This window comes from Devosia sp. (genome assembly GCF_028290435.1).
Classification (GTDB): Bacteria; Pseudomonadota; Alphaproteobacteria; order Rhizobiales; family Devosiaceae; genus Devosia.
Map to the genome: position 1 here is coordinate 1 of NZ_JAQGJV010000009.1, position 113,828 is coordinate 113,828.

Below are 113,828 nucleotides of genomic sequence, written 5' to 3' on the forward strand. Positions count from 1 at the left end.
AAACTTATGCATTAGGAAACCCTCCGAGAAACAATCGAGGCTCAAACGTGTGGCCACGGACTTGGTTCCAATACAATTTTAACCAAACTGTGTCCGCCTTCTATTTGCCCACAGGCCGGCTGAACACCCCACCAATAATTACCGCCAGCCAGCCACCGATCATGCCCACGCCACCGATTGGCGCAGCCATGGGAAAAGCCGCATGCCCCAGATATTGCCGCGCCAGCAGGTCGCCCGCGAAAACCAGCGTACCCAGCCCGAGCAGGATCGCGGCCGCATCGAACAGCCGCCCACGCAGGGATGACAGCCCCAGCGCCAGCAGAGCCGGCCCATGCGCCAGGCACACCATGGCGATCGGCCCCAGATTGGTGCCATCGCCGCCGTGACTGGCCGCAGCCGCCGCCATCACCCCGCCGCCACCCAGAATGCCCGCCACCACGATCGTCAGCCGCGCCAAAACCGGGTTGGTCTGTGCCATGAAATTTCCATCCTGCGCTGTCGGGGGCGACACCATGCCGTCCGCCCTTTCCCCTGCCCTCGCCTTCGGCTAAACCGGAAGCGCGAATGGGACGACTTATCATGACTGACGACACAACGGCAGCGCGCCACGCTGCCGCAGAACGCGTTGCGCAATCCGCTGGCTGGAGGACTGAACTGCGCGCCATGTTCACTCTGGCCTGGCCGCTGGTCATCGCCCAACTGGCGCAGAACGCCCTCACCACCACCGACGTCATCATGATCGGCTGGCTCGGCCCCACCTATCTGGCCGCGGCGACGCTGGCGACCACCTTCCTCATGCCCTTCCTCGTCGCAGGCATGGGCATCGTCGGTGCCGTGGCACCGCTGGTGGCGCAGGCGCGCGGCGCTCGCGATATCAAGGCCGTCCGTCGCATCGTGCGCCAGGGCGCCTGGGCCGCCATCCTGCTCGCCGCGCTGCTGACCCCGCTGATCTGGCAGATCAAGCCGATTTTCCTCGCACTGGGCCAGAATGCCAGTGCCACCGAAATGGCCGAGCAGTTCATTCATATCGGCGTCTGGATGCTGTTTCCGGCGCTGTTGCTCACCGTGCTGCGTTCGCTGGTGTCGGCGTTCGACGACACGCGCGTCATCCTGTGGATCACCGTGGCCGGCGTGTTCTTCAATGCCGGGATGAACTACCTGCTGATTTTCGGCAATTTCGGCTTTCCCCGGCTGGAACTGCGCGGCGCGGCGATTTCAACGGTCACCACCAACCTGCTGATGTTCGCGCTGATGCTGGCCTATGTGCTGCGCCATCGCCGCTTCAAGCGTTTCCACATTCTGCTGCGCTTCCATAAGCCCGACTGGCTCCGCTTCCGCGAAATCTTCCGTATCGGCACGCCGATCGGGCTGACCGTGCTGGCCGAAGTGGGCCTGTTCACCGCCGCCGCCCTGCTGATGGGCCGCCTGGGCACCGATGAAGTGGCCGCCCACGCCATTGCCCTGCAATGCGCCTCGATGGCCTTCATGGTGCCCCTGGGCATCGGCGCCGCCACCACGGTGCGCGTCGGGCTGGCCTATGGCCGCAGCGACCCGCAGGGCGTGCATCGCGCCGGCTGGACTGCTATCGCCGTCGGCGTCGCCTTCATGGCGCTGTCCTGCCTGCTGTTCCTGACGCTCGCGCCCTTCGTGGTCGGCCTCTTCCTCAATGCCAACGAGCCGGGAAATGCCAATGCGCTCGCGCTCGCCGCCACCTTCCTCGTCGTCGCCGGCGTGTTCCAACTGGTCGATGGCGCGCAGGTCGTTTCCGCCCATGCCCTGCGCGGACTCAGCGACACGACGGTGCCGATGATCCTCGCCATTGCCGGCTATTGGCTCATCGGCCTGCCGATCGCCTATGTGCTGGGCTTTGTGGTGCAATGGCGCGGCGTCGGCATCTGGATCGGCCTCGCCGCCGGTCTCGCCTTCGTCGCCGTAGTCCTCGTCACCCGCTTCGCCTTGCGCGAACGGCTGGGCCTGATGCGGCCGCGTTAATACCCGGTCGCGTTCTGGATAAAGTCGGCGCGAGCGCGCCGGGCAGCGTCCGATTTAACGTCCACCATGGCGTGCATGAACGCCGATAGCGCCGGGCACAGATCGGGATCGCTAACCTTGCCGGCGGCGATCGAGACGACGTAGGACGGCGGATGGCCATCGGTGACAATCTGGGTCATCACCGCATCCCAGTCGCTCTGGCTGGCGACGCCCACCACGTCGGGATCCTCCACCGCACTCACCACGGCGGAAAAATAGGCCGCGCTCTGCCGGTCCAGCTCCAGCGCATAGCCCGGCGCTGCGCCGATCGTGTACAGCGCCCCCGCGCCATCGGTCGCAAAGCCGCCGCACACCGCCGCGCCATCACGCTGCAGCACGCTTTGGTAAAAATCGGCCAGGCTCAGCACCACCAGCGCCGACATGTCAGCTCGCGCAAACTGCAATTGCGACGCATACTGCTTGCGCAGCGCCGTCAGCTCGAGAAACGCCCGCTGCATCTTCAACTGCGGCGAGATTTCCGTGCTGTCGATATCGCCAAAACTCTGTTCCAGCGCCTGCAGGTCTTGTGGAAAATCGGCAGCCAACACACTGCGGGTAACCGGGTACTGTTCGGCGAATAATGCCGCAGTCGTCTCGTTAGTGGTTTCGACAGCGAACGCGGGCGGAGCCAGCGCGGCGAGGGCAACAAGGGCAATTGCAAAAAGCTTCATGCCCGAACTCTGCAAACTGCGATGCATCCCGTCAATCCTATTGTCGCGGCCAATCGCCCATCCGGTTGCGAAACCACGTCCGCTGCCGCTTGGCATATTGATGGGTGGCGGTGATCGCTAGCCGCAGCGTCTCCTCGCGCGACAATCGTCCCGCCAGCCAATCGGCAATTTCGGGCACCCCGATCGCCTTCATCGCCGGCAGGCTGGGATCGATCTGCTGCGCCAGGATCGCCTCCACCTCCTCCACCGCGCCACTCTCGAACATTGCCTCGAACCGTCGTGCGATCCGATCGCGCAACACATCGCGATCGGGGTCCAAAACCAGCCTTTCGATTTTCCAGCTTTCCAGCATGCTGGCTCGCGGCGCGTCCTGAAAGCACGAAATCGTCTGCCCCGTCGCCCGTTTGACCGCCAGCGCCCGGATCACCCTTTGCGGGTCCGCGACCCTGAGCCGAGCCGCTGTCTCAGGATCCTCCCGCTGCAGCAAGGCCAGCCGCCCCGCCGCATCCAGCGCTTGAATCTCCTGTTGAACTTCAAGTGCGATTTCCGCCGGCACCTGCGGAATTTCGGCGAATCCATTCAGCAACGCATCGAAGTAAAGCCCTGTCCCGCCTACAAAAATCAGCGGCCGCTCCCCCGTCTCGGCAATCGCCTCCGTTACCGCATCCACCCACCGCCCGGTCGAAAACCGCACCGCCGCCGGCACAAATCCATAAAGCCGGTGCTCCGCCCGAGCCAGGTCCTCCGCCCCCGGCCGCGCCGTCACCACCGCCAGCGTGTCATAAACCTGCATCGCATCGGCATTGACGATCACCGCCCCCCGCTCCGCCGCCAGCTCAAGCGCCAGCGCCGACTTGCCGCTGGCAGTCGGACCCGCTATCAGCACTGCAACCCGCCCGCTCATCACCGACATCCCCAAGAGACCTCACCTATGCCGGTTCTCTGCCTCATCGCCAATCCCACCGATAGCGAACTCGACGTGGCCCTCGCCGCCCGCGTGGTCAAACAGGTGGGGGGCGAGCTTAACTGGCTTAACCATTCTATTGCCTGCGAAATCCTCGAGCCGAAGTCAACCGACGCGCTCGCCGAGGCCCGTGAAATCATCGGCGCCGCCAAGGTCGATGCCGCCCTGGTGCCCACCGAAAACCGCCGCAAGCAGATCCTCGTCGCCGACATGGACTCCACCATGATCAACGAGGAATGCATCGATGAGCTTGCCGATGCCATCGGCATCAAGGACCAGGTCGCCGCCATCACTGACCGCGCCATGCGGGGCGAGCTGGATTTTGGCCAGGCCCTCGATACCCGCGTCGCCCTGCTCAAGGGCCTGCAGCGCAAGGTCATCGAGGCCGTCCGCCGCGAGAACATTACCTTGGCCCCCGGCGGCCGCGCCCTGATTTCCACCATGAAAGCCTATGGCGCCTATACCTCGCTGGTCTCTGGTGGCTTCACGATCTTCGCCGATTATTTCGGCAAGCGCATCGGCTTCGACGAGGCCATCGCCAATGTGCTGCTGTTCGAGGACGACGCCCTGACCGGCACGGTGCAAAAGCCCATCGTCGACAAGAACACCAAGCGCGAACGCCTAACGGCCCTAGCAGCCGACCGCAATCTTCCGCTGAGCCAAACCATCGCAGTCGGCGACGGCGCCAACGATCTCGATATGATCCGCATCGCCGGTTTCGGCGTCGCCCTGCACGCCAAACCCGCCGTTGCCGCCGAAGCCGGCATCCGCATCGACCACGGCGACCTCACGGCGCTACTCTATTTGCAGGGCTATGACGACGAGGAAATCGTGCGGTGATTATCGAAACCGAACGGCTGATCATCCGCCAGTGGCAGGACGGCGACCGAGCCGCCTATGCGAGTTTCGTTGCCGACCCGGTGGTCCGCCGCTTCTATACCGGCACCATGACGGCCGAACAGAGTGACGCGGCCATCGACAGCTACATCGCGGGCTATGAACAAGACGGTTTCGGCTTTTGGCCTGCCATCCGCAAAATTGATGGCGCATTGATTGGCGATGTCGGCCTCGCGCCGGTACGGATGCCGCTCAATGGCGCGCCGCCCGCAGAAATCGGCTGGCTGCTCGGCCAACAATTCTGGGGCCATGGCTACGCGCCTGAGGCGGCCCGTGGCGTACTGGCCTTCGCCTTTGAAGGCTTTAGCTTAACCGAAATCGTGGCCTTCACCGCCACCTCCAACTTGCCCAGTCAACGTGTAATGCAGAAGATCGGCATGACACGCGACCAAGACGGTGACTTCGAGCATCCGTTGGTGCCGGAAGGCCACAAGCTACGCCCCCACCTGCTCTATCGGATCGCCAACCCAAACCGCCTTTAGCCCAACTTCACCGCAATAAACCGGCTCGATCCCGCCGGGTCGGTGACCTTGAACAGCACGACCGGGCGTTTGGCGGTGCTGGCTTCGGTTACCAGCGCTTCTATCTCCTCGACGCTGGACACCGGCTTCTGGTTGACCTCAGTGATCAGCAGGCCAGGGATCAGGCCCTTGTCATAGGCGTCGCTGCCGTCGGTCACCTGGGTGATGATGATGCCGTTGACGGCTGCGTCGATCCCGAATTCGGCCCGTGCCGCGTCGTTCAGCGGCGCCACGCCGAGGCCGAGCAACTCATCTAGCCCGACGGCAGGCGCGGTATCCGTCATTGCCGGCGCCGGCTTGTCGCTGCCCGCCACCATCGCCGTATCGCTCGGCACTTCCAGCCTTCCCAACGTGATATCGACGTCCTCTTCGGAGCCGTTGCGCAACACCTTGACTGGCACGGCGCGACCAACCTCGGTCTCGGCCACAATGCGCGGGAGGTCGCGCATCCGCGCCACCGTCTTGCCGTCGAACTGCAAAATCACGTCGCCTTCCAGTAGCACTCCGATCGAGGGTCCCGCCGGATCGACATCCACCACCATGGCCCCGTTGGTGTTAGGCCGGTCGAGACTGAGCGCGATATCGTCGGTAACCTCCTGGATGCCGACGCCGAGCCAGCCGCGCCGCGTCTCGCCGAACTCGGTCAGCTGGCGCACCACGGGCGCCGCCAGATTGCCCGGCACCGCGAAGCCGATGCCCAGCGACGAGCCTCCCCTTGCGATGATTGCAGTGTTGATGCCTACGACCTTGCCGAACATATCGAACAGCGGTCCGCCAGAATTGCCTTGGTTGATCGAGGCATCGGTCTGGATGAAATTATCGTAGGGCCCCGCCTCGATATCGCGGTTGCGCGCCGAGACGATGCCCAGCGTCACCGAGCCGCCCAGCCCGAATGGATTGCCGATCGCCATGACCCAATCGCCGACCTGCGCGCTGTCGCTATCGCCGAATTGCACGAAGGGCAGCGGCGTCGGTGACTCGATCTTGAGGACGGCCAGGTCCGTTTTGTCGTCATGCCCGGCCAGCTTCGCTGGCAGCCGACGCCCATCGGTCAGATAGATTTCGATCTCGTCGGCGCCCTCGATGACGTGATTGTTGGTGACGATATAACCGTCGGCGCTGATGATGAAACCGGAGCCCAGGCTGGTGGCCTCCTGCATCGGGCCTTTGCCCTTGCCCTCATTGGGGTTGAGGTGGTCGAACATGTCCCCCAGCGGCGAACCCTCAGGAAATTCCGGGAAGGGCGTGCCGCCCGGCACGTGCGTGGTACTGCCGATATTGACCACGGCTGGCGATAATTGCGCCGCCAGCGCGGCAACGGATTTCGGGCCCTGCGGCTCGGCCTGCGCATAGGCGGGGCTGGTAGCCAAAACCACGGCCAGCACCAAACCTGCGATTGCAAAACGCCCCATGCTGCACTCCCCTACTCTTCGGCATTTGACGCAAAGCCAATTTAGCCGCGCTGGCGTGGGAAGCAACCGGCTCGATTGCGCGATAGGGTTAACCGGGCACAAGAAACAGTGAAGCCGGCGCTATCGGAAGATAGCGCCGGCTTCGGATTAGGGGAACTGCGTCTTACTGGACCGCAGGAGCAGCCGGGGTTTGCGCAGGAGCGGCCGGCGTTTCTGCAGGCGCAGCGGGTACGATCGGATCAACTGGCGCCGGCACATCGGTGCCGACCGTGGGCGTCAGTTGAGAGCCATCCTGTAGCGTGATGGTCGGAGGCGCGGGCGACTCTTCGATACCCAGGCCATCCAGCGCTGGCTCGTTGGACGGCGGCGCCGTCAGCGGAGCTGCGGTCGGCTGGATCGGCGGAGCCAGATTGGTGCTGGCCGCAGGGAGCGAGCCGTTGGAGCCGAAGTACTTGAAGAACTCCGAACCCGGCGACAGCACCATGGTCGTGCCAGTGCCGACCAGCGACTTCCGATAAGCCTGCATCGAACGGTAGAACTCAAAGAATTCCTCGTTCTGACCATAGGCCGCCGCAAACAGCCGGTTACGCTCAGCGTCACCAGTACCGCGGATGATTTCCGCGTCACGGGTTGCCGCTGCCACGATTTCCACGGCCTGACGATCGGCGATAGCGCGCAGGCTCTGTGCCTGCTCCTGCCCACGGGCCCGCAGCAAGGCGGCTTCAGCCAGACGTTCGGCGCGCATGCGTTCGAACGTGGTCGCCGAAACTTCGGCATCGAGATCGGTGCGCAGGATACGCACGTCGACCACGTCGATACCCAATTCGGCCAGATCCGGCCGGATCAGGTCACGTACTTCCTGCATCATCTGCGCACGCTGTTCCGACAGCGCCGCATTGAATTCACGCAGGCCGTAGACCTGACGCAGGGCCGAGTCGAGACTGGCCCCGATACGGTCCTCGGCAACCGAGAGCTGGCCAGTAGCACGCTCGCGGAACAGGCGGGGATCGGCGATCCGGTAGGTCAGGAACGCGTCGACCTGGTAGAAGGCATTGCCCGAAACCTGGACGCGCATATTGGCGATATCATAGCGCAACAGGCGATCTTCGATGATCTGGACGCTGTCGACGATATCGGTCGGCACCTTGAAATAGATGCCTGGTTCGGTGCGAACGTCGGTGATCTGGCCGAAGCGCATGACGATGGCCTGCTGGCGCTCGTCCACCACATAAAGCGACGAGAACAGCACGTAGATAGCAGCGACGATAAGCACGCCGATGACGATGAGACGGTTTTGCATGGCTTAGTTCCCCGTCGTCTGGTTGGTCGTCGCGGGGACGTTGGTTTTCGGGCCGGCCTTCAATTCAGGCAATGGGAGATAGGGAATAACGCCCTGCCCGCCTTCGCCCTTTTCGAGCAGGACCTTTTCGGATCCGCCCAGCACGTCTTCCATGGTCTCGAGGAACAGGCGCTTGCGCGTCACCTCGGGCGAGTTGACGTATTCGGCATAGACGGCGTTGAAGCGCTCGGCCTCACCGGTCGCTTCCTGCACCACGCGGTTGGTATAGGCGGCAGCATCTTCACGCAGCGCCGCAGCACGGCCACGGGCATTACCCAGCAGCGTATTGGCATAAGCGCGCGCTTCTTCCTGCAGGCGGGTCTCGTCCTGGCGGGCACGCTGCACTTCGTTGAAGGCATCGATGACTTCGGCTGGCGGACCAGCGTTTTCGATCAGCACCTGGCTGACATTGACGCCTAGGCCGTAGCTCTGGAGGATGCCCTGCGTGATCGAGAGAACTTCGGCCGAAACGCCGCTACGGTCATCGCTATAGATGTCCTGCGCGGGACGGCGGCCGACGACTTCGCGCATGGCGCTTTCGGCAGCGAAGCGCACCATGGATTCCTGGTCGCGCACGTTGAACAGATACTGCACCGGATCGTTGATCGCCCAGAACACCGAGAACTGGACGTTGACGATGTTCTGGTCGCCCGACAGCATCAGGCCTTCGTCAGAACTCGATGCATTCGTCCGAGAGCCGCTCGCATTGGCGACGCCGATCTGGGTTTGATTGACGGTGGTGACCACCCGCTCAACCGTTTCCATGGGCCACAGATGGAAATGCAGCCCCGGCATGGAAAGTTCAGGCTTGGGCTGGCCGAAGCGCAGCTCGACGCCAACTTCCTGCGGATCGATCGTGTAGATCGAGTTCAGCAGCCAGAAACCGATGACGACAACGACGCCGCCGATGATGGCCCAGCGTCCGCCGGGCAGACCGCCCTGGAACTGGTCGCGGCCGCGGTTGAGAATATCTTCGAGGTTGGGCGTCTTGCCCGGCCGGCGTGGCCCGCCACCACCGCCACCAGGGGCTTGGCCCCAGGGTCCGCCATTATTATTGCGGCCACCGTCGCCTCCGTTATTCTCCCACGGCATCGCGTCCCTTTCGGATGTTTTTTAAAGTCATTGCAGCCCTATATAGGGAAGGCTTCTCCGCCGATCAATGCGCACAGTCCTAACGCCGCTCGTACACTTTGACGCGGTAGGTGGCGCTGTCCTTGTCGGAGGGGGTAATCTCGGGCAGATCGACCACTGCCCACTCTTCAGGATGGATTGCGGGAAACCGCACATCCCCCTTCGGATGCAGGTCGATATGGCTGATATAGAGCCGGTCGGCCCGGTTCATCATCTGGGCATAAAGCTCGCCCCCGCCAATGATCATGATCTCGTCAACGCCATCAGCCGCCGCGATGTTTCGCGCCTCTGCCAGCGCCGCATCGATACTGGAAAACACCAGCGTGCCCTCAGGCTGGTAGTCCTCTTGCCGCGTCACGATGATATTGGTGCGCCCCGGTAACGGCTTGCCGACCGTGTCGAACTGCTTGCGTCCCATGACGATAGGCTTGCCCATGGTCATGCGCTTGAAATAGGCGAAATCGGACGGAATGCGCCAGGGTATCGTCTGGCTGGACCCGATCACCCCGTTCTCGGCGACACCGGCGATCATGGCGATCCGCACGCTCATGCGGCACCCAGCCGCAGCAGCGCATCACCCTCGACCCGCACCTTGGTCCATTCGTCCTGCATGACGCCGCCCTGCGATTTGTAGAACTCGATCGAGGGCTCGTTCCAGTCGAGCACCCACCACTCGAAGCGCCCCAACTTCTCGGTGACGCAGCGCCGCGCCAGATCGATCAGCAGCGCCTTGCCGATGCCCTTGCCGCGCAGTTCGGGATCGACATAGAGGTCTTCCAGCCAGATGCCGTGCCGCCCCTGGAACGTCGAATACGTATAGAACCAGAGGGCAAACCCGACCGGCCTGCCCTCCCATTCGGCGATTTCGCAGAACACTTTAGGCTCAGCGCCGAACAGGTCGCGGACGATATCCGCTTCGCTGGCCTTGGCCTCGTGCTCAAGCTTTTCATACGTGGCCAGCGCCAGAACGAACGCGACGATGGTCGCCGCGTCCCCCGCTACCGCAGGCCGGATCACCAGACTCATTGCTGCCAATCGTTCTTGACCAGCAACAGCACTTCCAGCTCGTTCTCATAGGGCGGCGACCAGTCGGTCGCGGTCATCTGGAACGTCGTCGGCCCGATCTTCTTGACGCCCTCGCCGCAGAACGACACCAGGTTGGCCTCGTCGCCCTTGTCCACCGTCAGCGAGAACTTGCCGATCGGGCCGAACCAGTTATTGCCGGTCGACCAGATGTAGGAAATCCAGCTTTCGGTGAATGGGTACTGCGTATAGCCGTCCGTGGTGGTGCCCTGCTTCTTGATGGCGGCGATCAGATCGTCATCGACGCAATATTTCTTCTGATAGGCGGCAAGCTGCTCGTTGGAATAGGTATCGTCGTCCGAGCTCTTCATGAAGGTGGCGATCACCGTGCCGCCGACGCTGGGCTTGTAGGTGTGAACCACGTCGGCGTCCTTGCCAGCCTCGAAGGTGGCTTCCCAGCTATAGGTTGAGCGCAGCGTCCACATCGGGGTCGTATCCACCTGTGGCCCGTTTCCGGCATCATATTCCATGGGAATGACCAGGCCCTCGCCGGTCAGCGTCGCCTTGTCGGCGTCCGACAGCGCGTTCAGCGCCGCGAGCGTTTCCTGGCCATAGGGCGCCAGTGGAATGCCCATTTTCTTCAGTTCTTCGGAATAGTCGATGTTGTTGGCGAACGCATATTGATGCAGCACCGCATCCACCGGCTTGCCGTTGAACGTGGTCTGGAAGCCAAAGATATTCTCGGGATCTTCGGTGGGAATACCCACCATGAAGTCGCCATCGCCGGTGATGTCGGGCATCGGGAACGCCACCAGGATATGCTGGTCCTGATCCGATTTGTTGTGGAACTTGTAGACCACCTTGACCTGCTCGGCGGAGATCGAGAGGTCTTCCGACGCCATCTCGATATCTTCATTGGTCACGAAGACCAGCCCGCCGGTGCCCAATTGGGCCGTGGTGTCGTTGGCCATAGCCGGCAGCGGCGCCAGTACCAGCGCACAGGCCAGCGCGTGAATCAGCTTCATCTCTTGTCTCTCCAAAGACGCAATAGGTTCAAGCGCTTCCCCCGGTCACCCGAATCTCATCCTCAGGAAGAAGCCCGGCATCGGCGCACCATCTAGCGCTTAATCGTCGGCACCTGAAAGATAGCTGAACCGAATAGCTAAACGGAGACCGCCGCCTTGATATGCGGCAGCGGATCATAGCCCTCGAACACGATATCCTCGAAGGTAAAGCCCTCGAGTTCGCTTACCGCCGGGTTCAGCACCAGCTTGGGCAGAGCCCGCGGCGTCCGCGTCAACTGTTCGCGCGCCTGATCGAAGTGGTTGGAATAGAGATGCACGTCGCCGAACGTGTGCACGAAATCGCCCACCTGCAGCCCGGTCACCTGTGCCACCATATGCGTCAGCAGCGCGTAGGAAGCGATGTTGAACGGCACGCCCAGGAAGGTGTCGGCCGAGCGCTGATAGAGCTGGCAGCTCAATTTGCCGTTGGCCACATAAAACTGGAACAGGCAGTGGCACGGCGGCAGCGCCATCTCGTCCACTTCCGCCGGGTTCCACGCCGAAACGATATGCCGGCGCGAATCCGGTTTGGTGCGGATCGAGTGCACGACGTTGGCGATCTGGTCGATATGCCCGCCATTCGGCCTTGGCCAGCTGCGCCATTGGGAGCCATAGACCGGCCCTAGGTCGCCATTCTCGTCGGCCCAAGAATCCCAGATCTTGACGCCGCGCTCTTGCAGCCAGCGCACATTGGTCTCGCCGCGCAGGAACCACAGCAGCTCATAGACGATCGATTTGATATGCAGCTTCTTGGTGGTCAGCAGCGGAAACCCCTGCGAGAGGTCGAACCGCATCTGGTACCCGAACAGCGAGCGCGTGCCCGTACCGGTCCGGTCACCCTTGTCGGTGCCATGTTCGAGAATGTCGGTGAGAAGCTTGAGATAGGGCTGCATGAGACCATCCTAATGTGATTCGGCCGCAGCCTCAGGCCGTTCCCACGGACTTTTCCATGAGCCGCGTCAGCAGGTCGATCTGCTCCTGCTGCTTGCCGATCAGCCGTTTGAGATCATCATTGCGCAACTGGTCGATCTTGTCGTGTAGCGCCATGATTTCGATCTCCGCCTTGAGATTGCACTCATAGTCATGGCCGGTCACCAGGCGATCCTTAGCTGCCTGCCGGTTCTGGCTCATCATGATCACCGGCGCCTGCACCGCCGCCAGCATCGACAGCAGCAGGTTGAGGAAGATGAACGGGTAAGGATCTGGCGCGCCGCCGCGCATGATCAGATTGTAGCCGACCCAGGCCAGCAACACGACGCCGAAGCTGATCAGGAAGGTCCATGAGCCGCCAAAAGAGGCGACGCCGTCTGCAAGGCGCTGCCCGAATGTCGATTTGTCGTCGAACACTTCGCTCGTATCGCGCGACAGCGCCTGTCTGCCGATCGCCTGCTTCAGCACCTGACGTTCGCGCTTGGTCAGCGCCTGCTCGCCCTTGCCCAGAAAGCGCTCGGCAGCGGTGATGAGTTTGTCGCTCGAAGTATCGGTCATGGCTGGCTCTCTTGGCTTGTCGCCACCAATCTACACCGATTTCATGGCTTTCGCCGCTATGACACCTTCGGCATATGACCGTGCGATGTCACAATTATCGCCCGGCACTATTTTCATCGCGCCCCGGCCCGCCTATATAGAAGCTGCTCGCAAGAGCTATGGCGATAAACTGTCATCGTAATAAACCTTTCGGACCCGGGGGCAGTACCCGGCGCCTCCACCATCTTCCCGCTCACGCGGGCAGCCAATGGGGGCGAAACAGGATCGACGAGGGCGTAAAGGGTGTGCTTTTGCTCGGTGAGGTACCACCGTTATCGGTCCAAAACTTATAGTTGCAAATGACAACCATAAGGCTCCAGTCGCTCTCGCCGCGTAAGCGGTGCTAGCATTGGGAAATTAAGTCCTCCACCCCTAGCCGGGTGACAGGCGGGGTCCGCAGGCACCTGGCAACAGAAGCCTGCACCTTCCCTTTTATTGCTCCGTGCGCCTTTGTTCTTGAAATCTCATGGAACGTAGGGCTGATATGGGTTCTTGCTGCGACGCGGACGCCTGCTCGCCGCGGCTTGGCTGCTAAACTGCAGCAAATTTGAACTTGGGACTTCCGTTTCGCCCCAATCGGGACGAAAAAGGGGGCCACGGGATTCTCCCCAAACGCCGGAAGGGCGCCTATGGCCGAAGATCTGATCCGCTACGACATTCTGGCACAGGAAGCGCTGCGCGGCGTCGTTCGCAAAGTGCTGTCAGAAGTCGCCAAGACAGGCCTACCGGGCGACCACCACTTTTTCATCTCCTTCATGACCCGCGCGCCGGGCGTTCGTATTTCCGAGAAACTGCTCGGTCAGTACGACAAGGAAATGACCATCGTCATTCAGAACCAGTATTGGGACCTCAAGGTCACTGAAACCGGGTTCGAGATCGGCCTCTCCTTCGACGGCCAGCCCGAATTGCTGGTCGTGCCCTTCTCCTCGATCAAGGGATTCTTCGATCCCTCCGTGCAGTTCGGCCTGCAATTCGACCCCGTTGGCGCCAAGGCCGACGATGAGGACGAAGACGACGGTGACGACCGCGAAGGCGCCGCCAACGGCGATAGCGCCGCCGCCGATGAAAAGCCTGGCGAAAAGGTCGTCAGCCTCGACGCGTTCCGCAAGAAGCCCTGATCAGGGTGCAGGCCGGCATAGCATGAATATGGAAAGACCCTGAGCGTTGGAAAAGCGCTCGCTTTCTATCGCGGGGCATCGCACCAGCATAGCGCTGGAGCCCGAATTCTGGGCTGCGCTTGATGCCATGGCCAAAGAAGCCGGCCAACCACTGGCCGCATTGATCCGCTCGATCGACGGCAGTCGTGCCACCACCAACTTGTCATCGGCGGTTAGATTGGCTGTGTTGGCTTGGTATCAGGGCAAGGTCCGGCAGAACTAAGCGCAGTAAATTTGCCGCAAGGCTGGGGAATAGCCCTCAGTCCACCCACCCCCACCGCCCTTCCCGCGGACTTGATCCGCGGGCCTCTCGCCGCTTGTGCCGTGGTGAGCGTGGCCCACGGGTCAAGCCCGTGGGAAGATGGTGCGTGGGATCGTTATGCAACGCCCCCTAGTTCAGCAGCATCCGTTAATTCAACGGCATCACGAACTGCCCCGGCGTCGATGCCGGCGGCAGACCCAAATCCAGTGGCCCCTGCAAAATCGGGTCACTCTGCGGATTGGGCGGCGTCTGCTGTTGCTGGAACCGCAAAGCCTCCGCCTCCGCCGCTTCCCGCGCGGCCACTTCTGCCGCCGCCTTGGCCGCTGCTTCCGCCGCAGCCTTGCGCTGGGCCGCGATCAGTTTGTTGCGCTCCTCGGCCGCGGCGCGCTGCCGTTCGGCGTCCGCCGCCTGCAATGCCTGTAGCCGATCCACCTCGATTTCGTTGGCCCGCATCTGCACCGCAGCCACAAAATTATCGAGGTTGAGACTGGTCACCGGTGCCGCCAGCGTACCGCTCACACGATTGCCGATAAGCGCCGTATCGGCGGTGACCAGATCGTTCGGATCGGTGAACCCGGAAGGGCTCATTACGAAATTGCCATCCAGCCCCAGCGTATCCAGGCGCACATTGAGATCGCCGCCCAGCTTGGCGCCATTGCCCTCAACCAAAAGATTGGTCATTCGCGCCACGCCCCCCGCGATGGTGAAGGCCCCATTGGCGGTCGGCGCGGTAAACTGCCCCTGCCCCAGCGATAGTCCGATCAGCGCAGCCAGCGCATCGCCATCGGTCTCCAGCACATCATTGAGCCCCGCGACCGTCGGGAACACCTTGGGATCAAGCTGCCGCACCGTCAGGTCATGCAGGGTGAAATTGCCCTCGCCCGACAGCACGCCCAGGATGCTGGCGATGCTGGCGCCGGTTCCCTCGATGCTGACGCCGCCGTCGAGCGTGCCACCCACCGCTTCGGCAACGGCAGGTGACACCACGTCGTCGAGATTGACTCCCGCCAGCGTCAGCCGCCCGGTCACCGATTTGTCGGGCAACGGCCCCGCGCAACACACAACGAGATCACCGCTGACCGTCCCCGCCCCGATGGCTGCCGACAGCCGTCCCAGCCGCAACTTCGTTTCGTCCCAGCTCAGATCGAACTTGGTGCCGGTTACTGTCGTCGTGCCCACCATCACCTTGGGCACCGTCACTGCCACCGATCCGCGGGTTTGCCGCGGCGCGTGTCCGGTATTGATCGGCCCATCCGGCCACACCCCACCGCCCGGCACCAGCGCCGAAGCGCCCATCACGCTGCCCGCCAGGCCGGCGATATCGACGCTGTCGACCGACATCGTACCGGCGATCACACTGGCGTCTCCCGTGCGCGATTGCGACAGGTCCCCCGAAAACCCGCTCGCGCCGGACTTGCCCACAATTTCGGTCAGCCGCGTCGCGCGGATGCCGTCAAAATCGAGCGCAGCATTAACCTCGGTGATCGGCAGGCTCAATCCATCAATGCCCACCAACTGCGCCACCCCGCCGCCATTGAGCGCCGTGCCATGCAGCGTGCCGGTCCCTTGCAGTTCGCCATTGCTCACCAGCAGCGTGCCCGAATAGCTCAGGCTCTGCGCGCCGACGCTGGCGGTAATCTGGCTGGTCAAGCTGTTGGACGGGGAACCCGAAAAGTTCAGGGCCACCAGCATCGAACCATCATCGCCGAACAGTTCAGCATCGCCAAAGCCCAATTGCCGGGTCAACGCCGCCGGATCGTTTGACTCCAGCGATCCATTCAAGCGCAACTGCCCGCTCAGTGCCTGCCCGACCCCGCCCGCCATCTGCGCCGTCGCATTGATCGCAGCGGTTCCCAGCGTGCCGCCCAAGGTCAGCGTTTGCCCGCCATTTTCCTCGACGGCGTCGAGATCGAAAATCACCTCGCCCGGCAGCGACAGCCCGACGAAATCGCGCCATGCCGCAGGCACCGCCCCGAGGTCGTACAGCGCCGCCAGCGCGGGCGCGTCACCCTTGTCCGCCTTGACGCGCCCCGAGCCCGAAAACTTCGGCTCGGCAAACGTGCCGGCCAGTTGCAGGGCAGCGTCCAGCCCGACGCCGCCAAAATCGACCGCCGATAGCCGGGTGAAACTCAGGCCGCTATTGCCCCACTGACCTTCGGCCGCCAGCCCTGCGCCAGCCTGTCCCAAGAGCGTTGCGCTCTTGGCCGATAGCGAAAAGCTGCCGCTGGGAAAGCTCACCGGGAACGACGGCTCGACCGCGATATTGGGCAGCAGTGCGCCCAAAACGGCGCTGTCGCCGGGATTGAGATCGTCGAAATGTCCCACCACATCGAGTCGCTTTTCAGCGCCAAAACCCACGCGCAATTCAACCGCATGGCTCTTGCCATTCAGCGTCAGCGTCCCTTGGCTCAGCCCCAAAGCGTCGCCCATCAACAACACCTTGGCATCCAGCGAACCGGGCACATTGAGCAGGCGATTTGCCTCATCGGGCTTGCGCCACAGCCGCGCCAGCGCATCCAGCCGCTGCGTCGTCACCGAGGCCTGGCCGTTAAACGCCGGCTTGCCGTTCTGCGCCTGCAGCACGCCACTGGCGCGCATGGCGGCCTCACCCGGCAATTGCGCGGTAAACTGCTCGACCTGCCAAACCTTGCCATCGGTGCTGGCATCCATGCGCACGTCGCGCAGCGCGAAGCCGCGTAGGCCCACCTCGGCCAGGTCCACCCCAATCCGTCCGGGCAGCGGCGGAATCATTGGCGCGGGAAATTCCGACAGCATCCGCACGAACTCGTACGGCAAAAGTGTCGGGTCTTCCTTGGCGTCGCGCGGCGGCAGGGTGAAGACGCCGCCCGAGATCACCGCATCGAAACTGCGGCGGGTGCCCAGTTGCACGCTGGCCGCACCCGTTAACCGCATACCGGCTCGGTTCTCATCGGGCTGCAGCGTATAGGATGAAAACACAATCCGGTCGGTCGAGGCGGCCACTTGCGCCTCCAGCACCAGGTCGCCGCGAATATCATCGGCGGTCTCGCCCACCGGCGGCTTCTGCCGCAGGCTCAGCCTGCCGTCGAATTTCGGCGCCATACCGGCCTCGAGCTGCCCCTCCGCCGAGATTGAGGCGCCGCCATCAACCGCCGTTATGCTGGCCGTCAGCCGGCTATAGCCATCGGCATCGACCGCCGCCGAATTGACGCGGATGCCATAGCGGCCGCTATTGATCGTGGCACTGCCCTGGAATTGATACGGCCCCGAAAAGCTGTCCAGCCCCAATTCGCCGTCGACGTCGCTGGCGACCAGGTTCTGCGCGGCCCGCGTATCGGCCAGCCGGATCGTGCCGTCGACAACCGTCGCCTGCTTCAACGCAACGCTGCCCTTGCCGCCCTCGCCGAACGTTATGCCGCTGCCGAACAGCCCGCTTTCGTCGATCGCCACATCGAACACCGGCTGGCGCAGCACCAGATGGGTGACGTTGTAATCGTCGCGCAAAAACTCCAGCAGCGAAAAATCGGCCTCCACCGTGCCGATCGTCGCCGCCGGATCAGTCGGCGGTCCCACCAGCACATCGGAAAAGCTCAAGCGCGGCTGCGGCAGCAGGCTGAATTCGATATCGCCGCGAATGACCACCTCGGCACCAAGCAACCCGGACGCCAGCGCCTCCATGCGCTCGCGATAATCGCTCCATTGCACGAACCGCGGCACAATGAATGCCGCCGCGAGCACAAGAATCGCCAGCATGCCGATGATGATGTAAATGCGATTGAGCACTTGGGTTTCGCCCGGGTTCGTCGCGGTGAGTTTAGGCAAGTCAGGCTGCCACGCAAGTGCGTGATTGCTTTGTATTATCGGCAAGAATCTGGCCTTCGGCGGCCTCTTCTATCACGCTTGCGTCAAGCGCCACGCTTTAAGCTCAAAAGCGCCCATATATCGGCCTCGCCATATACATGGGGCGCCCCGCTGCCTATATTGCAAACGAGAACAAAAAGAGATTCGTCAAGCCGCATGACCGCCGATGCCAACAGAATGGAACGCCCCGCCGCTGGCTCGATCACGAGCCAGTTCAAACGTGCGCCGGCGCCCGACTACCTGAGCGGCCTCAACGATGAGCAGCGCGACGCAGTTGTGTCCATCGACGGGCCGCTGCTCGTTCTGGCTGGCGCAGGCACCGGCAAGACGCGCGTCTTGACCACGCGGATCGCTCATATCATCAATACCAATCGCGCCTGGCCGTCCCAAATTCTTTCGGTGACCTTCACCAACAAGGCCGCCCGGGAAATGAAAGAGCGCATCGAAAAACTCGTGCCGCGCCTTGAGAGCATGCCCTGGATGGGCACCTTCCATTCCATCGGCGCGCGTATTCTGAGGGCTCACGCCGAACTTGTCGGCCTGAAGTCGACCTTCACCATTCTCGATACCGACGACCAGATTCGCCTCATCAAGCAATTGCTGGAAGCCGACAATATCGATGAGAAGCGGTGGCCTGCCAAGCTCTTCGCCTCCATGATGGACGGCTGGAAGAACAAGGGCCTGCTGCCAAAGGATGTGTCGCCGGCCGATAGTGGCAGCTACGCAAATGGCCGCGGCTCCAAGCTCTATGCCGATTATCAGGCCCGCCTGAAATCGCTCAACGCCGCCGATTTCGGCGACCTGCTGCTCGAATGCATCCGCCTGTTCAAGGAAAATCCGGATGTGTTGGCCGAATACCACCGCAAGTTCAAATACATGCTGGTGGACGAATACCAGGACAGCAATGTTGCCCAATATCTCTGGCTGCGCCTGCTGGCCTCCGGCAAGCCCGCGTCCGAAGCCAATATCTGCGTCGTCGGCGACGACGATCAGTCGATCTACGGCTGGCGCGGCGCCGAAGTCGACAATATCCTGCGCTTCGAAAAGGATTTTCCCGGCGCCAAGGTGATCAAGCTGGAGCGCAACTACCGCTCCACGGCCAATATCCTCAAGGCCGCAGCACACCTGATAGCGCACAACGAGTCCCGCCTCGGTAAGACCCTGCAGACCGATGTCGGGGAAAATGGGGAACTCGTGCAGGTCACTCAGGTGTCGGACAGTGACGGCGAAGCGCGCAACGTCGGAGAGGACATTGAGCAACGCCAGCGAGAGGGTGACGCGCTCAACTCTATTGCGATTCTTGTCAGAGCCTCGCACCAGATGCGCGCCTTTGAGGAGCGTTTCATTACACTGGGCCTGAATTACAGAGTCATTGGAGGCCCGCGCTTTTACGAGCGCAAGGAAATCCGCGATGCCCTGGCATATCTTCGCCTTGTCGCCCAGCCTGCCGACGACTTGGCCTTTGAGCGCATCATCAACACGCCCAAGCGCGGTATCGGCGATACTACGGTCAAGATGCTCATGCAGGCAGCGCGGCATCGGGACATACCCATGCTTTCCGCCACCCGCATGCTGCTCGAAACAGATGAACTCAAAGCTAAGCAGCGTACCACTTTGCGCAGCGTTATCGGCCAGTTCGACGATTGGGCTTTCCGCTCCCAAACACTAAAGCCTTTCGAATTGGTCGAGCATATCCTGGAAGAGAGCGGCTACATTGATATGCTCACCGCCGAAAAGTCGCTTGAGGCTGACGGCCGCAAAGAAAACCTTAAGGAACTCAGCCGCGCGATGGAGGAGTTTGACACCCTCGGAAGCTTCCTCGAACATATTTCGCTGGTGATGGACCGGGGCAGTGCAGACGAGGCCGATGCAGTCTCAATCATGACGTTGCATTCGGCCAAGGGGTTGGAGTTCGACACGGTCTTCCTGCCAGGGTGGGAAGAAGGTCTGTTCCCCAGCCAGCGCACCATGGACGAGTCCGGCACAGCAGGTGTCGAAGAAGAGCGTCGACTTGCCTATGTCGGACTAACCAGGGCGCGGAAGCGCATTAGGGTATCTTTCGCGCAGAATCGATGGACACCAGGCCGTCAGGCCACCCAGTTCAACCTTCCTTCTCGCTTCGTTGATGAACTTCCTAAGGACGCAGTGGAGACCAAGGATCTTGGCTCTGCCTATGGTGGTTACGGCTATGGCGGCGGTGGCAGCGGGGGTGCTTACTCGCGCTTCAACAAGGCCGACCCGTTCGAAAGCGTCTACGAAACCCCCGGCTGGCAACGCGCCCGCGCCCAGCAAGGCGCCCGCAAGGGCGGCGGTCCGCTGACCATCGACGGCGACCTCGTCGCCCGCTCCGTCGATCTCGGCGGCGACCGTTCCGCCTTCGCCTTCGGCGACCGCGTCTTCCACCTCAAGTTCGGCTACGGCGCCATCTCGGGCATCGAGGGCAACAAACTGACCATCGATTTCGAAAAAGCCGGTCGCAAAAAGGTATTGGATAGTTTTATCAAGAAGGGGTGAGGTCGTACGCTCGGCGACCTGAAGAGCTTGATGAACAAACCCGTCAAAATCATCATCATTATCGCCGTCCTTGCCTTGGTCGCCGTAGGCGCCTGGCGCGCGACCAGCTTTTTCAGCGGCGTGTTCGATGATCTGTTCGCGCAATCGCGCGCAGTGGCCGCGCTGTCCGACAAGGCCGCGACTGCCATCGTTGCCGATTGGGACCCGCAATCGCTAAAGGCTTTGGCCACGCCGGACTATTTCGCTGCCCAGGAGCAAGCCGGTTTCGCCGCCTGGAAGACCTACCAACTTCTCGGTAAGCCGGTCACGCTCAAGCCCTGCACCGTGCCGTCGCTCAACATCACCAATGGCCGCGGCACGGCATCCGCCAGTTGCGCAGCAACATTCCCCAGCGGCGACGGGGCTATCAGCTTCGATTACAACAACGACGGCGGCGAGTGGAAAATCGCCGGGTTCAAAGTCGCATTCTGACTGCTTCGAAAGGCCGACTATGATCATCACCACCACGCCGACAGTCGAAGGCCGCCCGATCCGCGATTATCTCGGCATCGTCACCGGCGAAGTCATCGTCGGCGCCAATATCTTCAAGGATCTGTTCGCCGGCATTCGCGACATCGTCGGCGGCCGCGCCGGCGCCTATGAATCCACCCTGCGCGATGCCCGCCTCCAAGCCTTCCGCGAACTCGAAGAGGAAGCCCGAAGCCGTGGCGCCGATGCCGTGGTCGCCATCGACATCGACTACGAAGTCGTCGGCCAGGGCGGCTCGATGCTGATGGTCTCGGTATCGGGGACGGCAGTGAAGCTCTAGCCCCGCTCTATAATCCGATCCCGCCCAATGGCTCGGTCTCGAACCGCTCGCCGAAACCCACAATGATGGGACGCGCCTTGGCGATCGTGGCCTGCACATGCGGCAATTGCAGCGATGCCTGGTGCTTCTCGGTGTCCGTCCAGACCTCGGTGATCCAGATGCCATCCTCCGAGGCAGGATCGCGCGCGACGATATAGCTGAGGCAACCCGGCATGGTGTCGTGGTCGTCGAGCAGGATCGCCAAAAGGTCCTCGCGCCTGCCCGGCGCCGCCAGCATTTTCCCGATCAGGCCATACATGGTATTTTCCCCTTCAACCCTTTATGAGCACAGACGACCTCAATACCGGAACCGCCCATGCCCGTCGATCAGCTCTCCGCCCCGCTCACCAAGGACCAGGCCTATGCGCTGGTCGATGCCGTCATGGAGCGTGACGACCTGGCGCTGACCGCCTCGGCGCATGAGAATGAAGCGACCGGCGAATGGTTCTTCGAGGCCGCCTGCGACAGCCCGCCGGACATCGAGGCCTTTGTCGAACTTGCACGCCAAACCCTTGGCGGCGTCGTTGAATTTTCCGTGGCGCCCCTCGACCCGGAAATCAACTGGGTCGCAAAATCACTCGAAGGCCTGCCCCCGGTGATCGCCGGCGGCTTTTACGTCTATGGCAGCCACGAAACCGGCCCCATCCCCTCCGGCCTCACCGCCATGCGGATCGACGCCGCCCAGGCCTTCGGCACCGGCCATCACGAAACGACCACCGGGTGCCTCGAAGCCATCGACCGCCTGCTCAAGCGCAAGAAGCCGCGCGTCATGATCGATGTCGGCACCGGCACCGGCGTGCTCGCCATCGCGCTAGCCAAACGCCTGCACACGCCCGTCATCGCCAGCGACATCGATCCGATTTCGGTCAAGACCACGGTAGACAATGCCGCCCAGAACGGCGTCGGCAAATTCATCATCCCTGTGGAAGCCACCGGCCTAAACCACCGCACCATCGCCCAGAATGCGCCCTATGACTTGGTGGTCGCCAACATCCTGGCCGGCCCGCTGACCGCCCTCGCCCCGGCCATGGGCCGCATCGTCGAGCGCGGCGCCACCATCATTCTCTCGGGCATTCTCGAGCGCCAAGCGCCGGGCGTCATCTCCGCCTATGCTTTGCAAGGCATGGTGCTAACGCAAAAGCTGCAGCGCAAGGACTGGACCACCTTGATGCTGGAAAAGCGCTGAACCTCTTCCGTCAGGTGGGCACCATTTGTGTGCCGATATTCAGGTCAGGCCGAGTCGAAAGAGGTAGCCGCCGAGAACCGGAGCGGAGCGTACGTTCTGTACGTGAGCACCGGAAGCGCAGGCGGGTGCCTCTTGCAGACCGGCCTCACCTGAATTGCGGCGCACAAAAGCAAAATCCCCGAAGCAAGCTCCGGGGATCATCAGATCGTCAGCAGTAAACTGCAGCGGCCTTACGGGCGCTTGGTAAATGCGCCGATCAGCTGGTGCTGCATGCGATAGCTGACCTGGCGGCTCGACTCACGGCCACGGGCGTCGATAACGGAACCCAGGGCCTTGCGGAAATCGTTCTTGCTCTCAGTCATTTCAGTCTCCATGCGCGGTGTCGGTTGTCTGTTGCCCCCGACACGAACTATTTAGGGTAAGTCGAAACCTTTGGTTAGGCCTCCGCTGACACAGCAGCCATGCCGGCGACGCAAACCCCGTTACCGCTTCATTAATTTGCCGTTCAGACTGGCGTTCGCCAGCGCCATGATTAAGATTGCACCAAAAGCCGCCTACCCGGCATCAGGACGCAAATAATGACCGCCCAGACCTTCGCTCCCACCGTCTTTCAGAGCTTTGAAGAAAAAGCCGATCCGAAAAACGTCGCTCCCCGGCTTTCCGCGCTGCGGGGCGAATTGACCAAAGCCGGGCTGGACGCATTCCTCATTCCGCGCGCCGATGCCCATCGCGGCGAATCGGTGCCGCCCGGCGAAGCGCGCCTCGCCTACGTCACCGGCTTCACCGGCTCGGCCGGCATTGCCATCGTGGGATCGAAAAAGGCTGGCCTGTTCGTCGATAGCCGCTACACGCTGCAGGCACCGGCCCAGACCGATACCAAGAAGATCACCGTCCACGAATTTCTCCAGACCGGTATTTCCGACGAGGTCGCCGCCTATGTCCCCAAGGGCGGCCGCATTGGCTTTGATCCCTGGCTGCATACGCCGGGCGAAATCCGCGACCTTTCCAATCGACTCGGCAGCCGTGCCACTTTGGTGCCTAGCGAAAACTTCGTCGACCGTATCTGGCCCGATCGTCCGGCCCCGCCCGCTTCCACCATTGAACTGCTCGGGCATAATCGCGCCGGCAAGACCCCGGCCGACAAGCTGGCCGAACTGCAGGCCAGCCTCGCTGCCGATCAGGCCGATGCCGCCGTGCTCACCCTGCCCGAATCGATCAACTGGCTGCTCAACATCCGCGGCCGCGACGTGCCCAATACACCCTTCGTGCTGGGCTATGCCGTTGTGCCCAAATCCGGCCTGCCCACCCTGTTCCTCGATGGTGGCCGCATCACACCCGAGCTGACCCGCGCGCTCGACGGTATCGCCAAACTCGCCAAGACCAGCACGCTCGAAGCTGCCCTCGCCCGCCTCGGCAAGGGCGCCAAGGCTGTGCTGATCGATCCCGCCAGCGCGCCCGAGGCGGTTGCCGCGACCTTGCGCATGGCCGGCGCCAAGCTGATCGAAAAGCGCGATCCGGTGCTCTTGCCCAAATCGCGCAAGAACGGCGCCGAACTCGCCGGCATGCGCGAGGCCCACAAGCTGGACGGCGTCGCCCTCGCCAAATTCCTCGCCTGGTTTGATGACAATGCCCCCTCGGGCACTCTCACCGAAATCGGCATCGTCACCGCGCTCGAAGCCTTCCGCCGCGAGGAAGAAACCTGCGTCGATGCCAGTTTCGATACCATTTCGGGCGCCGGCGCTAATGGCGCCATCGTGCATTACCGCGTCACCACCAAGACCGATCGGACCCTGGCCGCCGGCGAAATCATGCTGCTCGATTCGGGCGCGCAATACCTCGCCGGCACCACCGACATCACCCGCACCATGTCGACCGGCTCATCGACGCCGGAACAGCGCGACCGCTTCACCCGCGTGCTCAAGGGCATGATCGCCATTTCGACCGCCCGCTTCCCCAAGGGCACATCAGGCGCGCAGATCGACGTGCTCGCCCGTCAGTTCCTCTGGCAGGCCGGCGTCACCTACAATCACGGCACCGGCCACGGCGTCGGCGCATTCCTGTCGGTACACGAAGGCCCCACCGGCATCGCCCCGCGCTACACCTTGCCGCTCGAAGCCGGCAGCGTGCTCTCCAACGAGCCCGGCTATTACAAGACCGGCGAATACGGCATCCGCATCGAAAACCTGATCGTCATCCACGACAGCGCCATGGCGCCCGGTTTTTTCGATTTCGAAACCCTGACCCTGGCGCCTATCGACACCCGCCTGATTGACAAGACCCTGCTGACCGACGCTGAACGCGACTGGCTCAATGCCTACCACCAGCGCGTGCTCAAGGAGATCGGCCCGCTGGTGAAGGGCAAGGTCAAGGACTGGCTGAAGCAGGCAACCGCCGCGATCTAGCGGTACAAGGGGGCTTTTGAGCCCCCCTTCGTTATCCTCAATCAGTATGTGCCAGCGTAAAAATCTCGCTCAGCCGGTATTCGTTGCCGGGCGTCTTGGATTCGACATCGTCGATTTTCCAGCCACCGTCTTCCTTCACCAAGTCGTAGCTCAGCGTCCGCTCTTCGCCAAAATTCTTGAAGCTCACGTCCGCCGACGCATAATCGCCAGCAATTCCGGCGGCGCCAATCTGCAAATCTGTAATTTGCCAGTCCTGCCCGTCAATGAACGGATCGAAGTCCAGTGCGCCGCTATCCCCCTCCGGGGTCGTTTGGGCATCAGCGTCGTACAGCGCTTGCAGCCCGGCGGACCTGAACTCGCCCTCATCGCTGAAATCCGTGTCGGCGGCGAGATAGCGCGCATAAAATGCCTGCAGTAGCGCGTCGGGCGTATCATAGGGCTGTGCAGCCACAATCCCGGTGAACGCCAGAACGAAGCCGGCGGCAAGAACAGCAAGACGCATGGAAGTCCTCCATAGTGAAGCGTGAGCGCCGGCGCGGCTCGAAGGCAGCACCGGCGCAAAAGTTCTAGTTGAACCAGAAGGCGTAGCCCAGCCACTGATCGCCGAATACCTTGTTGGCCTCGGCAAAACTTTCGGCGCTCGCCACCGGACCGTCCTTAAGGAAGGGAACGGCACCAAGGCCAGTCAGGATCATCACGAAATCGGTCTCGGTTGCGGTTTCGAAATAGGCCTTGAGATCAAAGCCCTGCTTGAAGCGCCAATGCGGCACCAGCAATTCGCCATTGAGAATCTGGTCGGCCGTATCCAGCGTCGCCATCCAGGCTTTGACCGTTGCTTCGTCCACCTTGGCGTCCTTGCTCAGCGGCGTCTGGCTCGGTGAGGGCACCAGTTCGTGGTCGTCATCGGTCTCGGCCAGGATCGCGTCCCAGTTCTTGCGCGACAGGGCCGTGATCGACAGCAACCGGTCACGCACGCCGGCCAACCGCGCCTTATCGATTACCGGGAAATCGAGCGTATGGATTGCCGCGACGACGTCGGCGATCGACGCGTCGGTCTGTGGGTCCATCGCCAGCGTACCATTGCTCGCGTCCTGCATCGGCAGTCCGGATTTGGGGAAGAGACGATGGAAATAAGCATCCACCAGACCGTGGAAGTCATGCGCCAAGAGGAAATCGGCATGGGCCGCAATCACTTGGGTATAGCCCGCGAACCAGATCGCATCGGCACGATCGAAGCCGATCTCGAATTTCTGCTCAGCCGGCGTCTCTCCGCCCTTCTTCTTGCCGCTTGGCGGCAGCCCATCTGGGTAGGGAATATCGGCCCAACCGAACGCCGGTCCTAGCAGATCGCCCAGCGTCTCGCCAGGCTCGGCGGTGCCATCCCCATTCGCGTCGAAGCGGAATTTCAGCGGCTCCAGCGCCACCACATAGCCAGTCTCGCCGGCCGTTTCGAACAGGGCCTCGCCCGCGTCCATGCTGGTCACCAGGTCCTGCAGCAGCGTGCGGAACTTCTCATAGGTAATCGGTTCGGGATTTGGATTGGCCGGCACGCCCTGCCCGCTGGGGCCAATCATGCCAAGGACGCCCAACACTCCGGTGTCCGGGAGCGTCGCGCCATAACGGTACAAATCCCGCGACACCCCCTGCAGCCCATCGACAAAGGTCAGCATGCCAGCGGCGAACTTGGCCTCCGGGTCACCCGCCTCGGCCAGCGGCGTTACCGCCGCCAGTCCCTCGGCAATCGTGCCCTCGTAAAGGTGGGCGCGCAGCAGGTCGCCTGCCTCCCCCGCTTGCGCCAATCCAGGCAACATCAGTGATGCGGCGGCCAGTCCGGCCGCCCAAAGCTTCAAGCCCATCGTCTCTCCCTGCGGCCCCTCGGCCGGCTATTTGGCGATCAACGCGAACCAATCGTCCTCGCTGATCACCTGCACGCCCAGGTCTTCGGCTTTCTTGAGCTTCGAGCCGGCTCCTGGTCCCGCCACCAGGATATCCGTCTGCGCAGAAACCGACCCCGCGACCTTGGCGCCATGCCGCTCGGCCATAGCCTTGGCTTCAGATCGTGTCATTTTTTCGAGAGATCCGGTGAACACCACCGTTTTGCCCGCCACCACGCTATCGGCCGAAACGCTGAGTACATAGGCCTTGGGATGCACCTGCCGGAGCAGCGCCTCAATGACGTCGTCATTGCGCTGATTGCCGAAGAAATCGATCAGCGCCTCGATCACCGTATCGCCAATGCCGTCGACATCAGGGAACACGCTATGCGGATCGTCGGCATGGGCGGCCGTCTCCTTGCCGACCCGGATCAGCTCTTCCATGGTCGAAAAAGTCCGCGCGAGTACAGCCGCCGTGGTCTCCCCGATATGACGGATACCCAAAGCGAAGATGAAGCGGTCCAGTTCCGGCTCGCGCCGCGCATCGATGGCGTTGAACAGCTTTTCCAGCCCCTCGTAATTGCGGTCCTCGACCCCACGCACATTTTTTCGGGCTTTGCCGGAGGCCTCCTCGCGCAATTTAGCCTGGGCCTCGCGCCGCGCACCAAGCGCCGCCTGCACCTCGGCGCGCCGGTCCTTGAGCGTAAAGATATCGGCGGCAGTCTTGATCAGGCCGGCATTGAAGAACAGGTCAATATTCTCGGCCCCCAACCCCTCGATATCCATCGCCCCGCGCGACACGAAGTGCCGCAGCCGCTCCACCGCCTGCGCCGCGCAAACCAGTTCCCCGGTGCAGCGCCGCCGCGAGTCTTCCTTGCCGGTCTTGGGGTTTATCTCGCGCGTTGCCGGCGATTTACAGATTGGGCACTCATGCGGAAACTCGTACGGCACCGCGTCCGCCGGCCGCTTCTCCAACACCACCCGCACGATCTGCGGAATGACGTCGCCAGCCCGTTGGATCACCACCGTGTCGCCGATGCGCACGTCAATAGGCTCATCGCCACGGATCGGCCGCCCGGTACTGTCAAAACCCTTGATATAATCCTCGTTGTGCAGCGTCACATTTTCGACCACTACGCCGCCCACGGTCACCGGGGCAAGCCGCGCCACCGGCGCCAGCGTGCCGGTGCGACCCACCTGGATATCGATGCGCTTGACCACTGTCGTCGCTTGTTCGGCCGGGAATTTATGCGCAATCGCCCAGCGCGGCTCCCCGGTGACAAAACCCCACCGCTGCTGCAGATCAAGCCGGTCGACCTTGTAGACCACGCCGTCGATGTCGTAGCCCAGCGACGAGCGCTGAGCCTCGATCAGCCGATACTGCGCCACCAGCTCCTCAACCGATTTCGCCCGCACCATCAGCGGGCTGACCTTGAAGCCCCATTCGGCAAATTTCTGCACGGCATCGTATTGCGTATCGGCGGGCTCCGCGCTGCTCTGCCCCCAGGCATAGGCAAAGAACCGCAAATTGCGGCTGGCCGTGACCGAGGCATCCTTTTGCCGCAGCGAGCCCGCCGCAGTATTGCGCGGATTGACATAATCCTGCCCGCCCGCCGCTGCCGAACGCGCCTTGAGCGCCTGGAACTCCGCATAGGTCATATAGACCTCGCCGCGAATTTCGATGCTGTCGGGCCAGCCGGTGCCGGCAAGCTTGGCCGGAATATCGGCGATGGTCCTCAGGTTCGCGGTAATGTCCTCCCCCACCGTGCCATCGCCACGCGTCGCGCCCTGTACGAACACGCCATTCTCGTAGCGCAGCGAAGCCGACAGGCCATCGATCTTGGGCTCAGCCGTGAAAACGAGCTCCAGTTCCTTATCCCGCTCGAAGAACCGATGTCCGCGCTGGATGAAATCGACCACGTCCTGGTCGGTATAGGCCTTGGCGAGGCTCAGCATCGGCACGGCGTGCCGCACCTTGGCAAAGCCCTCCGCGGGCGGCGCGCCAACCGCCAGCGACGGGCTATCCACCCGCACCAGCCCCGGAAACGCCTCCTCGATCGCGTCATTGCGGCGCCGCATGGCGTCGTAGTCCGCGTCGGTTATCTCAGGCGCATCATTCTGGTGATAGGCGACGTCTGCCGCCGCGATCGCCTCGGCAAGGCGTGCCAATTCGGCCTCGGCCTCGGCTTCGATAAGATCGTCGATGGATTTGCTAGACAGGTCGGTCATGGAATTACTCGATGCTTCCCCGAACAACTAAACCATGTAGCCGCCTGCCAGAAGCCCCCTCACCCCGCCTCCGCTTCGCTCGGCCACCCTCTCCCCGACGGGGAGAGGAATTCTGCCAGCTCAGTGTCCCCTTTTCTTCTCCCCATCGGGGAGGAGGTGGCGCGCAGCGCCGGATGAGCGGGATTCGACACCGAACCTAAGCTTGATTGGAGGAGACACCCCTTCTGAGGGCCACCAGCAACAAGAAGATTAGTGCACTTCGCTTAACAGCTTACTGGCCGCGGCCCGCGCCTCAGCCGTGACCTCCGCCCCCGATAGCATGCGTGCCACTTCTTCGCGCCGCGCCGGCTTGTCGAGCGGCTTGACGTGAGTGCGCATGAAAGCGCCCTCGTCCACCATCTGCTTTTCAATAAGCAGATGCCGTTGCGCCCGCGCGGCCACTTGCGGCGCGTGGGTCACCGCCAGCACCTGCACCTTGCCGGCCAGTCTCGCCAAGCGCCGCCCGATGGCATCGGCCACGGCGCCACCGACGCCAGTGTCGATTTCGTCGAAGATCAGCACCGGCGCCGAACCACGATCGGCCAGCACCACCTTCAGTGCCAACAGGAACCGGCTCAGTTCGCCACCCGACGCGACCTTGAGCAGTGGTCCAGCCATGGTCCCTGGATTGGTCTGGACGTGGAAGGCGATCTGGTCGAACCCGCTGGCCGCGATCCGGCTGTCATCGATCTGGTGGTCCACAATGAATTTGGCCGCACCCAGCTTCAAATCCGGCAGTTCCGCGCCCACGGCTTCGCCCAAAGCCGCCGCCGCCTTGGCGCGCCCGGCACTCAACGTGCCCGCGAGCGCCGAATAGTCAGCCAGCGCCTTAGCCGCCGCATGCTTGAGAGCCGCCAGCCTCGTCTCCCCGCTTTGCAGCGTTTCCAGGTCACCAGCATACTTCTTCAAAATTGCCGGTAGTTCGTCGCACACCGTCTGGTGCTTGCGCGCAGCCGCCCGCAATGCGAACAGCCGCTCCTCGACATTCTCAAGCTCGGACGGATCATAAGCCATCTCGCGCTTGAGCGCTTCCAGCGTATCCGAAGTGTGATCCAGCGCGATCAATGACGCGTCCAGCGCATCGACGATCGGCTGGAACAGCGTTGCCCCACTATCGATCTTGCGCAGCAACCGCCGCATCAGGCTCGACAAAGCCGGGGCGGGCGCCGACGGTCCGTTAAGGATATCGTCGGTTTCCTTGACGTCGGAGACGGAGCGCTCGATCTGCTGCAGGTGCTGGCGCCGCTCGGCCAGTTCCTCCTCCTCGCCGACTGTCGCACCGAGCTTGGACAGTTCCTCCACCGCGTGGCGTGCATAGTCCTCTTGCGCCAACGCCTCGGCCACCAGGGCCTTCTGCGCAGTCACCGCGTCCTGCGCATCGGTCAACGCCGCCCAGGCTTCGCGCACCGCGGAGGCCTGCCCTTCGAGCACGCCAAACGTATCCAGCGAGGAGCGATGCGTGGCGGCGTCCACCAGCGCCCGGTCGTCATGCTGGCCGTGAATTTCCACTATCTGGCTGCCAACCCGCTGCAGCAGCGCCGCCGATACCGGCTGGTCGTTGATGAACGCCCGCGTCCGCCCATCGGGATATTGCACGCGCCGCAGGATCACATCCTCGTCGTCGGGAATGGCGTTATCGCGCAATGCCGCGCGGGCCGGATGATCCTTGGCCAGTTGCAGCACTGCCACAACCTGCCCGCTATCGCAGCCGGCCCGCACCAGAGAGGCGTCGCCGCGTCCGCCCAGCGCCAGCGTCAGCGCATCAAGCAGGATCGACTTGCCCGCGCCGGTCTCGCCGGTCAGCACGGTCATGCCGCCGTCCAGCGCCAAGTCGAGCTGATCGATCAGGACAATATTGCGAACCGAAAGCGTATTGAGCATGGCGTGACTGTTCCCGAACTCTCACCTGGCGCCTTGGTCCAAAGCGCCCTGCCCACCCCGCATTGCCTAGCCGGACTCAGCCGGCAACAAACGAACGGGGCGCGCCAGCAAGCTAGCGCACCCCGGAACAAACAAGCAACAGAATTCTAGATTACTTCTTGAAGCCAGCCATCCAGCTACCGTCATTCATCGCCGGCGCTAGCCCCTGCTTGCCCAACAGGTCGAATGCTTCCTTATACCAGTCGCTCGACGGATAGTTGTGGCCCAGCACTGCCGCGGCGGTCTTGGCCTCGTTGGTCAGACCCAGTAGCAAGTAGCCCTCGGTCAGGCGATACAGCGCTTCCTCGATATGGGTCGAAGTCTGCCACTGCTCCACCACGACGCGGAAACGATTGATGGCGGCGGTATACTGGCCATTGCCAAGATAATACCGGCCCACCGACATTTCCTTGCCAGCCAACTGATCATAGGCAACCAGCAGCTTTTCCTTGGCGTCGTCGGCATATTCCGACTTCGGATAGTTCGAAATCAGCAGGTTATAGGTGTCGATCGAATCGCGCGACAATTGCTGGTCGCGTGTGATGTCCTTGATCTGGCCAAAGTACGAGGTGGCCTTGAGATAGAGCACATAGGGCACGTCCTTGCCGGACGGATAAACCGCCAGGTACCGGTCGGCCGCCAGAATCGCTTCTGGATATCCGCCGATGCGATAGTTCGCATAGACTTCCATCAGCTTGGCTTTTTCGGTGATCGGATCGCGCGGATGCTGGCGTTCCAGCGTCTTGAGCGTATCGATCGCCGTCATGTAGCGCTGCTTGTCCATATTATCGAGCGCGCTCTGATACAGAGCCGCGGCCGGAATAATCGGCTCTTCCTTGATCTTGGGCGGACCGAAAAGGTTGAACCCCGAGCAGCCTGCCAGCGCCAGGACCAGCAGGCCCATCGTCAGAAACCGGGCGGCCCGGCTGGTGTAACCACCAATTGCATCAACTGTCACGAACTGCCCCGTCCTCATAAGAACCGCATATGGGCTGCGGCCTAAAGTTCAATTGGATCAAAACTGTGGCCGCGCCATGACGCTCGATCAGCCAACCGAGCGCAGATAGTGACGGATCTCCAAGCCTTCTGGCTGGTCATCGAAACTATCGAACTCCAGCGGCAGATCCTCGGCATTCACTATTTCATAGTTGGCATCGCTGGAAAAGAGACCACTCAGGACATGGGCATTCAGGGCATGGCCGCCCTTGTACGAGCGGAACCGGCCCCAGATCGGCAGCCCGCCGAGCGACAGATCGCCGATCGCATCGAGCAGTTTGTGGCGCACGAATTCATCCTCGTAGCGCAATCCGCCCGGATTGAGGATGCGGTCCTCATGCACGGTGATCGAATTGTCGAGGCTGGAACCCAGCGCATAGCCGGCCTGGCGCAGCGCCTTGGCGTCGCGAACGAAGCCGAAAGTGCGGGCGCTCGAAACATCGTCGTAATAGCGGCGCGGCGTCCAGTCGAAGATCATGCGCTGGCGGCCGATGACTTTGGAGTCGAAATCGATCTCGAGGTCCAGCGCGCGCCCATTATAGGGTTCAAGCGCCGCAAAGGCATCATTGTTGCGCACGGTGACGGCGCGCATGATCTTGAGGAACTTGCGCTGTGCCGGCTGGATTTCCAGACCCACCTGCAGGATGGCTTCGGCAAACGGGCGCGAGCTGCCATCCAGAATTGGGCATTCGCCGCCATCGACGGTGATCAGGGCATTGTCGACGCCCATACCGGAAAGCGCCGAGGTGACATGTTCGATAGTGGCGACCGATACGCTATCGCCAAGGTCCAGCGTGGTGCACAGCGTGGTGCGGGTAATCCGGGAAAAATGGACCGCGACCGGCGCGGTTCTGCGGCCTTCGCCCAGATCACGGCTGATGAGGTAGCCACTGTCAGTGGGAGCGGGGCTCAGCGTCAGGGTCACCGGCTGGCCGCTGTGAACGCCGTATCCGGCAAAGCTAATCGCGGCAGCAAGGGTACGCTGGCGCGTGGTCATATTCTGCATACTCGAAAGAACTCCGGACCCGGCCGTGGTTTTGCGACGAAAGTGTTATCCAAAAAAAACTCGGTGCGGAAGCCGCACCGAGCAATGTTTCAGCGTTTGGATTACCGAACCTTAACCGTGCTTGCGCAGGAAAGCTGGGATTTCGAGGTGGTCTTTTTGCGGTGCCGGCGCGGGCTGGCGACCCTGCGCATCGAGCCCACCAATGGCCCCATCGACAGGTGGACGAACCTGCGAACCCCTTGCGCTGCTTGCTTCAATTGCGCTGCGAGCCGCGTGGTCGTCGGCGCTCGAATAGCTGGTTTCGTCCTTCGCGGCAGCCTGCTGGCCCAGATTTAGGCCGACATTGGACGCCAGCCGCTTGAACAAAGCACGGGCATTGCGCGGCTCGACTTCCTGACGTTCCTGCGCTTCCTGTGACCGGCGCGCAACAATCGGCAGCTCCTCGGTGCGCGGCATGCGGCGCTGACCTTCGGGACGGGCGGCGTTGGAAGGCACATAAACGCTCGGAACGGGCTGGTCTTCGACCTGAGCGATCTCTTCGTGCTCGTAATTCGAATCAACAGCCGGGATATAGGGCTCGACGAACACGCCGTCGTCCTCATGCCCATAGCTCGATGTATGCGTCGGCTGCTCGAGCGCGAAGGCCTCGGCAACTGCGGCTTCCACCTGATGCTCGATTTCCAGCGGTGTCGTCATTGCGGCGCGTTCCATGGCGACGCGGGTCGGCTCCACCGGAACGTGGCGCTTGACCGAGAGCGGGGTGCGCGAAGCATGCGGCTTGGCCGGCTCAAGCGCCTGCACCATGGCGGCGTCGGTACCCGTGGCCACCACGGACACGCGGATCGTGCCGGTCAGGCTTGGATCGTAAGTGGCGCCCAGGATGATATTGGCGTCGGCGTCGACTTCCTCGCGGATGCGGCTGGCCGCTTCATCGACTTCATAAAGGGTCAGGTCGGGACCGCCGGTGATGGAGATCAACAGGCCGCGTGCGCCCTGCATCGACACGTCATCGAGCAGCGGATTGGCAATGGCAGCCTCGGCGGCGTGGCGGGCACGGTCTTCGCCCGAAGCCTCGCCGGTACCCATCATCGCCTTGCCCATGCCACGCATCACGGCGCGCACGTCGGCGAAATCGAGATTGATCAGGCCTTCCTTGACCATCAGGTCGGTGATGCAGGCGACACCCGAGAACAGCACCTGGTCGGCCATCGCGAACGCGTCGGCGAAGGTGGTCTTCTCGTTGGCAACGCGGAACAGATTCTGGTTCGGAATGACGATCAGCGTGTCGACATGGCGATGCAGCTCGTCAATGCCATCCTCAGCCAGACGGGCGCGACGATTGCCTTCGAAATTGAACGGCTTGGTGACCACGCCAACCGTCAGGATGCCCTGCTCGCGCGCTGCGCGAGCCACGACAGGCGCTGCGCCGGTACCGGTGCCGCCGCCCATGCCCGCGGTGATGAACACCATGTGCGAGCCGGAAAGGTGATCGTTGATTTCGTCCCAGCTCTCTTCGGCAGCTGCGCGGCCCACTTCAGGATGCGAGCCGGCGCCCAAGCCTTCGGTAACTCCGACGCCGAGCTGGATGATGCGCGGCGCCTTGCTGAGGGCCAGCGCTTGCGCGTCGGTATTGGCGACGACGAAGTCGACGCCTTCGAGGCCCGACTCGATCATGTTGTTGACGGCGTTGCCGCCAGCACCACCGCACCCGAATACGGTAATGCGGGGCTTCAGTTCCTGGATATCCGGAATCGTGAGGTTGATGGTCATGGTGGGCCTCATAGTGGCGTGGTTGGTAAAGATTTACCCCGCTATTCGTTAACTCCAGCCTAACAATTGTCCCTCAGGCGTTAACGTGACCGCAATTTGCGACACACGGGACCATTTCGCTTACCCCGCGTTAACCATGACACACCCCAAACGGCCGAAAATAAGGATTGACGGCCGTTGTCGCCCAGTAGATAACCATATGGTCATATAACCAATTGGTTCTAAACGAAGTACAACGCCCATTCGAGGAGACGACTATGACCTCAATCAAGCCCTGTCTGTGGTTCGACAACCGCATCGATGAAGCTGTGGAATTTTACACCAAGACGTTTAAGAACGCCAAAGTCACCAACATCACTCGCGCTGCCCCTGGCCAGCCGGCTTTTACCGCCGAGTTTGAGCTTGAGGACCAGAAGTTCATGGCGCTCGGCGGCAATCCGCGGTTCCAGTTCACCGAGTCCGTATCGTTCTTCGTCACCTGCGCCGATCAGGCCGAAGTGGATCACTTCTGGAACACCATGACCGCCGACGGCGGTGAGGAAAGCCAATGCGGCTGGCTCAAGGACAGGTTCGGCCTGTCCTGGCAGATCGTGCCCAAGCAGATCTTCGAAACCGTCATGGGCCCCGACCGAGCCGGCGCCCAGCGCGCCATGCAGGCCATGATGGGAATGCGCAAACTCGTCGTCGCCGATCTGCAGAAGGCCTATGCGGGCGGGTAGAACCGGAATATCGGTCTGGTCGTCACCCTCGGGCCCGAAGGTGACGACCACCATATATACGCGCTCTACGCCCCCCCACGCCTTGAACAGCTTGGCCATATCAGGTGCCTGGTTCGGCTTGGCGGCCCGAGCTGCATTCAGGGCTTCCACCCACCACGCCAGATTATCCAGCATCAGCTCGGCGGCAGTATAGAGATAGGGATAGTAAGCAAAGCTCTTGCCCTGCATGAACCCGATGAACTCGTGGGCATTGATCTGCACGGTCTGGCGCAGCGACACCATCTGCGACTCCGCCGCAACCTGTCGCAAGTGTTCGATAGCCCGCGATCCGCCAGAATTGCCGTAGCCCCCACGGGCTCGCGGACAAATTCGGTATAGACGCTGTCACATAGGTCAAAATCCAGCACTGCCAAGCTGTTGCCAATCGGCCCGGACTATGGCCTGCTACCGCGTGCCATCGAGGAGGATCGGCATGAACCAGCAAGACCTGATCGACGCTGTCACAGCAGCCTTGGCCAATGAGCCCGCGATCCACGCTCTGTTTCTCGCCGGCAGCTATGGCCGGGACACCGCCGACGAATACAGCGATGTCGACTTTCTTGCCGTGGTGGAGCCGGACGAGCAGCCCGCTTTTGCCCTTCGTTGGCGCGAGGTGCTGAACGCGATCACCCCCATCGTGTTCTGGAACGAGTTGAACCGTGGCGGCCTCATCATCATGGCGGTGTCGGCAGAGTGGCTACGATGTGACCTCAACGTTGCCCCGCCCGGCAAGTTGGGACACCGCGCGAAGAATACCCTGAAGCCGCTGATCGACCGCGACGGCATCTACGCCTCATTGCCCGATAGCCTCCCGCCCAAGGCGCCCGACCCACGCGTGGTCCATTATTTGATCCACGAGTTCATCCGCATGCTAGGCCTGCTCCCCGTGGCCCTTGGCCGACGGGAATATGTCACCATGGTGTTGGGCATCGGCATGATGCGCGGGCATCTGGAAACCCTGTTGATGCAGGACGTGACCAATCCCGATCCCGGCGGCATCCTGCATCAGTCGAAGCTCCTGCCGTCCGACCAGATGCAGTTGCTCGCCTCCCTGCCCTATCCGGGACCGCAGCGCGAAGCGCTGATCGAAGCCAATTTCGAGATTGCCCGACAGTTCATGCCGCGGGCGCGGGCAATGGCCAAGCGACTGGATATCGCTTGGCCCGAAGAGTTTGAGGCCGCTACGCGCCGACGATTGAGCCTGACGCTGGGCGAGGCCGCCGGCCGCGCCTGGTAGGCTAGGTCGTGCGGACAGTTGAGTGAGGACGTGGCGAAAATGGTGGTTTTCGAGAACCGGAGCGCAGCGTACGTTTGTACGTGAGCACCGGAAGCGCAGAAAATTGCCGTTTGCAGCCCGTCATCACCAACTGGCCGTCCGACCTACAGCCAGCCGCGGCGCTTGAAATAGAGATACGGCAGGATGGCCGACAGGACCATCAGCCCCAGGGCGAACGGATAGCCGAAGGTCCACTGCAGTTCGGGCATGATGGCGTAGTTCATGCCATAGATCGAGGCCACCAGCGTCGGCGGCAAGAACACCACGGCCGCCACCGAGAAGATCTTGATGATCTGGTTCTGCTCCAAATTGATCAGGCCAAGCGTGGCATCGAGCAGGAAATTGATCTTGCTCGACAGTGTCCGCGCATGTTCGCCCAGCGAGAGCGCATCACGCTGGATCAGCTTGATCAACTGCCGCGTTTCGCGTCCTGCCTTGGTGGTGGGAGCGTCGGGCGCCGAGTGAAACGCCGCCAGCCGCGAAATGCTGACCAGGCTCTCCTGCACCATCGTCAACAGTTCCGCCTTGGCGCCGATCTGTTCGATGATCGAGCGCAAATCTTGCTGCAATTGCTTGGCGCTGGACTTCTTCTTACGGAACACGTCGCGCGAAATATGGTCGATCTCGTAGCCGACCCGCTCCAGCGCATCGGCCGTCCGATCGATCATGGCTTCCAGCAGCCCCAGGAAGACTTGCTCGCCCGAGCCGCAGATGATGCCCTTGGCCTTTTGCGCCCGCATCAAAAACGCCAGGAACGGCTTGGGTTCGGCATAGCGCACCGTCACCAGGGTCATGCCCTTGAGGATAAAGGTGACCGGGGTCTTGGAAGGCTCCTCGGTGTCCAGCTTGAACAGTGCCGTCATGGTCATGAACTCGGCGCCGTCTTCATTATAAAGCCGGGCCGATAGCTCGATCTCCTCCATTTCGGCCTGCGTCGGGATGACGATCCCCAGCAGCGACTCGACGAGATTGTCTTCCTCGGACGTCGGATCGAGCAGGTCGAGCCAGACCAATCCGTCGGTCGAGCTTCCCTCGGATACCGGAACTTGGATGAGTTTATTGGTTTGATGTTGATATGCGCGCAGCATGGCGAGGCTCCTGGGCAAGACCGGTTGCGGTCCGCCGAGCCGACATCGCTGTCAGGCGCGCAGGACCGCGAACGGGATCGAAGAACAACTTCGACTGTCGGGGTTCATGGGGTTTCTCTGGGTTGAAGTGGCTGTACCACTGCCCGCGTCATGCGCCCGCGCATCGAGCCTGTCAACGCGCTTGAACACGCTGCACGGCAGCCTTGCCAAAATGTAATGAGTGCGGATTTGACCACCCTCAGAAGCTCGTGCGCAGCCAGTGCCCAACGCGCGAAAAATACCCGTCCGTGCCGGTCAATTTGCGCACGCTGCGTGGCTCGGCATATTCGCGCGCACACACCTGCGGATAGATCAGCATGCCCGCCACGCTGGCAAAAGCCGCGCCCTTGGCCATTTCCGGCAGGCCGGCAATACCCATCGGCCGTCCGTTGCGCACATTTCGCGCCAGAATCCGCCGCGCCACCTCGGGCAGGCCGGTCATCTCGCTGGCCCCGCCAGTCAGCACGAACCGTCGCCCGCACACATCCATCATTCCGGTCGCCTGCATCCGGTCACGAACGGCGGTCAGGATTTCCTCGATCCGCGGCCGCATGATGCGCGTCAGCACCGAACGGGCCACCTGCCCCGGCGCCTCGTCATGCGTCGCGCCGACCGGCTGGATCGAGATCATGTCGCGCTCATCGGCCTGCCCCGGCAGCACCGAGCCGTAGAACGTCTTCAGCCGCTCGGCATCGGCCACACTGACCGAGAGCTGTCGCGCGATATCCAGCGTCAGGTGATGCCCGCCAATGGCGATCGCATCGGCGTAGCAGAGGTGCCCATTGTTAAAGACAGACACCGTCGTCGTCGCGCCGCCAAAATCGATGCAGGCCACGCCGAGCTGGGACTCATCATCCACCAACACTGCCAACCCTGACGCATAGGGCGTCGCGATCAGCGCCTCGATCTGCAGGTGGCACCGATGTAGCACCAGTTCCAGATTGCGCATCGCCAGCGTCTCGGAACTCACCACCGCCACGTCGACGCCGAGCTGCTCGCCCACCATCCCCTTGGGATCGCGAATGCCCTTCTGTCCGTCCAGCGAATAGCCGATCGGCAGCGCGTGGATAATCGAGCGTTCTGGCCGCACACTGCGCTCGTTGACGGCCTTCAGCACCCGGTGAATGTCCGACTTCTCGACTTCCTGCCCGTCCAGCGACACCGCCGCCGAGAACATCTCCGAGCCCAGCCGGCCAGCCGTCACATTGACGATCACCGATTCCAGTGTCAGCCCGGCTGCGCGCTCGGCCATACCGACGACAGAACGGATCGCCTGCTCGGCCTTTTCGATATCGCTGACCACGCCACTTTTCACGCCCGATGACGGGCCATACCCAAATCCGATCACCTCGGCCTGGTGCGAACGCCCCCGCAGCGCCTTGCCTTCGGCGCGCGGCGTCAGGCGGGCGATGACGCAACAGATTTTGGTCGAGCCGATATCGAGCACCGCCACCAGCGTGGTCTTGCCGGGTTGCACGGGCCGCAGCCGCGATGTCATCGAATCGGTCATCATTTCTTGGGTGGTTCTTCTGTCTTGGTCGGGCGCACCGCCACGATGCTGGCAACCCGCAGGTCGATCTGGGTCACGTCGCGGTCGAGCAGTTGAAAATCGGTCTGGTAGTAGTCGAGACGCTTCAGCGCCTGAGCCACCCCTAGCTCAGGCAATTGCACCCGCAGGCCCGTGTCGTAGATCAGGTCCCAACGCCGGTCGGCGATGCGCGATAGCGCCACCAGCCCGTCCTGCAGATGCGGATATTGCTTGAGCGCCATGATCATGCCCAGCGCGTCGTCGGCAGCACCATCGCCCACCACCAGCGGCAGTTCGCCATAGGTGCCGTGATCTTCGCCGATCTGCTCGCCCTCGCCGTCCACGACGAAGGTCACGCCATCGACGCGCCAGCGCGCCACTGGCACTTTTTCGGTGATGGTGACCACCAGGTCACCTGGATAAATCTTGCGGATATTTACGGTCTCGACCGACGGCAGTTCCGCGATCCGCTGCCGCGCCGCTTCTACGTCGAAGCTCACGCTGGACGTATGGGGCTCCACACCCAGCGCGTCGAAAATCGACTGTTCGCTGGTCAGCGACTGCCCGCTGATGGAAATTTCACCAATCGCGAAGGCGGTATGGCCCAATTGGCCCTGCGCCACCACAGCCAGGTTCGCGCCAGCCTGAATGACGGCATCGCGCGTTTCATAGAGCACACCCACCGCCACAACGGCGATTACCGCCATGACGATCCGCACCACGGCGACGCGATGCAAAATCCAGGTTCGGCCGAAATTATTGCGCAGCCGTCGACGCGGCGCAGAGACATGCACAGGCAGCGCGCGCGGGTCGATGACCCTTGCGCCGGCGAGAATCGCCTTGGTGCCTACCTGTTGCAACTCGCGTCCTCCACCATCCAGGCGACCAGTTCCTCGAACGAATGCCCCGCATGCAAAGCCTGCTCAGGCACCAGCGAGGTCTGGGTCATCCCCGGCTGGGTATTGATTTCCAGGCACACCAGCTCGCCGTCCTCGCCCGCCGCTTCGTTGTAGCGGAAGTCGGTTCGCGTCACGCCCCGGCACCCGAACGCCGCATGCGCGGCCAAAGCCATCTTCTGCACTTTGTCGTAAATTTTCGGTTTCAGTTGCGCAGGAATGATGTGGACGGAGCCACCTTGGGAATACTTGGCGTCATAGTTATAGAAGTCGAGATTGGTGATGATTTCCGTCACGCCAAGCGCCACGTCGCCCATCACTGCGCAGGTCAGCTCGCGCCCGGGGATATAGCGCTCGACCATAAGTTCTTCGCCAGATTTCCAGTCTTCCCGCAGGATTTCCTGCGGCGGGTGGCTGGTTTCGGCCTTGACGATAAACACACCAAAACTCGAGCCATCGGCGATCGGCTTGATCACATAGGGCGGCGGCATGACGTGCGCGCGGCCAGCTTCGGCCCGTGACACGATCACGTGATCGGTCACCGGCACGCCCGCCGCTTTCAGCATGATCTTGGCCTGATGCTTGTCCATCGCCATGGCCGAGGCCAGCACGCCCGAATGCGTATAGGGCAGCTCCATCAGCTCCAACACGCCCTGGATCATCCCGCTTTCGCCAAACGGCCCATGCAGCGCATTGAACACCACGTCCGGCTTGAGCGCGGTCAGCACCTGGACGACATCGCGCCCGACATCGACTTCGGTCACCTGATACCCGGCCCGCCGCAACGCCGCCGCGCATTCCGTGCCCGACGCCAACGACACCGGCCGCTCCTGCGACCACCCGCCCATCAGGACGGCGACATGTTTGCTCATTGCACGTCCTTCCCGATCAGCGCGCCAAGTTCACCCGGCAAGGCCCCGGCCCATTGCGTGATATTTCCGGCTCCGAGCAGCACCACATAATCCCCCTCCGCCGCGCGCTCAGCGATCAGCGCCGGCAGGTCCTCAGGCTTGTCGAGCACCCGCGCATCGCGATGCCCGCGCGCCCGGATACGGTTGACCAGTTCCTCATGCGTCACGCCGGGGATCGGCTGCTCGCCCGCCGCGTAAACGGGCGCCACGATCACCGTATCGGCGTCGTTGAAGCAGGCGGCAAAATCGTCGAACAGGTCATTGAGCCGCGAATAGCGATGCGGCTGCACCACTGCGATCACATCGCGCCTGGTGGACGAACGCGCCGCCTTCAGCACAGCCGCAATCTCAACTGGATGATGCCCGTAGTCGTCGATCACCGTGATGCCGCCCACAACACCGGTCTTGGTGAAGCGCCGCTTCACCCCAGTAAATCCCTTGAGCCCCTTGCGGATCGCCTCGGCGGGCACATGCAACTGGTCCGCCACGGCGATCGCCGCCGTTGCATTCAGCGCATTGTGCACGCCCGGCATCGGTAGTTCCAACCCGTCGATGCGCAACTGCGTCATGCGGATACGGTCGCGAATTTCCACCGCGAAATGGCTGACGCCGTCGATGGTTTCGAGGTCCACCAGCCGCACATCGGCCTGCGGATTGCGCCCATAGGTAATCACCCGGCGGTCGCGGATTTCACCCACCAGCGCCTGCACTTCGGGATGGTCGAGGCACATCACCGCAAAGCCGTAGAACGGCACGTTCTCGACGAAATTGTGGAAGGCTTTCTTGACGCCCTCGAAGTCGTGGTAATGGTCCAGATGCTCGGGATCGATATTGGTGACAACCACCACATCGGCCGGCAGCTTGACGAAAGTGCCGTCGCTCTCGTCAGCCTCCACCACCATCCATTCGCCTTCGCCCAGCCGCGCATTGGTGCCATAGGCGTTGATGATGCCGCCATTGATCACTGTCGGATCGAGGTTGCCCGCATCCAGCAGCGTCGCCACCAGCGTCGTCGTCGTGGTCTTGCCATGCGTGCCACCAATGGCGATGGCGTTCTTGAAGCGCATGATTTCGGCCAGCATCTCGGCTCGCCGTACCACCGGCAACCCCCGCGCCCGCGCTGCATCCAGCTCGGGATTACCCTTCTTGATCGCCGACGAAACGACGACCACGGCCGCTTCACCGAGGTTCTCGGCCCGCTGGCCGATCTCAATCTTGATGCCCATACCTTGCAGGCGCTGCACATTGGGATTGGCGGCGGCGTCGGAACCCTGCACCACATAGCCCTGGTTGTGCAGAATCTCGGCGATCCCGCTCATGCCGATCCCGCCGATACCGACGAAGTGGACCGGCCCGATATTGCGCGGCATTTTCATTGAGTGCGTTCCATTTCGGTCGTGCCCTTGCCGGCCAGCATTTCGGCCAGGTCCGCCAGTTTTTCAACGGCCAGCGGCTGGCCCAGTGCGCGGGCCGCATCAGCGGCCGACCGCAGGGCATCAGGATCGGTTAACAAAGTCGTGAGCCGAGTGCCCAGCGAAAGCGGCGAAAGCGTGGCCTGCTCGGCGATCCAGCCGGCGCCGGCAGTCTCCATCACCATGGCATTGTTCTTCTGGTCGGCATCGATCGCGCCCGGCAGCGGCACTAGAATCGCCGGCCGCCCCAGCACGCACAGCTCTGCCACAGTCGAGGCACCGGAGCGCCCAATCACCAGATGGGCACGCGCGATGCGCTCCGGCAGATCGTCAAAAAACGCGGCCAGTTCCACGTTGACCTTGGCTAGTCGATAGGCCTCCGTCACCCGGTCCAAATCCTCGGCGCGACACTGCTGCACCACCTGTAGCCTATGCCTGATCTCTTCGGGCAACAGCGCAATGGCGGGTGGCACCAAGTCGGCAAAGGCCCGCGCCCCCTGGCTACCGCCAAAAATCACCACCCGGATCGGGCCCTGCCCGTCCAGCGCCGGATAGGGCGTGCGCGCAATCGCCCGCACCCGGTCGCGCACCGGATTGCCCGTCACCCGCTTTTCCAGCGTCAGCGCATCGGCGAATTTGGTCTGCGGAAAGCTCAGTGCGAGGATATCTGCAAACCGCGACAGCGCCCGGTTGGCGCGTCCCAGCACCGCATTTTGCTCGTGCAAAATCCCCGGAATGCCGCGCAGGCTTGCCGCCACGAATGGTGGAAACGTCGGATAACCGCCGAACCCGATCACCGCATCCGGCCTGATCTTGCCCAGCTTGCCGAACGCCACGGCAATCCCGCCGACAATCTTGAATCCACCGGTCACGAACTTGATCGGATTGCTCAGCGACGGCGTTGCCGCCGGGACCACATGGATTTCCTTCGCCGGAAAATCGGCGCCATAATTGGCCACCCGATGGTCGGTCATCAGCACGATCTCGTGCCCGCGCCGCTTGAGTTCCTGCGCCAGCGCCGTGGCCGGGAAGAGATGTCCTCCCGTGCCGCCCGCCATCAAAACAAATGTCTTCATTCCGCTGGCGCCAGGGCGCTGCGGTAAACCGGGATACCCGTCGTCAGCCGTTCCTCGGGCTTGGAGCGCGTCAGCGCCAGCATCAGCCCCATGCCGAAGGCGATGGCGATCATCGAGGTGCCGCCATAGCTGACAAAGGGCAGCGTCATGCCCTTGGGCGGGATCAGGTTGAGGTTCACCGCCAGGTTGATGCCCGACTGCATGGCGAACTGGATCGCCAGCGTCGAGGCCGCCAGCCGCGCGAACAGGCTGGTTTGCCGCTGCGCGCCCAGCATGGCCCGGATCACGATGAAGCAGATGAGCCCTACTAGAACCATGCAGAACAGAATGCCGAACTCGCCCGCCGCCGCCGAGAACACATAGTCGGCATGGGCGTCGGGGATCAGCTTCTTGGCCTCGGATTCACCCGGCCCTCGGCCGAACCAGCCGCCCTCGAGCAAGGACTGCAGCGCCCGGTCGATCTGGTACGTATTGCCGCCCCCCTCGGGGTTGAGGAACGTGTCCACCCGCTTGGAAAAGTGCGGGAAGAAAATGTAGGCGCCGAACAGCAGCCCGCCGCCGGCTCCCGCCATGCCGAAAATGATCCACCAGGAAATCCCCGAGACGAACATCAGTACCGCCCAGGTGGCCAGGATCAGCGCCGTCTGCCCAATATCAGGCTGCAGTAATAGCCCGGCGACGATGGTGAACGCGATCACCGTCGCGATGATCTTGCCCGGCACGTTCCTCAGCACCATGCTTTCGGAAAACAGCCATGCGCCCAACACGGCGAACGCCGGTTTGACGAATTCCGACGGCTGGATCGACTGGCCGGCAAACGACACCCAGCGCCGCGCACCCTTGACTTCAGTGCCGAATTTCAGCGTCGCCCACAGCAGCGCCACGCTGATGATTAGCGTGCCCAGCGCCCAGAACCGCGCCTGCCGATGGTTGAGAAACGAGGTCGCGATCATCACCGGCAGCGCCGCGAGGCAAAACAGCGCGTGGCGGATCACGAAGAACCATGGCGACAGCCCGATACGCTCGGCCACCGGGGGGCTGGCGGCAAAACTCAGCACCATGCCGCAGGTCATTAACAGGATCAGCGCCCCGAGCAATTCGCGGTCGATCGACCACCACCACTCCGCCAAGGGCGTCTTCTCTGCGCGGGAAAACATCATGCGCGCGCCGGTCGGCCCGGCCTCCTGGAAGGGAAAAACAATTCCCCGCCATTCTAGCCCGCCGATGGTTACTGATTCCCTGTCGGCTTCGCGTTTTGCGACTCGGCTACCGAAGTTTCAGGGAACTGAGCCCGATCAGTGCCAGCACAAAGGATATGATCCAGAACCGGATCACCACCTGGCTCTCGGTCCAGCCCAGCGCCTCGAAATGATGATGAATCGGCGCCATACGGAACACGCGCTTGCCCGTCAGCCGGAACGACGCCACCTGCACGATCACCGATACGGTCTCCAGCACGAAGAGGCCGCCGATGATTGCCAGCACGATTTCATGCTTGGTCGCCACCGCGATCGTGCCCAACGCGCCACCCAGGGCAAGCGAGCCGGTATCGCCCATGAAAATCTGCGCCGGTGGCGCATTGAACCACAGGAACCCCAGCCCTGCCCCGATCAGCGCTCCGCAGACGACCGAGAGCTCCGCCGTGCCCGGCGTATAATTGAGCAACAGGTAGTCCGAAAATGTCACGCTGCCGACCAAATAGGCGATCAGCGCAAAGCACGCCGCCGCCACCATCACCGGCACGATCGCAAGGCCATCGAGGCCATCGGTCAGGTTGACCGAATTACCCGCCGCCATGATGACGAAGCCGCCCAGCACTATAAAGAAATAGCCCATGTTCCAGGCCAGTCCCTTCACGAACGGGAAGAGAAGCGAGGTCGCATAGGCCGGCTCGCTCAGCCGGGAAATCGCGTAGCAGGCGATGAGCCCGATAATGGCCTCGATCAGCAGGCGCTGCCTGCCGCCAAAACCCTTATGGCTCATACGCTTGACCTTGAGATAGTCGTCGTAAAAGCCGATGGCACCGAAGCCGATGGTGACGAACAGCACGACCCACACATAGCCATTTGCCAGGTTCGACCACAGCAGCGTCGACAGCACGGCACCCGACAAAATCATCAGCCCGCCCATGGTTGGCGTGCCTTTTTTGGTCAAAAGGTGCCCGGCCGGCCCGTCTTCGCGGATCGGCTGGCCGCGACCCTGCTTGAGGCGGAGGAGGGCAATCATGCCGGGGCCGAACATGAAGACGAAGAACAGCGCTGTGACCACCGCGCCGGCGGTGCGGAAGGTGACATAGCGGAAAACGTTGAACGCCGTGAGGCTTTCGCCGAGCTGACCGAGAAAATACAACATGCTTGGACGTGTCCTCGTCTCGGGGTTCAGGCGAACCGTTTGCGGATTTTATCAACGATATCCGCCAGCCCGATGCCGTTGGATGCTTTGACCATAACTGTGTCGCCATAGGCAAGATCGCGCAGCACAATCTCCGCCATCTCGGTTGCCGCCTGTATATGTGCGGTGACAGCGTCGGAGCCTAGCACAGCCGCAAGCGCCGCCATCTGGGGGCCGACGAGATAAATTCTCTGGGCGCCAGAGGCATTTACGGCATCGGCGAGGCTGGCGTGAAGCTGCGGGCTTTGTTCGCCGAGTTCGAGCATGTCGCCCAGCACCAGAACTTTGCGGCCGACGGCAGTCTGGCTGGAAAACACATCCAGCGCGGCAATCATCGAGGCGGTATTGGCGTTGTAGCTCTCATCCAGCAAGATAAGCGGCTTATCCTCGTCGCCGAAACTGAGCTTCTGGCCCCGGCCGACCTGCGCTCCGAAGGTAGCAAGTGCTGCCAGCGCCACGGAGGGCTCGACGCCGGCGATGAAGCTGACGGCCAGGGCGCCGGCCGCATTGGCGACCATGTGGCGGCCCGGAACATTGAGCACCAGGTCGTATTTTGAACCAGCATGCTGGATTTCTGCAAAGCTTTTGTCGGCCACTGTTTCGTAGCGGACGATGTGCCAGTCGCTACCCGGCGCGAAGCCGTAGGTGACGACGGTTTCGACCCCGGCGGTTGCCGCATGTTCGCGCAGCAGATCGATCTGTTCATGGTCGGCATTGAGCACCGCCGTCCCGCCCGGCTCGAGCCCGGTGAAAATTTCCGCCTTGGCGGCAGCGATAGCCTCAAGCGATCCCAAAGCTTCCAGATGGGCCGGAGCGACAGTGGTGATTACCGCGATATGCGGCCGCACCATCTTGGCCAGCGGCTCGATTTCGCCGGCATGGTTCATGCCCATTTCGAAGACGCCGAACTGCGCTTCCTCAGGCATGCGTGCCAGCATCAGCGGCACGCCCCAATGATTGTTGAAGCTTTTGATCGACGCATGGGTCTGGCCGGCCGCAGCGAAGACGGTGCGGATCATTTCCTTGGTGGTGGTCTTGCCCACACTGCCGGTGACGCCCACGATATTGGCGCGGCTGCGAGCGCGAGCCGCACGAGCTAGGTCGGCTAGGCTCGCGAGTGCGTTGGGCACCACGATAGTGCCGGGACCCCCGGATTTGCCCTCGCTGACCAGTGCTGCGACGGCCCCACCGGCCAGCGCGGTCGCCACGAAGGAATGGCCGTCGAAGCGGTCACCCTTGATGGCGACGAACAGGGCGTCGGGACCGATCTCGCGCGAGTCGATGGTGATGGAATTGATGGCGGGCGCGGTGATGCCGTCGGCATGGCCGCCGGTTGCCGCGAGGACGGCGTCGAGAGTGTAGAGGGGCTTGGTCATGGCCGGGCAGTGCCGCTTGCTCGATTTGGCACCCTCCCCCTTGCGGAGAGGGTTGGGGAGGGGGGTGGGCTTGCCCGATGCATGGTGTCCGACCGCCACCCCCTCCCAACCTCCCCCGTCGAGGGGGAGGTGCCGCACCGTGCTCGTGACAGATTCAAATGCCTATCCCTTGATCGCTTCCGCCACCACTTCATGGTCGGAAAAATGGTGCTTTGTCGTGCCGACGATCTGATATTCCTCATGGCCCTTGCCGGCAATCAGCAGGACATCGCCCGCCTTCAAGGCCTTGATCGCCGTGACGATGGCGTCCTTGCGGTCGCCGATCTCCTTGGCACCCTTCGCGGCGGCCATGATTTCCTTGCGGATGGTCGCGGCGTCTTCGGTGCGCGGATTATCGTCGGTCACGATTACGCTATCGGCAAGTTCGCTGGCGATTGCGCCCATTTGTGGACGCTTGCCCTTGTCGCGATCCCCGCCGCAGCCGAACACCACCCGCAGCGAGCCCTTCGCATAGGGCCGCAGCGCGTTCAGCGCGGTCTTCAGCGCATCGGGCGTGTGCGAATAATCGATGAAAATGGCCGCGCCCTTGTGCTCGGCCACCAGTTCCAGGCGACCCTTGGCACCCTTGAGCTCGCTCAGTGCGGGGAAAGCGTGTTCCTTGTCGGCGCCGCTCGACATCGCCAAAGCCGCGGCGATCAGCGCGTTGCTGACCTGGAATTCGCCAGTCAGCGGCAGATGGAAGCTCAGCTTTTCGCCCACATGGCGAACTTCGACCCGCTGGCCGTAGCCTTCGGTTTCGATCGACAGGATTTCGATATAGGCGCCCTCGCGCCCCACGGTCAGCAGCGTCGAGCCATTGCCCAGGGCGGCGAACATGAAGGGCTCGTATTCGGGGTCGTCGACATTGACGACCGCCGGCCCGCCATTGACCAGAAGGTCGGTGAACAGGCGCAGCTTGGCGTTGCGATAGGCGTCCATGTCTTCGTGGTAGTCGAGATGATCGCGGCTGAGATTAGTGAAGGCCACCGCCTCGAAATGGATGCCGTCCAGCCGCCGCTGTTCCAGCCCGTGGCTGGAGGCTTCGAGGGCGACGTGATCGATCCCCTGCGCCTTGAGCGCCCGCATCGACTGGTGCAGATTGCGCGCGTCAGGCGTGGTGAGGCTGCCGTCGATATGGCGTGTCTCGGTATCGACGCCGAGCGTGCCGATGCTGGCGCCGGCGATACCCGAATAGGTCCAGATCTGGCGCACGAACGAGGCCACCGAGGTCTTGCCGTTGGTCCCTGTCACCGCCACGTTGATTTCCGGCTGCGGCTCGAAAATGCGCGAGGCCGCGCGCGCATAGGCCGCGCGCACATCAGTGACGACGATGACCGGCACACCCGGGTCGCCCACCGGATGCATGTCGGTGATGACGGCAAGCGCGCCGCGCCGCACCGCCTCGTCGATGAAGTCGTTGCCGTGGATCTTGCCGCCCGGCAGGGCGAAGAAGATGTCGCCCGGCTCGATATTGCGGCTGTCTGACCGCAGGCCGAATACGGCGCCCAGCCCCCGTTTGGGGCGAGCACCCGAGCCTTCGAGCAGTTGAGATACACTGAGTGACACTAGAGATTATCCTTCTGGATCAATCCATCTACCGGATGAGATTGGGAGGAACCATGGCGTCGTCGAGAGCCTGGCTGAAATTGGGGGCAATCCCCAGCATGGGAGCGATGCGCTGCACGATGCGGCCGCTCATCATGCCGGCATTGAAGCCCGCGGTGTCGCCCGATTGGGCATTTTCCGGCTTTGGCTCGTCAACCACCACCACCAGGGCATATTGCGGGTTGTCCATCGGGAACACCGAGGCAAAGACGTTGAAATCCTTGGTATGCGAATAGACGCCGTTCTCGACCTTTTCGGCGGTGCCGGTCTTGCCACCGATGCGATAGCCCTTGGCGACTTTTTCGGTCTGGCTGCCCGAGCCTTCCAACGCATTGAGCCGCATCAGATAGCGCATGTCGCGGCTGGTCTCGGGCTTGAGGACGCGCACATATTCCGACTGCGCCTCTTCAAGGCTGCGCCGATAGAGCGTGGGCGCAATGTAATTGCCGCCATTGGCGATTGCCGCCATCGCCACAGCCATATGCAGCGGCGACACGCTCAGACCATGGCCGAAGCTCATCGTGGCGGCGCTGATATCGGACGGATTCTTCGGCACATTGGGCAACCGCATTTCCGGCAGCTCGAACGGCACGCGGGTATCCAGCCCCATACGGGTCAGGAAGGCGCGGTAGTTCTCCTTGCCCATCGCCTGCATGACGCGAATGGTGCCGATATTGGAGGAGTATTTGTAGATCTCGGGCACCGACAGGATGCGGTGTTTGCCGTGGAAATCGTCGATCGTGTAGCGGCCATAGCGAATGCCATAGCGGGCATCGAACTGATCGTTGAGGGTCACGGCGCCGCTATCGATGGCGCCCGCAATGGTGATGGTCTTGAAAGTCGAGCCCAGCTCGTAAATGCCTGCGGTGATGCGGTTGAAGCTGTCCTTGACCAGGGCGCTCGAGGGATCATTGGGATCGAAATCGGGGACCGAGGCCAGGGCGATGATCTCGCCGGTATGGATGTCCATCATGACGCCGGCCGCGGCGATTGCCTTGTAGCGGGTCAGCGCGTCGACCATTTCCTCGTGCACGACATGCTGCACGCGCATATCGATCGACAGCTCCACCGGCGTCAGCGCATTGCCGCGCGCCAGACCAAGGTCCTGCAGCAGCGCCACGTCCTCGACGTCCATGTGCTTTTCGATGCCGGCAATGCCCTGGTTGTCGATATTGGTCGAGCCAAGGATATGCGAGGCCTCGTTCATGCCCGGATAGAAGCGCTTGGATTCGGTCAGAAATTCGATGCCGGGAATGCCCAGCCGCATGACGCGCTCCTCGATCGCCGGGCTGAGCTCACGCTGCAGCCAGACAAAGCCCTTGTCGCCGGTCAGCCGGCTGCGCAGCCAGCTTTCGCTCAGATTGGGCAGCACGGTGCGCAGCTTGGAAACGGCTTCTTCCACGTCGATGATGCGGCGCGGCTCGGCATAGAGCGAGGGCACGCGGATATCGACAGCCATTTCCAGGCCATTACGATCCAGAATCGGCGGGCGCGTCGCGGTGATCTCGGCGCGCGCCACCCCCTCGATGGAATTGTCGGGCACGATCATGCCCAGTTGCACCAGCCGCCCGCCGACCGTGGCGAAACCCAGCACGATGGCCAGGATGACCCAGCGCAATCGCGCCTGGGTCATGTTGCCGCGCACCTTGCGGGTGCCATCGAGCGCAATTGTGGGAGCGAAATCTTCGGCGGTGATCGCCATTATTCGATACCTTCAGATGTCAGGATCGCATCAATCGGATCGACACCCGCATCGAGCGAGGCCAGCAAGGCGTCGAGCGCCGCATTGTCGGGCTGGGCCGGGCGCATCGGCAGATCGGCGAAGGCGCCAAACTGCTTCTGGGCCACCGGCACAATGGCCAGCGCCTCCTGGTGGCGCTTGACGATGGGCTCGATATGGCCGGGCTGGTTCAGAACCGCCTCATCGGCCTTGAGCACCGACAGGTCACCCTCCTGGCTGTCGATCAGGGCGATCAACGCCGTGCGCTCGCTGGCCGTGTGTTCGATGGCGAATTTAAGCGCATAGACGCCCGAAAGCATGACCACGCTGGTGAAGATCAGGATGATGTTGAGATTGCGGATCATGCGACGCCCCTGACCTGGGGCACGCCCAACCCATCGAGCCGCACCGGCCGCGCCGCAGCATCCGAGCGCTGGCCCGAACGCAGGGTCGACGAGCGCGCGCGTGGATTGCGGCCCAGTTCGGCCTCGCCGGCCTTGACGGGTTTGCGAACCTCGATCCAGCGGCGCGCCTCGCTCTCGACCTGTGGCAGGTGACGCGATTGGGTCGGACCGCCCTTGTCGGGATCGAAGAAGCGCTTGGCGATGCGGTCTTCCAGCGAATGGAAGGTGATGACCGCCAGCCGGCCACCCTCGGGCAACAGGCGCTCGGCGGCGAACAGGCCCTCGACCAGTTGGTCGAACTCGCCATTGACCGCGATGCGGAGCGCCTGGAAACTGCGCGTTGCCGGATGGGCATCGCCCGGCTTGCGGCCGATGGCCTTCTCGATGATTTTTGCCAGTTCCAGCGTCGTGGTGATGGGTGCCGTCTCGCGGGCCGCGACAATGAACTGTGCAATGCGGCGCGATTTGCGTTCTTCGCCAAAGGCATAGAGCAGGTTGGCCAGCGGCTCGGCATCGAGCGTATTGACCAAGTCGGCCGCGCTCTCGCCCTGCCCGCTCATGCGCATGTCGAGCGGCCCGTCGCGCATGAAGGAGAAGCCGCGATCGGCCTCATCAAGCTGCATTGAGCTGACGCCGATATCCAGCACTACGCCATCGATGGGGCCATGCTCGGCCGCCAGCGTGTCCAATTGGGAAAACGTGCCGGCCACGAAGGTGAAGCTGTCGGGAAATTGCGCCAGGAGCGCATCGGCGAACAGCTTGACGCTAGGGTCGCGATCAATCGCCACCACATGGGCGCCCGCCTGCAGCAGCGCGCGCGAATATCCACCCGCTCCAAACGTGCCGTCGACGATTCGCGCGCCGGCCAGGGGGGCAAGCGCGGCAATCACTTCATCGAGCAGCACCGGAATATGGGGTCCGGTATTCTCACTGGTATCGGGCAGGGAACGCTTGCCCATCTGGCGAACTCCAAGACCGGCCGACAGGACCGGTATGCATAGTGTTCGCACTTTGACCAAGACGTTTTAAGATTCTGTTTCCCATTCGGGGTTTGGCGCGATGTTTCGCTCATCGCCCCATCGTCATCCGTTGAAAACCGGACAAAACCCGCGCAATTAAACTTTGCATATTGCCCCACTTTGCCCTTTGCGCCATGAACGTGCACCACTGTGAAGGAACGCCTTGAATGCCCATTTCCGGCAATGCCTTGGTCCGCTCGACCGCAGCCCTGCTGCTGGTCGGCTTGCTGGCATTGGCCGCAATCGTTGGCACCACGATATGGCTGGTCGAACGCAACCAGGTTTATTTCGACCAAGGCCTGCAAGCGCGCATTGCCCGTTCGGCCACCGTCAATTTGCGCAATGCCTTGCAGAACGCCGAAACCGGCCAACGCGGTTTCCTGCTGACCGGCGAAGAACGCTATCTGGAGCCGTACAACGACGCACTGCCGCAGATCCCTGATCTGCTGGAGCGTTTCAACACGGTGCAGAAGTCCTATCCCGAGGCCGCAGCGTCGGTCGCCGCGCTGAACGCCGGGGTGGCCGACAAGCTCTCAGAACTGGCCGAGACCATTGCGCTGACGCGGGCCGGCAAACGCGACGAGGCCATGGCCATCGTCGAGACCGATCGTGGCAAGGACGCCATGGACGAGGCCCGCACCCTGTTCGATGGCATCATCACCGCCGCCGACGATCGCATAGTGACCGGCATCGAGGATCAGCGCGGCTCGACCAATGCGCTGCGCTGGGTCACCATCATCGGCGCCTTCGTCATCTTCGTGGTGGTGGGCGGCTCGGCCGTGACCGTCATGGCCTATACGCGCGACATCGCCAAGGCGCGCGCCGACCTCGAAGCCGCCAATGCCGGCCTCGAAGACCGGGTGCGCGAGCGAACGGACGACCTCGGCAAGGCCAACGAGGAAATCCAGCGTTTCGCCTATATCGTGACCCACGACCTGCGCGCGCCGCTGGTCAATATCATGGGCTTCACCGCCGAGCTGGAGGGCACCGTCGGCACGCTGCAGGCCTATATGAACGGCCATGATGACGGCGACGATCCGCGCTGGAACGACGCACGGCTTGCCGCCACCGAGGACCTGCCCGAAGCCATCGGCTTTATCCGCTCCTCCACCCGCAAGATGGACGGCCTGATCAACGCCATCCTCAAGATTTCGCGCGAAGGACGCCGCCAACTGCGCCCCGAACAGCTCGACCTCAACGACGTCATTGAAACCTCGACCGCGGCCGTGCATCACCAGATCAGCGAAAACGGCGGCTCGGTGACGAGCGACGTGAAGGTGCCACGCATCATCTCGGACAAGCTGTCGCTGGAGCAGATTCTGGGTAACCTGCTGGATAATGCCGTCAAATACCAGGATACCGCCCGTCCGCTGACCATCATGGTTCGGGCGGCCCTTGCCGCCGGCAATCGTATCCTCATCGACGTGCAGGACAATGGCCGCGGCATTGCCAGCACCGACCATGAACGCGTGTTCGAGCTGTTCCGCCGCTCCGGCGCCCAGAGCCAGCCCGGCGAGGGCATCGGCCTGGCGCATGTGCGCACCATGGTGCGCAGCCTGGGCGGCGAGATCACGCTGGTTTCCGAACTCGGGACCGGCACTACTTTTACCATCAGTCTGCCGCGCGATCTGCGCAACTACGTCGGGAGCGTCCAATGAGCAACGAAGCCAAGCCGGTCACTATCGTCATGATCGAGGACGACGAAGGCCATGCCCGCCTGATCGAGAAGAATATCCGCCGCGCCGGTGTCTCCAACGAGATCATCCCCTTCACCAATGGCACCGAAGCGCTGGCCTTCCTGCTGGGTCCCGATGGCTCGGGGCTGGTCAACAAGGGCCGGCAATTGCTGATCCTGCTCGACCTTAACCTGCCCGACATGACGGGCGTCGATATCCTCGAGAAGGTCAAGGGCAACGACCACACCCGCTGCGCGCCGGTCGTGGTGCTGACCACCACCGATGACCAGCGCGAAATCCAGCGCTGCTACGACCTGGGCGCCAATGTCTACATCACCAAGCCGGTGAACTATGATGGCTTCGCCAATGCCATCAAGCAGCTCGGCCTCTTCTTCTCGGTCATGCAGATACCGAAGGCCGACTGATCCATGCCCAACCGCACCCCGCGCGTGCTCTATATCGATGACGATCCCGGCCTTGCGCGCCTCGTGCAAAAGGCCATGGAGCGGCGCGGCTACTTGTTCGAGCATGCCGCCACGGGCGAAGCCGGCCTCGCCCGGATCGCACTGGGCGGCATCGATGTCGTCGTCCTCGACCACTATCTGCCCACCGGCACCGGCCTCGACGTACTGGCCGCGATGGCGACGCTCAGCGACCACCCGGCTGTGGTTTATGTCACCGGCTCCGCCGAAACCGCCGTCGCCGTCGCCGCGCTGAAATCGGGCGCCAGCGACTATGTGGCCAAGAGCCTCGACGACGACCTCATGGAATTGCTGGCCTCGGCCATTGACCACGCCGTCGAACGCGTCCGCCTCAACCGGGCCAAATTGCTGGCTGAGCGGGAAATACGCGAGGCCCGCGAGCGCGCCGAAATGCTCTTGGGCGAGGTCAATCACCGCGTCGCCAATAGCTTGGCCATGGTGGCAGCGCTCGTTGGCCTGCAGGCCAATGCCGTGCAGAACGCCGAGGCCAAGAATGCGCTGGCCGAAACCCAGGCCCGCATTTCCGCCATCGCGGGCGTGCACCGCCACCTCTACACCTCCGACGACGTCCGCACCGTCGAGATCGGCGATTATCTGCGCAGCCTCGCCGGTGAACTCGATGCCTCCATGAAGGCCGCCGGCCATCACGCGCTGATCAATGTCGAAGCCGTCAGCTTCCCCCTTGCCACCGAAAAAGCCGCCTCGGTCGGCGTCATCGTCACCGAACTCGTCACCAACGCGATGAAGTACGCCTATCGCGACACCCAGCAGGGCGAAGTGCGCATCCGGCTGGTTCGCGTCGGCGAGGGTGTCGAACTGCGCGTCGAAGACGACGGGATCGGTTGGGACGGCACCGGCACTCCCCAGGGCACGGGCCTGGGCAGCCGCATCGTCAAAGCCATGGCCCATAGCCTGGGCGCGACTGTGAGCTATGGCGGCGGCGGCGGCACGAGTGTGTCACTGCGATTTGCCGGATAGTCCGTGGTCGGCGTTGTTTCCACGCTGCGCTCGCAAAAGCGCGTCTGTGCGATTCAAAGTTTTTTGATGGAAATCGGCAGCGCCACCGTGTAGCGGAGGGCCCGAGGACGCAATGGCACAACGCAATACCTATTTGGCGGAGTTGACGCGGGCACTGATGGTGCTGGCGCTGATCCTGCTGAATTTGGGCCACCAGACCGTTCCCGCCCAAGCCGGACCGGTTGGCTACCAAAGCGTCAGCGCCTACACCGCCTTTTGCGGTTCCCCCGACGCTCCCGAGCGGATGGGCCACACCGCGTGCCACGCCTGCCGCATCGGCGCAGGCGCCGACCTGCCACAGCCTCCCGCTTATGGCGAGCGGCTGGCGCTGCGCACCGAAGCCCTCGTTTACGTGGCGCCCACTGCGTCTGCGCGACAGCAATGGCCGACAACCCTGCAGCCTATACGCGGACCGCCCTCGCTCGCTTGAGCCGCCGATCCGCCCCTTTGCATCTGCAGCTTCGCCGCCGCCCCGAGCGCGCGCGTCCCTATTTGGATAATACTCGATGACCACAGTTTCAACCGAGGCCGCGCCGGCCGATAGCCGCGTCAGCTCTCGCCTCTATCGTGCCGTCTGGCGTTGGCACTTCTATGCCGGCCTCTTCGTCGTACCGTTCTTCATCATCCTGGCCTGCACCGGCATGATCATGCTCTACGGCAATTCCGTGCAGACCATGCTGGGGCCGCGACACTTCGTGGCGCCAACCGCGACACCGGCGTCCCTGGTGGCTCAAGCCGATGCCGCGGCGGCGGCGATCCCCGGCGGCACCGTCTCCATGTACGTGCAGCCATCCACGCTCGATCAGGCCAGCCTCTTCATCGTCACCGCCGCCGACGGTGCGCACATCGTTGCCGTCAACCCGGCCGATACGGCCGTGATCGCTGACTACCGTCAGGATGGCGTGCTGTTCAACTGGGCTTCCAAAATCCATGGCACCCTGCTGCTGGGCGACTTTGGCGACCACGTATTGGAGATCGCCGCAGGCCTGGGGATCATCCTGCTCCTGACCGGCCTCTATATGTGGTGGCCAAAACAGGGGCGAACGCTCAAGCGGGCCCTGACGCCGCGCCTGCTCACTGGCCGTGGCTTCTGGCGCGAACTGCATATGAGCGCAGGTGCCTATTTCGCGGTGGTGATGCTGTTCTTCCTGATATCGGGCCTGTCATGGACAGGTGTCTGGGGCACGCAACTCGTCCAGGCCTGGAATACCTTCCCGGCCGGCAAGCTTTCTGGCCTGCCACTCTCGGATGCCAAGCATGCCAGCATGAACCACGGCGACGAGAAGGATGTGCCCTGGACGCTGGAACAGACACCCATGCCGACGTCCCATGATCACTCGAACATGGCGGGTATGGCTGGCATGGACGACATGGCCGGTATGGAGGGCATGGATATGTCCCCGCCAGGTGCGGTGACCCTGGATAGTGTCGCTTCGCTGGCCCGCCAGATCGGTTTTCAGGGCCAGGTGCGGATCAACATGCCGGCCGATGCGACCGGCGTCTTCACCATCTCCTCGGACTCCACCAGCGGCGATAGCAGCAACCCATTCGGCGACCGCACCGTCCATGTCGACCAGTATTCCGGAAAGGTTTTGATGGAAATCGCCTTCGCGGATTACGGCATCGGCGGCAAGGCCATGGCTGCGGGCATAGCGCTCCACCAGGGCAATCTGGGATGGTGGAACATCGTCCTCAACCTGTTCTTCTGCGCCGCCATTCTTTTCGTGTCGGTGTCGGGGATCATCATGTGGTGGATGCGCCGGCCCAAAGGTCGATTCGCCGCCCCGCTCTATCCCCGCCAATATCGTGCGCCCTGGGCTGTGTTGGTTATTGCGCTGGCGGTCTGCCTGGCATTCCCGCTGACCGGCGCCGCCGTCCTGGTCTTCGCACTGGTCGATTTCCTGCTGCCGCTGCGCATGAAGGAAGCTGGGGCTGCGTAAAGCTCATGACCGATGCCGGCCTTATGCCGGCATCGGCCGCCGCCGCAGGACGGCAACCGCGCCACCGGAAAAATCAACGCCAGTTGACCTGTAAGCCGGGTTCTGTAGGGCACGCATCTTGCGATGCGTACGTGGCGGCCATTCATCTGTGACGCCTGTTACCAGACGCCTTGTGCAACCAACCCGGATGATCTGGCCTCAAAACCGGCTGGGGCTTGCGCCCCGCGTCATCCCTATTTGGTCTTGCTCCCGGTGGGGTTTACCGTGCCGTCCCTGTTGCCAGGTCCGCGGTGCGCTCTTACCGCACCCTTTCACCCTTACCCCGGCATGCCGGGGCGGTTTACTTTCTGTGGCACTTTCCCTGAGGTCGCCCTCGCCGGGCGTTATCCGGCACCGTGTTTCGATGGAGCCCGGACTTTCCTCCATCGCGCAGTTACCCACGCGACAGCGGCCACCCGGTCAACTGGCTGGGAAGCTTTAGAGACTATCGACGCTGCGCGTCAAGCGGGCAGCAGCGGCTGTACACGCGGCTTGGTGATCGCCTGATAGGCCAGGTTAATGGCCGCCATCTTGGCGGTCGCTACGTCGATCAGCTCTTCGGGAACCCCCTTGGCGATCAGGCGGTCGGGATGATGCTCAGCCACCAGCAGGCGATAGACCCGCCGCACTTCGGCTGGCGGCGCATTGGGGGCAAGGCCCAGCACCAGATAGGGATCAACGCCCTCTTCCAGCATGACGTGCTGGCTGGCCATCTGCTCGAACCGCGCCGGATCGAAGCCGAAAATGTCGCTGACCGACTGCAGGTAATCCAGCTCCGCCTCATGCACCATGCCATCGGCGGTGGCGATGAAGAACAGGCTATCGAGCACATGCTCCAGCGTTTCGGGGCTATCGTGGAAGAACCGGCCGATCTTGCGGGCATAGTGCTCGTAGCCGGCGACATCCTGCTTGGCGAGGTTGAACAGGCGCTCGACCTGCGGTTCCTGCCCGGCGGTGATCTCGACGGTCATGTTGAAGGCGCGCACTTCGGACGCGGTCACGGCCCCATCGGCGACGGCCATCTTGGCGGCGAGCGCGATCAGCGCCAGCGTGAACGCGGCTTCGCGCCCTCCCGGCAGCCAGGTATCGGGGTCGAGGATATTGACCACCGAGCCGACCACACCCGTGCGCTTGCTGAACGAACCGATGAACTCGGTCAGCCGATGCCAGCCATCGTGGTTTTCTTCGGGCTTGCGCACGCAGCACAACATTCTGGCAGCCTTTCCCAAACCAAAGCGGCCCGCGTCCGGCGACGCAGCACCGCATATGTTCGTCCAGCATATATCGTGAGAGTGCGGCGGTCCACACTCAGGAGTGCATAGCCGCTCTACGGTTTAGTTCACGAAGGGAAAAAACACCGCATCGTCCTGCACCGGCCCGAGATAAACATCGCGACGCGGACGGCGGACGGCATTGCTGTCGTCATAATAGCCATCCGGGAAAGCGCGGTCGCTGGTCACTGTGGCCGACGACTTTTGCTGTCCTTGACGCCGGGCAAGGAACTCCGACAGCGGACCTGATTCCCAATCGCGCAGGTCGTCAACGACCGCCGCAGGCCGGGCATTATTGTTGGCCACCACTTCGGGGGGCAGCACGATATCGTCATTGCGCGCCGCGGTGGCCAGCGGACGGGTCACCGGCGTGGGGCGCATTGAAAGCGGCATCGGCATTGGCGCGACATTGACGGGCGTCAGCGCGGCCACTTCGACAGGATCGATGGCGACCGGCGCTTCAGGGGCCACAATCGGCTTGGCCGGGGCCACGACCGCGGTTTCAACCGGGGCAACGACCGGCTTGGTTACGGCAGGTATAACGGGCTTGGCGGGCGCGGGTGCGACCACGGCCTGTGCCGGCTCGTCATCGCCGCCGGTGATATAGGAGGGCAATGCCTTGCCGGAGGACAGGAAGCTGTCGACGACCGGATTGGCGGCGGCGACGGGTTTGGCAACGGCCGGCACCACGGGCCTGACCACGGCAGGTTGCGCCGGCGCAATCGCCGCCGTCTCGATCACGGGGGCATGCGGGCGCTGGCTCAGCGGCGCCGGAACCGGCGCTTCTACGCCCGGCACTTCAGCCACGGCGACGGCGAACTGGGGCTTATCGCCCATCAACTGCCGGGAAACAGCATCGGCCACCGGTATGGCGACAACGACAAACAGGCCGGCCCAAGCCAGGCCATTGGTAATGCGGCGGTCGATCTGCATGTTTCCAGTCCCGAATTGCTCCGCCCTCTCGGGCGACAAAGCCGGTTTTCATGGCCAATTTGTGAAATTGGCACCGTCTTCCACGACACTCCCCGCGACCTGAATGGGACCTGAACGACGCTTCTTCAAGCTCGATGGCCGCCGAGCGCGGCCCTCATGGCACCAGATTATGGTGAACGCAAGGTTAATCGGGCCGCTTGCCTAACAGTCTCGCAAGAGCCAAAGCGAGATTTGATCGGTTGAGCGTATAGATGTGGAACTCAGTCACGCCCTCGTCGAGAAGCTCGATGACCTGCTCGGCGGCGACTGCCGAAGCCACCAGCGCATGTGTCTCCGGATCATCCTCCAGCCCCTCGAAGCGCTCGGCCATCCAGGCCGGAATGGTCGCGCCGGTGCGGGCCGCGAAGCCTGAAATCTGCTTGAAGCTGTGGATGGGCTGGATGCCCGGCACGATCGGCGCCGTTATCCCCGCCGCGCGGGCGCGCTCGACATAGCGCAGATAATCGGCGTTCTTGAAGAACATCTGCGTAATGGCGCGGGTTGCGCCGGCATCGATCTTGCGCTTGAGATTGGCGATATCGCTGTCCCAATCCGGGCTCTGCGGATGGCGCTCCGGATAGGCGGCGACCGAGATATCGAAATCGCCGATCTTGCGAATGCCTTCCACGAGTTCGGCCGCATTGCGATAGCCATCGGGATGGGCTGTGAACGGCTGCCCGACGCCCTCCGGCGGATCGCCGCGCAGCGCCACGATGCGGGTGATGCCGGCCGCTCGGTAGCCGCGCACCACCGCATCGACCTCGTCGCGCGAGGCGCCAACGCAGGTCAGGTGCGCCGCGGCATCGACCCCGGTATCGGCCTTGATCGAAGACACCATGCGCAACGTGCGCTCGCGCGTGCCGCCGCCGGCCCCATAGGTGACCGATACGAAACGCGGCTTGAGCGGGGCCAGCTTGTGGATCGACTCCCAGAATTTCTGCTCCATGACGTCGGTCTTGGGCGGGAAAAACTCGAAGCTGAGCTGCAGGTCGGGCCGCTTTTCCGCGGTCAAACGGCTGGCGCGGGCGTTGTCGTCGATCATGGTCTTAAAACTTTCAGTTCTTGTCGTTCAGCCGCCAGAGGCAGACCGTCAGTCCGTTTTCGCCGCTGTCGCTGGGAAATTCCCGCACCAGATTGACGTCCATTCCGATAGCACCCGCCCAGGTCTCCATCTGCCCCTGCGACAGACCCAGCCGGCGATGCGCATGCTCGCTGCGCAGGAATTCCAGAGTATGGGGCGCGAAATCCACAATCACGATCTGCCCGCCCGGCTTGAGCAGGCGCCGCGCCTGCGCCAGCATGCGGCCCGGATCATCGAAATAATGCAGCACCTGGTGGATCACCACGACATCGGCGGGACCAACGCTGGCATCGAGATCCCCGATATCGCCGAGCCGCACCTGCGCGTGACCAATGGCGGCATTGGCCAGCCGCGAGCGCGCCACCGCCAACATTTCTCGGCTCGCATCGACGCCGACGCCGCGCTTGTAGGAGCCCGCCAACACTTCCAGCATGCGCCCGGTGCCGGTGCCCAGATCGACCAACAAGTCGACCACCCTGCCCTCCAGCGCTTCGACCACCGCAGCCTCGACGGCGGATTCGGGCACGTGCAGCGTCTTGAGCAGATCCCAGCTGCCAGCCACCTTGGCGAAATACTGCGCCGCCTGTTCCTGCTGGGCCGCGCGCACGGCATGCTGGCGTTCGCAATCGCGCTTGCGCTCGGGATCGCTGTGATCGACGCGGGTAATCAGCCATTGCGCCAACTCGGCGCCCTCGCCGCCTGATGCCAGCCCGTAATAGGCCCAGGCCCCTTCGGCGTTGCGCTGCACGAGGCCCGCATCGGCTAGCAGCTTGAGATGGCGCGAGACACGCGGCTGGCTTTGCCGCAGAATTTCCGTGAGGTCCTTGACCGAATGGTCGCCATCGGACAGCAATGCCAACAGGCGCAGCCGGGTCCCCTCACCCGCCGCCTTCAGCAATCCCACCAATGTTCCCAGTTCGGCCATCGCCCCTCACGAGATATAAAGATGTCTTTATATCCGATTTGGCGGAGGGGTCTAGTGGGATTTGTGATTGGGAAGCCGGGGCCTTCTTCCCCCTCCCCCTTGAGGGGAGGGCCGGGGTGGGGGGAAGTCGCAGCAAGAGTGGCGGTCTCACTGACCAAGCTACACTCCCGGAGAGGTTCCCCCCACCCTAACCCTCCCCTCAAGGGGGAGGGGATCAGAGCGGGGCTCTCGACCGGAAGCGTCGAACTGAATGTTCCCTAAACCTCCACACCCAACTCCGCACACACCACCGCCAGCGCGCTGTCCGCCACCGGCACCGGCATTTCGGCCCGGCCGCGATTGGTGATTTGGCTGCGCCAGATGTGCACGGCAAGGGTTTGGGGCGTGATAAAGGTTTCGAGGCGGCTGCCGGGTTGCATCAGAAGCGGGATTTGCTCGTAGCGCACGGGATAGAACACTTCCCGCGCCTGTACTTGCCCGGTCAGCCCCAACGCCCGCGTATAATGCGTCAGCGCAAACGGCCCGGTCGCGCCATATTGCATATATTCGGGCGGCACCGCCTGCCCCAGTAGCCGCCGCGCTGCCACCTCCAGCCGCCGTCCGATCGGCAGATGTGGCTCCAGCAGCGGCCGCTTGATCTCGGTGAACACGGCCAGCAGCCTGTCGAGCAATTCGGACTGCGCCGGCAGCAGCAACACGGCACCATTGACCGAGCCCTCGCGCTCCCAGCCCATCACATAGTCCGGCGGCTCGGCGATAGGCCGCACGCAAAACACATCCAGGTCCGCCCAGATGCCGCGTTCGGCCTTGAGCAGGCTCATGCGGAAATAGTCGGAAAACACACCCGGCGTGCCGCGTCCCTTGTAGAAAACCAGCTTGTCGCGCGGCAAAATCTCCGCCGCATCGCGCCAGACGACGCCCTCGGGCAGATCGTCCATCGGCTCATAGGCATAGACCTCGACCCGATGCCCCTGCCGCACGAACGAGACGGCACACAGCCGCTCGAGCCAGCTCATTGGCCCGTGCCAGAACGTCACGATGGTTGGAAGTGTCATGTCTGTTCCCCGCAGCCGGCCCGGCAGCTCGCATCCAGATGGACGCGAATTGCCTAATAGCGGGTTGGCTGGCGAGGTCCAGCGCGATTTGCGATGTGCTAGAGTGCGGCCGCGGTCGCCGCGCGGTCTTCGGCGCCACGCTTGCGGAACGAATGCGCCCGCCACAATTCGAAGATGCCACTGGCTTCGTCGCGGCTGATCGCCTCGAAGCGGGCCAGCACATTGCGCTTGTCCATCTCTGTGGGCAGGTCGCGCCAGGGCAACATGCCGACGATAGACTCGAACAGCTCGGGGGTCAGCCCGGCGGCGCGCAAAGCCACGGTGATGGCCACATAATCCTGTCCCGCCAGCCATTTGACGAACACTTCGGGCTCCACCCGCAGCATCACCGTCAGCGCCGCCGCCGCATGGTGGCCATAGCCAAACCGCGCGAACCGAGCCAGCGCCCGATCGTCGAGCTGCCGGCGGTCGCTGAGCGCCTTGACCTGATTATAGGCCAGCTTCCATTCGGTGGCCGAAAAGCCCGCCCGGTTGCGCATGCGGTTATAAACCACCGCATTGATTTTGCCGGCCGCGATCGGATCGACATGGCTATCCACGTCGCCCAGCGCTTCGAGCACTTTGCCGGCCGCTTCATCGATCTGCCCGCGCAGCGAGGACCAGTCGATCTCGGTGCGTGCCCGCAGATCGTGGGCGATTTCGGCATCCACCCGGGCGCGCGCCACCAGCCTGCGCAGCGTCTCGGCATCGAATTCGGCGGTGGGATTGCGCACCAGCCGGACCACCGAGGAGGTCCCGCCATGCTCGACGATCGCTTCGCCGACCCGCTCGGGCACATTGACCCGGCTGGCAATGGCCATCCGGTGGGCCTCGCCATGCGTGCTGATGATGTCGATCAGGTCGTCATCGCTGAGCACGTTGGAAAATTCCAGCAGTGGCCGCGCCACTTCGATGACGTCATTGGCCAGCTTGACCACCACGGTGCCCGGCGCCCGCTCGAGCGGCGCCAACAGCTTGGCGACATGCACCCGCGCTTCCACCTCGACCAGCTCGGCCAACTGGCAGAGCACTTCGTCATATTGGGCCACCTGCTCGTCATCGCACTGGGCGGAGACGAAGCTGAAGAGCTGCGCCATGTTGCGGAACAACTGGTCGCGTTCGGAGTGGTTCTCTTCGCCGTTCAGAACCCTGAAGCTCGAAAACGCCCGCTGCCCCTGGTCAAGCTCGCTCATCATCTGTCTCCCGGCTCCTGCCGCAAATTTAGAGCATCAGGATGGACCGGGAGGTTCTCGTGCCCGCTGAAATTGCCAGTTCGGATTTGATTCAAATTGTCGGGATTTTTGCCGATGGCGTCAGGAAATCGGAAACCGTTACCGATCCCGCGGTCGCAGCAGCACTATCCCACCCACGGTCTTCCCGCGGACTTGATCCGCGGGCCACTCTCCACCCGGCATGCGCGAGGAGGGCCCGCGGATCAAGTCCGCGGGTAGACGGTGGGTGTGGATAGCAACTGATGTGAGTAACCTGGTGGGTAACGGCTACGCCGCAACAGCCCTCGGGCGGCGCCGGAAACTGTCCCAACTGAACACCACCAGCGACAGCCAGATCAGCGCAAAGCTCACCAGCCGCGTGGCATTCATTTCCTCGTGGAACACGAACACCGCGATCAGGAACTGGATCGACGGCGCCAGATACTGGAACATGCCGATCGTGGTCAGCCGCAGCCGCTGCACCGCGAAGGCGAACAGCAGCAGCGGCACCGCTGTTGCCGGGCCGGTTAGGATCAGCAGCAACAGCATGGTCGGATCGCTATGCACGCCGATGCCCACAGTCACCAGATTATAGCCGATATAGGCAATCGCCACCGGCGCGATCATCAGCGTTTCGGCGAACAGGCCCGTAGCCGGCCCCAGCATCGCCGTCTTGCGGAAATAGCCGTAGAGGCCGAACGATATCGCCAGCCCCAGCGAGATATAGGGCACGCTGCCCAAGGCGGCCGCCTGGATGCCGATGGCAATCACCGCGATGCCGATTGAGACCGTCTGCCACCTGTTCTGCCGTTCACCCAAAAACACCATGCCGATGGCGATATTGACCAGCGGATTGATGAAATAGCCAAAACTGGCCTGCAGCAATTCGTTGGCATCGACCGCGTAGACATAGAGCAGCCAATTGAATGCCAGCAGCACCGACGAAAGGGCCAGCACGCGCACTTTTCGACCGTCGCGCAGGAAGGCGCGCACCTCGCCGAACTTGCCGGTGATGGCGAGGACGATGGCCAAAAGGATCAGCGAATAGATCGTGCGTTCAGCCACGACGAGCACAGCGCCCGCCTCGCTCAGCGGATGCAGCAGCAGCGGCAGGAAGCCCCACAGCAGATAGGCGACGAGCGCCGCCACCACCCCATTGGCGGCGTCCTTGGCATCGATGACGGGGGCTGGCACCGGGGCGAGCGTGGCAGGCGCCGATTCTGGCAGGGACATAAAAACTCCGCGCCCGGACGGCGCCGTAAAAGCCTCTGATAGCAGCGGCGGCAGCGCCTCGCCAATGAAGCTTTGTGATCGCAACCCGCCCCATTTTGATGGCTAGGGCCAACCTTTTGGGTCGCGGCACGTTGGTACCATTCAGACCAACAGGAGCAATTGCCATGAAGAAGACCGTCACTTGGGTATTGATCGCCGATGGCGCCCAGGCCCGCGTGCTGCAGCATAACGGCCCCGGCAAAGGCCTCACGCAGGTCGATGGCCTGGATTTCGCGATGGATACCAAACAGGCACAGGACATCATGGCGGACCGTCCCGGCCGCAGCTACCAGTCGAATGGTGCAGCCCGCAGCAGCATGGAGCCCAAGACCGATCCCGTCGCCTACCGCGAGACCCAGTTCGTCAGATCCCTCGCCGACATGCTCGACCGCCAGCAGCAGAAGGGCGCGTTTGACCGCCTGGTGATCGCTGCCGCGCCCATTGCGCTGGGCGATATCCGCAAGGCGATGAGCGCCGGGGTCAAGAAGACCGTGGTGGCCGAACTGGACAAGGATTTGACCAACCTGCCGACGCTACAGTTGGACAAGCATCTGGATGGTATTTTGAGCATTTAGTTTCAGAAGGTTGACGGCACGAAGTGAATCACACCGCCAAGCGGTTGATTCGAATTCGGAAAGCATTGATTCAAAACCTGAAGGGCATCAGCCTTCTTCACCTCTCCCTTTGGGGGAGAGGTCGACCCTCTTGGGTCGGGTGAGGGGGCCTTTGCTGGACGCGGTGCTTGGGGAAGGCCCCCTCACCCGTCGCTACGCGCCGACCTCTCCCCAAGGGAGAGGTGAAGGGAAGCCAAGCCCTTAGCTTACCAAATTAGTCCTCGTCGTCCCCATCATCCGCGTCACCGCTGATCGCGTCCAGAAACTGCAGCAATAACGGATTGACCAGGTCGGGCCGTTCGATGCTCGGAATATGCGCGACACCCTCCAGCACCACCGCGAAGGCGTTGGGCATTTCTTCGGAGAGGTGATCGTGCCGTTCGATCAGGTAGTTGAAATCCTGGTCGCCCACCATCAGCAGCGTCGGCGCATTGATGCTATCCATCCGCCGGTAGGCATCCGCGCGCGGTTCCTCCAGCGTCAGTGGCGGCTTGCCCAATGCCACGCCGTTCATATCGAGGAACAGCGCCCGCGTCGCGCCGCCGACCCGGCCATTGGCCGCGCGTGGCCCGTCGAGCCATTCATGCGCCTGCACCTTGTTCAGCATGTCGAGATCGCCGCGCTCGAAAGCGTCTTCCTCGGCCATTTCAAGCTGCTGCTCGCCCTCGGTGACCTCCGCCGGCGCCCCAGTGATCGAGGTGCCGATCAGCACCAGCCCCAGCACGCGGCCGGGATAGCGCAGCGCGAAATCTACCGCGAGGCCACCGCCCATCGAGCAGCCCACCAGCACCGCCGCATGGATATCGCGCGCTGCCAGAACCGCAACGAGATCATCGACATGGTTGAACGCCACGTCCTCAGAAACCGTCTCGCCATAGCCGCGCCGGTCATAGGCGATCGCCTCCCAGCCCTCCTCGGCGACCTCATCCATCTGGCTCTGCCACATCCGCTTGTCGCAGACCCCGGCATGCAAAAACACCACCGGCAGGCCCTCGCCCGCCGCGATGCCGGCCAATGTTGCGCCCCGAACGGCAATCGAAAAAGACGTCGCTACCACGCGCAGAATTCCAAGTTCATTTCGCAAAAAAGGGCCGGACTTTCGCCCGGCCCGTATCTTTAGCGCGTCAGCGGTTTGTAGGTCGCGCGCTTCGGGTTGACCGCGTCGGCGCCGAGGCGGCGGACCTTGTCGGCTTCGTAGTCGGCAAAATTGCCTTCGAACCATTCGACATGGCTATTGCCTTCGAAGGCCAGCATGTGGGTCGCGAGCCGATCGAGGAACATGCGATCATGGCTGATGATCACTGCGCAGCCGGCGAATTCCTCCAGCGCCTCTTCGAGCGCGGCGAGGGTTTCGGTGTCCAGATCGTTGGTGGGCTCATCGAGGAGCAACACGTTGGAGCCGCTCTTGAGCATCTTGGCGAGATGCACGCGATTGCGCTGCCCGCCGGACAGGTTGCCCACCTTCTGCTGCTGGTCGCCGCCCTTGAAGTTGAACGAGGACGTATAGGCGCGCGAGTTCACCTCGCGCTTGCCCAGCATCAGGACTTCGTCGCCCTCGGAGATTTCCTCCCAGACGGTCTTGTTGGGATTGAGGCTGTCGCGGCTCTGGTCGACATAGCCCATATGGACACTGTCGGCGATGGTCACGGTGCCGGAATCCGGCGTTTCCTGGCCCGTCAGCATGCGGAACAGCGTGGTCTTGCCCGCGCCATTGGCCCCGATAATGCCCACAATGCCGCCCGGCGGCAGCTTGAAGGTCAGGTTGTCGATCAGCAGGCGATCGCCATAGGACTTGGACAGGCCTTCGATATCGATGACGTTATTGCCCAGCCGCTCGCCGGCCGGAATGATGATCTGGGCGGTCGATGACTGCGTGCGCGCCTCGTTGATCTTGACCAGTTCCTCATAGGATTTGAGGCGGGCCTTGGACTTGGTCTGGCGTGCCTGGGGGGACTGACCCATCCATTCGCGTTCGCGCTCCAGCACCTTGGCGCGGGCCTGGTCTTCGGACTTTTCCTGGGCAAAGCGCTTGGCCTTGGCAGTCAGGTAAGCCGAGTAATTGCCCTCATAGGGCACGCCCTTGCCGCGATCGAGCTCGAGAATCCAGCCGGTTACGTTGTCGAGGAAGTAGCGATCATGGGTGATGATCAGCACGGCGCCTTCGAACTCGCGCAGGTGGCGTTCCAGCCAGGCGGTAGTTTCGGCATCGAGATGGTTGGTGGGTTCGTCGAGCAGCAGCAGGTCGGGCTTGCTCAGCAGCAGCGCACAGAGCGCGACGCGGCGACGTTCACCACCCGACAGCTTGGTGACGTCGGCATCGCCCGGAGGACAACCCAAAGCTTCCATCGCCACTTCGACCTGCGATTCCAGATCCCACAGGTTCTCGGCGTCGATCTGGTCCTGCAGCTTGCTGGCCTCGTCGGCGGTCGCATCTGAATAGTCCATCATCAGCTCGTTGTAACGATCGATGACGGCCTTCTTTTCCTTGACCCCGGTCATGACATTGCCGAGCACGTTCAGCGCCGGATCGAGCTCGGGCTCCTGGCTCAGGTAGCCCAGCTTGGCGCCTTGGGCCAGCCAGGCTTCGCCGGTGAATTCGGTATCGATCCCGGCCATGATCTTGAGCAGCGTCGACTTACCCGAGCCGTTCGGGCCCAGCACGCCGATCTTGGCATCGGGGTAGAAGGACAGGTGGATATTGTCCAACACCTTCTTGCCACCGGCATAGGCTTTGGACATTCCGCTCATGTGGTAGATGAATTGGCGAGCCATCGGCTTGCAAACCTCGATAACGGGAACAGGATTTGCCCCGTATGTAGGCCAAGCCGCCCTTCGGGGCAATGCGTCTGGGCAATTGCCGCTGGGCACAACCTGCACGCGGCCACTAGCGTCATAAAGAACCTTCGGTTAGGCTGGATTAACGTTCATACAACTGCAAGGCGTTCCATTTTGACCTACACCTTTCCCCGCCGTGGCCGCACCCTGCTGGCCGGCCAGCGCTCCGAACTGACCGTCATCGACCTCCACGGCAATGCGTCCGTCATCTTCACGGCCGATGAAATCATCGAGGCCCCGAACTGGACTGCAGACGGCACCGCGCTGGTGTTCAATGCCGGCGGCAAGCTGTTCCGCATCGCCCCCACCGGCGGCGAAGTGACCCCGATCGATACCGGCCACCTGGCCGATCTGAACAATGACCATGTGCTGTCGCCTGATGGCGCCACCATCTATGTCAGCTCCGACGATGGCCACCTGTATGCTGTGCCGTTTGCCGGTGGCACCCCGCGCCGCGTGTCCAACACGCACGACACCCCGTTCCACTATTACCTGCACGGCATCTCGCCCGATGGCAAAACCCTTTCCTATGTCGCCATCGAGGGCAAAGGCCCCGATCGCCGCGTCAACATCTTCACCATTCCGGCCGCCGGCGGCGCGGACGTCCGCCTCACCGACGTGTCGGTACCCAATGATGGCCCGGAATATTCGCCCGATGGCCGCTGGGTCTATTTCAACTCCGAACTGGCCGCGAGCCAGCCCGGCCATGCCCAGATTTTCCGCATGAACGCCACCGATGGCAGCGGATTGGAACAACTGACCTTCGACAACCTGGTCAACTGGTTCCCGCACCTGTCGCCCGATGGCAAGCAGATCGCTTTCATCAGCTTCCCCACCGGCACGCTCGGCCACCCCGCCGACAAGGATGTGCTGCTGCGCATGATGAACCCCGATGGCTCTGATCAGCGCACGCTGGTCAGCTTCGTCGGCGGCCAGGGCACCATCAACGTCAATTCCTGGGCGCCCGATAGCCAGCGCTTCGCCTACGTCGCCTATCCCGTAGCAAAATAACGCCCCCGGGCAGGTCGGACACCATTCAGTCCCGACCTGCCGCCTTGGCGGCCCGGAGCCGTCAAGGCGTCCCGCCAGCGGGCTCGCTAATGCCATAGAATTGCTCGCATACCGCCACGCCAGCGGCTCGACTTGACCCCACTTTGCCCTCTACAAGGCAGGCCATCGCCATCGTCGGCGGGTAAGCCTGGAGCGTCTGATGGTGTCGATGACTGGATTGGCGCGTGCCTGTGGCTTGGCGCTATCGATCGCAACGCTGAGCCTGCCTGCCCTGGCGGAGGCCCCGGCGGCCGTCGTCAACGAGGCGGCCGTGACGCATTACGTGCTCGATAACGGCCTCGAAATCGTCGTCATCCCCGATCACCGCTCGCCCATCGTCACCCATATGGTGTGGTACAAGATCGGCAGCGCCGACGAGCCGCCCGGCAAGTCCGGCATCGCCCACTTCTTCGAGCACCTGATGTTCAAGGGCACCAAGGCGCATCCGGCCGGCGAATTCGACCGCGTGGTCAGCGAAATCGGCGGCAACCAGAACGCCTTCACGGCCAATGACTACACCGCCTTTTTCCAGACCGTCCCGCCCGATGCCCTGCCCACCATGATGAGCCTCGAGGCCGATCGCATGCGCGGCCTGATCCTGTCTGAGGATGTCATCGGCGCCGAGCGCGACGTGGTGATCGAGGAACGCCGCTCACGCATCGACGGCAGCCCGCGCGCCCTGCTACAGGAAGAGACCCAGGCCACGCTGTTTCAGAACAGTCCTTACCGCATTCCGGTCATCGGCTGGCTGCACGAGATGGAACAGCTCAACCGCGTCGATGCGACAGCCTTTTATGACCGCTATTATGCGCCCAACAATGCGGTGCTGGTCGTGGCCGGCGATGTCGAGCCCGAGGTCGTTCTGGCGCTGGCCAAGACCACCTACGGGCTGGTGCCGCGCGGGCCCGACCTGCCGCCGCGCGTGCGTCCGTCCGAGCCCGAACACAATACGCGCCGCACCGTCACCATGAACGACGCGCGCGTCGGCGTGCCCAGCTATTCCACCTCCTGGGTGGTCCCCACCTATCACAATGCCAAGCCCGGCGAGGCCGAGGCGCTCGACCTGCTGTCCGAAATTCTCGGCGGCGGTACGCGTAGCCGGCTCTACCAGCAGGTCGTGGTCAAAACCGGCATCGCTTCGGCGACCGGCGCGGGCTACGATTCAGGCGCCTACGATCCCAGCACCTTCACCGTCTATGGCGTGCCGCAGGGCGATAACACGCTGGCGACGGTCGAGGCCGCCGTCAGCGCCCAGATCGCGCTGCTGATCAAGGACGGCGTGACCGAACAGGAACTCGACAGCGCCAAGACGCGCTATGTCCGCAGCCTGGTTTTCGCCCGCGACGAGCAGGCCGACATGGCCAATCTCTATGGCCGCGAACTCGCCACCGGCGGCACCGTCGAGGACATTGCCCAATGGCCGGACCGCATTCGCGCCGTCACCGCCGAACAGGTTCGGGCCGTCGCCCAACGCTATCTCGATCCATCCGTCGCGGTCACCAGTTACCTGTTGCCGCCCGCCACCGAGGGCAAATAGCCATGGCCGTTCGCTTCGTCTCCGCCCTCGCGGTCGCCCTGCTGACCCTGTTCGCCGTTGTCCCGGCGCAGGCCGAAGTGGTGTTCCAGGACGTCACATCCCCCAAGGGCATCCACGCCTGGCTTGTGGAGGACTATTCGGTTCCCCTCGTCACCATCCGCTTTTCCTTCGCCGGCGGCACCTCGCAAGACCCTGTCGGCAAGGAGGGCTTGGCCAATCTGATGACCAGCCTGTTCGATGAGGGCGCGGGCGATCTCGACAGTGACGCCTTCCAGATCAAGCTGGATGACGCGGGAGCGGAAATGAGCTTTTCCGCCGACCTGGACGGTGTCTACGGCTCCATGCGCATGCTGGCCGACCAGCAGCCGGAAGCCTTTGGCCTGCTCAAGATGTCGGTCCAAAACCCGCGCTTCGACCAGAACCCGATCAATCGCATGCGCAGCCAGATCGTCTCCGGCATCCTCGCCAGTGCGCAGCGGCCCGAGACCGCGGCCAATCAGCAATGGGCCAAGACGCTTTATGGCGACCACCCCTATGCGCGCACGAGTGAAGGCACCATTCCCGGCCTGACGGCCGTTACGGCCGACGATTTGCGCACCTTCCATAAGGCCATGTTCGCCCGCGCCAACCTGCATATCGGCGTGGTGGGCGCCATCGATGCGGAGACCCTGAAGGCGCGGCTGGACCAGGTGTTCGGCGACCTGCCCGCCGAGCCGGCCCTGACGCCGGTCGCCGATATGGTGCCCAAGCTCGGCCAGGATCTTGCCATCACCTACAACCTGCCGCAGACCACGATCTACATGGCCTATCCGGGCGTGCGTCGCGACGACCCCGATTTCTTCGCGGCCTACGTGATGAACTACATTCTGGGCGGCGGCGATTTCTCCTCGCGCCTGTTCGCCGAAGTGCGTGAAAAACGCGGCCTGACCTATGGCATCAGCTCGTCGTTGCAGAACGCCGACCATGCCGATTCCCTGGTGATCGGCACCTCCACCCGCGCCGACCGGGCCGGCGAAACCCTCAAGGTCATCGAGGACGTGATTGCCCGCCTCGCCAAGGACGGCCCGACCGAAGCGGAGCTGGCCTCGGCCAAGAAATATATCATCGGCTCTTATGCCATCAACAGCATGAGCTCCTCGGTCGCCATCGCCAATACACTGGTCGGCTTGCAGGATGTCGATCTGCCCATCGACTACGTGGCGCGGCGTCCCGCGCTGATCAACGCCGTCACCCTGGAGCAGGTCAAGGCCGCCGCCGTCAAGCTGCTGACCGTCAAGCCGACGATCCTGTTGCTGGGTCCGGCTGCGACACCGGCCGATGTGCCGGCGCCAACCCCTGCTCCTCCGTTGGGGACGCCTGCACAGCCATGAACCCGTGAGGATAGACGCTAGGCGGCGCCTATCCTCGCGCCATCGCGACAGTCGCCGTAAATGCCGCGAGCATTCTCGCCCTGTCCTCGGGCTTTGACTGTTGTTCATTGCCGTTGAACAGGCCGCCATGTTCAGCCATCAGGTCGAGCAGGAATATCGCCACATAGAGCCGGAAAATCGCATCGTCGGCCTGCTCGGCATGGTGCAGCCAGGCCATGACGTAGCCGGGCGGCCCGCCATAGGCCAGCACCGCCGCCAAGGTCAGCGCCGCGGGATAGCGCGGATCGCCGAAACACAGATCATCGACATCGACGATGCCTGACAACACGCCGGCGGGATCGATGATGACATTCTTGGTCGTCGTATCGTGCAGAAACGGCGTGGCCGGAATCCGGGCCAGCCGCTCGCGCTGGCTGGTCAATATGGTCTCGACCATTCCGATCAGGCTGGTATCGAACAGCCCATGGGCCGCCATGCGCTGCCGCGACCGATCAAGGCTGGAGCGCAACACAGCCTCCCAGGTGGCAAAGGGTGCGTCTTCCGGCCGGATCGCATAGCCATAGCGACCCGCCGATCCGGTTTGAGCCACCGCAGCCTGCGCCGCGGCCACGCCGGCGGCGATACTGTCGAGCTGGCGTTCCGACAGCGATCCGATGACGCCGCCGAGATCGCCTCCGGCAAGCCGCTCCAGCACAATCAAGGGCAAAGGCGCCTCGATATCCTGTGCCAGCAGCGCCGGCAGTGGCACCCCGCGCGGCCGCAGTAATCGCGACAGATGCACCGCGCCCGCCATCGCGGCATGTGCCGACTGGTTGCCGATGCGCACCACGACCGGCGCCGATTCGGCAAACTGCGCCTCATAAACGTAGTGCTGCGCGCCGGTGGTGAAGCGCGTGACCGCAACGGGCGAGGCACCCGTGACCTGCTTGGCCACCGACGCGGCCAAATCGGCGCTCGGCACCATAACGGCAGGAGCGATCACGCCTCGATCCATACCGGCACGGACTTGAACGCTGGGGTCTTGCTGCGCGGATCGACCGCCGTGCCCACCAGCACATTGGCCTCGGGGTAATAGGCCATGGCGCTGCCCCGCGGCAGGTCGAATTCCTTGACCACCGCGCTCATCCGCCCGACATCGGAGGCCAGCGTCACCACCTGCCCCGCGCTCACCCCAAATGCCGCCATGTCGGCGCCATTGAGGAACACCGCATCGCGCCCCGCGCCGCCGCGATAGCTGTCATTGTCCTCGTAGATGATGGTGTTGAACTGGCCCTCGCTGCGCACCGTCGCCAGCAGCAGTTTGCCCGCTTCCAGCACCGGCAGCGGCGTCACCACGAAATGCGCGCGCCCGTCCGGCGTGCCGAATTCGGGCACGTGCATGACCCGGTGCTTGATGTGGAATTCCTTTTTCGCCACATCGATATCGGCCAGTTGTTCAAGTCCCGGCACGATCGCCGCGATCGCCTCGCGCACTTTCGAATGCTGCCCGAACGCCTTGAAATCCACCGGCGACTCCGGCAGCAGCCGCACCGCGATATCGCAGAGGATATGGCTTTCCGGCCGCACATTCTCCAACCGCCTGATGCCGCCATCGCTCAGCCGCACATAGTTGAACATCGATTCCTGCGTCGTCGGCTGCCACTCCTCGTCGCGCGCCGTGACCGGCAGGATCAACACTTCGCCATCGCCGAGGCCATGGACGTGGCCCATATTCAGCGTCGTGGTCAGGAACAGTTTGAAGCCGATACTGCCCATCGCGCGGCTGGCAAACTCGGTGTCCGGCGTCGCACCCCACAGATTGCCGCCCATGATCACCGCCGCGTCGATCTCGCCACGCTCGGCCGCCTTGAGGCAGGCCATGGTGTCCATGCCCTGCTGGGAGGGGAAGCTCATGCCGAAGGCGGTTTCCATCTTGCCCAGCACATCCTTGGCCAGCACCGGCTTGACGCCGATGGTGCCGATGCCCTGCACGTTGGAATGCCCGCGCAAAGGCAACAGCCCGGCAAAACGCTTGCCCACCATGCCGCGCAGGGTCGCCAGATTGGCGATGGCCTCGACATTTTCCACACCGTGGACGTGGTGCGTCATCCCCATGCCCCAGGCGAAGACGGCGTTCTGCGCCTGTCCGTAGCGCTGCGCGATCTCTTCGATGCGCGCCTGCCCGATGCCGCAGGCCGCGACAATCTCATCCCAGCTTAATGCGTCGAGATCGGCCCGGAAGGCCTCATAGCCGCTGGCATGGGCGGCGATAAAATCCTGGGCCTCCAGCCCCGCCGCGATCACCGCCTTGGCAATCCCCTTCATCAACGCGATATCCGAGCCGATCCGCGGCTGCAGATAGTCCGAGGCAATCTCGCTGCCGCCCTTGAGCATCGAGCTTGGCGATTTCGGCACCGCAAACTTGACCAGTCCCGGCTCCTTGGCCGGATTGATGACGATCACCTGCCCGCCCCGCTCGCGGCAATTCTTGAGCATGTGGATGAAGCGCGGATGATTGGACGACGGATTGGCGCCGATCACGAAGATCAGGTCGCACCCGGTCAGGTCCTCGAGCTCGACACTGGCGGTGCCCGAACCGATCGTCGTCTTCAGCCCCTCGCTGGTCGCCTGGTGGCAATAGTAGGAGCAGTTGTTGACGTTGTTGGTGCCGTAGGCCCGCGCCAAAAGCTGGAAAATGAACCCTGCCTCGTTAGACGAGCGCCCCGAGGAATAAAAGAAACTCCGCTGTGGCTGCGTCACCTTGAGCTGTGCTGCCGCATGCGCAATGGCGAAATCCCAGCCCACCGGCTCGAACCGGTCCGCGCCCGCCGCCTTGAAAATCGGCGTGCCCAGCCGCCCGAGCTTTTCCATCTCGCGCCCGGTCAATTCGCCCAACTCGGCAATGGAATGCTCGAAAATCGGCTCGGGGATCGCGGCGCGCACATCGCTCGATTGCGCCTGCACACTCTTGTTGCAGACCGAGGGAAATTCCCCCAGCTCGTTGGTCATTCCACCGCGCTGGCCGCCCATGCCATAGGCACAGGCCTTGCAGGCATTCTTGGACGTCAGCGCCTTGGCTGCCTTGCCCACGCCCATCCGGCCAACGGTCTGCAGCGTATAGAGAACCTTCTTGGGTCCGCCACCGACGATCGGCTTGCCATGGGCCATCACATACTCCTCCGCCGTCTACAGCGGCGCATGCCGGCATTGTCCCCTCCCCGGCGCGTTGACGCAAGCGCAACAAAAAGCCCCGGCAACCTGCCGGGGCCCGTTCGTCTGATTGTGGCGCCTACAGCACGTAGAGCACCACCGTGCCGTCGCGACGCAGGTCAACCGCCACGGCGCGATTGATATCGGCCTGGCTGAGCGTACGGCTACCGCATTTTTTCAGCAGGTTGCGCAGGTTGCCGATATCGCCCGCATAGTTGCCGAGCAACTGGTTGGCCTTGTTGGCATCGCGACGCGAGAGCAGGCTGGCCACGTTGGCGACCCCGGATGGCGGCAGGCAAACCGCATTGCCGGTAGCGAAGCGCAGGTAAGCGCGGTTTTCCAGCAGGCGAGCGAGGAAGCTGATCTTCGAGGAACCGCCAAAACCGTTAAAGCCATTGCCGCCCGACGAACCGTTCACGCCCATGGCGCCGGGCTGTCCAGGCGCACCGGGTTGACCCGGGGCACCGGGTTGGCCGGGCGTACCGGGAATTCCCGGACCCCCACGGGAGCCCGTCAGCACATTGACGTCAACCAGGTTACCGCTGGTTCCGGCGCCACCCACATTGACGCCAGCGATACCCCCGCCGACGCCCACGCGGGCCAGGCCATTGCTGCCCCCACCGCCCAGATTGACATCTGCTAGGGAGCCGGAGCCGCCACCACTGCTACCGCCGATATTGACATTGGCCGCGGGGCTGCTGCCGCTACCGACGCTCACATCCAGTCCGCCATCGGAGCCATTGCCCCCCAGGCCCACATTGACCAAACCACCAGAGCCCGCATCACCAGACCCGACGGTCACCAGTCCATTCCCGTCGCTCCCGCTGATTATGCCTCCGAGAAGGCCTTGAGCGAAAGTAGGCATAGTAGAACCGGCAAGTAGAATGCCGGCAAGAATCGCTATCGTATTGCGTTTCATGGCAAATCTCCTGATCAAACAACCTGAATGGCTGTTGATGGAGCAACCCTATTTCTGCAATTAAGTTTCGATCCGCACAGTATCGTGGAAAACGCGAATATAAGCGGGATACTAAAAGTATAGAACAATTTATGACATTCTATACTAGGTAAATACGTATGCCATATTATGGAATCTGGCAATAGAAAAAGGGCGCGAAACCGAAGTCTCGCGCCCCCATCGGCGACACCACAAAGGAGCGTCAGCCTCTGCGGCAGTCTGCCGATCGTCTGGCAGCCGGGAGGGTTACGGCCGCCATTCCTAAGCCGTCATGTCTGGAGTGCAACGACGGTTCGCAGCCTTAACGGCGCGCACTGGCAACAGTTCCTCCAAACGCGATCTGTGATCGATGGCACCCGACTTAAAGACTTCCGGTAACCGAAAGGGCGACGCCGGTCTTGTCATAGCTCTCGCCCGGATCGTCGTGATGCGCGAACGAGACCGTCGCCCCATAACCCAACCGGGGTGACACGGCATAATGCAAGCCTACCGCCGCCGTGCGACGGGACCGGATCAAGCTGGTGTCGTAGAGCCCCGCCTCCTGCCAGCCGCCAAGCTGAGCCGATAGCTCGACTTGCGGGGCCAGCGCCACCGTGGCGCCCAGATCGATCGCGGCCGTGCGCCCGGCCACGCCATCGAGCGGATCCGCCAACTCGACCCCGGTGGCAGTGTTGAGGGTCACGGTCAGTCCATCGGTGGGCACAAGGCTCGCCGCCACCGCAAAGTATGGCGAGGTGCGGCGCAGATCGGCATGCCCCTTTGGCCATACCAGATCGAAGCCGGCCGAGCCGCTCAGGGTGAGCTGGCCGGCGATGACCCGCAAACCCGTACTCACCCGTCCGCCATCCGCCGGCGCCCGGAAGTACAGCAATTGGTCGAGTTCAGGGACCGTAGTGAACCACGCCTCCATCCCCGCCAACGCCGCCATGGTGGGCGATATCGCCTTTTCCCAGGCAATGCGTGTCGTCACGGTGCCGACATCGGCCTCCAGTTTCAGCGGCGGCAGCCCCAATCCAACCAGTTCGCTTTTCCCCTGCACGGCCCACAGCGCGGCCACATCCACCGTCACCTTTTGGTCCGGCCCGGTCACCACGAACGTGCCGACGAATTCGTGATCCGTTTCCTCGCTGCGGATGGGGATGATGAACCCCTCGATATTGAGATCGTCGCCCGTCCAGCTTCGCGTCACCGCATAGCCGAGGCGCAGCTTGGCATCCGTGCCCAGCGCCAACTCGGCCTCAACGCCGCCGGCAACCTCGTCGTCGTCCTCATAGGTGGTGTCGAGAAACCGCGTCTGGGTGATGCGTAAGGTGCCCCGCAGCAGCGCATCGCCCGCGGTGCCCGTCAGCGATATTTCCTCGTTATGCGTCGCGTAAAAATCGCTACGCCCCGCCGCGCTATCGGTCGCGTTCGAAGTCCAGCCGGTTTCCACCTGGCTGGTGATCGTCAGCGGCGACTGTGCAGCGACGGGCCAGACCAGCAGCGTCGCGATCAATACCGTCCCAATCGCGCGCCTGATCATGCTGTTCTCCTGCCTGGTCGCAGGATCGCTGAGTTCAGTAACCAATATTACACGTAGGCTCTACGCGCTTACCCGGATTTTTGCTGCTTAAAATTCACTATTAAGAGGCGAGAACCGGCCCGTAAGTATTTGATTAACTATCTTGTTTTGCCGGTTGCTGGGATTTTCGCGGCATGATGTTCGATCACGATCATGCCATGGAAGCCGAACTATGCTCCGCCCTGCGGGCCTGGCGCATCCGTTCGCGTTTGCGCCAAGATGCCATCGCCAAATGCCTTGGTGTGGCGCAAAGCCAGATTAGCCGCTGGGAGAGTGGGCGGGACCTGCCGCGCCCACACAATATCGAGGCGATCCGCCGTCTGGTCTGGGGGCCCGAAGCCGATCCACTGCTGGCGCTGCGCCACTTCGTGACCAATTCTATCCAGCATCTGCTGTTGCTCGACGATCACCAGGAGATCCTGGCGCGCAGCATTCCCTATCAGGCGTCGCCCAATCCGCTCGACCGCTTCGGCTGGGTGCTGGACCCCGTCCACAACCCCGCCTTTGCGCCGGTTTATCGGCGCTACCTGGAACTGCTGCAAAGCCCCGGCGGAGTGATCGGCATGTCGATCACCCTGCCCTTCGAGCATGACGGGCAAGCGTGGTCAGCGGTTTTGGGGAATACTATTCATTCGATTGCCGGGGTGCGGGTGTGCCTGGCCGAGCTCACCTTCGGCCCCACGGCTGGCCAGGACCGCGACGTGCGCGTCGAGGAAGTTCGGCTCGATAGTCTGGGCGAGACGCGCCACAGCACCAAACTCTGGCACCAGCCGTCGCGTTAAAAAACAGCGAGCCCGCGCCGGGAGGTGTGGCGCGGGCTCTAGATCGCGGGAGGCGGGGCTACCAGCCGCGATGATGGCTATTGTTCTGGGTCTGGTTCTGGCCGCCGAGGCCCAGAATGCCGTTGCCATTGAGTACGCCGTTCAGCAGGCCGCCGCCCAACACGCCATTGGCGCTGCCATTGCCGATACCGGACAGGATATTGCTGTTATTGCCGACAGCGACGGTATTGCCATTGAGCACATTGATGTCACGCGTGGTCAGGCCGACAACAATTCCAGTGATGTTGGACAGGATCGGCGCACGCTTGGTAAAGAACCCGCCGGCCTGGGCGCCCGATGTCAGCGCCATGACAGCAACGACCGATACTGCGATCAAAATCTTCATTTTCTCAACTCCCGATTGCTTATGTCTTCTCGACCAGGGGAGACAAACATCCAGCATCGGCCGCAGCAAGATTAACGCCCTATTTTATGCGTTCCATGCAAACTATGCGCGGATTGGGCCATAATCTGCTGGAAATTGGCGATATTGGAGTGATCTCCTCGGCTGAGGCGGCGTCATTGGCAGACCGGGCTCAGGCGAATGAAGCCCCACGCCGTTGCCGGCGCGGGGCCGAGGTGGTCGGTGCAAACAACCTCTGCCGAAGAAATTCTTCGGTGAGCCAATGCTAGCTGATTTGTTGGCACGGGTCATCTGCAACCGATTTCATCACCAGAATTGCTGCTCCGCCATTTTGCTCAAACGTTAAGCAGCCGTAAATACGCCTGCCTAAACAACCAGCAATCGCTAAAGAACTCTATGCAGCGCCGGAAGCTCTTACGTCGCGAAACTTCGCCTCACCTCAATTGAATCAATCGATTAGCCCCCACACTCAAGTGCTGGCACGGGCTTTGCAATTTGCTTTGCGGTGCAAACACCTAATCTGTCGGAGGGAATATGACAGTCGTAAACCGCATGATTGCGGGCCTGGGGCTCGGCGTGACGATGACTATGGGGGCGATGGCTGTTCCAGCGATCGCCGCGGACACCATCAAGGTGGGCGTGCTGCATTCGCTGTCGGGCACGATGGCGATTTCCGAAACGACGTTGAAGGACACCATGCTGTTCCTCATCGACGAACAGAACAAGAAGGGCGGCCTCCTGGGCAAGCAGCTTGAAGCCGTCGTCGTCGATCCTGCCTCCGATTGGCCGCTGTTCGCCGAAAAGGCCCGCGAGCTGATCGCCGTCGACGGCGTCGCGGCCGTGTTCGGCTGCTGGACCTCATCGTCCCGCAAGTCGGTGCTGCCGGTGTTCAAGGAACTCAATTCGATCCTGTTCTACCCCGTGCAATACGAAGGCGAAGAGTCCGAAAAGAACGTCATCTATACCGGCGCCGCGCCAAACCAGCAGGCCATCCCAGCCGTCGACTACCTGATGAGCGAAGAAGGCGGTTCGGTGAAGCGCTGGGTTCTCGAAGCCACCGACTATGTCTACCCGCGCACCACCAACAAGATCCTGGAGCAGTACCTCCTCGATAAGGGCGTTGCCGCTGAAGACATCAAGATCAACTACACCCCGTTCGGTTTCGCCGATTGGCAGACCGAAGTCGCTGCCATCAAGGAATTCGGCTCCGCTGGCAAGAAGACCGCCGTGGTCTCCACCATCAACGGCGACGCCAACACCCCGTTCTACAAGGAATTGGCCAACCAGGGCGTCTCGGCTGAAGACATTCCGGTCGTCGCTTTCTCGGTCGGCGAAGAAGAACTGGCTGGTCTCGATACCACCAACCTCGTCGGTCACCTCGCCGCCTGGAACTACTTCCAGTCCGTCGATACGCCGGAAAACGCCGCCTTCATCTCCGAATGGCACAAGTACATCAAGAGCGACACCCGCACCACCAATGACCCGATGGAAGCCGCTTACCTTGGCTTCAACCTCTGGGTCGCGGCCGTGGAAAAGGCCGGCACCACCGATACCGATGCCGTGCTGAAGGCGATTGTCGGCCTCTCCGTGCCGAACCTGACCGGCGGCACTGCCACCGTCCTGCCGAACCATCACCTGACCAAGCCGGTGCTGATCGGCGAAATCCAGGCCGACGGCCAGTTCGAAATCGTCAAGCAGACCGCAGAAGTACCCGGCGATGCCTGGTCCGACGTGCTCCCTGAAGACAAGGGCATCGAGGCTGATTGGACTGATCCGCTCACCGGTTGCGGTCATTTCGATACCGCAACCCAGACGTGCGGTGCCGCGCCTGCTTCCTGAGCAAGCCGCTAGCCGCGGTGAAGGCGGGTTCGCCCGCCTTCACTACGTTCCTCCCACCAGCTTCGAGCGAGCGATGACCAACCGAATTTTGCGACTGATCGCGGTACTGTTCGCCCTCGCACTCTCCCCCTTGCCTGCCCTGGCGCAGGCCAATGATTTCGCCGTCATGGTTCAGGCCCTCGGCCAGGGCGGTTTCCCCGATCGCGAAGCGGCGATGAATGCCCTCGTTGCCACCGGCGACGAGCGCGTGCCGCCCATCCTGCAGGCCATGAGCGATGGCACTCTCTACCTCCGCAAATCCGACCAACGCGTGCTGTTCGCCGCCAAGTCCGGCTCCGAATTCAAGCTAACCGACCCTGTCGACGGTTCCGATGCAGGTACCGCCGTCAGCGCCGACATCGAAAAGATCAAGGTCAACAACGGCCTGCGCGGCAAGATCCGCACCGCCATCGGCACCATGACCCTGCTCAGCCCCGACAGCGCCAGCCGGCTATCGGCCGCACAAAGCATCCTCAAGAACGCCGATCCGGCCATGCTGCCGCTGCTCGATAGCGCGCTGGCGGCCGAAACAGATCCCAAGATCAAATCCACCATGGACCTGGCCCGCGCGGTGATCGTGCTGAAGTCCGACGCCGTGCTGGACGACAAGCGCGCCGCCGTCGACACCATCGCCGCCCACGGCGATCAGGCCGCCCAGACCGTGCTGGTTAATGCCCTCGCCGCCGCGCCCGATGAACTCAAGCCCGTCATCCAGACCGGCATCGACGCCATCGGCCGCAATCTCCAGCTCTGGCAGGTCGCGCAGAACCTGCTCTACGGCGTCTCGCTCTCATCGGTCCTGCTGCTCGCCGCCATCGGCCTCTCCATCACCTTCGGCGTGATGGGCATCATCAACATGGCCCACGGCGAAATGGTCATGCTGGGCGCCTACACCACTTTCGTAGTGCAGGAACTGATCCGCAATTTCGCCCCCGGCCTGATGGACTATTCCCTGGCCTTCGCGGTCCCCGCCGCCTTCCTGTTCACCGCCCTCGTCGGCATCGCCATCGAGCGCGGCATCATCCGCTGGCTCTACGGCCGGCCCCTGGAAACCCTGCTCGCCACCTGGGGGCTGTCGCTCGCCCTGCAGCAGGTCGTCCGCACCCTGTTCGGGCCCACCAATCAGATGGTCTCCCCGCCAAGCTGGATGACCGGCGCCTTCGACGTCGGCGGCCTTTCCATCACCTGGAACCGGCTCTGGATCGTGGTCTTCGCCATCGCCGTCTTCGCCATCCTGCAGCTCGTGCTCAACCGCACCGCGCTTGGCCTGCAGATGCGCGCCGTCACCCAGAACCGCCGCATGGCCTCCTCCATGGGCATCCGCACGCCCTTTGTGGACGCTATGACCTTCGGCCTCGGCTCCGGCGTTGCTGGCATGGCCGGCGTCGCGCTCAGCCAGATCGACAATGTCTCGCCCAACCTTGGCCAGGGCTACATCATCGATAGCTTCATGGTCGTGGTCTTCGGCGGCGTCGGCAATCTCTGGGGCACGCTGATCGGCGCGTTGATGCTCGGGGTCGGCAACAAGCTGCTCGAGCCGCAATTCGGCGCTGTGCTGGGCAAGATCATCATTTTGGTCCTCATCATCCTCTTCATCCAATGGCGTCCGCGCGGCCTCTTCGCGCTCAAGGGCCGGTCCATCGAACAATGACGATTCCCTTGCGGACGCTGAAGGCCCCCTCACCCGACGCTACGCGTCGACCTCTCCCCCCAGGGAGAGGTGGTGCATGGGCCAAATCTCGCCTCTTCCTCACCTCTCCCTTTGGGGGAGAGGTCGGCCGCAGGCCGGGTGAGGGGGCCTTCCTTTTGTCCGGTGTGCCAGCATGATTACCCAACTCATTCTTCGCGCCCTCGACAAGAAGGCCATCTGGCTCGTCGCAGTGCTGGCGGTCATCGCCATTGGTGTGCCGGTGCTGAACCTCGTCGTTCCCGAGGGCAACCCGCTCCACATCCCCAATTACGCGGTGCCGCTGTTCGGCAAGTACCTGAACTACGCCATGCTCGCCCTGGCGCTCGACCTGGTCTGGGGTTATTGCGGCATTCTTTCGCTCGGCCACGCCGCTTTCTTCGCGCTCGGCGCCTATGCCATGGGCATGTACCTGATGCGCCAGATCGGCGCCCGCGGCGTCTATGCCAATCCCACCCTGCCCGATTTCATGGTGTTCCTGAACTACAAGGAATTGCCCTGGTTCTGGAATGGCTTTGACATGTGGTGGTTCGCTTTCGCCATGGTGCTGATCGTGCCGGGGCTGCTGGCCTTCGTCTTCGGCTTCCTCGCCTTCCGCAGCCGCGTCACCGGCGTCTACCTGTCGATCATCACCCAGGCCATGACCTACGCGCTGTTGCTGGCCTTCTTCCGCAACGATCTCGGTTTTGGCGGCAATAACGGTCTGACCGACTTCAAGGATATCCTCGGCGTCAACGTGCAGGCGGCCACCACCCGCGCTGCCCTGTTCGCCGCCTCCGCCTTCGCTCTGGCCCTTGCCGTGGTGATCTGCTCGGCCATCGTCAATTCCAAGCTCGGCAAGGTCATGGTCGCCGTGCGCGATGCCGAAAGCCGCACCCGCTTCCTCGGCTACCGCGTCGACAACGTCAAACTCTTCGCCTTCGTGGTTTCGGCCGTCCTCGCCGGCATCGCCGGGGCGCTCTATGCCCCGCAGGTCGGCATCATCAATCCGAGCGAATTCGAGCCCGGCAATTCCATCGAGGTGGTCATCTGGACCGCCGTCGGCGGCCGCGGCACCATTGTCGGCCCCATCATCGGCGCCATCGTGGTCAACCTGACCAAGTCGATCTTCACCTCCGGCTCGTCCTATATCGCCGCCGGCCTCGTCATCCTGATCTTCTCGGGCATCGTCGCCGTCGCCAGCGGTTGGACCAAAGGCCTGATCGTCATCGCCGCCTCGATCGCGATCCCGGTGCTCTATGGCCTCTACCAGCTCGCCCTCTATGGCAGCTTCAAGCTGCCGGCTCTATCCGATGTTTGGCTCTACGCCCTGGGTGGCCTCTTCATCTTCACCACCCTGTTCCTGCCTAAGGGCATCGTGGGATTGATCGCGCAATGGCGAACCATGACCACCAAGCGCGAACAGCACGATCGCAACGCCCCCTCGCCGGCCGATGTCGAAGCCGGCGTCGATCCGCAACCCAACCCGGCGGAGTAGCACCATGGCTGACAAAACTGGCACCATGCTCTACCTCGACGGTGTCTCCGTGTCGTTCGACGGCTTCAAGGCGATCAACAAGCTCTCGATCATCGTCCACCCCGCCGAAATGCTGGCCATTATCGGCCCCAACGGCGCCGGCAAGACCACCATGATGGACATCATCACCGGCAAGACCCGGCCCGACGATGGCGAAGTGTTGTTCGACGGCCGCACCGACCTGACCAAGCTCGACGAAGCCGCCATCGCCAATCTGGGCATCGGCCGCAAATTCCAGAAACCAACGGTGTTCGAAAGCCAGACCGTCTGGGACAATCTGGTCATGGCCCTGCGCAAACCGCGCGGCGTGTTCTCGGCGCTGTTCTATTCGATGAGTGCCGACGACGAGGCCCGCATTACGGAAATCCTCGACACCGTACGCCTACTCAACCGCAAGGACGATTTCGCCGCCAATCTCAGCCACGGCCAGAAGCAGTGGCTCGAAATCGGCATGCTTCTGGCCCAGGACCCAAAGCTCCTGCTGGTCGATGAACCCGTCGCGGGAATGACCGACAGCGAAACCGTCGAAACCGCCAAACTGCTCAAGGAGATCGCCAAGACCCGCTCCGTCGTCGTCGTCGAACACGACATGAGCTTCGTCCGCGACCTCGGCTCGCGCGTCACCTGCCTCGCCGAGGGCTCCGTCCTCGCCGAAGGCACCCTCGACCAGGTCAGCGCCAATCCTGTCGTCATCGAACGTTATTTGGGACGCTGATATGACCGCCCTTTCCGTCCACGCCATCGACCTCCACTACGGCGCCGCGCAGGCACTCAAATCCGTATCGCTGGAATGCAAACCCAACCGCATCACCGCAGTGCTCGGCCGAAACGGCGTCGGTAAATCCTCGACGCTACGCGCCATCACCGGCGTCCACAACATCACCGCGGGCGATATCACGTTCGGCGAGGAAATCCTGCGCAAGGCTCCGCCCTATAAGCGCGCCCGCATGGGCCTCGCCTATGTGCCGCAGGGGCGCGAAATCTTCCCGCTTCTCACCGTACGCGAAAACCTGCAGACCGGCTTTGCCAGTGTGCCTCGCGCGGAAAAGAACATCCCGCCTTACATCTTCGAGCTTTTCCCCGTACTAAAATCCATGCTGAACCGGCGCGGCGGCGACCTCTCGGGGGGCCAGCAGCAGCAGCTCGCGATCGGGCGCGCGCTGGTCACCCGACCCAAAGTGCTGGTGCTCGATGAGCCTACCGAGGGCATTCAGCCTTCCATCATCAAGGATATCGGCCGCGCCCTGCAGTTCCTGCGCGACGAAAAGGGCATGACTATCCTGCTGGTCGAGCAATTCCTAGATTTCTGCCGCGAAATCGCCGACGATATCTATGTGATGGACCGCGGTGAGATTCAGCATGCCGGGCCGGCCAGCGACCTCGACCTGCCCGAAGTGCGCCGCCATCTGATGGTATGAGCGAACAACAAAAAACGCCCGGCCGAAGCCGGGCGCTCATGGATATCTTAATGGACGACTTACTTGCTCAGGCCGGAAGCCTTGCACTGCTCAAGGGTCACCGTGTCGAGATCGATCGACGTGGTGGTCGCAGCCTGGAGTTCGTCAACTGCAGTGGTCGCGCTGGCGGTCGCATCGGCAGCGCCGTCATTCGAGCCAGCAGCAGTATTGTCGTCGGTGTTTTCGGTAAGCGACGTGCTCGAGTCCGTGGTAGAAAGCATGTCGCAACGCGCCTGAACAGCAGGCAGATCGGCGTCGGTCACTGTGGAAGAGCCAACCATCGTGTCAGCATAAGCGGCACCGCCAAACAGAAGAGCCGAACCCATAACAATAGCGCAAGTAACGGTTTTGAAGGTCATTTTATAACATCCTATCTTTGTTGTATGGTGACGCTGAAAAATCTTTGTCGGGTTCAAAACGTACGGAATGGGCATAGGTTCCCATGACTATCGCACAATCCGCAGCATTAGTGTTTCCACCTGCGCCCATGCAGCGCGCCCGTGGCGTCGGTCGTATCGCCACCAAGCTGCGCGATGGCGTCACCGTCATCGACACGCTCTATCAGGATGGCTGCGCCAAAATTCGCCTGCCCCACACCCACAGTTCCGCGCTCGAGGCGGTCCTGATCAACACAGCCGGCGGCCTCACCGGGGGCGACCATATGCAATGGGGCGCCGACGCCGCGCCTAATGGCAAGATGGTGCTGACCACCCAGGCCTGCGAGCGTATCTACCGGTCCACCGGCGCCACCGCCCGCGTCGAGACCCGCCTCACCGTCGGCGCCAATGCGCATCTCGATTGGCTGCCGCAGGAGACCATCCTGTTCGAAGCCAGCAAGCTCGATCGCCGCATCGATATCGACCTGGCCGATGGCGCCAGCCTTACAGCCATCGAGGCCGTCCTCCTCGGCCGCGATGCAATGGGGGAACTCGCCAATGATGCTTACCTGCGCGACAACTGGCGCATTCGCCGCAATGGACGCCTGCTCCATGCCGAGGCCACGCTGCTGACCGGGGAGGGCAGTGAACGCATGGCCGCGCCGCTGCTGGCCGGCGCGCGCGCCTTCGCCACCATCCTGCATATCGGCCCCCTCGCCGCGCGCCGGCTGGAGACGGTCCGGGCGCTGATGCCCGCCAGCAGCCTCATTGCCGCCAGTGCCATTGGCGAGCGCCTGGTGGTCCGCGCTATCGCCGAATCCGGGCTTGCGCTACGCCGCATGATCGTCCCAATTGTTGCCGAACTGTCGGGCGCGGGCAGCCTGCCCCGCCTCTGGCATCTCTAAAAGGATCGCGCGGAAAAGTGGCCACCGGTTTTCCGCGCCAGCGATCCGACCAAGACTAGGAAAATCCGAATGAACCTGACGCCGCGTGAAAAAGACAAACTGCTGATCTCGATGGCCGCCGTGGTCGCCCGCAAGCGGCTGGAGCGCGGCGTCAAGCTCAACCATCCCGAGGCCATCGCGCTGATCACCGATTTCGTGGTCGAAGGCGCCCGCGACGGGCGCCCCGTCGCTGAACTGATGGAAGCGGGCGCCCATGTCATCTCCCGCCACCAGGTCATGGACGGCATTGCCGAAATGATCTCCGACATCCAGGTCGAAGCCACCTTCCCCGACGGCACCAAGCTGGTGACCGTCCACGAACCGATACGGTGACCCCATGATCCCCGGCGAAATCTTCCCCAAATCTGGCGATATCGAGCTCAACGTTGGCGCGCCGCAACTCACCATCGAGGTCGCCAACACAGGCGATCGCCCGATCCAGGTCGGCTCGCACTATCATTTCTACGAAACCAATGCCGGCCTGCGCTTCGATCGCGAAGCCGCCCGCGGCATGCGGCTAGATATCGCCGCCGGTACTGCGGTCCGCTTCGAGCCCGGCCAAGCCCGCGACGTCAATCTGGTGCCGCTCTCGGGCACGCGCATGGTCTACGGCTTCCGCGGCAAGGTCATGGGAGCCCTATGATAGTCTTGGCAGTGAACCGCCAAAAATGCTCAAAGACCGGCTTAGCCAATAAGCCGGGACCCTTCGCATGACCAAAGAGCAAGATTTCAAAAACCGCTTCGCCACCGTGCTGCAGGATTTGCAGCAGGACGGCAGCAAAGACCCGCAGACCATGTATCTGCTGGGCAGCCTCGCCTCTGACCTCAGCAATGACCTCAAACGGAAAAACTGGACCGAGGCCAAGCAGGTCATCACCCCGGCGCTCTACGATCAGTTGCTGAAAAAGTTCGAGCACGAGGGCAGCGAGCATCACGCCGCTGGCCGCTCCACCCACGCCTATGCCATCCAGGCGCTGGCGGTGTCCCTCGTCGCCGGCACGCAGCGCAAGGACCCCGCCATGCGGGAAGGCGAGCAATTACTCGATGCCCGCATCAACCACGCTATTGCGCTCTATCGCGCCCAGCCCAAGCCCAACTAGCGCCATGCCGCAGGATCGCGCCCAGCGTCAGCATCCTGCGGTCCGCCGCCTAACCGCGATCGTCGACATAGACGACGATCGAGCCATCCACGTTGTTCTCCATGGCAACGACGTCCTCAACCGTGTAGCCACCGGCATCCAGCTTGGCCTTGACCGCGGGATTGTCCGTGATCGAAGCGTGCAGCGTCGCCAGTTCGTCCTTGTCTTCGGTCACGTCCAGCGGCGTTGCATTTTCCGGCAGCTCGGACAGCAACACGATCTGCACGTCGGTTTTCTCATCGGTCGTCCCCAGTTCGACCGGCGCTCCGCCCTCCACCGCGACGGATGGTGCATTCGGATCCTCGGGCGCCGCGGGAACGGCCGCGTCCTGCGCGAACGCCGTGTTCACCAGCAGCCCGGCCGCCAGTGCGGTGATGATTATTCTGTTCATGAAAAGTCCTTTCGAGCCGCCCAGTTTGGCCCCCGCCAGATCGCTGCACCAACGGGCCCGCGCGCCGATGGTTGCGCCACGCCTCTCAATTCCCCGCCTGCCTTTTCCATCTGACGGAGCCGCCCCATGCCCGCTCGCATTTCCCGCGCCACCTATGCCGACATGTACGGCCCAACCACCGGCGACCGCGTTCGCCTGGCCGATACCGATCTCATCATCGAGGTGGAAAAGGACTTCACCACCTATGGCGAGGAAGTCAAATTCGGCGGCGGCAAGGTGATCCGCGACGGCATGGGCCAGTCGCAGGCCACGCGGGCCGAAGGCGCCGTCGATACCGTCATTACTAACGCGCTGATCGTCGACCACACCGGCATCTACAAGGCCGATATCGGCCTGCGCGACGGCCGCATCCACGCCATCGGCAAAGCCGGCAATCCCGATACCCAGCCCGGCGTCACCATCATCATCGGCCCCTCGACCGAGGCCATCGCCGGCGAAGGCAAGATCATCACCGCCGGCGGCATGGACGCCCACATCCACTTCATCTGCCCCCAGCAGATCGAGGAGGCCCTGATGTCTGGCATGACCACCATGCTGGGCGGCGGCACCGGCCCGGCCCATGGCACGCTGGCCACCACCTGCACCGGCGCCTGGCATATCGGGCGCATGATCGAAAGCTTCGACGCTTTCCCGATGAATCTGGCGCTCGCCGGAAAGGGCAACGCCTCCCTGCCCGCGCCATTGGTGGAAATGGTCCTGGCCGGCGCCTCCTCGCTCAAGCTGCATGAGGACTGGGGCACCACCCCCGCCGCCATCGACAATTGCCTCAGCGTTGCCGACGACTATGACGTCCAGGTGATGATCCACACCGATACGCTCAACGAAAGCGGCTTCGTCGAAGACACTATCGCCGCCTTCAAGGGCCGCACCATCCACGCCTTTCACACCGAAGGCGCCGGTGGCGGCCATGCGCCGGACATCCTGCGCGTCGCAAGTCTACCCAATGTCATCCCGTCATCGACCAACCCGACCCGGCCCTACACGGTCAACACCATCGCCGAGCATCTCGACATGCTGATGGTCTGCCACCACCTATCCTCGTCCATCCCCGAGGACGTGGCCTTCGCTGAATCGCGCATCCGCAAGGAAACCATCGCCGCCGAAGATATCCTGCACGACATGGGCGCGCTCTCGATCATCTCGTCGGATAGCCAGGCTATGGGCCGCGTCGGCGAAGTGATGATCCGCACCTGGCAGACCGCCGACAAGATGAAAAAGCAGCGCGGCCGCCTTGCCGGCGAAACCGGCGACAACGACAATTTCCGCGTCAAGCGCTACATCGCCAAATACACCATCAACCCCGCCATCGCCCACGGCATGAGCCAGCACATCGGCTCCATCGAAGTCGGCAAGCGCGCCGACCTCGTGCTCTGGTCCCCCGCCTTTTTCGGCGTAAAACCCGACATGGTCATCCTCGGCGGCTCTATCGCCGCCGCCCCGATGGGCGATCCCAACGCCTCGATCCCAACGCCGCAGCCGATGCACTACCGCCCCATGTTCGCTGCGTTCGGCAAGCTGCGCACCAATTCGTCGGTCACCTTCATCTCGCAGGCCGCCTATGACGATGGCCTGCGCGGCAAGCTGGGCGTCGACAAGCAACTGGTGCCGGTCTCCAATACGCGCAACATCGGCAAAGCCTCGATGATCCACAACTTCGCCACCCCGGTCATCGACGTGAACCCCGAAACCTACGAGGTGCGCGCCGACGGGGAATTGCTGACCTGCGAGCCGGCGACAGTCCTGCCGATGGCGCAGCGGTACTTTTTGTTCTAAGTCCACGATGAGCTACCCCTCATTTTGGGACGAAGGGCGTCGCTGCCCTTAGATATCGTCCCAGCAGCAACGTGGCCGTCACGATGCGAAATCGTGGCGCCCACCCAACCTCCCCCCTCAGGGGGAGGAGCCGGCCAGTGAGTTGAACTACATCGCGCCCCAAGAGCGGCGCGACCTCCTCCCCCTGCCAGGGGGAGGCCGGGTGGGGGTACGGTTTGACCTCGATCCCACCCCATCCACCCCTTCCCGCGGGCTTGACCCGCGGGCCTCTCACGACAGCACCGCCGTCAGTGGCCGACCACAATGACCCGCGGGTCAAGCCCGCGGGAAGGCCGGAGGGGGCGTGAGACTCGTCTCAGATTCTTCTGTTATCCAACTAATCCCATCCCCTCCACCTCGCGCTATCCTGCCTCCCGATATCCCCACAATGGCTGCGGGTTCGCGACGAACGGCCGTGGGGAGTTTGGTGGGAGGGGAATGCGGTCGCGCAATCCTTGGGCCAGCGCGACGTTCGTCTCCTGAAATAATGGAGGCCACGTTCGGGCGGCCAGAAAACCCATCGCATGCGGCGAGACGTGTCTCGCTTATCTATAAACCCATGAGGCAAGTCTCGCCGCATGCCGCAGTCTTCCTAGAAACGCAGGCGCAAGCCATGCGTCGCTTCAACACGTCGATCTTCAGGGAGTTTCTGAAACCGGGGCCAGTCGCCCCAATGCACTCAGTTCGGTGCGTAGAACAGGTGCGAGCCGATCTGGGCGACCTGGGTGTAGGTGTTGGACCAGGACGGGTTGGACGAGCGGGTGTGGTAATAGAGGACCGAGCGGGGCAGCGTGTCCATTTGCTGGCCGGTGGCGAATTCGGCGTAGACGGCTTTGGCGATGGCCTTGGAGCGGTTCCAGGCGGCGCGCTCGCCCGGCGCGTCATCCTTGCCGTCGCAGGCAAAAGTGAACTGGCAGCGGTGGTAGCCCTTGTTGGCATTCTGGTAGATCACGCCGCAGAGGGTCGACGGGAACTTGCCCGAGAGCGCGCGGTTGACGATGACATTGGCCACCGCATATTGGCCGGCTTCGCTTTCGCCGCGAGCTTCGTGATAAATCGCTTGGGCCAGGCAATCGCTTTCGGTCTGGCCGGCACCGGTCGCGGCCAAGGCGAGATTGCGCTTCTTGACGCGCTCGGCGGTGGGCTCGAACCCGGCATCGATATAGCGCGCCAGCAGAGTGGGGTTCAGCGTCGGCTCGGCCGGCTTGGTGAAGCTATCGATGGCCGACAGCGCGCCGTTATCGCCACCGAAGGAGGCGCGGGCGATATAGCCCATCAGCACGTCCTGGGTCAGTTCGGCCTGCGGCTCGGCGGCATCGACGTTGAAATCGTGCAGCGCCTTCTGGCGGGCCACGTAATTGGCCAGCAGTTCTGGGGTCAGTGCCTGTTCGCCCGGCGCCGGCGCCACCATGGCGGGCTGCGAGCGTACCTGCACCAGATCGGGCGGCAGCTGCACGGGCATTATATCGGCGACCTGGGTGGTTTCGGCGTGGGCGACACCAAAGGTGATAGCGAGCACGAGCATGGCGGCACAAACTGCAAGCGCGCGCGAAACGGCACGCAATGCGATGGTCGGCCCCGAATGCGTCAATGCCCCGTCCTTGCCCCTGAGCCACGTCCGGTCGTATCCGGCGGGCCTTCTTGGTGGGTCCCTCATTGGAGACCCCGTCACTTCCCGGCTGCACCCTATCCAAGCTTTTGCCCGGAGGGAACCCAAAATTTACCGGTAATTAACCATACCGGTTAGTCTCTTAAGTTAGGGTTAACCGAGAGGGCGCGGTCTGAAAACCCTTATCGGACAATGGCTTGCTGCGTGGGAAACAGGGTTTTAAGGCAATGTGTAAAGGTTTACGCAGTTCGGCGCCGGCGGAAACGCTTTTCCAACGCTTGTTGCGCGCCAGAAACGCAAACGCCCGGCACGAGGCCGGGCGGATCCAAAGTGCGGGCGGGAAAAGGCCGCTAGTGGGCGGGGAAAGCCGCCTGCCGCACGTGGTCGAGGCTCTCCATGATGGCGATGCCGAGGGCGCGGATTTCGGCGCTCGGATGCACCAGGTCGGGCACCATGATGGTCTGCATGCCGGCGGCGTGGGCAGCGCGAACGCCCGAAGGGCTGTCCTCCAGCGCGAGGCACACCAGCGGATCGACGCCGAGACGTTCGGCGGCCAGCAGGTATGGCTCTGGATGCGGCTTGGGATTGATGACGTCGTCGCGCGTCACGATCGTCTGGAACATGTCGATCAGCCCGACTGCCGCCAGATGCGTCTGCGCATGGGGCGAGCGCGAGGAGGTGGCCACCGCCATGGGGATATTGCGCTCGCGCAATTCGAGCAGCAGTTCGCGCGCCCCGGTCTTGACCGGCACGCCCGCATGAGTGCGTTCGCGCATGGTGATGCGGCAGCGCTCGTCGAACTGGGTATAGGGGAAGCTCACCCCATAGGCCTCCACCAGCAGGCGATTGGTGGTCTCGTGGCTGGAGCCCACCATGGCGGTATGCACCGCATCGGTCATTTCGAAGCCGAGATCGGTGCAGACCTCGAAGACGATGGTTTTGAAGACGCTCTCGGTATCGAGAATGGTGCCATCCATGTCGAAGATGACGGCCTCGAAGGGGCGCAGGCGCAGTGTGTCGAAATCAGTTTTCATCTGGTTCGATATAGTGCCGATCACGCTGCTTCGCTAGACGTGTCCGCGAAAGGCTGGGTTGCAGCCAGCCGCCGCGATGGCTAGCCTTGGGCCCATGAACACCTTCAAGCCAGCCCGCCAGCACGAGAGCCTGGGCGACGCGTTTTATGACCGCGCCGCGCCCGCCAATTTCCCCAAAACCATCCTGCGTCACCGCGATCAGCGCTGGGCGAGCCGCGTCGGGCTGGAGGGGTTGAGCGAGACTAAATGGCTCGCCCATTTCGGGCGCTTCGAACCCCTGCCCGGCTCGCTGGAAGTGCCGCTGGCGCTGCGCTATCACGGCCATCAGTTCAGAACCTATAACCCCGATCTCGGCGATGGGCGCGGCTTCCTGTTCGCCCAGGCCTATGACCTCAAGGATGGGCGGCTGCTGGATTTTGGCACCAAGGGCAGCGGGCGCACCCCCTGGTCACGCGGCGGCGATGGGAGGTTGACGCTCAAGGGCGGCGTGCGCGAAGTGCTGGCCACCGAGATGCTGGAGGCGCTGGGCGTCAACACTTCCAAGAGCTTTTCGCTGATCGAAACCGGGGAAGAATTGCAGCGCGGCGACGAGCCGTCGCCAACGCGTTCGTCAGTGCTGGTGCGGCTGAGCCATTCCCATATTCGCATCGGCAGCTTCCAGCGGTTGGCATATCTGGAAGACCATGCCGGGCTGCGCCAGTTGCTCGATTATGCCATTGCGCAATATTATCCCCGCCTTGCCGGCGAGAGCGATACTGCCGCCAGGTTCTTGGGGGCGGTGGCGGCGGCGGTGGCGAAGACGGGAGCGCAGTGGATCGCGGCAGGGTTTGTGCATGGCGTGCTCAACACCGACAATATCAACATTACCGGCGAGAGTTTCGATTACGGCCCGTGGCGGTTTCTGCCGGTCTACGACCCCAATTTCACCGCCGCCTATTTCGATGAAACCGGGCTGTACAGTTTTGGCCGGCAGCCCGACACGCTGGCCTGGAACCTGACGCGGCTCGCCGAATGCCTTCTGCCGCTCTCCAGCATCGAAGCGCTGGAGCCGGCGCTCAATACGATCTGGCCGATTTTCCGCGCCGAACTGCCCAAGGCCATGCTGAAACGGCTGGGACTTAGGCCGCGCGGCGAGGAGGAGGACAGCGCTTTCGTCACTGCCCTGTTTGGCTTTTTGTCGGCCTCGCAAGCGCCCTATGAACAGTTCTTTTTCGACTGGCGCGGTGGAGCGCTCAGCGTCGAGCGCGCCGCCAGGAGTCCGAGCGCGGCGTTCTATGCCACCGACTCCTTCGTGCCGATTGCCGATGCCCTGGAGGGGTATGAACCCGCGGACGACGTCAATCTCGGCCATGCCTATTTCGCCCGCAGCACGCCGCGCACCATGCTGATCGAGCAGGTCGAGGCGATATGGGCGCCGATTGCCGAGGCCGACGACTGGAGCCTGTTCCACACGACGCTGGCCGAAATCGCCGAGATGCGCGAGGCCTATGGGGTGACAGTCTAGCCTTCCCTCAGGTTTCGCTTTGCCCTAATTTGCGCGTGAAGCGAAAGGCAGGGCCAGTTGGCGGGATTGAACGAGCGGCACCAGCGCATACTGGAACTGGCGCGGGTGCGCGACCGGGTGACGGTCGATGGGCTGGCTGCCGAATTCGGCGTCTCGGTGCAGACCATCCGCAAGGACCTCAATACGCTGTGCGACAATCAGGTGCTCAAGCGCGTGCATGGCGGCGCCGAGCTGCCCTCGGGCATCGAGAACCTGCAATACGAGGCGCGGCGGCTGATCGCGGCGGCGCAAAAGGACGCGATCGGGCAGGCAGCGGCGGCGCTGATTCCCAATGATTCATCGGTGTTCATCAATATCGGCACCACCACCGAGGCCGTCAGCCAGGCGCTGCTCAACCATTCGGGCCTCATGGTGGTCACCAACAATATCAACGTCGCCAATCGCATGCGGGTCTATCCGCAGTTCGAAGTGGTGATCGCAGGCGGCGTGGTGCGCGGCTCGGACGGGGGCATTGTGGGGGAAGCGGCTGCGGCGTTTTTCTCGCAGTTCAAGGTCGACTATGCGGTGATCGGCGCCTCGGCGCTGGACCAGGATGGGGCCCTGCTCGACTACGACTACCGCGAGGTCAAGGTGGCCCAGGCCATCATCGCCAATGCGCGCCATGTGATCCTGGTCGCCGATGCCAGCAAGTTCGCCCGCACCGCCCCGGTGCGGATTGCGCGCATCGACCAGATCGGCACGTTCGTGACCGACCATTGCCCGTCCGAGCAGTTCGCGGCCCTGTGCAGCGCTGCCGGCGTGGTGCTGGTGGAGACAGAAGCGCAAAGCCCTGCCGGCTAGCCCTTTGCATCCTGTTTACCACGCCAGCGAATGGGCTCGGCGATAAGCCAAATGGTAAGGGTCGCCCCCTATCTTGGCGGCAGGGCGGCCCCGGGGGCCAAGGGGCGGATCAGGCTGGTGGCGTTCAATCTTTTTGCTTCCAAAGACGGACGACGCAGTTGGCTGCGCCCCACGCTGATCCCGGCCGCCATCGCTCTCGTGGTGATTGTGGCGGCGGGCTTCTTTGCCGACCGCCAGAACAGCATCATCAGCCAGGAGCGCAGCCGCAGCACCGTTCTGGACCAAGTGGCGGTGATCCGCGCCAAGCTCGAAGGCAATATCAACGGCAATATCCAACTGGTGCGGGGCCTCGTCTCCACCATTTCCACCGAGCCGGATATGGACCAGACGCGCTTTGCCGCTTTGGCCAGTAACCTGTTCGAAGAACAGAGCCAATTGCGCAGCCTGGCGGGCGCGCCGAACCTGGTGATCAAGCTGATGTACCCGATGGAGGGCAATGCCCAGGCGATCGGGCTGAACTATCGCACCAACGATGCCCAGCGCGCCGCGGCGTTCCTCGCACGCGACAGCGGCAAGCTGGTGCTGGCGGGGCCGATCGATCTGCTCCAGGGCGGTCGCGCCTTCATCGGCCGCTTCCCCGTCTACGTCGACGGAACGGGCAAAAAGCAGTTCTGGGGCATCGTGTCGGCGGTTGTGGACGTCGACCGGCTCTACGCCGATAGCGGCCTGCTCGATCCGAACCTGCCGCTCGATATCAGCATCACCGCGACCGACCCGGCGACCCATCTCAAATACCGTTTCTTCGGCCCGGACCTCACCGGCACCGATGCGGTGACCGCGACCGTGCTGGTGCCCTCGGGCGGCTGGGAAATCGCCGCGCAACCGAAGGGTGGCTGGGGCGTCACGCCCAATGCCTGGATGCTGCGGCTCGGCATGGTGGTGTCGGCACTGCTGATCCTGTGGCCCATCGTAGTGACCGGGCGGATGGTTGGCGAGCGCCAGCAGCATTTCCGCGTGCTCAAGGATCGTGAAGCCGAACTCGAGCGGCTGTCGCGACGGCTGGGCCTGGCGCTGGACAGCTCCCAGGTCGGTGTCTGGGAAACCGATATCGCCACCGGCGCCCTGGTCTGGGACGCGCGGATGAACGAACTCTATGGCCTGCCGGAGGACGGCGGGCAGCGCGGTTACAATCATTGGCGCGATACCCTGCATCCCGACGATCTGGTCCAGGCCGAGGCGGACTTCGCCCTGGCGCTGCGCACCGGCAGCTATCGTTCGGAGTTCCGCGTCGTGCATAAGGATGGCTCCAGCCGCAACATCCGCGCCATCGGGGCCGTCTATGTGGATACCGACGGCGCTCCCAAAATCCTGGGCGTGAACTGGGACGTCACCGCCGACGTGGCGCTCAATGCCGATTTGAAGCGCGCCAAGGAGCTGACCGAGGCGCGCAATCACGAGCTGGAACTGGCGCGGGTCCGCATCGAGCACAATGCCCTGCACGACAGCCTGACGGAATTGCCGAACCGGCGCTACCTCGACGACGTGCTCAGAGGCCACGCGGCCACCGGCTACCGGGGCAGCGGCAGCATCGCGCTGCTACATATCGATCTCGACCGCTTCAAGCAGATCAACGACACGCTGGGCCACGCGGCAGGCGACGCCATGCTGATCCATGCGGCGCAGGTGCTGCAACACAATTGCCGCCCCGGCGATTTCGTGGCACGCATCGGCGGCGACGAATTCGTCGTGATGTCCTCGGCCAATGACGGCGACAGCGAACTGGCGGCCTTGGCGGACCGCATCGTACAGCAGATGCGCCAGCCCGCCACCTATGAGGGTCATCAGTGCCGCTTCGGCGTCAGCATCGGCATTGCGGTGGAGCGTGGCGCCGCACTCGACGTCAAGCGCCTGCTGATCAATGCCGATATTGCGCTGTACCGGGCCAAGGGCCGGGGCCGCAACCGCTTCGAATTCTTCAGCGCCGCGCTGCAGGCAGAGGTGGTCAAGACCAAGCGGGTGGCCGACGAGATTCTAAGCGGGCTGGAGCGCAACGAATTCATCGCCTTCTACCAGCCGCAGTTCGACGCGCACACGCTGGACATTGTGGGCGTCGAGGCGTTGGCGCGCTGGCAGCATCCGACGCTCGGCCTCAAGTCGCCCGACGCTTTCCTCGCCATTGCCGAGGAGCTCAACGTGGTCGCCACCATCGACCGGCTGATTCTGGAGCAATCGCTGGCCGACCTCGATCGCTGGGCGGCGGCTGGGATCGATGTGCCGCGGGCTTCGGTCAACGTTTCGCTGCGCCGGCTGCATGACGAAGACTTGATCCGCGGCCTGCGTCAGCTCGATATCCAGCCGGGACGGATCTCGTTCGAGCTGGTGGAGTCCATTTATCTCGATGAGAACGACGCCATCGTCGGCTGGAACATCGACCAGATCAAGGATCTGGGCATCGATATCGAAATCGACGATTTCGGCACCGGCTATGCGTCGATCGTGTCGTTGCAAAAGCTGCGGCCCAAGCGCCTCAAGATCGACAAGCAACTGGTCGACCCGATCGTGGAGGAACCGGGGCAGCGGCGCCTGCTGGCCTCGATCGTGGATATCGGCAAATCGATGGGCATCGAGGTGGTGGCCGAGGGCGTCGAGACCATGGTGCAGGCGCGACTGCTGCGCGAGCTTGGCTGCGACATCCTGCAGGGCTACGCCTTCGCCAGGCCGATGAGCGCCAGCGACCTGGCCGGGTTCATCACCGAACAGCGCTGGCGCAAGGCGTCCTAAACCGCCAGGGCGGCCTTCCGGGCCAGCCGGGCCTTGATGCTCTCGACATCGGCACGGGGCGTCGCGGCGAACAGCGAGCGCGTATAGGTATGCTGCGGATCGCCAAACACGGCGTCGCGGCTGCCATGCTCGACCACGTCGCCATAATACATCACCATGACTTCGTCGGCGATGTAGCGCACCACGCTCAGGTCGTGGCTGATGAACACATAGGTCAGGCCGAACTCGTCCTGCAGGTCCTTGAGCAGGTTGAGGATTTGCGCCTGCACGCTGAGGTCGAGCGCCGAGACCGGCTCGTCGAGCACGAGGAAGCTGGGATTGAGCATCAGCGCCCGGGCGATGGCGATGCGCTGGCGCTGGCCGCCCGAGAACATGTGCGGATAGCGGTTGAAGTGCTCGGGGGCGAGGCCGACCTTGGCCAGCATGGCGCGAGCGCGGTCCTGCCGTTCGGACTTGGGCATTTGGGTATTGAGCAGCAGCGGTTCGGCCAGCACATCGCCGATCTTCTGGCGCGGATTGAGCGAGCCATAGGGGTTCTGGAACACGATCTGCACCTTCTGGCGCATCTCGCGGGTAACGCCGTGGGTGGCATCGACAGGCTTACCGTCGATCAGGATTTCGCCCGAGGTCGGCTGGTCGATCAGCGTGATCATGCGCGCCAGCGTGGACTTGCCGCAGCCGCTTTCGCCCACGACCGCGAGGGTGCGGCCCTTCTCCAGCGTAAAATTCACGCCCTTGACCGCATGGACGATCTTGGCGGGACGGAACAGGCCGCCGGAGCCGTGATAGTCGCGCTTGAGGTCTTTGACCTGGAGGACTGGCGTGCTCATCGGGCGGCTCCGGTTTCCGGATCGAAGGCGAAATCGGCGACGGTGGGCAGCCGGTTTCCGACAGCATTTTCCGGCAGCGCCGACAGCAGCGCGCGGGTGTAGCTGGAGGCCGGGTTCTCGAACAGGGTCAGCACATCGGCCTCCTCCATCTTGTGGCCCTTGTACTGCACGATCACCCGGTCGGCGGTTTCGGCGACGACGCCCATGTCATGGGTGATCATGATCAGCGCCATGCCGTATTGCACCTGCAGATTCACCAGCAGATCGAGAATCTGCTTCTGGATGGTGACGTCGAGCGCGGTGGTCGGCTCGTCGGCGATCAAGAGCTTTGGATTGCAGGCGATGGCCATGGCGATCATCACGCGCTGGCACTGGCCACCTGACATTTGATGCGGAAACGCCCCGAGACGCTGGGCGCCATCGGTGATGCCGACCAGACGCAGAAGTTCGACGGCGCGCTTGCGGGCGGCATTGCCGCTGAGGCCCATATGGCGGTTGAGCACTTCCTCGATCTGGAAGCCGACGGTGAAGCAGGGATTGAGGCTCGCCACCGGCTCCTGGAAGATCATGGCGATATCCTTGCCGATGATCTGGCGGCGTTCGGCGTCGCTCATGGTGAGCAGGTCGCGGCCCTCGAACAGCATCTTGTCGGCGGTCACAGTGGCGCTGGACGGTAGCAGGCCCATCACCGCCAACATGGCGACCGACTTGCCCGAGCCGCTCTCGCCGACGATAGCCAGCACTTCGCGCGCGTCGACCGAAACATCAATGCCATCGACGGCCTTGAACAGGCCGATCGAGGTATCGAAGGCGACGGTAAGATTGGTGATTTCAAGCAGGGGCATGGCTCAGCTCCGCTTCAATTTTGGATCGAGCGCATCGCGAAGACCATCGCCAACGAGGTTGATGGCGAGCACGGTGATCAGGATGGCGAGACCCGGGAAGGTAACGACCCAGGGCGCGCGCAGGATAAACTCGCGAGCCGTCGCCAGCATGGTGCCCCATTCGGGCGTCGGTGGCTGGGCGCCAAGCCCCAGGAAGCCGAGTGCGGCGGCCTCGAGGATAGCGTTGGAGAAGCTCAGCGTCGCCTGCACGATCAGCGGACCCACGCAATTGGGCAAGATGGTGACGAGGATCAGGCGAATATGGCCTGCCCCCGCCATCTTGGCGGAGGTGACATATTCGCGGTTCTTCTCGGCCATCACGGCGGCGCGGGTCAGGCGGGCAAAGTGCGGCTGCAGCACCACCGCGATGGCCAGCATGGCGTTGAACAGGCCGGGGCCCAGGATAGAGACCAGCACGAGAGCCAGCAGCAACGAAGGGAAGGCCAGGATGATATCCATGACGCGCATGATCAGTGCATCGACCCAGCCGCGGAAATAGCCGGCGAGGGCCCCGAGGATAATGCCGGAAAACAGCGACAGCACCACGACCACGAGGCCGATGAACAGCGAATAGCGCGAGCCGTGGATAAGACGCGACAGCATATCGCGGCCCACCGGATCGGTGCCAAGCAGAAACGCCGCTTTGCCGCCGGCCTCCCAGACGGGGGGCGTGAGCAGGCTGTCGCGGAACTGCTGGTCGGGCGAATAAGGCGCGATCCAGGGCGCGAACAGCGCCACGATCACAAGCAGGACGAAGACCACGAGGCCGACGACGGCCCCCTTGTTCATGGCAAAATAGTGCCAGAATTCGCCCAGGGCGCTGGGCGGGCGGCGGGTAACGATGGTGCGGCTATCGGTCATTGCGGCCTCACTGCACACGAATGCGCGGGTTGATCACCGCGTAGAGCACATCGACGATCAGATTGACCGCCATGACGATGAGCGCGATCAGCAGCAGGCCCGATTGGACCACCACATAGTCACGCTTGGAAATGGAATCGATCATCCACTTGCCGATGCCGGGCCAGGAGAAAATGGTCTCGGTCAGGATGGCGCCTGCCATCAGCGTGCCGACCTGCAGGCCAATGGTGGTGACCACCGGGATCAGCGCATTGCGGAAGGCGTGCAGCCCCACGACGCGGCGCGGCGACAGGCCCTTGGCGCGCGCCGTGCGGACATATTCCTCGCCGAGGACTTCGAGCATGGCCGAGCGTGTTTGCCGGGCGATGACCGCCAGCGGAATGGTGGCCAGGGCGATCGAGGGCAGGATCAGATAGCGCAAGGACGACACGAAGGCCGGCCAATTGCCATAGAGCAGGCTATCGATGGTCATGAAGCCGGTAATGGGCTTGAGGAAGAAGTTGAGCGCGATGCGGCCGCTCACCGGGGTCCAGCCGAGATAGCCGGAAAAGAAGATGATCAGCAGCAGGCCCCACCAGAAGATGGGCATGGAATAGCCGGTGAGCGCCACGCCCATGGTGACCTGGTCAAACCAGGAGCCGCGCTTGACGGCGGCGAAAATGCCGGCCGGAATGCCCAGCGCGATGGCCAGGATCATGGCCACGGTGGCCAGTTCGACGGTGGCCGGGAACAGGGTGAGGAACTCGGTCATCACCGGCCGCTTGGTGGCGACGGAAATACCGAAATCGCCATGCAGCACGCCGCCCACGTAATTGAAATATTGCTGCCAGATCGGCAGGTTGAAGCCGAACTGCTCCTTGAGGATTTCGTAGCGCTCGGGGGTGATGCCGTGCTGACCCGCCATGGCCAGGATCGGATCGCCCGGCAGCAGCCGGATGAAGGCGAAAGCCGCAATGGTGATGCCGATCACTGTCGGTACGATCAGTGCCAGTTTTTGAAGAATGTATCGGAGCATGGGCCTGCCATGAAATGAGAGCGGCGCCCAGAAGGCGCCGCCCTGCTTGAACTGTGGCTTAGACTATTCGGTTACGTCGACATTGTCGAAGCGATGAATGCCCAGCGGGTCCATGGTGAAGCCGGAAACGCGCTTGTTCATGGGCATGAAGACCTTGGAATGGGCCAGGGTCAGAGCCGGAGCCTGCTCCTTGAACACCACTTGGGCCTGCTCATAGAGCTTGGCGCGTTCGCCCTGATCGGAAACCTTCTTGGCGTCCTGGATCAGCTTTTCGAAGGTGGGATCGCACCAGCTCGAATAGTTCGAGACGCCGATGGCCGAGCACGAGAACAAGGTGGCAAAGAAGTTATCCGGATCACCATTGTCGCCGGTCCAGCCGATCTGGAATGCGCCCGGACGATCCTTGGCCTTGCCGAGTTCGCGATATTCAGTCCATTCGTAGGTCACGATATTGGCTTTGACGCCAACAGCGGCCCAGTCGGCCTGGATCAGTTCGGCAACGCGAGCCGCGTTGGGATTGTAGGGACGGCTGACGGGCATGGCCCACAGGTCGATGGTCAGGTCCTTGACGCCAGCGGCTTCGAGGGCCGCCTTGGCGGCTGCGGGATCGTAGGCGTCGTCAACCACGTCCTTGTTGTAGGACCACATGGTGGGCGGGATCAGGTTGACGGCAACCTGGCCGGCGCCCTGATAAACGGCGTCGATGATCGCCTTCTTGTTGATGGCCATGTTGAGGGCCTTGCGGACCGCCACATTGTCCATCGGGGCGATGGTGGTGTTGTAGGACATGTAACCGATATTGAGGCCTTCCTGTTCTGCAACAGTCAGGTTGGTATCGGCCTGCAGGTCCGCGATATCGGCAGGATTTGGATAATCCATGATGTCGCATTCGCCAGCCTTGAGCTTCTGCACGCGCACCGCGGGATCCGTGGTGATGGCGAAGATCAGGTCGTCGATGGCAACCTTGCCGGCCCAGTAGTCGGGGAAGGCCTTGTAGCGGATGACCGCATCGGTCTGGTAATCGACGAATTCAAACGGACCGGTGCCGATCGGCTGGGAGGCCAGCAGTTCCTTGGTGCCGGCAGCAGCGAGCTGATCGGCATATTCCTTGGACATGATGGACGCGAAGTCCATGCCCAGGTTGGCGATCATCGGCGCGTTGGGCTCGTTGAGCGTCATCTTGACGGTCAGGTCATCGACCTTTTCGATCGACTTGAGGAACTTTGGCATGTCCATGCCCTGGAAATAGTCCCAGGAAATGCCTTCGAGGTAGTTGTAATAGGCGTTGTCTTCTTTCCACTGACGCTCGAAGGAGAAGATCACGTCGTCGGCGTTGAAATCACGCGTCGGGGTGAAATACGAGGTGGTCTGGAACTTGACGCCGGCCCGGAGGTGGAACGTATAGGTCAGGCCGTCATCGGAGATTTCCCAGCTCTCGGCCAGGCCCGGCTCGACATCGGTGCCGCCATGCTTAAACTCGACGAGGCGGTTATAGATGGTGCGCGAGGAGGCGTCGAAGTCGTTGCCGCCAGTGGTCGGACCTGGATCGAAATGAGCGGGCGAGGCTTCCGAGCAGAATACCAATTGTTTGGCCTGCGCAGCGCCAGCGCAGACGGCAAGCGTCGCGACAGCGAGCATCATGCCCTGCATCAGTTTTTTCATGATTGTTGTCTCCCGATAAGTTTTTTTGCGCATCCGGTTTGCCGGCCGGAGCTTGGCGGCCAACAAAGCGTAGAATCTGTTTGGGCGCAATGGGGAGTTTGACCATTTGGTCAATCTCGTGACGGGTGCAAGACCATTGCGCGAAACCAATCCGGATTGGACGATCTTTCCAAAAAGCGTTCGGCGCTTGACGGGGGTGGCGGCGTGGTGGCCAAATCGGGCATGACCCAGACCATTGCCACCATGACGCTCGTCGTCGCCGACTACGATGAAGCCATCGCCTTTTACACGGAAAAGCTGGGTTTTCGGCTGCATGCCGATACCGATATGGGCCGGGGCAAGCGCTGGGTCGTGGTCGGACCGGACGGGAATGGCGCACGGCTGCTGCTGGCGCAGGCGGATGGGGAACAGCAGCGCGCTGCTATCGGCAACCAGACCGGCGGGCGGGTGATGGGCTTTATCGAAACACAAGATTTTGCTGTGGACTTCGCCGCCATGACGGCCAAGGGTGTCACCTTTCTCGAAGCGCCGCGCCACGAAGCCTATGGCAGCGTGGCGGTATTCGAAGATCTCTATGGCAACAAATGGGATCTGATCGAGCCCAAAGGTTAGCAGATGCGGATAGTGGTAACCGTCGCGGCGCTGCTGCTGATGGCGCCAGCGCAGGCGCAGGAAGCGGGCTGGCATTATTCGCCGCTGCCGGGGGAAGGTGATCGGGCGGCGCTCGGTTGCGCCAGCGGTTCGACGGCGGAAAATTACGCCTGTGTGGCGGTACGCTGCGAGGATGATTTAGCGTCGGGCTACATTTTTATACTAGCCAAAGCGAAGGCGACGCCGGCAACTGGATTGTGGATATCGACGAGGACGCGCATCCCGTCACTGCAGAAACTGACGCCGGGCCGTATGGCGCCAGAATCACCGGCGACACCACGGCGCTGCGCGACGGGCTGGAACAAGGCGCAGTGGCCTATTTGCAACCCAAAACCGGCTCACCGCTGGAACTGGCGGTGATCCCGCTGAGCGGGTCGCTGGCCGCGATAAATCGCGCCCTCGCGTATTGCGCGCCGCGCGCGCCGAAGGCCGCGGACGAACCGAATGCCGACGCAGGCGTTGAACACCACAGTATCAAGGAGAACTAATATGGACCGTCGCCCGCTTGGACGCAGCGAACTCGTCATCGAACCCTGGGTTTTCGGGGGCAATATTTTTGGCTGGACGGTGGACCAGAATGCCGGCTTCCAGGTGTTGGACGCCTTTGTGGACGAAGGCTTCAACGCCATCGACACCGCCAATGTGTATGGCAAGGGCAAGTCCGAAACCATGCTCGGGCAATGGATGAAGGAGCGCGGCAATCGCGAGAGCCTCTTGATCTTCACCAAGGTCGGCGCTGACATGAGCGACACCGAAAAAGGCCTCAAGGCGGCCTATATCAAGACCTCCATCGAGGACTCGCTTAAGCGCCTGCAGACCGACTATGTCGATCTCTACCAAAGCCACAAGCCGGACGACGGCACGCCCCATGAGGAGACGCTGGAGGCCTATGACGTGCTGATCCGCTCGGGCAAGGTGCGGGTGATCGGCTCGTCCAATTACTCGCCCAAGCAAATCCGCGATGCCCATGAGACGGCGGTGGTCAAGTCGCTGCCGCGCTACGAGACCGAGCAGCCGCTCTACAATCTCTATGACCGCGAGGTGTTCGAAGGCGAATTGCAGGATCTGGCGGTCAAGGAAGAGATCGGCATCCTGCCCTATTTCAGTCTGGCGGCGGGGTTTTTGACCGGCAAGTACCGCTCGGCCAAGGATTTCGACAAGAGCCCGCGCGGCGCGCGCATGGAGAAGTATCTTAATCCCAAGGGGTTCAAAATCCTCGACGCGCTGGACAAGATCAGCAAGGCCAATGACGCCACCCCGGCGGAAGTGGCGCTGGCCTGGCTCGTCGCACAGCCCGGCGTGAGCGCGCCGATCGCCTCGGCCACGTCGGTGGAACAGGTCAAGAGCCTGGCCAAGGGCGTGCGGCTGGCGCTGAGCGAGGCGGATTTGGCGGAGCTGACGGCGGCGGGGAAGTAAACTCGCAGTCGACACCCTCCCCCTTGGGTGAGGGGTCAATGGTGGGGGAATGTTTGGCCCCGATAGAAATATCGTGGCTCCGAACACCCCCTCCCAACCTCCCCATCAAGGGGGAGGTGCTGCTCAGCGAACGTGGCGGGTAAACGCCTTTAGCCTACCACTCAAACGGCTCGGAATTCACCCGGGCGCCCAGCAAGAACGCATCGGCGACCAGCCGCAACGGGGCGGCGTGGACGTCGCTTTCGTGATTGTCCAGCAACTCGGCAAACCGCTCGTAGATGCGCTCGTATTCTTCGGACGGCGCCTGCACGATAATCTCGTCATTGACGCGGAGCACCGTGCCGCCCTTTTCCAGCTTCAGGCTGTCGCCCGCCACGGTCTCGAAGGCGATAGTCCAGATTTCGCCGCTCTCTTCGAGCCAGTTGAAGCCGGCGCTCATGGTGGGCTGGTGAATCTGGCCGGACTTGAAGACGATCTCCACATCGACCGGCGTCTGCTTGTTGGCTGGGAAGGTCAGCTTGGAGCTCTGCACAAACACCGGGAAGGGCATAACCTTGGTGAAGATCGACAGCGCATTGATGCCCGGATCGCAGACGCCGAACCCGCCTGGCTCCCAGACCCAGTCCTGGCCCGGATGCCACTTGCGCACGCTTTCGCGCCAGTCGATGCGCACGGACTTGACCCCATCGGCGGCCAAGATATCGCGGGTGCGGTCAACCGCCAGGTTGTACTGGCTGTGCCAGGTCTGGAACAGCACGCGGTCGAGGCTCTTGGCGTAGGCCACGAGGTCATCGAGTTCGGAAATGGTGGTGGTCGGGGGTTTCTCCATCATCACGTCCTTGCCTGCGTCGAGCGCCTCGCGGACATATTGATGGCGGATGCCGGGCGGGGTGCAGATGGCGACCAGGTCGATCTCGGGCATGGCGGCGTAAAGCTCGGCCGGGGCCTTGAACACCGGCTTTCCGTTATGGCCTATGCCGCGCGTGGAGACGGTGGCGGCGAGCTCAAAATCCTCGGATTTGTCGATCACCGGCAGGTGCTGGTCCTGCGCGATCTTGCCCACGCCGATGACGGCAATCTTACGTTTGGCCATGACTTGGCTCCCCTCGGGTTTTGGCGGAGGATAGAGCAGATCGGCCGCCCGATTGGAAGCGGGTTTGCGCCGCTCAGTCGGCGGGCGGCTGCCAGAGTTCGATCTGGTTGCCTTCGGGATCGGCAATGCGCGCGAAGCGACCGGTTTCGGGCGTATCCCATTCGGCACGGGTTTCGATGGCGATATCGGCTGAGACCAACTGCTCGATCAGCGCATCCAGATCATCGACGCGAAAATTGATCATCCACTGCTTTTGCGCGGGGAAATAGTCGGTGTCGGCAAAGAAGGGCGCGAACACCGTCATGCCGGCGTCCTGGCTCCAGAAGTTACCGATGCCAAGATGGGTCTCATACCAGAAGGCGAGTCCCTTGGGGTCGCGGGCGCGGAAGAAAACGCCCCCGATGCCTGTTGCCTTTGCCTTCGCCATGAGCGCACCTCCATGTTGGCCCAGCAAAGCAGATCGAACCGGCGATGGGAAGCTGGGGTCGCGGGCGAGTTCCCTCCCCATTGTGGGGGTATGACTAGCTCGCGGCAAGCGCGCTAGCGAATGAGGATCGCCCTGAAATCATTCACATTGGTCCCCGTCGGGCCGGTGACCAGCAGGTCGCCAATGGCGGCGAAAGCCGAATAAGCGTCGTTATTGGCCAGCGCCCCCAACGGGTCGATGCCGGCCTTGCGCAGGCGGGTGGCGGTGGTGCCGTCCGCATAGGCGCCGGCATTGTCCTCCGAACCATCGATGCCGTCGGTATCGGCTGCCAGGGCCGTGATGCCCTCGGTGCCGTCGATGGCGATGGCGAACGCCAGAAGGAATTCGGCATTGCGCCCGCCACGGCCCTTGCCGCGCAGGGTGACGGTGGTTTCGCCGCCCGACAGCAGCACTATGGGCTTTTTGAACGGGCGGTTGCGCGCGGAAATTTCGCGCGCAATGGCGGCGTGGACCTGCGCCACGTCCCGTGACTCGCCCTCAATGCTATCGGACAGGATGGCGGCCTCGATGCCCTGGCCGCGCGCCAGATCGGCGGCGGATTCCAATGACAGGGCGGCCGACGCAATGGTGCGCACCGTGTTGGCGGCAAAGCCCGGAGCGTCGGCCAGCGGCGCCGGATTATCATCGCCTTCCAGCAAAGCCGCAGCGGCTTGTGGCAAAGCCAGGCGATAGAGCGTGGCATATTTGCGCGCCAGTTCGCGCGTGCCGGTCAGCGCAATGGTGGGGCCGGAGGCGACCACGGCGGGATCGTCGCCGGGCACGTCGGACACCACCAGCGTGGCGACGCGGGCCGGGCTCGCATGGGCCGCCAGCCGCCCGCCCTTGATGGTGGAGAACTGGTTGCGGATCAGGTTCATGACGCCGATCGGCGCGCCCGAGGCGAGCAATTGCCGGTTGATGGCCTGCTCGTCTTCCAGCGTCAGGCCGAGCGCTGGCGCCGGCAGCAGCGCCGAGCCGCCGCCCGAAATCAGGGCCACGACAAGATCGTCATGGCTGAGGCCGGAGACGGTTTCCATGATTCGGCGCGCGGCGAGGTAACCGGCCTCGTCGGGCACCGGATGGGCGGCCTCGACGATTTCGATTTGTTGGCACGGTGCCCCGTAGCCGTAGCGGGTGACCACCAAGCCCGAGAGCGGGCCGTCCCACGCCGCTTCGAAGGCCTGGGCCATCTGCGCCGAGGCCTTGCCGGCGCCGATCACGACCGTGCGGCCACGCGGCTTGGGCGGCAGATTGAGGCGCACGGCAAGGGCGGGCTGGGCTTTGGCGACAGCGCGAGCGAACAATGCGTCGAGCAAGGAGCGATCCATTGCGGTCTCCGGCTTGCGATTCGGTCGGGGCAAGGGTAGCCAGACGATAGGGGGCAAGCCGCAAGGCTGTCCAGCCAAGCTTGGATGAACTGACACGGGACCGACATGTTTGCCGGGTAATCGAGCCCGCCTGGAGTAGCAATGGCCGAACGTTATGCGATTTATCATGCCCCCGGGGTGACTGGCTCCCTGTGGGAGAAGGCTTCAACCTGGCTGGGCCGGGATGCGGCGACGGGCGATCCGTTCGACGGGCCGGTGGCGGGAATCAACCGCGACCGCCTGCTTAACCTGACGCAATCGGCCAATCGCTACGGCTTTCACGCCACCATCAAGGCGCCGATGGCGCTGGTGGACGGCGCCCAGCCCGAGGACTTGCACGCCGCACTGCAGGCCTTTTCGGCCCAGCACGAGCCGGTCGATATGGGGCGGATGACCCTGGCGCTGATCGACGGGTTCATCGCGCTGGTGCCGGCCCAGCAGAGCGAGGCGCTGCAGGATTTCGCCGCCCATGTGGTGGAAACCTTCGAGCCGTTCCGAGCGCCGATGAGCATCAAGGACCGGGCGGCGCGGGTCGCCCGGGGCCTGACGCCCCGGCAGGAGGAACTGCTGGATGGCTATGGCTATCCCTATGTGTTCGAGGAATTCCAGCTCCACATGACGCTGACCGACCGGCTGGACGCAGGCGACCGCGATGATCTCTTCGCGGCGGCCACCACCTGGTTCGGCCCGCTGCTGGAGCAGAACATGCTGCTCGACCGGCTGACGCTGTTCGAGGAGCCCGAGCGTGGGCGCCCGTTCATCCGCACCGCCGAATTCCCACTGGGTGCGGTGCGCTGATGGCCAGCTTTCGCAATGCACGGATCGTGCTGGCCGACCGCATCATCGAGGGCTCGGTCGACACCGACGCCGGTTTGATCACCGGAGTCGATGAGGGCGCGGCGTCGGTCGGCGAGGACCTGGAGGGCGATTATCTGATCGCGGGCCTGGTCGAACTGCATACCGATCACCTGGAGAATCACTACCGGCCGCGGCCGGGCGTGTTCTGGGACCCGATGGCCGCGCTGCATGCCCATGACGTGCAGATTGCCGGCTCGGGCATCACCACGGTGTTCGACGCGGTGCGCATCGGCTCGGACATCGATGTCCCCGATATGAAGCCGCATGCCGAGCAACTGGTGCAGGCCATCCGAACCGCCCGCGCGGACGACCGGCTGCGGATCGACCATCTGGTGCATCTGCGCTGCGAATTGCCCAGCCATGACGTGCTGGAGCATTTCGAGGCCTTTGCGGGGTTCGATGTCGTCAGGCTCGCCTCGGTGATGGATCACACGCCGGGCCAGCGCCAGTTCCAGTCGCTCGAAACCTACAAGCTGTTCTATAAAAAGCAGATGGGCCACTCCGAGGCGGATGCCGAAAAGGCCATCGCCGACCGCCTGGCCGAACAGGCGCGCTATTCGACGCCCCATCGCAAGGCGATCGCGCGGCGGGCCCGGGAGCTGGGCCTGGCGCTGGCCAGCCATGACGATGCGACGCTGGCGCATGTCGAAGAGGGCGTGGAGGATGGCGTCGCCATCGCCGAATTCCCCACCACGCTGGAAGCGGCGGCCGCCGCCCATGATGCAGGGCTTGCAATCCTGATGGGCGCGCCCAACGTGGTGCGCGGCAAGTCGCATTCGGGCAATATCTCCGCCACCGATCTGGTGCGGGCGGGCATGATGGATATTCTGAGTTCGGACTACGTGCCGTTTGCCTTGCTGCAGGCGGCGTTCCTGCTGCCCGAGCGGATCGAGGGCTTTAGCCTGGCCAAGGCGCTCGCCATGGTGACGGGCAATCCGGCGCGGGCGGCGGGGCTGGATGATCGCGGCGAGATCGCCGTCGGCAAGCGCGCCGATCTGGTGCGAGTGCAGATCATTCGCGGGGCGCCGGTGGTGCGGGCGGTGTGGCGGCAGGGCAAGAGGGTAAGCTAGGCGATGGCAAGGCCGCTGGGGGCGCTGGTGCTGGTGGTCGGCCCCTCAGGGGTCGGCAAGGACACGCTGATTGCCGGGGCCAAGCAGGCGCTGGATGCGGACAAGCAATACGTCTTCGTGCGGCGCATCGTCACCCGAGCGGCCCATGCGGCGGTCGAGGACCACGATAGCCTTGATCTGCAAACCTTCATCGCCATGGAGGCGGCCGACCGCTTCGCGCTGAGCTGGGAGGCGCACGGATTGCGCTATGCGCTGCCGCTCAGCGTCGAGACCGATATCGCGCTGGGCAAGATCGTGGTCGCCAATGTATCGCGGCATATGGTGGCCGGGGCCTGCGCCAAATATCCCAATTGCTCGGTCATCCTGATCACCGCCGAGATTTCGCTGCGGGCCGAGCGGCTGATGCAGCGCGGTCGCGAAAACCGCCAGCAGGTCACCGCAAGGCTGGCGCGCGAGAGCGCCCCGGTGCCGGCCGGCATTTCGCCCGTGGTCATCGACAATTCCCAATCAGTGAGCCTGGGGGTAACGGCGTTCGTGCTGGCGCTGCGCCGGATTGCGGGAGAATGAACCGGTTGGGCTTTGGTGCGTTGGATCATGATCCAGCAGCGTCAGGAGCTTTTATGAACCGGAATGGACTTTACCTTGTGATCGCGGTGTTGCTCATCGCCGTCGTCGGCTTTGGCATCTATACCTACCAGCAGCAGAATCGGCCCGGTGTCGAAGTGCGCGTGGACAATAACGGGATCTCGATCGATGGTAATGGCTAACGAGGGCGTGGCGAGCCACCGCGAAAGCATCACGACGGCAATCGGCGCGGAGTTGCAACGGCAGGGCGTGGACGGCGTCGATATCGCGGCGCTTGCCGAGGCGGTCGAGAGCGCCATCGCGGCCCATGTGCCGGTCAGCGAGGGCCGGCACCCAGACGAGTTGAACGCGACCAACGACGATTGAGTTTGCCACCCATCACCACGTCATCCCGCGCAAGCGGGAATGACGCCGGGGGTGTGCAGCCCCGGACGCCGCTCAGCCTGCGTCGGAGCTCTTGTTCACGGCCATCTTGACCGCAAAATGCGCCTTCTCGACGGTCTCGAACTGATGGCCGTCAATGGCGAAAGCCGGCAGGCGCACGGCCACGAAGCGATAGCCGCCTTCATGGGGCACGACGATGCCCTGCGGCTCGCCCGCGACTTCGATGACTATGGGGCGTAGGGCCGAAGCCCGGTCGACACTTGATTCATGCATGGGTGGATGCTCCACTTGCGCGTCCGGCGGGAACCTTGCCTGAATCGAAATTCATGGCGCGGTTCTGGCGACGCTGGGGTCTTATCGGGTCTGTGAGACAAATGCGTGACCGTGGTCACATTCGTTTCGAGGTACAGATCCGTTGCCAGCGTTTGGGGCTTTGGAGATGGGTAATGCGTACGTTCGAACACCCGGAATGGATGGTGAAGGTCGTCGATGGGGTCATCTTGCTTCCTCTCCTGGGTGTTGAACACGCGGCCGAGCATCGCTTCGGCACGACGCTAAGATAGGACGAGGCGCGCCGATTTTCCAGCCCCCGGATCGCTGTTCGGCGATACAATTATGAAAAAGCCTGCTCGACTTTAGTCGGGGCTTAGAATTGGGCCAAAAGGATGCGCCCTAGGTCTTGCTTGTCCTCGGCATGACAATCTGATGATGTCGGCTGGCTGTCAGCCGGCCGATCATCGCCGGCACAGGGGGAAGTCCAGTGTCCGAAGACGACGTTACGCCGATAGTGCGCAAGCGCGGCGTCAAGCCATCCGGCAAGCCTACGCTCAAAACCATCGCGACGATGACGGGCCTGGCGGTTACCACCATTTCGCGCGCCCTCAACAATGCCCCCGAGCTGGCGCAGGACACGCGCGACCGGGTGCAGAAGATCGCCGCCGAAATCGGCTACCTGCCCGACCGCGCGGCGCTTCGCCTCAAGACCGGCCGCACCAATGTGATTTCGCTGGTGCTGGAGCCGGACGAACAGATTTACGGCTTCGGCTCGTCCATCGTCACCGGGCTGGCCGAGGCGATGCGCGATACCGCCTATCACCTGGTCATCATGCCGCAATTCCGCAATGCGCAGCCGATGGAGCCAATCCGCCATATCGTGCGCAACCGGATGGCCGATGGGGTGATTTTCTCCAAGGTCGAGCCCTTCGACGAGCGTATCCGCTTCCTGATCGACAGCGATTTTCCCTTTGTCAGCCATGGGCAAAGTTCCTGGCCGGACGGACATGCCTGGGTCGATTTCGACAACGAAACCTATGCCCATGGCGCGGTGAAGCGGCTGGTGCAAAAGGGCTGCAAGAAGGTCTCGATCGTGCTGCCCGATAGTGCGCTGAGCTATACCGAGCATCTCAAGAACGGCATTATCCGCGGTGCGGCGGAGATGGGCATCGCCTATGAATTTGCCGCCGACGTCAACATCAACAGCCCCACCGACGCGATCCGCAACTATATCGTCAAGCGCGCCAAGCGGCCCGACGCCCCCGACGGCTATATCTGCGCCTCCGAGATTTCGGCGCTGGCGGTGATTGGCGGGTTGACCGATACCGGCAAGATCGTCGGCAAGACCGCCTTCGTCGTCGCCAAACAGGCCTCCCCGCTATTCGATCAGTTCCAGCCGGGCGCCGATACGGTGCACGAGGATTTCGTCGATGCCGGCCGCAATCTGGGCACGCTGCTGCTGCGCCAGATCAATGGCGAAGCCGGCGAAGGCTTGAGCTATCTCGCCGAGCCGAAGTTCGAGTGGAAGGACTGAGGAGCGTTAGAGCACCGGTTCCCCACAAACACGGTTCTTCCCACGGGCTTGACCCGTGGGCCTTCTTCCACATGTGCCGAGCTGCCAGAGGCCCGCCGATCAAGTCCGCGGGAAGGACAGTGGGTGGGGCGGATAGTTAGGCAGGGCGGGCAGCAGGCCCTTACCCCTCCAACTCTTCCCGCAGCACTTCCAACTCCAGCCATTGCTCTTCCGCCTTGGCCCGCTTGGCTTCCGTCGCCGCCAGCAGCTTTGACTTCTCCCCAAAGGCGTCCGGGTTCTTGGCATAAAGCTTGGGATCGGCCAGCGCTGCGTTCAGCACCTTGATCTCGCCCTCGAACTTTTCGATCTGCTTGGGCAAGGTCTCCAGCGCATGCTTTTCCTTGAAGCTCATCTTGCGCTTGGCCGTCGCCA

Annotated in this window: 105 protein-coding genes, 2 other RNA genes and 1 pseudogene (1 of these 108 running past the window's edge); 45 read left to right on the plus strand and 63 right to left on the minus strand. The window is 62.9% G+C overall.

The genetic code is table 11. The features are described from left to right. Nucleotides 1-100: 100 nt before the first annotated feature. Complete coding sequence (locus JWP26_RS01790) at nucleotides 101-478, minus strand: DUF423 domain-containing protein (RefSeq protein ID WP_299722575.1); 378 nt, start codon at nucleotides 476-478, stop codon at nucleotides 101-103. 101 nt (nucleotides 479-579) lie between these two features. Between JWP26_RS01790 and JWP26_RS01795 the strand changes: the two genes are divergently transcribed. Further along, nucleotides 580-1,992 (plus strand): MATE family efflux transporter, encoded by a 1,413-nt coding sequence (locus JWP26_RS01795; protein WP_299722578.1) that lies wholly within the window; start codon nucleotides 580-582, stop codon nucleotides 1,990-1,992. Here JWP26_RS01795 and JWP26_RS01800 read toward each other — a convergent pair. Both JWP26_RS01800 and miaA read right to left on the minus strand, forming a co-directional pair. Continuing rightward, entirely contained in the window at nucleotides 1,989-2,702 is a 714-nt protein-coding gene (locus JWP26_RS01800) for a hypothetical protein (protein WP_299722581.1), read from the minus strand. The two genes, JWP26_RS01795 and JWP26_RS01800, sit on opposite strands and share 4 nt — an antisense overlap. A 37-nt stretch (nucleotides 2,703-2,739) precedes the next feature. Next, entirely contained in the window at nucleotides 2,740-3,615 is an 876-nt protein-coding gene (gene miaA / locus JWP26_RS01805; RefSeq protein WP_299722584.1) for a tRNA (adenosine(37)-N6)-dimethylallyltransferase MiaA, read from the minus strand. Nucleotides 3,616-3,888: 273 nt separating this feature from the next. Between miaA and serB the strand changes: the two genes are divergently transcribed. Continuing rightward, complete coding sequence (serB, locus tag JWP26_RS01810; protein ID WP_367184051.1) at nucleotides 3,889-4,506, plus strand: phosphoserine phosphatase SerB; 618 nt, start codon at nucleotides 3,889-3,891, stop codon at nucleotides 4,504-4,506. Beyond that, nucleotides 4,503-5,045, plus strand: a complete 543-nt coding sequence (locus tag JWP26_RS01815) for a GNAT family N-acetyltransferase (RefSeq protein ID WP_299722587.1) — start codon at nucleotides 4,503-4,505, stop codon at nucleotides 5,043-5,045. Before serB ends, JWP26_RS01815 begins: the two co-directional genes overlap by 4 nt. Here the strand turns inward: JWP26_RS01815 and JWP26_RS01820 are convergent. The 8 genes from JWP26_RS01820 to JWP26_RS01855 form a co-directional block, all read right to left on the minus strand. Continuing rightward, a complete protein-coding gene (locus tag JWP26_RS01820; RefSeq protein WP_299722590.1) occupies nucleotides 5,042-6,496 on the minus strand; it encodes a Do family serine endopeptidase in 1,455 nt (484 codons plus the stop codon). The two genes, JWP26_RS01815 and JWP26_RS01820, sit on opposite strands and share 4 nt — an antisense overlap. Before the next feature lie 163 nt (nucleotides 6,497-6,659). Then, a complete protein-coding gene (locus JWP26_RS01825; protein WP_299722593.1) occupies nucleotides 6,660-7,796 on the minus strand; it encodes a protease modulator HflC in 1,137 nt (378 codons plus the stop codon). Between the two features lie 3 nt (nucleotides 7,797-7,799). Next, nucleotides 7,800-8,927, minus strand: coding sequence for an FtsH protease activity modulator HflK (hflK, locus tag JWP26_RS01830; protein ID WP_299722596.1), 1,128 nt, complete (start codon nucleotides 8,925-8,927; stop codon nucleotides 7,800-7,802). 79 nt (nucleotides 8,928-9,006) lie between these two features. Continuing rightward, the gene (locus tag JWP26_RS01835) at nucleotides 9,007-9,516 is read right to left on the minus strand and encodes a dihydrofolate reductase (RefSeq protein ID WP_299722599.1); all 510 of its coding nucleotides are present in this window, start codon (nucleotides 9,514-9,516) and stop codon (nucleotides 9,007-9,009) included. Then, nucleotides 9,513-9,992, minus strand: a complete 480-nt coding sequence (locus JWP26_RS01840; protein ID WP_299722602.1) for a GNAT family N-acetyltransferase — start codon at nucleotides 9,990-9,992, stop codon at nucleotides 9,513-9,515. Before JWP26_RS01840 ends, JWP26_RS01835 begins: the two co-directional genes overlap by 4 nt. Further along, nucleotides 9,989-11,014, minus strand: coding sequence for a DUF4424 domain-containing protein (locus tag JWP26_RS01845; protein WP_299722604.1), 1,026 nt, complete (start codon nucleotides 11,012-11,014; stop codon nucleotides 9,989-9,991). Before JWP26_RS01845 ends, JWP26_RS01840 begins: the two co-directional genes overlap by 4 nt. Before the next feature lie 137 nt (nucleotides 11,015-11,151). Then, nucleotides 11,152-11,946 carry a thymidylate synthase gene (locus JWP26_RS01850; protein ID WP_299722607.1) on the minus strand — a complete coding sequence of 265 codons (795 nt, stop codon included), beginning with the start codon at nucleotides 11,944-11,946 and terminating at the stop codon, nucleotides 11,152-11,154. Between the two features lie 31 nt (nucleotides 11,947-11,977). After that, complete coding sequence (locus JWP26_RS01855) at nucleotides 11,978-12,541, minus strand: DUF1003 domain-containing protein (protein WP_299722610.1); 564 nt, start codon at nucleotides 12,539-12,541, stop codon at nucleotides 11,978-11,980. A gap of 106 nt (nucleotides 12,542-12,647) precedes the next feature. Between JWP26_RS01855 and ssrA the strand changes: the two genes are divergently transcribed. From ssrA to JWP26_RS01870, 3 genes are all read left to right on the plus strand, one after another. Next, nucleotides 12,648-13,005, plus strand: a transfer-messenger RNA (tmRNA) gene (gene ssrA, locus JWP26_RS01860). Between the two features lie 204 nt (nucleotides 13,006-13,209). Continuing rightward, a complete protein-coding gene (locus tag JWP26_RS01865; RefSeq protein ID WP_299722613.1) occupies nucleotides 13,210-13,698 on the plus strand; it encodes an SspB family protein in 489 nt (162 codons plus the stop codon). 46 nt (nucleotides 13,699-13,744) lie between these two features. Continuing rightward, the gene (locus JWP26_RS01870) at nucleotides 13,745-13,960 is read left to right on the plus strand and encodes a ribbon-helix-helix domain-containing protein (protein WP_299722616.1); all 216 of its coding nucleotides are present in this window, start codon (nucleotides 13,745-13,747) and stop codon (nucleotides 13,958-13,960) included. A 186-nt stretch (nucleotides 13,961-14,146) separates the two neighbouring features. Here the strand turns inward: JWP26_RS01870 and JWP26_RS01875 are convergent, their stop codons facing one another. Next, complete coding sequence (locus tag JWP26_RS01875; RefSeq protein WP_299722619.1) at nucleotides 14,147-17,800, minus strand: AsmA family protein; 3,654 nt, start codon at nucleotides 17,798-17,800, stop codon at nucleotides 14,147-14,149. 216 nt (nucleotides 17,801-18,016) lie between these two features. Here JWP26_RS01875 and JWP26_RS01880 point away from each other — a divergent pair, with 216 nt between their 5' ends. Genes JWP26_RS01880 through JWP26_RS01890 form a run of 3 tightly spaced genes read left to right on the plus strand, consistent with a single transcriptional unit; the run spans nucleotide 18,017 to nucleotide 21,161 of the window. Continuing rightward, the gene (locus JWP26_RS01880; protein WP_299723233.1) at nucleotides 18,017-20,353 is read left to right on the plus strand and encodes an ATP-dependent helicase; all 2,337 of its coding nucleotides are present in this window, start codon (nucleotides 18,017-18,019) and stop codon (nucleotides 20,351-20,353) included. Between the two features lie 30 nt (nucleotides 20,354-20,383). Next, complete coding sequence (locus tag JWP26_RS01885; protein WP_299722622.1) at nucleotides 20,384-20,824, plus strand: hypothetical protein; 441 nt, start codon at nucleotides 20,384-20,386, stop codon at nucleotides 20,822-20,824. Nucleotides 20,825-20,843: 19 nt separating this feature from the next. Beyond that, on the plus strand, nucleotides 20,844-21,161 hold the full coding sequence (locus JWP26_RS01890; protein WP_299722625.1) for a heavy metal-binding domain-containing protein: 318 nt from the start codon (nucleotides 20,844-20,846) through the stop codon (nucleotides 21,159-21,161). Between the two features lie 7 nt (nucleotides 21,162-21,168). On the opposite strand, the gene JWP26_RS01895 is transcribed toward JWP26_RS01890, so the two are convergent. Further along, nucleotides 21,169-21,459, minus strand: a complete 291-nt coding sequence (locus JWP26_RS01895) for a putative quinol monooxygenase (RefSeq protein WP_299722628.1) — start codon at nucleotides 21,457-21,459, stop codon at nucleotides 21,169-21,171. A gap of 57 nt (nucleotides 21,460-21,516) precedes the next feature. On the opposite strand from JWP26_RS01895, the gene JWP26_RS01900 reads away from it, so the two are divergent. Continuing rightward, complete coding sequence (locus JWP26_RS01900; RefSeq protein WP_299722631.1) at nucleotides 21,517-22,386, plus strand: 50S ribosomal protein L11 methyltransferase; 870 nt, start codon at nucleotides 21,517-21,519, stop codon at nucleotides 22,384-22,386. 230 nt (nucleotides 22,387-22,616) lie between these two features. On the opposite strand, the gene JWP26_RS01905 is transcribed toward JWP26_RS01900, so the two are convergent. Then, nucleotides 22,617-22,748 (minus strand): hypothetical protein, encoded by a 132-nt coding sequence (locus JWP26_RS01905; protein WP_263574796.1) that lies wholly within the window; start codon nucleotides 22,746-22,748, stop codon nucleotides 22,617-22,619. Between the two features lie 216 nt (nucleotides 22,749-22,964). Between JWP26_RS01905 and JWP26_RS01910 the strand changes: the two genes are divergently transcribed. Further along, nucleotides 22,965-24,788, plus strand: a complete 1,824-nt coding sequence (locus JWP26_RS01910) for an aminopeptidase P family protein (RefSeq protein WP_299722643.1) — start codon at nucleotides 22,965-22,967, stop codon at nucleotides 24,786-24,788. 37 nt (nucleotides 24,789-24,825) lie between these two features. Here the strand turns inward: JWP26_RS01910 and JWP26_RS01915 are convergent, their stop codons facing one another. From JWP26_RS01915 to ftsZ, 7 genes are all read right to left on the minus strand, one after another. Then, nucleotides 24,826-25,290 carry a DUF3828 domain-containing protein gene (locus JWP26_RS01915; protein ID WP_299722647.1) on the minus strand — a complete coding sequence of 155 codons (465 nt, stop codon included), beginning with the start codon at nucleotides 25,288-25,290 and terminating at the stop codon, nucleotides 24,826-24,828. Between the two features lie 64 nt (nucleotides 25,291-25,354). Beyond that, nucleotides 25,355-26,644: a hypothetical protein gene (locus tag JWP26_RS01920; protein ID WP_299722650.1), complete on the minus strand. Its 1,290-nt coding sequence runs from the start codon at nucleotides 26,642-26,644 to the stop codon at nucleotides 25,355-25,357. A gap of 27 nt (nucleotides 26,645-26,671) precedes the next feature. Further along, the gene (gene ligA, locus JWP26_RS01925; RefSeq protein ID WP_299723236.1) at nucleotides 26,672-28,882 is read right to left on the minus strand and encodes an NAD-dependent DNA ligase LigA; all 2,211 of its coding nucleotides are present in this window, start codon (nucleotides 28,880-28,882) and stop codon (nucleotides 26,672-26,674) included. 258 nt (nucleotides 28,883-29,140) lie between these two features. Then, the gene (recN, locus tag JWP26_RS01930) at nucleotides 29,141-30,811 is read right to left on the minus strand and encodes a DNA repair protein RecN (protein ID WP_299722653.1); all 1,671 of its coding nucleotides are present in this window, start codon (nucleotides 30,809-30,811) and stop codon (nucleotides 29,141-29,143) included. Nucleotides 30,812-30,962: 151 nt separating this feature from the next. After that, nucleotides 30,963-31,808 (minus strand): outer membrane protein assembly factor BamD, encoded by an 846-nt coding sequence (locus tag JWP26_RS01935; protein WP_299722656.1) that lies wholly within the window; start codon nucleotides 31,806-31,808, stop codon nucleotides 30,963-30,965. Nucleotides 31,809-31,895: 87 nt separating this feature from the next. Further along, entirely contained in the window at nucleotides 31,896-32,852 is a 957-nt protein-coding gene (lpxC, locus tag JWP26_RS01940; RefSeq protein WP_299722659.1) for a UDP-3-O-acyl-N-acetylglucosamine deacetylase, read from the minus strand. A gap of 111 nt (nucleotides 32,853-32,963) precedes the next feature. After that, entirely contained in the window at nucleotides 32,964-34,622 is a 1,659-nt protein-coding gene (gene ftsZ, locus JWP26_RS01945; RefSeq protein WP_299722662.1) for a cell division protein FtsZ, read from the minus strand. A 257-nt stretch (nucleotides 34,623-34,879) separates the two neighbouring features. Here ftsZ and JWP26_RS01950 point away from each other — a divergent pair, with 257 nt between their 5' ends. Beyond that, the gene (locus JWP26_RS01950; RefSeq protein WP_299722665.1) at nucleotides 34,880-35,341 is read left to right on the plus strand and encodes a VOC family protein; all 462 of its coding nucleotides are present in this window, start codon (nucleotides 34,880-34,882) and stop codon (nucleotides 35,339-35,341) included. Nucleotides 35,342-35,813: 472 nt separating this feature from the next. After that, nucleotides 35,814-36,617, plus strand: coding sequence for a nucleotidyltransferase family protein (locus JWP26_RS01955; RefSeq protein WP_299722668.1), 804 nt, complete (start codon nucleotides 35,814-35,816; stop codon nucleotides 36,615-36,617). 143 nt (nucleotides 36,618-36,760) lie between these two features. On the opposite strand, the gene corA is transcribed toward JWP26_RS01955, so the two are convergent. From corA to rsmH, 13 genes are all read right to left on the minus strand, one after another. Then, a complete protein-coding gene (gene corA / locus JWP26_RS01960) occupies nucleotides 36,761-37,744 on the minus strand; it encodes a magnesium/cobalt transporter CorA (RefSeq protein WP_299722671.1) in 984 nt (327 codons plus the stop codon). Between the two features lie 238 nt (nucleotides 37,745-37,982). Continuing rightward, nucleotides 37,983-39,296, minus strand: a complete 1,314-nt coding sequence (gene ftsA, locus JWP26_RS01965) for a cell division protein FtsA (protein ID WP_299722674.1) — start codon at nucleotides 39,294-39,296, stop codon at nucleotides 37,983-37,985. Next, nucleotides 39,293-40,171, minus strand: coding sequence for an FtsQ-type POTRA domain-containing protein (locus JWP26_RS01970; RefSeq protein ID WP_299722677.1), 879 nt, complete (start codon nucleotides 40,169-40,171; stop codon nucleotides 39,293-39,295). Before JWP26_RS01970 ends, ftsA begins: the two co-directional genes overlap by 4 nt. After that, nucleotides 40,159-41,079 (minus strand): D-alanine--D-alanine ligase, encoded by a 921-nt coding sequence (locus tag JWP26_RS01975; protein WP_299722680.1) that lies wholly within the window; start codon nucleotides 41,077-41,079, stop codon nucleotides 40,159-40,161. Before JWP26_RS01975 ends, JWP26_RS01970 begins: the two co-directional genes overlap by 13 nt. Beyond that, a complete protein-coding gene (murC, locus tag JWP26_RS01980) occupies nucleotides 41,076-42,494 on the minus strand; it encodes a UDP-N-acetylmuramate--L-alanine ligase (protein WP_299722683.1) in 1,419 nt (472 codons plus the stop codon). Before murC ends, JWP26_RS01975 begins: the two co-directional genes overlap by 4 nt. Then, nucleotides 42,491-43,606: an undecaprenyldiphospho-muramoylpentapeptide beta-N-acetylglucosaminyltransferase gene (gene murG / locus JWP26_RS01985; RefSeq protein ID WP_299722686.1), complete on the minus strand. Its 1,116-nt coding sequence runs from the start codon at nucleotides 43,604-43,606 to the stop codon at nucleotides 42,491-42,493. Before murG ends, murC begins: the two co-directional genes overlap by 4 nt. Next, nucleotides 43,603-44,766, minus strand: a complete 1,164-nt coding sequence (locus tag JWP26_RS01990; RefSeq protein ID WP_354041183.1) for a putative peptidoglycan glycosyltransferase FtsW — start codon at nucleotides 44,764-44,766, stop codon at nucleotides 43,603-43,605. The genes murG and JWP26_RS01990 overlap by 4 nt, the downstream gene beginning before the upstream one ends. Before the next feature lie 106 nt (nucleotides 44,767-44,872). Beyond that, nucleotides 44,873-45,958 (minus strand): phospho-N-acetylmuramoyl-pentapeptide-transferase, encoded by a 1,086-nt coding sequence (gene mraY, locus JWP26_RS01995; RefSeq protein ID WP_299722689.1) that lies wholly within the window; start codon nucleotides 45,956-45,958, stop codon nucleotides 44,873-44,875. Between the two features lie 26 nt (nucleotides 45,959-45,984). Beyond that, nucleotides 45,985-47,373 carry a UDP-N-acetylmuramoyl-tripeptide--D-alanyl-D-alanine ligase gene (gene murF / locus JWP26_RS02000; RefSeq protein ID WP_299722692.1) on the minus strand — a complete coding sequence of 463 codons (1,389 nt, stop codon included), beginning with the start codon at nucleotides 47,371-47,373 and terminating at the stop codon, nucleotides 45,985-45,987. Nucleotides 47,374-47,535: 162 nt separating this feature from the next. After that, nucleotides 47,536-48,978 carry a UDP-N-acetylmuramoyl-L-alanyl-D-glutamate--2,6-diaminopimelate ligase gene (locus JWP26_RS02005; protein WP_299722695.1) on the minus strand — a complete coding sequence of 481 codons (1,443 nt, stop codon included), beginning with the start codon at nucleotides 48,976-48,978 and terminating at the stop codon, nucleotides 47,536-47,538. A gap of 28 nt (nucleotides 48,979-49,006) precedes the next feature. Further along, entirely contained in the window at nucleotides 49,007-50,719 is a 1,713-nt protein-coding gene (locus JWP26_RS02010; protein WP_299722698.1) for a penicillin-binding protein 2, read from the minus strand. Next, on the minus strand, nucleotides 50,719-51,102 hold the full coding sequence (locus JWP26_RS02015) for a hypothetical protein (RefSeq protein ID WP_299722701.1): 384 nt from the start codon (nucleotides 51,100-51,102) through the stop codon (nucleotides 50,719-50,721). The genes JWP26_RS02010 and JWP26_RS02015 overlap by 1 nt, the downstream gene beginning before the upstream one ends. Beyond that, nucleotides 51,099-52,100, minus strand: coding sequence for a 16S rRNA (cytosine(1402)-N(4))-methyltransferase RsmH (gene rsmH / locus JWP26_RS02020; RefSeq protein WP_299722704.1), 1,002 nt, complete (start codon nucleotides 52,098-52,100; stop codon nucleotides 51,099-51,101). Before rsmH ends, JWP26_RS02015 begins: the two co-directional genes overlap by 4 nt. 227 nt (nucleotides 52,101-52,327) lie before the next feature. Here rsmH and JWP26_RS02025 point away from each other — a divergent pair, with 227 nt between their 5' ends. From JWP26_RS02025 to JWP26_RS02045, 5 genes are all read left to right on the plus strand, one after another. Further along, nucleotides 52,328-53,818, plus strand: coding sequence for a CHASE3 domain-containing protein (locus tag JWP26_RS02025; protein WP_299722707.1), 1,491 nt, complete (start codon nucleotides 52,328-52,330; stop codon nucleotides 53,816-53,818). Continuing rightward, nucleotides 53,815-54,261 carry a response regulator gene (locus tag JWP26_RS02030; protein WP_299722710.1) on the plus strand — a complete coding sequence of 149 codons (447 nt, stop codon included), beginning with the start codon at nucleotides 53,815-53,817 and terminating at the stop codon, nucleotides 54,259-54,261. Before JWP26_RS02025 ends, JWP26_RS02030 begins: the two co-directional genes overlap by 4 nt. Nucleotides 54,262-54,264: 3 nt before the next feature. Continuing rightward, on the plus strand, nucleotides 54,265-55,296 hold the full coding sequence (locus tag JWP26_RS02035) for a histidine kinase dimerization/phosphoacceptor domain -containing protein (protein ID WP_299722713.1): 1,032 nt from the start codon (nucleotides 54,265-54,267) through the stop codon (nucleotides 55,294-55,296). 112 nt (nucleotides 55,297-55,408) lie between these two features. Then, complete coding sequence (locus tag JWP26_RS02040) at nucleotides 55,409-55,765, plus strand: hypothetical protein (protein ID WP_299722716.1); 357 nt, start codon at nucleotides 55,409-55,411, stop codon at nucleotides 55,763-55,765. 76 nt (nucleotides 55,766-55,841) lie between these two features. Next, nucleotides 55,842-57,275: a PepSY domain-containing protein gene (locus tag JWP26_RS02045; RefSeq protein ID WP_299722719.1), complete on the plus strand. Its 1,434-nt coding sequence runs from the start codon at nucleotides 55,842-55,844 to the stop codon at nucleotides 57,273-57,275. Nucleotides 57,276-57,350: 75 nt separating this feature from the next. Here JWP26_RS02045 and rnpB read toward each other — a convergent pair. From rnpB to rarD, 8 genes are all read right to left on the minus strand, one after another. Continuing rightward, nucleotides 57,351-57,742, minus strand: an RNA gene (gene rnpB / locus JWP26_RS02050) — RNase P RNA component class A. 33 nt (nucleotides 57,743-57,775) lie between these two features. Beyond that, nucleotides 57,776-58,513 (minus strand): DnaJ family molecular chaperone, encoded by a 738-nt coding sequence (locus JWP26_RS02055; RefSeq protein WP_299722722.1) that lies wholly within the window; start codon nucleotides 58,511-58,513, stop codon nucleotides 57,776-57,778. A gap of 135 nt (nucleotides 58,514-58,648) precedes the next feature. Then, on the minus strand, nucleotides 58,649-59,518 hold the full coding sequence (locus tag JWP26_RS02060; RefSeq protein ID WP_299722725.1) for a hypothetical protein: 870 nt from the start codon (nucleotides 59,516-59,518) through the stop codon (nucleotides 58,649-58,651). A gap of 184 nt (nucleotides 59,519-59,702) precedes the next feature. Then, complete coding sequence (metF, locus tag JWP26_RS02065; RefSeq protein WP_299722728.1) at nucleotides 59,703-60,599, minus strand: methylenetetrahydrofolate reductase [NAD(P)H]; 897 nt, start codon at nucleotides 60,597-60,599, stop codon at nucleotides 59,703-59,705. A 13-nt stretch (nucleotides 60,600-60,612) separates the two neighbouring features. Further along, nucleotides 60,613-61,563, minus strand: coding sequence for a metalloregulator ArsR/SmtB family transcription factor (locus tag JWP26_RS02070; protein WP_299722731.1), 951 nt, complete (start codon nucleotides 61,561-61,563; stop codon nucleotides 60,613-60,615). Between the two features lie 257 nt (nucleotides 61,564-61,820). Beyond that, complete coding sequence (locus JWP26_RS02075) at nucleotides 61,821-62,618, minus strand: hypothetical protein (protein WP_299722734.1); 798 nt, start codon at nucleotides 62,616-62,618, stop codon at nucleotides 61,821-61,823. Nucleotides 62,619-62,716: 98 nt separating this feature from the next. Then, complete coding sequence (locus JWP26_RS02080) at nucleotides 62,717-63,850, minus strand: DUF2336 domain-containing protein (RefSeq protein WP_299722737.1); 1,134 nt, start codon at nucleotides 63,848-63,850, stop codon at nucleotides 62,717-62,719. Nucleotides 63,851-64,156: 306 nt separating this feature from the next. Next, nucleotides 64,157-65,101 (minus strand): EamA family transporter RarD, encoded by a 945-nt coding sequence (gene rarD, locus JWP26_RS02085; protein ID WP_299722740.1) that lies wholly within the window; start codon nucleotides 65,099-65,101, stop codon nucleotides 64,157-64,159. A 164-nt stretch (nucleotides 65,102-65,265) separates the two neighbouring features. On the opposite strand from rarD, the gene JWP26_RS02090 reads away from it, so the two are divergent. After that, nucleotides 65,266-65,715 (plus strand): host attachment protein, encoded by a 450-nt coding sequence (locus JWP26_RS02090; protein ID WP_299722742.1) that lies wholly within the window; start codon nucleotides 65,266-65,268, stop codon nucleotides 65,713-65,715. Between the two features lie 253 nt (nucleotides 65,716-65,968). Here the strand turns inward: JWP26_RS02090 and JWP26_RS02095 are convergent, their stop codons facing one another. Next, on the minus strand, nucleotides 65,969-66,811 hold the full coding sequence (locus JWP26_RS02095) for an alpha/beta hydrolase (RefSeq protein ID WP_299722745.1): 843 nt from the start codon (nucleotides 66,809-66,811) through the stop codon (nucleotides 65,969-65,971). A 59-nt stretch (nucleotides 66,812-66,870) separates the two neighbouring features. After that, complete coding sequence (ettA, locus tag JWP26_RS02100; protein WP_299722748.1) at nucleotides 66,871-68,526, minus strand: energy-dependent translational throttle protein EttA; 1,656 nt, start codon at nucleotides 68,524-68,526, stop codon at nucleotides 66,871-66,873. A 177-nt stretch (nucleotides 68,527-68,703) separates the two neighbouring features. Between ettA and JWP26_RS02105 the strand changes: the two genes are divergently transcribed. From JWP26_RS02105 to JWP26_RS02115, 3 genes are all read left to right on the plus strand, one after another. Further along, nucleotides 68,704-69,600 (plus strand): biopolymer transporter Tol, encoded by an 897-nt coding sequence (locus JWP26_RS02105; protein ID WP_299722751.1) that lies wholly within the window; start codon nucleotides 68,704-68,706, stop codon nucleotides 69,598-69,600. Between the two features lie 199 nt (nucleotides 69,601-69,799). Then, on the plus strand, nucleotides 69,800-71,176 hold the full coding sequence (locus JWP26_RS02110; protein ID WP_299722754.1) for a pitrilysin family protein: 1,377 nt from the start codon (nucleotides 69,800-69,802) through the stop codon (nucleotides 71,174-71,176). A gap of 2 nt (nucleotides 71,177-71,178) precedes the next feature. Further along, entirely contained in the window at nucleotides 71,179-72,546 is a 1,368-nt protein-coding gene (locus JWP26_RS02115; RefSeq protein WP_299722757.1) for a pitrilysin family protein, read from the plus strand. Between the two features lie 28 nt (nucleotides 72,547-72,574). Here the strand turns inward: JWP26_RS02115 and JWP26_RS02120 are convergent, their stop codons facing one another. The 4 genes from JWP26_RS02120 to JWP26_RS02135 all read right to left on the minus strand — a co-directional run bounded on the left by JWP26_RS02120 (nucleotide 72,575) and on the right by JWP26_RS02135 (nucleotide 78,215). Next, a complete protein-coding gene (locus JWP26_RS02120; RefSeq protein WP_299722760.1) occupies nucleotides 72,575-73,528 on the minus strand; it encodes an aminoglycoside phosphotransferase family protein in 954 nt (317 codons plus the stop codon). Continuing rightward, the gene (locus JWP26_RS02125; RefSeq protein ID WP_299722763.1) at nucleotides 73,525-75,693 is read right to left on the minus strand and encodes an FdhF/YdeP family oxidoreductase; all 2,169 of its coding nucleotides are present in this window, start codon (nucleotides 75,691-75,693) and stop codon (nucleotides 73,525-73,527) included. The genes JWP26_RS02120 and JWP26_RS02125 overlap by 4 nt, the downstream gene beginning before the upstream one ends. Nucleotides 75,694-75,814: 121 nt before the next feature. Further along, a complete protein-coding gene (locus tag JWP26_RS02130) occupies nucleotides 75,815-76,537 on the minus strand; it encodes a hypothetical protein (protein ID WP_299722766.1) in 723 nt (240 codons plus the stop codon). A 517-nt stretch (nucleotides 76,538-77,054) separates the two neighbouring features. Further along, nucleotides 77,055-78,215: a hypothetical protein gene (locus JWP26_RS02135; protein WP_299722769.1), complete on the minus strand. Its 1,161-nt coding sequence runs from the start codon at nucleotides 78,213-78,215 to the stop codon at nucleotides 77,055-77,057. Between the two features lie 173 nt (nucleotides 78,216-78,388). On the opposite strand from JWP26_RS02135, the gene JWP26_RS02140 reads away from it, so the two are divergent. Continuing rightward, nucleotides 78,389-79,036 carry a helix-turn-helix domain-containing protein gene (locus JWP26_RS02140; protein WP_299722772.1) on the plus strand — a complete coding sequence of 216 codons (648 nt, stop codon included), beginning with the start codon at nucleotides 78,389-78,391 and terminating at the stop codon, nucleotides 79,034-79,036. Nucleotides 79,037-79,094: 58 nt separating this feature from the next. Here JWP26_RS02140 and JWP26_RS02145 read toward each other — a convergent pair whose 3' ends face one another. Further along, nucleotides 79,095-79,421 (minus strand): hypothetical protein, encoded by a 327-nt coding sequence (locus JWP26_RS02145; protein WP_299722775.1) that lies wholly within the window; start codon nucleotides 79,419-79,421, stop codon nucleotides 79,095-79,097. Between the two features lie 600 nt (nucleotides 79,422-80,021). Here JWP26_RS02145 and urtA point away from each other — a divergent pair. The 5 genes and pseudogenes from urtA to urtE all read left to right on the plus strand — a co-directional run bounded on the left by urtA (nucleotide 80,022) and on the right by urtE (nucleotide 85,938). After that, nucleotides 80,022-81,278, plus strand: a complete 1,257-nt coding sequence (gene urtA / locus JWP26_RS02150) for an urea ABC transporter substrate-binding protein (protein ID WP_299723242.1) — start codon at nucleotides 80,022-80,024, stop codon at nucleotides 81,276-81,278. Between the two features lie 73 nt (nucleotides 81,279-81,351). Then, nucleotides 81,352-82,968, plus strand: coding sequence for an urea ABC transporter permease subunit UrtB (urtB, locus tag JWP26_RS02155; RefSeq protein ID WP_299722778.1), 1,617 nt, complete (start codon nucleotides 81,352-81,354; stop codon nucleotides 82,966-82,968). A gap of 172 nt (nucleotides 82,969-83,140) precedes the next feature. Beyond that, a pseudogene (gene urtC, locus JWP26_RS02160) lies at nucleotides 83,141-84,175 on the plus strand (urea ABC transporter permease subunit UrtC); the annotation flags it as partial. A gap of 310 nt (nucleotides 84,176-84,485) precedes the next feature. Beyond that, nucleotides 84,486-85,235 (plus strand): urea ABC transporter ATP-binding protein UrtD, encoded by a 750-nt coding sequence (gene urtD, locus JWP26_RS02165; RefSeq protein ID WP_299722783.1) that lies wholly within the window; start codon nucleotides 84,486-84,488, stop codon nucleotides 85,233-85,235. A 1-nt stretch (nucleotide 85,236) separates the two neighbouring features. Further along, a complete protein-coding gene (urtE, locus tag JWP26_RS02170; RefSeq protein ID WP_299722786.1) occupies nucleotides 85,237-85,938 on the plus strand; it encodes an urea ABC transporter ATP-binding subunit UrtE in 702 nt (233 codons plus the stop codon). A gap of 59 nt (nucleotides 85,939-85,997) precedes the next feature. Here the strand turns inward: urtE and JWP26_RS02175 are convergent, their stop codons facing one another. Then, nucleotides 85,998-86,336: a hypothetical protein gene (locus JWP26_RS02175; protein WP_299722789.1), complete on the minus strand. Its 339-nt coding sequence runs from the start codon at nucleotides 86,334-86,336 to the stop codon at nucleotides 85,998-86,000. 83 nt (nucleotides 86,337-86,419) lie between these two features. On the opposite strand from JWP26_RS02175, the gene JWP26_RS02180 reads away from it, so the two are divergent. The 4 genes from JWP26_RS02180 to JWP26_RS02195 all read left to right on the plus strand — a co-directional run bounded on the left by JWP26_RS02180 (nucleotide 86,420) and on the right by JWP26_RS02195 (nucleotide 88,398). Next, complete coding sequence (locus tag JWP26_RS02180) at nucleotides 86,420-87,259, plus strand: urease accessory protein UreD (RefSeq protein ID WP_299722792.1); 840 nt, start codon at nucleotides 86,420-86,422, stop codon at nucleotides 87,257-87,259. Nucleotides 87,260-87,328: 69 nt separating this feature from the next. Further along, nucleotides 87,329-87,631, plus strand: a complete 303-nt coding sequence (locus tag JWP26_RS02185) for an urease subunit gamma (protein ID WP_299722795.1) — start codon at nucleotides 87,329-87,331, stop codon at nucleotides 87,629-87,631. A 4-nt stretch (nucleotides 87,632-87,635) separates the two neighbouring features. After that, nucleotides 87,636-87,941: an urease subunit beta gene (locus tag JWP26_RS02190; protein WP_299722798.1), complete on the plus strand. Its 306-nt coding sequence runs from the start codon at nucleotides 87,636-87,638 to the stop codon at nucleotides 87,939-87,941. Nucleotides 87,942-88,008: 67 nt separating this feature from the next. Next, complete coding sequence (locus JWP26_RS02195) at nucleotides 88,009-88,398, plus strand: hypothetical protein (RefSeq protein WP_299722801.1); 390 nt, start codon at nucleotides 88,009-88,011, stop codon at nucleotides 88,396-88,398. A 49-nt stretch (nucleotides 88,399-88,447) separates the two neighbouring features. On the opposite strand, the gene JWP26_RS02200 is transcribed toward JWP26_RS02195, so the two are convergent. Further along, nucleotides 88,448-88,828: a hypothetical protein gene (locus JWP26_RS02200; protein WP_299722804.1), complete on the minus strand. Its 381-nt coding sequence runs from the start codon at nucleotides 88,826-88,828 to the stop codon at nucleotides 88,448-88,450. A 126-nt stretch (nucleotides 88,829-88,954) separates the two neighbouring features. On the opposite strand from JWP26_RS02200, the gene ureC reads away from it, so the two are divergent. Next, nucleotides 88,955-90,661, plus strand: coding sequence for an urease subunit alpha (ureC, locus tag JWP26_RS02205; protein ID WP_299722806.1), 1,707 nt, complete (start codon nucleotides 88,955-88,957; stop codon nucleotides 90,659-90,661). A 718-nt stretch (nucleotides 90,662-91,379) separates the two neighbouring features. Here the strand turns inward: ureC and JWP26_RS02210 are convergent. Together JWP26_RS02210 and JWP26_RS02215 are read right to left on the minus strand one after the other, a co-directional pair. Next, nucleotides 91,380-92,225, minus strand: a complete 846-nt coding sequence (locus tag JWP26_RS02210; protein WP_299722809.1) for a cell wall hydrolase — start codon at nucleotides 92,223-92,225, stop codon at nucleotides 91,380-91,382. Between the two features lie 434 nt (nucleotides 92,226-92,659). Then, nucleotides 92,660-93,343 (minus strand): HAD family phosphatase, encoded by a 684-nt coding sequence (locus JWP26_RS02215; protein ID WP_299722812.1) that lies wholly within the window; start codon nucleotides 93,341-93,343, stop codon nucleotides 92,660-92,662. Between the two features lie 94 nt (nucleotides 93,344-93,437). Here JWP26_RS02215 and JWP26_RS02220 point away from each other — a divergent pair, with 94 nt between their 5' ends. The 3 genes from JWP26_RS02220 (at nucleotide 93,438) to JWP26_RS02230 (ending at nucleotide 98,468) form a co-directional block, all read left to right on the plus strand. Continuing rightward, the gene (locus JWP26_RS02220; RefSeq protein ID WP_299722815.1) at nucleotides 93,438-94,847 is read left to right on the plus strand and encodes a protein adenylyltransferase SelO; all 1,410 of its coding nucleotides are present in this window, start codon (nucleotides 93,438-93,440) and stop codon (nucleotides 94,845-94,847) included. Between the two features lie 57 nt (nucleotides 94,848-94,904). Next, nucleotides 94,905-95,687 carry a DeoR/GlpR family DNA-binding transcription regulator gene (locus tag JWP26_RS02225; RefSeq protein WP_299722818.1) on the plus strand — a complete coding sequence of 261 codons (783 nt, stop codon included), beginning with the start codon at nucleotides 94,905-94,907 and terminating at the stop codon, nucleotides 95,685-95,687. 117 nt (nucleotides 95,688-95,804) lie between these two features. Continuing rightward, nucleotides 95,805-98,468 (plus strand): EAL domain-containing protein, encoded by a 2,664-nt coding sequence (locus JWP26_RS02230; protein ID WP_299722821.1) that lies wholly within the window; start codon nucleotides 95,805-95,807, stop codon nucleotides 98,466-98,468. Here JWP26_RS02230 and JWP26_RS02235 read toward each other — a convergent pair. From JWP26_RS02235 to JWP26_RS02255, 5 genes are all read right to left on the minus strand, one after another. After that, nucleotides 98,465-99,298, minus strand: a complete 834-nt coding sequence (locus JWP26_RS02235) for an ABC transporter ATP-binding protein (protein ID WP_299722824.1) — start codon at nucleotides 99,296-99,298, stop codon at nucleotides 98,465-98,467. The two genes, JWP26_RS02230 and JWP26_RS02235, sit on opposite strands and share 4 nt — an antisense overlap. Further along, nucleotides 99,295-100,143 carry an ABC transporter ATP-binding protein gene (locus JWP26_RS02240; RefSeq protein WP_299722827.1) on the minus strand — a complete coding sequence of 283 codons (849 nt, stop codon included), beginning with the start codon at nucleotides 100,141-100,143 and terminating at the stop codon, nucleotides 99,295-99,297. The genes JWP26_RS02235 and JWP26_RS02240 overlap by 4 nt, the downstream gene beginning before the upstream one ends. Before the next feature lie 3 nt (nucleotides 100,144-100,146). Then, nucleotides 100,147-101,043 (minus strand): ABC transporter permease subunit, encoded by an 897-nt coding sequence (locus JWP26_RS02245; protein ID WP_299722830.1) that lies wholly within the window; start codon nucleotides 101,041-101,043, stop codon nucleotides 100,147-100,149. A 7-nt stretch (nucleotides 101,044-101,050) separates the two neighbouring features. Beyond that, nucleotides 101,051-102,058, minus strand: a complete 1,008-nt coding sequence (locus JWP26_RS02250; protein ID WP_299722833.1) for an ABC transporter permease subunit — start codon at nucleotides 102,056-102,058, stop codon at nucleotides 101,051-101,053. Nucleotides 102,059-102,121: 63 nt separating this feature from the next. After that, entirely contained in the window at nucleotides 102,122-103,720 is a 1,599-nt protein-coding gene (locus tag JWP26_RS02255; protein WP_299722838.1) for an ABC transporter substrate-binding protein, read from the minus strand. Nucleotides 103,721-103,942: 222 nt separating this feature from the next. Between JWP26_RS02255 and JWP26_RS02260 the strand changes: the two genes are divergently transcribed. The 3 genes from JWP26_RS02260 to JWP26_RS02270 all read left to right on the plus strand — a co-directional run bounded on the left by JWP26_RS02260 (nucleotide 103,943) and on the right by JWP26_RS02270 (nucleotide 105,787). Continuing rightward, nucleotides 103,943-104,332, plus strand: a complete 390-nt coding sequence (locus JWP26_RS02260) for a VOC family protein (protein WP_299723245.1) — start codon at nucleotides 103,943-103,945, stop codon at nucleotides 104,330-104,332. A 236-nt stretch (nucleotides 104,333-104,568) separates the two neighbouring features. Next, the gene (locus JWP26_RS02265; RefSeq protein ID WP_299722841.1) at nucleotides 104,569-104,859 is read left to right on the plus strand and encodes a hypothetical protein; all 291 of its coding nucleotides are present in this window, start codon (nucleotides 104,569-104,571) and stop codon (nucleotides 104,857-104,859) included. 1 nt (nucleotide 104,860) lies between these two features. After that, nucleotides 104,861-105,787 (plus strand): aldo/keto reductase, encoded by a 927-nt coding sequence (locus tag JWP26_RS02270; protein ID WP_299722843.1) that lies wholly within the window; start codon nucleotides 104,861-104,863, stop codon nucleotides 105,785-105,787. A gap of 154 nt (nucleotides 105,788-105,941) precedes the next feature. On the opposite strand, the gene JWP26_RS02275 is transcribed toward JWP26_RS02270, so the two are convergent. The 3 genes from JWP26_RS02275 to JWP26_RS02285 form a co-directional block, all read right to left on the minus strand. Beyond that, the gene (locus tag JWP26_RS02275) at nucleotides 105,942-106,880 is read right to left on the minus strand and encodes a Gfo/Idh/MocA family oxidoreductase (RefSeq protein ID WP_299722846.1); all 939 of its coding nucleotides are present in this window, start codon (nucleotides 106,878-106,880) and stop codon (nucleotides 105,942-105,944) included. A gap of 73 nt (nucleotides 106,881-106,953) precedes the next feature. Continuing rightward, nucleotides 106,954-107,307, minus strand: a complete 354-nt coding sequence (locus JWP26_RS02280; RefSeq protein ID WP_299722849.1) for a VOC family protein — start codon at nucleotides 107,305-107,307, stop codon at nucleotides 106,954-106,956. A 113-nt stretch (nucleotides 107,308-107,420) separates the two neighbouring features. Then, on the minus strand, nucleotides 107,421-108,674 hold the full coding sequence (locus JWP26_RS02285) for a glycerate kinase (protein WP_299722852.1): 1,254 nt from the start codon (nucleotides 108,672-108,674) through the stop codon (nucleotides 107,421-107,423). 141 nt (nucleotides 108,675-108,815) lie between these two features. Between JWP26_RS02285 and JWP26_RS02290 the strand changes: the two genes are divergently transcribed. From JWP26_RS02290 to JWP26_RS02310, 5 genes are read left to right on the plus strand one after another with little or no spacing between them, the layout of a single operon-like run. Beyond that, nucleotides 108,816-109,511, plus strand: coding sequence for a DUF1045 domain-containing protein (locus tag JWP26_RS02290; RefSeq protein WP_299722855.1), 696 nt, complete (start codon nucleotides 108,816-108,818; stop codon nucleotides 109,509-109,511). Next, entirely contained in the window at nucleotides 109,511-110,641 is a 1,131-nt protein-coding gene (locus JWP26_RS02295) for an alpha-D-ribose 1-methylphosphonate 5-triphosphate diphosphatase (protein ID WP_299722858.1), read from the plus strand. The genes JWP26_RS02290 and JWP26_RS02295 overlap by 1 nt, the downstream gene beginning before the upstream one ends. Nucleotides 110,642-110,644: 3 nt before the next feature. Further along, nucleotides 110,645-111,208: a phosphonate metabolism protein/1,5-bisphosphokinase (PRPP-forming) PhnN gene (gene phnN, locus JWP26_RS02300; protein ID WP_299722861.1), complete on the plus strand. Its 564-nt coding sequence runs from the start codon at nucleotides 110,645-110,647 to the stop codon at nucleotides 111,206-111,208. 53 nt (nucleotides 111,209-111,261) lie between these two features. Continuing rightward, nucleotides 111,262-111,408, plus strand: a complete 147-nt coding sequence (locus tag JWP26_RS02305) for a hypothetical protein (RefSeq protein WP_299722863.1) — start codon at nucleotides 111,262-111,264, stop codon at nucleotides 111,406-111,408. Beyond that, nucleotides 111,395-111,592, plus strand: a complete 198-nt coding sequence (locus JWP26_RS02310; protein ID WP_299722866.1) for a hypothetical protein — start codon at nucleotides 111,395-111,397, stop codon at nucleotides 111,590-111,592. Before JWP26_RS02305 ends, JWP26_RS02310 begins: the two co-directional genes overlap by 14 nt. 72 nt (nucleotides 111,593-111,664) lie before the next feature. Here the strand turns inward: JWP26_RS02310 and JWP26_RS02315 are convergent, their stop codons facing one another. Then, the gene (locus JWP26_RS02315) at nucleotides 111,665-111,883 is read right to left on the minus strand and encodes a hypothetical protein (RefSeq protein WP_299722869.1); all 219 of its coding nucleotides are present in this window, start codon (nucleotides 111,881-111,883) and stop codon (nucleotides 111,665-111,667) included. A 487-nt stretch (nucleotides 111,884-112,370) separates the two neighbouring features. On the opposite strand from JWP26_RS02315, the gene JWP26_RS02320 reads away from it, so the two are divergent. Next, a complete protein-coding gene (locus JWP26_RS02320) occupies nucleotides 112,371-113,417 on the plus strand; it encodes a LacI family transcriptional regulator (RefSeq protein WP_299722871.1) in 1,047 nt (348 codons plus the stop codon). 160 nt (nucleotides 113,418-113,577) lie between these two features. Here the strand turns inward: JWP26_RS02320 and JWP26_RS02325 are convergent, their stop codons facing one another. Continuing rightward, nucleotides 113,578-113,828, minus strand: the 3' portion of a protein-coding gene (locus JWP26_RS02325) for an ABC-F family ATP-binding cassette domain-containing protein (protein WP_299722874.1). The gene runs 1,561 nt beyond the window's last position; only the last 251 of its 1,812 coding nucleotides appear in the window; its start codon lies off the right edge, out of view; the stop codon is at nucleotides 113,578-113,580.

Bases quoted from the DNA above. Each gene is read 5' to 3' on its own strand.
- JWP26_RS01790 (WP_299722575.1), bottom strand. From the start codon at position 478: ATGGCACAGACCAACCCGGTTTTGGCGCGGCTGACGATCGTGGTGGCG.
- JWP26_RS01795 (WP_299722578.1), top strand. From the start codon at position 580: ATGACTGACGACACAACGGCAGCGCGCCACGCTGCCGCAGAACGCGTT.
- JWP26_RS01800 (WP_299722581.1), bottom strand. From the start codon at position 2,702: ATGAAGCTTTTTGCAATTGCCCTTGTTGCCCTCGCCGCGCTGGCTCCG.
- miaA (WP_299722584.1), bottom strand. From the start codon at position 3,615: ATGTCGGTGATGAGCGGGCGGGTTGCAGTGCTGATAGCGGGTCCGACT.
- serB (WP_367184051.1), top strand. From the start codon at position 3,889: ATGATCAACGAGGAATGCATCGATGAGCTTGCCGATGCCATCGGCATC.
- JWP26_RS01820 (WP_299722590.1), bottom strand. From the start codon at position 6,496: ATGGGGCGTTTTGCAATCGCAGGTTTGGTGCTGGCCGTGGTTTTGGCT.
- JWP26_RS01825 (WP_299722593.1), bottom strand. From the start codon at position 7,796: ATGCAAAACCGTCTCATCGTCATCGGCGTGCTTATCGTCGCTGCTATC.
- hflK (WP_299722596.1), bottom strand. From the start codon at position 8,927: ATGCCGTGGGAGAATAACGGAGGCGACGGTGGCCGCAATAATAATGGC.
- JWP26_RS01835 (WP_299722599.1), bottom strand. From the start codon at position 9,516: ATGAGCGTGCGGATCGCCATGATCGCCGGTGTCGCCGAGAACGGGGTG.
- JWP26_RS01840 (WP_299722602.1), bottom strand. From the start codon at position 9,992: ATGAGTCTGGTGATCCGGCCTGCGGTAGCGGGGGACGCGGCGACCATC.
- JWP26_RS01845 (WP_299722604.1), bottom strand. From the start codon at position 11,014: ATGAAGCTGATTCACGCGCTGGCCTGTGCGCTGGTACTGGCGCCGCTG.
- JWP26_RS01850 (WP_299722607.1), bottom strand. From the start codon at position 11,946: ATGCAGCCCTATCTCAAGCTTCTCACCGACATTCTCGAACATGGCACC.
- JWP26_RS01855 (WP_299722610.1), bottom strand. From the start codon at position 12,541: ATGACCGATACTTCGAGCGACAAACTCATCACCGCTGCCGAGCGCTTT.
- JWP26_RS01865 (WP_299722613.1), top strand. From the start codon at position 13,210: ATGGCCGAAGATCTGATCCGCTACGACATTCTGGCACAGGAAGCGCTG.
- JWP26_RS01880 (WP_299723233.1), top strand. From the start codon at position 18,017: ATGGAACGCCCCGCCGCTGGCTCGATCACGAGCCAGTTCAAACGTGCG.
- JWP26_RS01885 (WP_299722622.1), top strand. From the start codon at position 20,384: ATGAACAAACCCGTCAAAATCATCATCATTATCGCCGTCCTTGCCTTG.
- JWP26_RS01890 (WP_299722625.1), top strand. From the start codon at position 20,844: ATGATCATCACCACCACGCCGACAGTCGAAGGCCGCCCGATCCGCGAT.
- JWP26_RS01895 (WP_299722628.1), bottom strand. From the start codon at position 21,459: ATGTATGGCCTGATCGGGAAAATGCTGGCGGCGCCGGGCAGGCGCGAG.
- JWP26_RS01900 (WP_299722631.1), top strand. From the start codon at position 21,517: ATGCCCGTCGATCAGCTCTCCGCCCCGCTCACCAAGGACCAGGCCTAT.
- JWP26_RS01905 (WP_263574796.1), bottom strand. From the start codon at position 22,748: ATGACTGAGAGCAAGAACGATTTCCGCAAGGCCCTGGGTTCCGTTATC.
- JWP26_RS01910 (WP_299722643.1), top strand. From the start codon at position 22,965: ATGACCGCCCAGACCTTCGCTCCCACCGTCTTTCAGAGCTTTGAAGAA.
- JWP26_RS01915 (WP_299722647.1), bottom strand. From the start codon at position 25,290: ATGCGTCTTGCTGTTCTTGCCGCCGGCTTCGTTCTGGCGTTCACCGGG.
- JWP26_RS01920 (WP_299722650.1), bottom strand. From the start codon at position 26,644: ATGGGCTTGAAGCTTTGGGCGGCCGGACTGGCCGCCGCATCACTGATG.
- recN (WP_299722653.1), bottom strand. From the start codon at position 30,811: ATGCTCAATACGCTTTCGGTTCGCAATATTGTCCTGATCGATCAGCTC.
- lpxC (WP_299722659.1), bottom strand. From the start codon at position 32,852: ATGCAGAATATGACCACGCGCCAGCGTACCCTTGCTGCCGCGATTAGC.
- ftsZ (WP_299722662.1), bottom strand. From the start codon at position 34,622: ATGACCATCAACCTCACGATTCCGGATATCCAGGAACTGAAGCCCCGC.
- JWP26_RS01950 (WP_299722665.1), top strand. From the start codon at position 34,880: ATGACCTCAATCAAGCCCTGTCTGTGGTTCGACAACCGCATCGATGAA.
- JWP26_RS01955 (WP_299722668.1), top strand. From the start codon at position 35,814: ATGAACCAGCAAGACCTGATCGACGCTGTCACAGCAGCCTTGGCCAAT.
- corA (WP_299722671.1), bottom strand. From the start codon at position 37,744: ATGCTGCGCGCATATCAACATCAAACCAATAAACTCATCCAAGTTCCG.
- ftsA (WP_299722674.1), bottom strand. From the start codon at position 39,296: ATGATGACCGATTCGATGACATCGCGGCTGCGGCCCGTGCAACCCGGC.
- JWP26_RS01975 (WP_299722680.1), bottom strand. From the start codon at position 41,079: ATGAGCAAACATGTCGCCGTCCTGATGGGCGGGTGGTCGCAGGAGCGG.
- murC (WP_299722683.1), bottom strand. From the start codon at position 42,494: ATGAAAATGCCGCGCAATATCGGGCCGGTCCACTTCGTCGGTATCGGC.
- murG (WP_299722686.1), bottom strand. From the start codon at position 43,606: ATGAAGACATTTGTTTTGATGGCGGGCGGCACGGGAGGACATCTCTTC.
- JWP26_RS01990 (WP_354041183.1), bottom strand. From the start codon at position 44,766: ATGATGTTTTCCCGCGCAGAGAAGACGCCCTTGGCGGAGTGGTGGTGG.
- mraY (WP_299722689.1), bottom strand. From the start codon at position 45,958: ATGTTGTATTTTCTCGGTCAGCTCGGCGAAAGCCTCACGGCGTTCAAC.
- murF (WP_299722692.1), bottom strand. From the start codon at position 47,373: ATGACCAAGCCCCTCTACACTCTCGACGCCGTCCTCGCGGCAACCGGC.
- JWP26_RS02010 (WP_299722698.1), bottom strand. From the start codon at position 50,719: ATGGCGATCACCGCCGAAGATTTCGCTCCCACAATTGCGCTCGATGGC.
- JWP26_RS02015 (WP_299722701.1), bottom strand. From the start codon at position 51,102: ATGATCCGCAATCTCAACATCATCCTGATCTTCACCAGCGTGGTCATG.
- rsmH (WP_299722704.1), bottom strand. From the start codon at position 52,100: ATGGGCAAGCGTTCCCTGCCCGATACCAGTGAGAATACCGGACCCCAT.
- JWP26_RS02025 (WP_299722707.1), top strand. From the start codon at position 52,328: ATGCCCATTTCCGGCAATGCCTTGGTCCGCTCGACCGCAGCCCTGCTG.
- JWP26_RS02030 (WP_299722710.1), top strand. From the start codon at position 53,815: ATGAGCAACGAAGCCAAGCCGGTCACTATCGTCATGATCGAGGACGAC.
- JWP26_RS02035 (WP_299722713.1), top strand. From the start codon at position 54,265: ATGCCCAACCGCACCCCGCGCGTGCTCTATATCGATGACGATCCCGGC.
- JWP26_RS02040 (WP_299722716.1), top strand. From the start codon at position 55,409: ATGGCACAACGCAATACCTATTTGGCGGAGTTGACGCGGGCACTGATG.
- JWP26_RS02045 (WP_299722719.1), top strand. From the start codon at position 55,842: ATGACCACAGTTTCAACCGAGGCCGCGCCGGCCGATAGCCGCGTCAGC.
- JWP26_RS02060 (WP_299722725.1), bottom strand. From the start codon at position 59,518: ATGCAGATCGACCGCCGCATTACCAATGGCCTGGCTTGGGCCGGCCTG.
- metF (WP_299722728.1), bottom strand. From the start codon at position 60,599: ATGATCGACGACAACGCCCGCGCCAGCCGTTTGACCGCGGAAAAGCGG.
- JWP26_RS02070 (WP_299722731.1), bottom strand. From the start codon at position 61,563: ATGGCCGAACTGGGAACATTGGTGGGATTGCTGAAGGCGGCGGGTGAG.
- JWP26_RS02075 (WP_299722734.1), bottom strand. From the start codon at position 62,618: ATGACACTTCCAACCATCGTGACGTTCTGGCACGGGCCAATGAGCTGG.
- JWP26_RS02080 (WP_299722737.1), bottom strand. From the start codon at position 63,850: ATGAGCGAGCTTGACCAGGGGCAGCGGGCGTTTTCGAGCTTCAGGGTT.
- rarD (WP_299722740.1), bottom strand. From the start codon at position 65,101: ATGTCCCTGCCAGAATCGGCGCCTGCCACGCTCGCCCCGGTGCCAGCC.
- JWP26_RS02090 (WP_299722742.1), top strand. From the start codon at position 65,266: ATGAAGAAGACCGTCACTTGGGTATTGATCGCCGATGGCGCCCAGGCC.
- ettA (WP_299722748.1), bottom strand. From the start codon at position 68,526: ATGGCTCGCCAATTCATCTACCACATGAGCGGAATGTCCAAAGCCTAT.
- JWP26_RS02110 (WP_299722754.1), top strand. From the start codon at position 69,800: ATGGTGTCGATGACTGGATTGGCGCGTGCCTGTGGCTTGGCGCTATCG.
- JWP26_RS02115 (WP_299722757.1), top strand. From the start codon at position 71,179: ATGGCCGTTCGCTTCGTCTCCGCCCTCGCGGTCGCCCTGCTGACCCTG.
- JWP26_RS02125 (WP_299722763.1), bottom strand. From the start codon at position 75,693: ATGGCCCATGGCAAGCCGATCGTCGGTGGCGGACCCAAGAAGGTTCTC.
- JWP26_RS02135 (WP_299722769.1), bottom strand. From the start codon at position 78,215: ATGATCAGGCGCGCGATTGGGACGGTATTGATCGCGACGCTGCTGGTC.
- JWP26_RS02140 (WP_299722772.1), top strand. From the start codon at position 78,389: ATGATGTTCGATCACGATCATGCCATGGAAGCCGAACTATGCTCCGCC.
- JWP26_RS02145 (WP_299722775.1), bottom strand. From the start codon at position 79,421: ATGAAGATTTTGATCGCAGTATCGGTCGTTGCTGTCATGGCGCTGACA.
- urtA (WP_299723242.1), top strand. From the start codon at position 80,022: ATGACTATGGGGGCGATGGCTGTTCCAGCGATCGCCGCGGACACCATC.
- urtB (WP_299722778.1), top strand. From the start codon at position 81,352: ATGACCAACCGAATTTTGCGACTGATCGCGGTACTGTTCGCCCTCGCA.
- urtD (WP_299722783.1), top strand. From the start codon at position 84,486: ATGGCTGACAAAACTGGCACCATGCTCTACCTCGACGGTGTCTCCGTG.
- urtE (WP_299722786.1), top strand. From the start codon at position 85,237: ATGACCGCCCTTTCCGTCCACGCCATCGACCTCCACTACGGCGCCGCG.
- JWP26_RS02175 (WP_299722789.1), bottom strand. From the start codon at position 86,336: ATGACCTTCAAAACCGTTACTTGCGCTATTGTTATGGGTTCGGCTCTT.
- JWP26_RS02180 (WP_299722792.1), top strand. From the start codon at position 86,420: ATGACTATCGCACAATCCGCAGCATTAGTGTTTCCACCTGCGCCCATG.
- JWP26_RS02185 (WP_299722795.1), top strand. From the start codon at position 87,329: ATGAACCTGACGCCGCGTGAAAAAGACAAACTGCTGATCTCGATGGCC.
- JWP26_RS02190 (WP_299722798.1), top strand. From the start codon at position 87,636: ATGATCCCCGGCGAAATCTTCCCCAAATCTGGCGATATCGAGCTCAAC.
- JWP26_RS02195 (WP_299722801.1), top strand. From the start codon at position 88,009: ATGACCAAAGAGCAAGATTTCAAAAACCGCTTCGCCACCGTGCTGCAG.
- JWP26_RS02200 (WP_299722804.1), bottom strand. From the start codon at position 88,828: ATGAACAGAATAATCATCACCGCACTGGCGGCCGGGCTGCTGGTGAAC.
- ureC (WP_299722806.1), top strand. From the start codon at position 88,955: ATGCCCGCTCGCATTTCCCGCGCCACCTATGCCGACATGTACGGCCCA.
- JWP26_RS02210 (WP_299722809.1), bottom strand. From the start codon at position 92,225: ATGCTCGTGCTCGCTATCACCTTTGGTGTCGCCCACGCCGAAACCACC.
- JWP26_RS02215 (WP_299722812.1), bottom strand. From the start codon at position 93,343: ATGAAAACTGATTTCGACACACTGCGCCTGCGCCCCTTCGAGGCCGTC.
- JWP26_RS02220 (WP_299722815.1), top strand. From the start codon at position 93,438: ATGAACACCTTCAAGCCAGCCCGCCAGCACGAGAGCCTGGGCGACGCG.
- JWP26_RS02235 (WP_299722824.1), bottom strand. From the start codon at position 99,298: ATGAGCACGCCAGTCCTCCAGGTCAAAGACCTCAAGCGCGACTATCAC.
- JWP26_RS02240 (WP_299722827.1), bottom strand. From the start codon at position 100,143: ATGCCCCTGCTTGAAATCACCAATCTTACCGTCGCCTTCGATACCTCG.
- JWP26_RS02245 (WP_299722830.1), bottom strand. From the start codon at position 101,043: ATGACCGATAGCCGCACCATCGTTACCCGCCGCCCGCCCAGCGCCCTG.
- JWP26_RS02250 (WP_299722833.1), bottom strand. From the start codon at position 102,058: ATGCTCCGATACATTCTTCAAAAACTGGCACTGATCGTACCGACAGTG.
- JWP26_RS02255 (WP_299722838.1), bottom strand. From the start codon at position 103,720: ATGAAAAAACTGATGCAGGGCATGATGCTCGCTGTCGCGACGCTTGCC.
- JWP26_RS02260 (WP_299723245.1), top strand. From the start codon at position 103,943: ATGACCCAGACCATTGCCACCATGACGCTCGTCGTCGCCGACTACGAT.
- JWP26_RS02270 (WP_299722843.1), top strand. From the start codon at position 104,861: ATGGACCGTCGCCCGCTTGGACGCAGCGAACTCGTCATCGAACCCTGG.
- JWP26_RS02275 (WP_299722846.1), bottom strand. From the start codon at position 106,880: ATGGCCAAACGTAAGATTGCCGTCATCGGCGTGGGCAAGATCGCGCAG.
- JWP26_RS02280 (WP_299722849.1), bottom strand. From the start codon at position 107,307: ATGGCGAAGGCAAAGGCAACAGGCATCGGGGGCGTTTTCTTCCGCGCC.
- JWP26_RS02285 (WP_299722852.1), bottom strand. From the start codon at position 108,674: ATGGATCGCTCCTTGCTCGACGCATTGTTCGCTCGCGCTGTCGCCAAA.
- JWP26_RS02290 (WP_299722855.1), top strand. From the start codon at position 108,816: ATGGCCGAACGTTATGCGATTTATCATGCCCCCGGGGTGACTGGCTCC.
- JWP26_RS02295 (WP_299722858.1), top strand. From the start codon at position 109,511: ATGGCCAGCTTTCGCAATGCACGGATCGTGCTGGCCGACCGCATCATC.
- phnN (WP_299722861.1), top strand. From the start codon at position 110,645: ATGGCAAGGCCGCTGGGGGCGCTGGTGCTGGTGGTCGGCCCCTCAGGG.
- JWP26_RS02305 (WP_299722863.1), top strand. From the start codon at position 111,262: ATGAACCGGAATGGACTTTACCTTGTGATCGCGGTGTTGCTCATCGCC.
- JWP26_RS02310 (WP_299722866.1), top strand. From the start codon at position 111,395: ATGGTAATGGCTAACGAGGGCGTGGCGAGCCACCGCGAAAGCATCACG.
- JWP26_RS02315 (WP_299722869.1), bottom strand. From the start codon at position 111,883: ATGCATGAATCAAGTGTCGACCGGGCTTCGGCCCTACGCCCCATAGTC.